The sequence below is a fragment of the Streptomyces sp. NPDC059957 genome (assembly GCF_042730015.1).
GTDB lineage: Bacteria > Actinomycetota > Actinomycetes > Streptomycetales > Streptomycetaceae > Streptomyces.
On record NZ_JBHWMB010000004.1, the window covers coordinates 24,036 to 138,282 of the forward strand.

The following is a 114,247-nucleotide window of genomic DNA, read 5'->3' on the forward strand; positions in this document are numbered from 1 at the left end:
CGCCCCGGGACGGGCGTGTACCCGTGGCGTCAGGAGCGGCGACGGCTGCAGCTCCGGCGACGGCTGCAGCTCAGGCGACGGCTGCAGCTCGGGCGACCGCTACGGCTACGGCCGAAACCCGGACTCCGGTTTCGGCCGCGACCCCTGCCTCAGATGGAGACTCCGTGCGCCCGCAGGTACCTCAGCGGGTCGATGTCGGTGCCGTAGCCGGGCCCCGTGCGCATCTCGAAGTGCAGGTGCGGCCCGGTCGTGTTGCCGGTCGAGCCCGAGCGGCCGATCCGCTGTCCGCCCGAGACCGCCGAGCCGGCTTTGACCGAGAGCGCCGAGAGGTGCGCGTACTGGGAGTACCGGCCGTCGGTGTGCCGGATGACGACCTGGTACCCGTACGCACCGGCCCAGCCCGCTGAGACGACCTGCCCGTTGCTGACGGCCTTGACCGTGGTGCCGGTGGCCACCGGGAAGTCGATGCCGGTGTGGTAGCCGCTGGACCAGGCCGAGCCCGAGGCCCGGTAGGAGGTCCCGAGGCCCGCGTCGACCGGGGCGCTGAAGGCCCCGGAAGGGGTCTGCGGCTTTTCCGCGGGCTTTTCGGCCGGTTTCCTACCGGCCTGCTCGGCGGGCTTCGCCGGTGCCACGGGCTTCACCGGCTCGGCCGTGCGCGGCGGCTTCTCCGGATTCGGCGCGGGCTGCGCGGGCGGCGCCGCCGTGACGCGCAGGGTGAGCTTCTGCCCCGGGAAGATCAGGTTCGGATCGCCGCCCACGACGGCCCGGTTGGTCGCGTAGAGGGACTGCCAGCCGCCCTCGACGTGCTGCTCGGTGGCGATCTGCGACAGCGAGTCGCCGGAAGCGACGACGTACGGGTCGGGCAGGACGGACGTCCCGGTCGGGCGGGGCGTCGTGCTCTGGGGAGCGGCCTTCGGGGCCGTCTTCGGGGTGGCCTTCGGTGCGGTCTGGGCCGCGACCTTCGGGGCCGTCGCCTTCCCCGGGCCGGTCGTCGCCTTGCCCTGCGCGCCGAGCGCCGGCGCCGGGCCGCTGCGGCTGAGTCCTGCCTTCTTCCCGCAGACCGGCCAGGCCTGCGGCCCCTGACCCTTCAGCACCTTCTCCGCCACGGCGATCTGCTGTTCCCTGGTGGCCAGATCGGCGCGGGCCGCGTACGCGGTTCCGCCGAAGGCACGCCAGGTGCTCTGGCTGAACTGGAGTCCGCCGTAGTAGCCGTTGCCGGTGTTGATGTGCCAGTTGCTCGTGGATTCGCAGGCGGCGACCTTGCTCCACGTGTCCAGCGAGGCGGCGTGCCCCGTGCCCGCTCCGATCAGGGGCAGTGCTATTCCGGCTCCGCCGGCGGTGACGACGAGCGAAGCACGGTTGATGCTGCTCGGCTGATACCGGCGGTGCCGGCCCCGTACACCCATGGGAGCCCCCATCGAAGACATCAGGAATCTCGCAACCTAACGCCACGACCGGGGCATGACAAGGCGAACAACACAACGCGTTCGGGCGGAAGTTGGTTTTGCGCCGAATGCAGGACAGCGGTAAGGATCTCCGTGGGGGTAGCGTCGGTGTTCCTGCATTCCTCCGCACATCGAATGCATTGTCGACGCACTCAGGAGCGCACGCACATGACCAGCAGCACGGCCCAGATCGGCGTCACCGGACTCGCGGTGATGGGCAGTAACCTCGCCCGCAACTTCGCCCGCAACGGTTTCACCGTCGCCGTCCACAACCGCACCACCGCCAAGACCACGGCGCTCGTGGAGGAGTTCGGACACGAGGGCTCCTTCGTGGCCGCCGGGTCCGCGAAGGAGTTCGTGGACGCGCTGGAGCGCCCGAGGCGTCTGATCATCATGGTGAAGGCCGGGGAGCCGACCGACGCGGTGATCCGCGAGTTCGCCCCGCTGCTGGAGCCGGGCGACGTGATCATCGACGGCGGGAACGCCCACTTCGAGGACACCCGCCGCCGCGAGAAGGAGCTGCGCGAACAGGGCCTGCACTTCGTGGGCGTCGGCATCTCGGGCGGCGAGGAGGGCGCGCTGCTCGGCCCGAGCATCATGCCCGGCGGATCCGAGGAGTCCTACGCCTCGCTCGGGCCGCTGCTGGAGAAGATCTCCGCCAAGGCCGCCGACGGCACGCCCTGCACCTCGCACGTGGGCCCCGACGGCGCCGGGCACTTCGTGAAGATGGTGCACAACGGCATCGAGTACGCCGACATGCAGCTGATCGCCGAGGCCTACCACCTGCTGCGCGAGGTGGCCGGCTACTCCCCCGCGAAGATCGCCGAGACCTTCCGCTCCTGGAACAGGGGCCGGCTGGACTCGTACCTGATCGAGATCACCGCCGAGGTGCTCGCGCACACGGACGCCGCGACGGGACGGCCGTTCGTGGACGTGGTCGCCGACGCCGCCGAGCAGAAGGGCACCGGCCGCTGGACCGTACAGATCGCCCTCGACCTGGGCGTGCCGGTGTCCGGGATCGCCGAAGCGGTCTTCGCCCGCGCGGTATCGGGCCACGGCGAGCTGCGCACGGCCGCCCGGGGGCTCGCGGGGCCGACGGCCGAGCCGCTCTCCGCCGGGGCGGCGGACGCCTTCGCCGCCCAGGTGGAGCAGGCCCTGTACGCCTCGAAGATCGTCTCGTACACGCAGGGCTTCCACCAGATCCAGGCCGGCAGCGAGGAGTACGGCTGGGGCGTGGACCCGGGCGCGGTGGCCTCGCTGTGGCGCGGGGGCTGCATCATCCGGGCCGCGTTCCTGGACCGGATCCGCGCCGCGTACGACGCCCGGCCGGAGCTGCCGAGCCTGCTGGCGGACGCCGGCTTCGCCGATGAGATCGGCGCCGCGCAGGACGACTGGCGCGAGGTGCTGGTGGCGGCGGTCCGCCAGGGCATTCCGGTACCGGCCTTCGCGGCCTCGCTGGCGTACTACGACGCCCTGCGCTCGGAGCGGCTCCCGGCGGCCCTGACCCAGGGCCAGCGCGACTTCTTCGGGGCGCACACCTACCGGCGCACCGACCGCGAGGGCTCGTACCACACGCTGTGGAGCGGCGACCGCTCCGAAGTCCGTACGGACTGACGCGCGAGGCCTGGTCGGCTCCGCGTCAGCTCCACGGCTCCGGCGCGGGCTGCGGCGCGGGGCCGGGCGGCGGCGGAACCGGGTCCGGCTCGGGCACCGGACCCGGTGTCGGCGGCTCGGGCCGGGGCAGCGGTGCCGGATCCGGGAACGGATTCGGCACCGGGACCGGGTCGGGGACGGGAGGCTGTGTCATACCTCCAGCCTCCCCCGGTCCCGGGTCGCGCGCACGCCCTACGGCCCCGGGGCGGCCGCGGGGCAGTAGGGCGGGCCGGACGGCGTCACCAGAGGTCGGAGTCCGAGTCCAGCTGCGCCTTGGCTGCGGCCACCACCCCGGCCGGCGCCTCGGGCGCCTGCTCGGGGTGTTTGGCGGCCCAGCTCGCGGCGTACGGGCAGAGCGGGACGACGGGCACGCCTTCGTCGGCCGCGATCCCGTAGAAGGTCTTCACCAGGTTCCCGGCGATACCGCGACCCTCGTGGCCCGGCTCGACGATCGTGTGCACCGCCACGAGGGCGTGGGGCACCTCGGCGAGCACGAAGTAGGCGATGTGACCGACCACCGCCCCGTCCTCGACGGCCAGCAGCCGGCCGGCGGCGCGGTCGTCCACGATCTTGATCGATTCACTCGACCCGGTCTGCGACATCGTCCCGACTCCCCTCAGACAGCCACCGCGTGGGGGCTGCGCTCCTGGTCCGTTCCCGGAACCGGGGCGGACGGATCCACACCCAGCTCGATGATGCGATTGTCGCCGTCGACGTGGACGACGCGCGGCTCGAACACGCGCGCCTCGGCGTCTTCCATCTGCCCGTAGCTGATGAGGATGACCAGGTCACCGGGGTGCACGAGGTGCGCGGCGGCTCCGTTGATCCCGATGACCCCGGATCCGCGCTCGCCCCGGATGACGTAGGTCTCCAGCCGTGCCCCGTTGGTGATGTCCACGATGTGCACGAGCTCGCCGGGCAGCAGGTCCGCCGCGTCGAGGAGGTCGGCGTCGATGGTCACGGACCCGACGTAGTGCAGGTCGGCCTGGGTGACGGTGGCCCGGTGGATCTTGGACTTGAACATGGTTCGAAACACGGAGAAACTCCTGATTTGTCTGCTCCCTGCCTGCTTTTTGCAGGTCAAGGGCGGTCTCCGCAGATTACAACCATTCGCATGTTCGGTCAGCTTTCCCCAGGTCTCTCAGGACTCACGCTGACCAATTGCCGACTTTTCTGACGCATTGTCAGGCCGCTGCGAAACCCCTCCACGCCCCCGACGGAAGCCCACAGTGGAGCCACAGCGCCCTTCTCGTCCCGCGGCTTGAACGCATGGATCAGGCTCTGCGTCTTCAACAGATCGCCGGAGGGAGCGGGTGGCCGATCTCATACGGTCGGCGGGTGGCCCTCCCCCATGCTGGAAGGGCCAGGCTGTCCGAGTTTCCTTGAGCAGGGAGTCCCGTGTCCGCTCACGTCTTCGAGTACGTTCCCGCCGGCGATCCGCTGTTTGGGAGAGTCGACGTCCGGCTGGACGGCAAGGCCGGGGAACTGGTCATCGAGGGGGAGGGAATCCCCAAAGCCGTGGTGCGAAGGGCGGAGGGGACGCCACTGGAGTCCCATGTACCCATCGGAACACGGGACATGACTGCGGTCACGATGACCGTGGACGGGGTGGTGGTACGGCTGGTTCCGGCGAAGGGATTCCTCACCCGGCGTTCATACCGCGTCGATGCCGACCGGTACCGGATGGTGCCATGCTCCCTCGGCGAGAGCAGGCTGCTGCTGGGCGGGGAGCGGATCGGTGTCTTCACATCGGTCGGCGACGGCCGCGTGGGGGCCGAGTGGCAGCACGAGAGCCGACGTACGCCCGATGACGCCGCGGTGGGGTACGCGCTCGCCGCCGCCTTCGGGACCGGGGCCGAACCTATGTGGAAACTGACCCTCGACGCGGCCCTCTCCCTGTTGGGGTGAGATCACTCCAGGGGGCGGGAGCAGGTCGACTTCGCCACGAACGCGAGCCCGTCGTACTCCTCGGCGGCTACGAGCGGTGCGAGGTGGAATCGGTAGGTGAACCGGGGCACGTTGGCGCCGAAGCTGCGCTGGAGGCCGGGGCCGCGCAGCCATTCCCGCACCGCGGGTGCTGCCTTCGCCGCCCCGCCCCGCAGGTCGACCAGGTAGTCGCCCGGTACCGCGGCCGCGAGCCGGGACTCGACCGACCGGCCCGCGCCGCCGATCCGGTGCCGGACCGCCGGGCCGGTGGTGGCCTTGCCCCGGCGGGCCCGGAACTGCCCCTTTCCGAAGAACAGGCCCAGGGCGTAGTAGGCCTCGCCGTGGTGGCGGCGCAGCAGGCTGCCGAGTGCGGGCACCCCGGCCGCGTAAGTGCCCTTCGCGATGTGCCCGTTGTGCGCCCATACGGCGACACGGCCGGCCGCGCCGTCCAGCAGCGCGGTGACGGCCTCGGCCATGTAGCGGTCCCGGACGGCGAAGAGGCTCTCCTCTCCGGGATTCGGCCGCAGTGGCCGGGTGATCAGGTCGGCGCAGCGGACCAGGATGCGGGCGTGCCGGATCGCGTCCGCGGCCGCCTCGGGACTCGTACGGGCGGCGAGGCGCTCACGCTGTTCCTCGAGGAGTCCGGCCAGCTCGACGGCCTCCTCGTACAGGCCGCGTCCGGAGTCCGGCCGTGAGCCGGGCCGGGAGGTGGCGAGGAGGGCGAGGCTCTCCCGTACGGACTCGGCGGTGCCCGGTGCGGCCTGCTCCAGGAACGCGCCGACCGCGGCGGCCGAGTCCGCACAGCGCTGCGGGTCGATACCGATGAAGCGCACCCGCTGGGCCGCCGGGACGGTGCGGTTGTACTTCCGCATCCACTCGACCATGGCGAGGATCTCCTGGGTCCGCCAGGTCCAGAAGTCCAGCCGTGACACCAGTCGCACGGCATCGCCCGGGGCGCCGCCCACGTAGGCGTCCACGGCCAGCGCCGCCGATTCGCTGGCCTCCATCGCCAGCGCCCCGCATCCCATCTCACGGACGAGGAACTCCAGCAGCCGGTGCTTGAGCAGGAAGAACTCCCGCGTACCGTGCGTGGATTCCCCCAAGCCCACGATCCGCACGTCCCGCAGCGTCTCGCGCAACGGCTCCAGGTCGCCGTACGGTTCACCCGCGGAAAGGGTGCTGAGGGCCAGCGCGTTCGCGGATAACCAGCGCGTGATGTCATCGGGCACGGCAGTCTCCTCGGCCAATATGTCTGCCCTGTCGTCGCGTGATCGTAGTCGAGCGCCGTCAGCCCGCGTGAAATGCCGTGAGGATCTCCCGGAGGTCCTCCACGGCCGCGGCGTAACCGTGTTCGGCTCCCACTCCCGCGAGGTTGAGGACGAGTTCGTCCACTCCCGCCCGGTCGTACTCGGCCATTCCCACCGCGACTTCCGCGGGGGTGCCGTAGAGGAACGTTCCCGAGTCGACCAGCGTACGAGCCCCCAGATTCGGCTGGGCGGGGTGAACGCGCAGGCCGGCCCGGCGCAGCATGTCGGTGTAGTGCGTAGTGCCGAGGTGGGCGCGCGCCGCCGTGTAGGCGATGCGGTACGGGTTTCGGCCGGGGCGGGCTAGTGCCGCGTGGGCGACGGTGACCAGGCGGGGGCCGCCGCGCGGGCCGTCGTGGCGGCCTGCTTCGGCGGCGCCCTTGGCGAGGGCCGGCACGAGGACGTCCCGTAGGTATCCGGGAGGAGTCATCCAGCTGATCGCCACATCGGCGACCATACCCGCGGCGCGCGCCAGGACGGGGCGCAGCACACCCAGTCCCAGTTCCACCCCTGGGTGGTCCATGCCGGGCAGGGCGAGAGTGCCTGCCCCACCGTGTTCGGCGGAGTGCAGCAGCCCCCGCACTTCCTCCAGGTATCCCACGCACGCGTCGCGCGGGCTCTTGTACGGCTCCCCGTGCAGCGCGGTGACGAAGTCGGGGGTGGCGGGGCCCAGCCCGAGAACCGCGCTGTGGCCCGTGAGCCGTGCCAGGGAGCGGGCCTGCACCGCCGCGTCCAGGGGGTGGCGCAGGGGCATGAGGACGACGCTCGTGCCCACCGGGATCCTGTAGCCCATGCCGGTCAGGTGGGCGAAGAGCTGGTGGGTCTCCAGAGTCAGGGACTGCCCCTGCCACAACCGCTCGGCCGGCCCGTCCCGCACCAGTTCCGCGAAGGGCGCCACCTCGAGCGGGTCGGTCGCCATTTCGGGAAAGATGATCGATGTGCGCATGTCCCGCCTTCAGCGAGGTCCGGCCTCGGTCAGATAGCCCGAAGCCTGCAGATGGAAGAGGTGGGCGTAGACGCCGCCGGCCTTCACCAGGTCGTCGTGCACGCCTTGTTCGATCAGCTTGCCGCGCTCGATCACGATGATCCTGTCGGCGATGCGCACGGTCGAGAAGCGATGCGCGATGACCAGCGAGGTCGCCTCGTGGGCGATGGCCCGCAGCCGTCCGAAGATCTCCGCCTCCGCTTCCGCGTCGATCGCGGCGGTCGGTTCGTCGAGCACGACGATGGGCGCCTTGCGCATGAAGGCCCGGCTCAGCGCGATCTTCTGCCACTGCCCGCCCGAGAGCTGGTGCCCTTCCTCGAAGTGCCGGCCGAGCATGGTGTCGTAGCGCTGCGGCAGCGATCCGATCACCGGCCCGGCGCCGCCGGCGGCCGCGGCCTCGGCGATCCGGCTGTCATCGTCCCGGGCCTCGACCCGGCCGAAGCCGATGTTGTCCCGTACCGACATCTCGTAGCGGATGAAATCCTGGAAGATGACGCCCATGTTCCGCTGGAGCTCGTCGATGTCGTACTCCTCCACGGGTACGCCGTCGATCAGGATCTGCCCGCCGGTCGGCTCGTAGAGGCGGGTCAGTAGTTTGACGATGGTCGTCTTGCCCGCACCGTTCTGGCCGACGAGCGCCACGCACTCACCCGCCGGAATACGGAAGCTGACGTCGTCGAGCACTGGGGCCGAGGTCCCGGGGTAGATGAAGCTGACGTTGCGGAACTCGATGCCCTGGCGCAACTTCTGCGGGAAGGGACGGGCGCCGCCCTTGATACGGCGCTCCGGCAGGGCGAAGAAGTCGAAGAGGTTGCCCAGGAACAGCGTGTCCTTGTAGAGCGCGGCCAGGCCCAGGAGCATGCCGTGCGCCGAGACCTGGATGGTCCCGATCGCCTGGAGGTACCCGGCCAGCTGCCCGATCTGCCCCGTGGTGGCGGACGTATGGATGGCCCACAGCATCGCGCCGGATGAGACGAGCACGCTGACCATGCCGAGCAGACCGCCCATCAACGACTGACGGCGGGCCAGGCTGCGGTCGGTCAGGAAGAAGGCGCGGACGAGCCTCGTGTAGAGGTCCACGAAGTACGGGCCGAGCTGGAAGAGCCGGATCTCCTTGAAGGAGTGGTCGGTGGTGGTCAGGTACTGGTAGTAGTACAGCCGCCGGCGATCCGCGGCGCGGTGGTACTCGATCTCGAACGCCTTGTGGCTGTAGATCACGTACGCGATCACGGAGGGGACCGGGGACACGAGGATGACCAGGGCGATCCACGGGCTCCAGGAGAACAGCACGACGCTCACGGAGATCAGCGTGAGCAGCTCGCGGCCGACCTCCAGGAGCTGGGTGAACACCTGGTAGACCCGGCCTCCGTTGCTCTCCTGGAAGGCGCGCTGGAGGTTGTCGTAGGCCTCCGCGTCCTCGTACTGCTCGAGGTCCAGCAGCGTGCCCTTGCGCATCACCCGCTCACCGATCTTGGTGGTGAGCTCCAGCCGCAGGAGCGAGTCGAGGTACTGGACGCAGGTCCCCAGAACATGGCCTACGAGGGCCACGCCCAGCAGGGCCAGCCCGTACCGGATGGCGGACTCGCGGGCGCCGGGTACCGCCGTGATCGCGTCCGCCACGTCCTGGACCGCGGCCGCGGTCAGTGCGATCTGCGTGGCGGGCACCACTGCCGACAGCGTGGAGACCAGCGCGAAGGCCGTCACCCTGGCCGGGCTGAGCTGCCAGAACAGCCGGACCACTCGCCACCAGATCACTGGCCCTCCCGGGCGGCGAGCCGGCCGCGGACCGCGTGGAGCGCCTGCCGCCACAGGCTGTGGCAACGGGCCTCGCGCTGCAGGTCGATCGGCAGCAGCCGGTTGACTTGCATATGTGCGAGGCTGCCGAGGATCTGTTCCTCGGACCCCGTCAGGTCGTCGTGCGCGGCTGCCTGCCGTACGGTTTCGGCCGCATGGCGGACGGCCTCCGCCTGGGCGGCGAACACGCTCTCCAGGAGGAGCCGGTCCCGGCTGCCTTCCGGGTGGGTGTACCGGTCCCAGGGGCTGAGCAGTTCACAGAGGTAGTCGCGATGGGCCTGGAACTCTTTGCGGGTCTGCGCCTCGTACGCGTCGCCCGTGAGCGGTGCCGCCCGGTCCGCGAGCGGCACGCCCCATTGTGCGGACAGGGTGTCCAGTGCGGCGACGGCCAGAAACTCGGGTTTGATGCCGGGATGTTCGGCCAGGAGGGCGGCGGTGGCCTCGCTGTTGGCTTCGAACACCGCCTCGACCGGGTCGAAGACGGCGGGCCCGCCGTACCGGGCCGTCTCCGGCACATAGCTCGCCACCGCGATGTCCTGGGCCGGCCCACGACCGACCAGGCCGTGGCCCCAGGCGGCAATCCGCGCCAGGACCGCCGGCCCGTCCGCGGTACGCACGCGCACCCGCAGGTGCGGGAACGGGTCGGCGTAGCGCATGTAGAACCAGCGCTCCAGGAGCTCCGCTTCACGCAGCTCCGCGATGATCTCGCGCAACGGGCCCGCGATGATCTCGTCGTGCCTCTCGGGGGCGGAGTAGATCTTGAGGTACGACCATGCACCGCCGGGGACATGGCGTTCCACCGGTACGTACGGCTGACGTTCGACGGGCGGTCGGGTGACGCGCCGCGCCTGCTTGAGGACGACGGGCACGATCACCTCGCTCGCGAACTTCTCGCCCGTGTCGTCGGCGAGCCAGAGGCCGTCGAACGCCGGGAGCATCTCGTGCAGCACGACGGACGGGTGGCGCTTGAGTTCCTCGTGCAACTCTGCTTGGAACTGGGGGTGTTCGAGGTCGCACAGGAGCCGGTGGTCCGACTCGGCCATGTAGACGTAGCGGGGTACCCGCCACTGGTGGCGCCAGGCGGTCAGGTGCTCGGCGTCCCGGGCGTCCTGCGCGGTCGGCCTCCACTGGGCCGGCCGCAGTACCACCTTGCCGCGCGTCACGCGCGGCAGGAAGGGGGCCGATTCCAGTGGGCCCCAGTAGAACCCGGCAGGCATGAGGTACCCGTCCTGTGACACTTCGAGCAGAAAGCGGGCCACGTTCGGGGCAAGGGTGGGGCTCAGCATGTGGTGCTGGGCCACGACGACCTCACGGTCAAGGCGCTGGGACCACAGGTAGAACCGGTGGTCGGTGGCTCCGACCAGGATGTCGTCGAGCGCGATCACCCGGTCCGGCCTCACCGACGCGGCGGTGTTGACCGGGATCTCGTACGGCCGGATGGAAGGGCGGACGGCGACGTTGGCTGCCCGGCCGTAGGGCGGCAGATAGGCCAGCTCCGCGTACACGACATCGGGGAAGAGACCCTCTTCCCGCTCCGCGTAGCGGCGCAGCTGCTCGACCGATCCCTCGCCGAGCAGGTCGCAGAAGCGTCCGAACGTACGGCCGCCGTGGGCCAGTCCGTCGGCGCGCATGACCGCACGCCATTCACCGCGGTCGATCGCATCCCGGTCCTGCGCCTCGATCTGCAGGTAGGCGTCCATGGCCGGCGGCCAGTCAGCGGCACGGGAGCCGCCCGCGCCGCTGTCCGGGGCGAGCCGCTCCAGCCAGGAGTCGGTCAGCTCGGCCTCGAGCTCGCCGTTCCACCAAGCCTGTTGGGCGAACGCGACGAGCACCTCGTCCATCCGGCGGGTGTCCGGGAGCGGGGAGGCGGGCAGCTCGACCCCTCGTGCGGGATTGGTGTAGGTGGGAGGCGCGTCAAGACCCGTGTCCGGGCTGAGCAGCGCCTGGACCGGCACCCGGGCGCCCGCGCCGTAGCGCTCGGTGAACTCCTCCCGGTACCTGGTCAGATGGCTGTCGGTGCCGAGAGTGGCGCTGAGCCGCATGAGGACGCCCACCGCGTCGGCGGACGCCTCCCCGACGGCCGCGTTGATGTGCGGCGCGCGCAGGTCGAGGGAAGCGTCGGCCTGGTACGTCTGGCCGGTGTAGCCGGGCAACAGGGTGCGTTGCGCGGCGCTGAGTTGTTTGAAGGAGGCCTCGTCCACGGCTCGCTCTGCGAGGGCGGCCACCGTGCGCAGCCGGTCCGCCGCGTCGGCGGCCGCGGGAAGGCCGGCGAGCCGCTTCAGCAGGTGCGTCTCGGGGCGGGCAGCCGTCTGGGGCGGCCGTAAGTCGCTGGTGAGGAAGCCGAGTTCCCACATCTGGCGGACCAGGCCGTCGATCGCGCTCTCGTCCGCCCCGGGGAAGACGGCGGCGAGCTCGGCGGTCAGCTGCTGGTAGGCAACGGGTGTGCCGGTCGTGCGCATCACCGCGTCGACGGCGGGCGTGGCCCGGATCCGTACCGACCTGTTGTCATCCTGACCGTACTTGTCCGCCTGCGCAAGGACCACGCGATCGCCGGCGAGGTGCGCCATCGGGTTCAGCACAAGATGGAGCTCGCGCAGCAGTACGGGGTCCTCCTCCAGCTGTTTGATCCACGACAGCAGCCAGCCCATGTCCGCCCGGGCCCGCACCGCCTTGACCGGCGGACTGCCCAGCAGCGCCGAGGTGTGCGGCCCGAAAGTCCCCATGGCCACGGCGGCGAACGTGCCGAACGGGGTGGGCCGGGTGGACATTCTGGTGAGGTAGCGCAGCAGCCGGGACTGGACGCGCCCGGCCTTCTTCGCACCGGTCTGGTCGAGCCGGGCCAGCGTGGCGGTGAGGTCTTCGCTCGCCACGAGCAGGGCGCGCCGTACGTCGGGGCGCCGGGCTAGGTCCAGCAGCCGCTCGCGGGTGCCGGCGGGGTCGGCGGTGACGTCGAGGAAGGTGCGGGCGGGCAGGGTGGGCGACCGCAGGAGGAAGAAGCCGGCGGGTTCGTAGGAGGACATCGCGATCACCTGGCGAGGAAGGTACGGAGCCACAGCGGCCGCTCGATGCCGGTGGCTGAAAGGAGCGTGAGCGCGACGCCGGTGGCTCCGGTGAGGAGTGTGGGGTCGTCCACGTGGTTGCCGGGGACCTCCTGGTCGGCGAAGCACACGGGGAGCGAGGCGTCGCCGTAAGCGAGGAGGTCTTCGAGCAGCCGCGGCAGCCCGTCGCGGGCGCGGGGGCTCAACGGGGCGAACTCCTGGCAGAGCATCACCAGCCCGGCGTGACCGTGGCACAGGGTGGGGGACGGCAGCCTCACGCCCTCGGCCCGGGCGAGTACGCCGTCGAAGGCCTCGACGGCGGCGCCGCGCAGCACGGTGTCGCCGGTGGCGTCCGCGACGGCCAGGAGGGCGGCGGACACACCTGCGGTTCCGTAGCACCAGGCCAGCTGGTCGTGCCCGCGTTCGACCGTGGACTCCCGGCCGTCCGCGTCGACGGGCGTGCCGTCCGTCCAGAACGGGCCGTACTGGTCGGCGCGCCGCTGGGCCAGGATCCAGAAGGTGAGTGATGCGATGGCCGCCGCCTGGCCGGGGCGTCGGTGCCCGGCCTGCCAGGCGACCGCGAGGGCGGCCGCCACGCCCGGCACGCCGTGGGAGAAGCCGAGGTTCAGGTACCCGTGGGGGTACCTCTCCAGGTGGTTGCCGCCCGGCGGGTACAGCCCGGAGGTGATCAGCCAGCGGTGCGGGGTGCCGGGTGTGGTGGCCGGACCTGCCAGCCACACCAGGTAGTCGACGAGGTGGGCTGCCGCCTCGCGCAGCCGGTCGGTGGGGTCCGTGACCGAGGCGAGGTAGGCCAGTGTGCCGGCGGCCCCGGTGACGAGGTCGTAGTCCAGGTCGCTGACCTCGCGCTCGACCGTGGAGAACGCGGTTTCCAGGACTTGGTCGGCGAGTTGGGTGTGGAGCCTGTCCAGGCTGCCTTGGAAGCGGGGCTCGTCGCGGGTGCAGTCGGCCAGTGCCAGGGCGAGTCCGCTCGTTCCGGCGAAGAGCCCCGGGCCCTGCAGCGGTTCCATCTGCGTCGCCAGCACCGCCTCGCGTATGTGGCCGAAGGCGTCGTCGTACCGGCCGAGCCCGGTGCGGGCGGCGTACAGGTGGAGGAGGGCCGAGCCGGCCTGCCCGTGGGTGAGGCTGGGCGGGTACCAGCCTGCGGGGTGGTCGGCCTGTTCGGCGGCGCGGAGCGCGAGTTCGGACAACTGCGCGGTGGTGGCGGTGCGTTCCGCTACGAGGCGGATCCATGTGTGCGCTCGGTCGACGAGGGAATCTTCTTCCACACGGACCCGGAGGTCCGTAGCGTGATGGATGTTGTGCATGGATGGGTTCCTTGTCTCGTCGACGAGGCTGTTTGCGCGACAATGGCGACGGGCGCTGCCGTGTCAGCCTCACGGCAGCACCCGTCATTCATCTACTGGACCTCTGCCGTCACTTGCGGCACATGATCGTGCACATCGAGGTGCAGGCACAGGTCTTGGTGACCTGGCAGCCGACCCGGGTGCAGATCGTGCGCGTGGCGATCGTGGAGACGGACATCGGGGACTGCTCGCCATTGGGGGTGGCAGGTGCGGTAACCCGGGCGTCCAGGTCGAAGATGTCAGACATTTTCTGTTCCTTCCCGTTCGGTGTCCCAACCGGTATTCCGACTGGTCCGTGCGGGCTGTTGCCCGGCACACGAAGAATGCTGCCGCAGTGATGAACCGGTTCCTATTGTCGTCGGCGACAATATTGTTCACGAATGGTCGGGTGACTCCGCACCGAACGCGTAGGCGGCCAGGCACGCGGAATAGCGGGACTGCAGCTCCAGCTTTTCCATAACGGCCGAGACGTGGGCGCGTACGGTGCGCTCGGTCACGTGCATCCGCTGCGCCATCCAGTCGTTCGAGAGCCCTTCGGCCAGGAGGAGGAAGGTCTCCTTCTCCCGTGGGGTGAGCCGGTGGACGCGGCCCAGCGCCGGCTTCCACCGCGGGCCGTTCCTCATCTCTTTCAATGGACTCGGGCTTCCTTGTCGCCAGTGGCCTGAATGAGGTGGCTGGTCACCAGCCGCCGGTAGAAGGCGTCTCCACCGAGCAGGGACTCGTGGGTCCCCATCGAACTCACCTGGCCTCCGTCGAGGACCACGATCCGGTCCGCGGCCCGCACGGTCGACATCCGGTGCGCGACGACGAGCAACGCACACTCCCGGGACACCCGGCGCATGACCTGGGTGAGCTCGAGCTCATTGATGGGATCGAGCTGGGAGGTGGGTTCGTCGAGCAGCAGCAGGCGCGGCCGGGCCAGCAGGGCGCGGGCTATGGCGACGCGCTGCCGCTCACCTCCGGAGAGATTGAAACCTCTTTCCCCGACTTCCGTTTCAAGGCCGTCGGGAAGGCGGTCCACCAGTTCGGTGAGATTCACCAGGCCAAGCACCTCCCGGATTCTCTCCTCGTCCACTTCGGGCGCCGCGTAGACGAGATTTCCCCGCAAAGATCCGTACAGCAGGGGTGCGTGCTGTTCCACCAGTGCGACGCGGGCGCGGTAATCGCCGTGGGCCATGGGGTGGATGTCCGCCCCTTCGAAGAGAATTTCTCCCTCGTCGGGTTCGTAGAATTTTTCGATGAGGGAGAGGATCGTGGATTTCCCGGCGCCCGAGCGTCCCACCATGGCGATCTGACCCGTGCGGGGAAGCATGAAGGAGACCCGGTCCAGTACAAGCCGTTCGCCGTACGAGAAGGAGACGTCCCGCAGCTCCAGCAGGGGGGCTGCGGCATCGACGGACTGCGGTGGACCTGTCCCGTCCGCGGTCTCCACGGGCAGCTGGAGAACCTCCTCGATGCGGCGCAGCGAGCCGAGCCCCCGCTGGATCAGGCTGAGGGCGTTGAACAGCCCGGCCAGCGGCATCACCAGGTACGTCGCGAAGAGCAGGAACGCGACGAGTTCACTGACCGGCATCGTTCCCCGGGAGACCCGGACCGCGCCGATCAGCAGCACCAGCAGGAAGGAGCCGTTGACCGCGATCTCCATGGCCGGCCCGACGACGGATCCCAGCCGCGCCGAGCGCACACCGCTGTCGTACGCCACTTCGGCGTCCGCCCCGATGCGGTCGCACTCGCGGCGCTCGGCCCGACTGGCGCGCACGGTGCGGATGCTGCCGAGCGCCCGCTCCAGGTTGGCGGTCATCGTGCCTACGCTGGTGAGAGCCTGCTCGGTGGCACTGCGGATCCCCACCATGACCCCGGTGACGAGGACGGCCGCCACCAGGATGGCCCCGATGACCACGAGGAACATCATCGGATCGATCCACAGCATGAGCGCGGTGGCGCCCAGCCCGGTCAGTGTCACCGTGACCAGTTGGACGAGGCTGCTCGCCACCATGTCACGCAGCACTGTGGTGTCGGTGCCCACGCGCGAGAGCAGGTCCCCTACGCGCTGCCCGTCGAACTCCCGGACGCGTACGAACAGCAGTCGGCTGATCAGCCTGCGCCGCAGCCCCAGCACCACGCCTTCGCCCGTGACGTCGAGCAGGTACTGGCCGACGGCCTCGATGGCCGCCTGGGCGAGGAAGAGGACGGCGAGAACCGCCACCAGGGCGGCGATCGGATCGCCGGCTCCGACCCGGTCGATGAGCCGCATGGTCAGGAGCGGCTGGAGCAGGCCGAGGCCGGTTCCGGTGACGGTGAAGGCGAGCGCCCAGGTCACCGTGCGCCGGCTGTCCCGGACCAGGAGGAGGAGATCACGGACGCGGAGGGAGTCCGTGGCGGGGCTGGTCATCGAGAGCCTTTCTCCCCGGGATACGGGGGCACACGCAGCAGGACGCGGAAGTAGTCGTCGGGGAGGTCCTCGCCGACGAGCCGGTCTTCCGCCGCCACCCAGGCGTGCGCGCCGAAGGGCGGGGCGGAGCGCACCCCGACGCACCAGGTGGGCCAGACCCCGCGGGCCCGGCACAGCAGCGCGGTGGCGACGGACCTCGGAAGGCAGCCCTCGCGTCCCGCGCACATCGCACTGACGGTGGTCACGGCCGTACGGGCCCGGTGGGCCTGGTCGTAACCGGCCGGGCGGGCGCCACGGGCCACCCGGCCGAGCAGCCCGGCGAGGCGGTGCGGGGGCAGCCGCACGAGGGGATGAGCCACGGCCACCGCCAAGCGGCCGGCGAGGCGGTGGGTCAGCGGCATGGCGACCCGGGACTCCGGGACGGCGTGGAAACTCACCGGCCCACCAGCCGGGCGTCGCGCAGCGCACGCACGAGGTCGGACACATCCGACTTCGCCTGCTCCTCGTCCACCTCGAACTCCGCGCTCAGGCCGGCGGCGATCCCCTCTGGGTCGTCTCCCCCGAGCAGTCCGGACAGGACGAAGCTGCCCGTCGGGTTGAGTTCCCAGTACGCCCCCGTGCGCCCGTCCAGCAGGATCTTTCCGTAATCGGTATCCACGAGGGACACCTCGTCACGCAGTCGCATGTGCAGCCTTCTTCAGATAGTGCGGAGCCAGATCTCGCAGGCGAGCGTCGAGTCCAGCCCGCCGTACCGGAGTTCCGGTGAGGACGGGCGGAGCGTGGTCGCCACGATCCGCTCCTTGTCGATCAGGCCGAGCCGGGCCAGGTGGGAGTCCTCCCACAGCTCGACGAGGCGGCTGCGGTTCTCCCGCAGTCCGTTGGCGTCGTCGGCGGACGCCTCTCCCTTGGTCGTCCGCCGCAGGAGGGCGTCGGGCAGGTGTCCGCGCATGGCCGCTTTCAGAAGCGGCTTGAACTCCCACGGGGTCGTGCGCTCCTCGGACCGCACCGACCAGCAGGCCCGCACCACGTGGTCGTCGAGGAACGGGCTGGCCAGCGGCAGTCCGCTGTGCTCGGCGACCTGGTGGAGGATGCGGGTGGCGCGGGTGCCGTGGTGGAGCGTGTGCAGTTCGTTGTGCAGGGCGTGGGTCGCTCCGCGGGGCTGGGCCGTCCGCGCGGCGTCCCGCAGGGCGTCGCGTACGGTCACGGCCGCGTCCGGGGTCACCCAGCTCGGCAGCCGCGGGGGGATGTCCCAGGCGAAGACGTCCGCGCTGTGCGGTGCAGCCCGCGGGGCGGCGACCCCGCCGGCTACGTCCGCGAGCCACCGGCCGTACGGCCTGCGGTCCGCCAGGACGGACAGCGTCTCGCGGATCGACCACCGGTTCTGGGCCCGGTAGCCGCGGATGCTGCGCAGCGCGGCGAGCGGGCGGGTGAGCAGCAGGTCCCGGTGGTGTGCGGGGTGCCCCCACAGGACGTGGTCGCCGCCCATCCCGGTGAGATGCAGCTCGCTGCCGCGGGCGAGCAGCGCGGCGTGCCCCGCGAGCTGCCGCGGCTGGTCGAGGATGGTGGGCAGCGGTTCGTCCACCGGGCCGGTGACATCGAGCAATCCGCTGTAGAAAAGCGGTAGTTCGTCGATGTCGAGCTCAATGTGCTCCGAGCAGGCCATCCCCGCTCCGGCCAGCCGGGCCCAGTAGACGTCGTCGTCCCCCGGATCCCTGCTGGGCAGGGTGAGTGCGATGGGAGCCGCTCCGGCCCGGGCGGCGATGCCGCACACGGTGGTCGAGTCGAGGCCGCCCGACAGGTCGGCGCTGATCTTTCCGGCCACGCCCGTACGGGCGTGTACCGCCTCTTCGAGTGCCCTCCGTAACGCGTCCGCTCCCTCGGCGATCGAGACATGGGTGCGCGGCGGTTCCCACCAGCGGACGTCCGTGGCGCCGTGCCGGGTGATCCGGAGGTAGTCCCCGGGTCGCACCGCGTGCACACCGCGCCACAGCGGCACGTCCCCGAGGGGGTGCGGAACCGAGTCGAGCAGCCGCAGGGCGAGGATCTCCTCGTTCAGCGGCGCGTTCAGCAGCCGGGCCAGGACGTCGGCACGGTTGGCGGCGACCGGCACACCCTCCACGGTGGCGTGGAAGAGCCGGCGCAGCCCTGCCGCCGTCCCCTGGGCCCGGACGACGCCGTCGGCGTGGGCGATGAGGTGGAAGTCTCCCGGCAGCCGTGCGAGAACGCGGTCCAGCGCCGCGAGATCACGCAGACCGGCGAGCCGGGCGCGGAGTTTGTCTTCGTCGACCGGGCAGATGCCGATCAGGGTGACGGACATTCCGTGACCGCTTACCGCGGTGACGGAGCCGCCCCACTCGCCGAGGAGGAAAGCGTTCCCCGACGGATATCTGAGTACGTTTGCGGCTCGCGGCCCGATCCGGGAGGCCACGGCGAGAGCGGCCTCACAGTCCGGTAGCGCTACGAACCAGCCCTCGCCGTGACCTGACATCGGAGTTACCAGCCGAGCGGCAGACGGACCTTCGGCTCATGCGGGCCGCGCTTCAGGAATCCGGTGTCCTTGCGGAAGTCTCCGGCCTTGCACAGGGCCGGAACCTCGTAGATCTTCTTGGCCATGATCTTTCTCCTTATTCCTTCGGAAACGATGCCGCGGACTTGAGGAGCGGCCCGCGGTCTGAGGAAATCGTCGTCCACGGGCGTTCGCCAGATCAAGGAATCAGGGGGCCGACCACGGCCTGTGACATCACAACGGCTCCGGCTCGGCAGGCACTACCCCTACGCCGCTCACCTGCGGGAATGAGGACCAGGCGGCGGCTGTGACCGCCGCCTGCGAGGGGCTGACCCCCGAAAACCGGGCTAGTTCCCTTGGTGGCTTCTTCACTCTCCGCATGAGCTCTCTTAGCACCACTCCCGACGCCCGCCCGACCCGCCACGCGCACCGGCCGGCACACGCGGCATCCGTTGAATGGCGGAGATGATGGCCCCGCGCGGTATCCCCGACTCGTCGGCGAGCCGGACGAACTGCCTTAGCTGTACGGAGAGATCGGCGAGTTCGACCCGCTGGGCGGAATGGAGTACGACCGCGCCGCGCCCCCGCCCGAAGTCGACCACTCCTTCACTCCGCAGCAGACGAAGAGCCCGCAGAATGGTGTTCTTGTTCGCCCCGTATTTTCTGGCCAATTCGTCAGCCGGGGGCAGGTGCTCACCCTGCGCGTACTCCCCGGATGCGATCTCAAGCTTCAGCCGCGCCCTGATCCGGGCATACAGCGGTGTCCCGGCGGCTCCCTGAATGCCGCTCGGATCAGTGATGGTCGGGTCCGGTGCAGATGCCATCCGTACGTGCCCTCTCCCCCAGGCCGTACGTCCTGGCCTTGTCACGGCGGGAAGCACGGCTCCAGTGACGCCCCGTTTCTCCATCGACTCCCGTGGAAGGCGGTGGAGGCAACGCATTTACGTCAGTCGACAGCGTTGCGCCCCGACACCGTAGCCGAGGGGTTGACCCACTTCAACTGGTGTGGCAACACTGTGGTTTGCCTGGTCTCACCACAGTGGAAGCGGTAACTCGCGGCGAAGTAGGTGCCATGTCTGAAGAGTCGGGTCTCAGCCTCGCCGACAAGCTCAACCAGCTGTTCGCCACCGTGCGCCCGGACCCCGGCCACGAGTACAGCAACGAGCAGGTCGCCGCTGCGGTCCGGGAGGCCGGCACGCCCATCTCGCAGAGCTACATCTGGCAGCTGCGCAAGAGCAAGAAGACCAACCCGACCCTCAAGCACCTCCAGGCCCTGGCCCGGTTCTTCGGCGTACCCACGGCCTACTTCGTCGAGGACGAGACCACGGCCCGCGTCACGGAGCAGCTTGCCCGCCTGGCCGCCGAGCAGGCCCGGCTGCACGAGGCCTCCCAGGGCAGTGACGTGAAACTGATGGCCATGCGCGCCGGACAGCTGACGCAACAGCACCGCAAGCAGGTGATGGACCTGCTCGACGTCGTGTACCGGCTGGAGCAGGCAGAGCGGGAGAGACCGCAGGACGATTGACTTGATTCCCTCTGTTTTGCCACCCCTGAGGCCTTGTTGGATGGCAAAGCTATACAGAACCGGCAATCTGCACGCGGAGAAACTCCTTTGGACGAGCGAGCGTTACGGAAGCACTGCAAGCGCACCCTTCAGTCCCTGGGAATCGAACCTCCCCTACGGGTCGAGGTCCTCTGTGAGCTCCTGGGAGCATTCCGCGGCCGGCCCATCCGGCTCGTCCCCCACCCGCTGCCCGTGCCGGGCCCGTTTGGTGTGTGGATCGCCAGCGGGTCGACCGACTACATCTTTTACCAGCGGGAAACCAGCAAGGCGCATCAGGACCACATCATCCTGCACGAGGTGGGCCACATCCTGGCCGATCACGAAAGCGACGCGTCGGACGCCGCCTCCCTGCCGGAGTTGATGCCCGGCATCTCACCCGACGTCATCAGGAAGGCGTTGCGGCGCACTTCGTACGACGACGAGCGTGAACGCGAGGCCGAACTCGTCGCGACGATCATCCTGGAATGGGCATCCGTGCTCGATCGCGTCACCCCGCCGGCACCGGCGGACCGCTCCGCCCAGCGCGTCCACACGGCGCTCAGCGACCGGCAGGGGTGGCTCTGACCGTGCTGTCCGCACTCCTGGGGGTCGTCCTTCTCCTGGCACTCGTCTGGAACATCGCCCGGCTCGTCACCTCGCCCACCGACAAGCTAATCCAGGCGGTCTCCTTCTGCCTCCTGTGCGCGACGCTGTCCTTTCCCGTGGGCACGCGGGGCGGGGCCGGATTCGTCGACGCGCTCATCGGCGAGGGGACCGCCAAACTGCTCCAGAACGCCTTCCTGCTCGGCGCCGTCTTCTTCCTCAAGTGCTTCTTCATCCACTCGGTTTCGGACCGCGAGACGGGACGCGCCCGCGTCCGCGCGGAGCTGGTCCCCCTGGGGATCACGATCCTCGTCATCACCGCGGCAATGGCGGCCACACCCCAGGCCGAACGCTCGCACACGTACGCGGCGGCGAGCATGCGGGCCGATGGAGTCGCCGTCTTCTACCTCACCGCGGGCCTCTACCTGATGTACGCGCTCGCCGTCGCGCTGCGCTGGACCGTGCGCTACGCGCGCATGTCGGGCCGGCCGCTCGTGACCGGCCTTTGGCTGATCGCGGGGGCACTGACCGCGATGGTGTCGGCCGCGGCCGTACGCGAAGTACTCACCCTGGTGCGCTGGCTCGGCGGCGAAGTGCCCCGACCGGCGATCCTCGGCGCCAAGCTCCTCCTCGACCTCGCCATCCCGCTCTTCGTCATCGGAGTCCTCTATCCCGCGTCGGCGACGAGGTGGGCGAGCCTGCGCCTGTGGTGGCACCATCGCCGCGTGTACCGGCGGCTGGCACCGCTGTGGACAGCACTGAACCAGGTGTTCCCCGAGGACGCCCTGCACCGCGGGCACCCCTCCTGGCGAGACTCCTTGAGCCTCCGGGGCGTCCACCGACGCTACTATCGGCGCGCCATCGAGTGCCGCGACGGCCTGGTACGGATCAGCCCCCATCTCGCGCTGCTCGAAGCGGAAGAGCACCCTTCGACGGGCGAGCTCGCCATCGAATCCACCGCGCGGCATCTACGGGCGGCCCTCGCGGCGTACGCGGCCGGGGAACCCGCACCTTCGCAGGCCGTGCCGATCGCCCTGCCGCACGGCGACAGCCTGGAGGACGACGTACGCCAGCTGGCTCTGCTCGCCGACGCCCTGTAGCCGGAGCCATTGGTCTCAGCCAGGCGCCGCCACTCTTACATGTCACCCACCCAAGAGGAAGATCTCCATGGATTGCCTGATCTCGGCGGCACGCATCGTGACGGGCCCTCGCGGCCGGCATCTGACCGACGGGGCCGTGCTCGTCCAAGGCGGGGTCATCACCGCCGTCGGCCCACAGCCGGCCGTCAAAGCCCGTGCCCCACGCGACCTGCCCACCTTCGCGTTCCCGGGTGCCACTGTGCTGCCCGGTCTCATCGACTCCCATGTCCATCTTGCGTTCGATGCCGGGCCGGATCCTGTGGGCACCCTGCGCGAAGCGGACGATGCGGCACTGATCCTGGGCATGGCCGACAGAGCACTGCAGCTCGTGGGCGCGGGCGTCACCACCGTTCGCGATCTCGGCGACAGAGGCGGGCTGGCCATAGGGCTGCGCGCCGAGATCTCCGATGGACGGCGGCCCGGTCCCCGCATCCTGGCCGCCGGCACGCCCTTGACCGGACGCGGAGGACACTGCTGGTTCCTCGGCGGCGAAGTCGACGGGGCCGACGGCATCCGGGCGGCCGTCCGGCGCAACGCGGAGCTCGGCGCCGACGTCATCAAGGTGATGGCCACCGGCGGCGGCATCACCAAGGACGGACCCCCCAGCTGGCAGGCGCAGTTCACCCCCGAGGAGCTGCGCCTCGTGGTGGCGGAGGCGAGTGGGGCCGGGCTGCCGGTCGCGGCCCACGCGCACGGCACCGAGGGGATCGCCGCGGCCGTCGCCGCGGGCGTGGCCACGATCGAGCACTGCACGTGGATGGGGCGGGACGGATTCGACGTACGGGAGGAACTCGTCGCTGCCATTGTGGCCAAGGGCATCCGGGTCTGCCCGGCGGCCAGCCCCGACTGGCGAGGCTTCGCCCGGCGCTTCGGACCGGAGCGCGCCGAGGAGATGTTCGACCGGTTGCGCTGGATGCGCGAACAGGGCGTACGGTTCATCGCCGGTACCGACGCGGGTGTGTCCCGGGCCGTCTTCGACGACTTCGTCTCCAGCCTGGAGTTCTTCGAGTACATCGGCTTCACCCCGGCAGAGGTCGTCGACCTCGCCACGACGGAGACTGCGCAGGCTCTGGGCATCGCGGACGACACCGGCCTGCTCGCCCCCGGCTACCGCGCCGACCTCCTCATCGTCGACGGCAACCCCCTGGAGGACCTCCAGGCCCTGCGCGCCGTCCGCCTTGTGTTGGCTGCCGGCCGTCACTACCTCCCGGAGACCGAAGCCTTGCTCCGACCCATGACCGCATGTGCGGGACGTAACCGGGACTAATGCTGACCACTTGCTGACCACTTGCTGACCTGTGCCCCACGGGTGTGGCTCTGACCTGCAGATCAGGAACATCGACCCCCTCTGGCGAGAGGGCTCCCTGCCTGCACTTCCACGCGAACCAGGCTGTCGTGACGCCGCCGACCAGGCGTCCAATCGGTCAGCCACTCTGGAGCGCTTGAGGGCTGATGCCGTGCTGCCGGCGCTCACCTCCGCTTGGCCGAATTGCCCAGGCTCGTAGACCACCTCGTTCACCCCTTCCCTCCGGTGACTCTTTCACCCATACCTGAGAAACCGCCGGCCAAAGCCTTTTGCGGCAGGCTGTCGGGCGGGCCCCACAACAGCGGAGACCAAACGCCGTCCGGCCACCATGCGGCCGAGCGGGGCATCCGGGGCCAGGAGATGGTTCTGGCCGACCACGTCGGCGAGGGTACGCGGGCGCGGCCGATCGGCCGGCGGGCGCGGCCGCTCGTCGCCGAACAAGGGCAGCGCGGGTTCGGTGTGGGTCATCGGATGCCCTGGCTCAGCGAGGCATCCTTGGGCGGTGGGCCGTGGACGAGGTCGTAGGAGTGGCTGACCAGGTACTCGATCAGGTCGGCGGTGATGTCGGGGCCCGCGCCGACCGAGATCCAGTGCGCCTTGCTGAGATAGCGGCCCGGCACGATGCTCTCGTAGCGCATGCGTAGCGAACTACCCTGCTCCGGCTCGCACTTGACGGTGATGATCTGGTCGGCAGGCTCGTCGGGGGCATCGGTGACGATCAGGAACACTTTGCCCGCCGTCTTGTAGACGTCGAGCTTCGGGGTGAAGGGGCGGTCGTGGCTGACGTCCGGGAGGCCGGTGGCCGTGCGGCGCGCGGTCCGCTGGATCCGGGCACCGGTGAGGGTCACCGCGCCCCCGCGCGGATGCCCAAGGTCTTCGGGTTCACGGGCTGCTTGGCCTTGGGGAGTCGGGCGACGACCAGCCGGTAGGAGTCGGTGACCAGGTCCTCGACCAGGTGCGGGTCGATCGGAGCACCGGGGGCGAGGGTGATCCCGTGCTTCTTGTTCATGTGGTAGCCGGTAGTGATGTCCGCGTGCGTCGCCCGCAGCGCTTCGGCCTCCCCCGGGCTGGACTTGAGGATGACGACCGGTCGGCCGGGCACCTCCGTCATGAGCATGAACACCTTGCCGTGGACCGTGAAGACCTCCCGTTCAGGCCTGAACCGGTACTCCAGTGTGGCCATCGGCAGGCTCTCACCTCGCTCCTGGGCCGTCTCCTGCAGGGTCTGTCCATCCATCAGGGCAACCTCCCTTTCGTGTCCGGTGGTTGAGCATCGTTTCAGTCGAGTACGACGACGTGCTTGCCCGGGAACGCGCCGGACTCCAAGTCGGCCTGCGCCTCGCGGACGGATTCCAGGCCGTGATACACCGGCATCGGCGATCTCACCGTCGTCGAAGACGGGGTGATCGACGCCGAGGTCGCGCAGCATGTCCGCGCGGTCGGGGCGGCGGATGGTGGCCGGACAGGCCCCGGCGGGTGGTCACCTCGGACTCGTTGACCCCGAACGCCTTGACCTTGATGCGGACCCATCCGGGGCGTACCGGGGGCACGGGCAGGTCCGTGGCGACGAGTTTGTCAATGCCACCCGGTTCAAAGACGACGATGGCGCGCATCGTGCGGGGCCCGGCCTCCGCGTCACGGTCGGCCGGTTCGTTCATGGTGATTCCTCGGTTCGGCCGCGCCGCCCCCTGCGGCAATTCGCGCTGATCGCGGTCCCCGCACAAGCCCTTGAGGACGTAGGCACCGTGACCGGCGCGCCACCGCCCCCGTGACGTCGCCGGCGCTGGATCTCGACGGGCTCAAGACCCCGGTCGAGGACGTCCGGCGGGGAACTGGGCGGGTGCGGTTATGCGCCTGGGTGCATGGCGTCGCGGACCAGGGCGGTGTCGACGAACTGCTCGAAGCGGACGATCTTTCCGCCGCGTACGACGAAGTGGTGGGCGACGCGCACGTTGAGCGGTTTGTTGGTGGCCTTGTTGGTGGCGGTGTAGCGGGCGAGGACGACGACGTTCTGGCCGTCGACGACGTAGGTGTCGTCGTGGGCGGCCCAGTCGTCCCAGGACTCGCCGAGCTGTTCCATGACGGCGGAGGTGACGCCGGTGGGGGTGCGGTAGGTGCCGGCCAGGGGGAAGCCGGCCATCTCGGTCCACTCCACGTCGTCGGCCAGGGTGGCCCGCAGGGCTTCGAGGTCGCCGTTGGCGGAGGCGACGTACTGGCGGCGCACCACGTCGGCGGGGGCGGACGAGGCGTGGAAGTCGGTCGTCTCCATGGGTTACGGCCCTTCTCAGATGGGGTCGGGGGTGCTGGTGGGGCACAGGCGGTAGGTGGGTACGCGCCTGGCTCCTGCGTAGCGTTGGAGCAACTGGTGGATGCCCGCGCCGACGGCCGGCGCGATCAGGTACGCGGCGAGGTAGCCGTAGGTCCACAGGAGCGCGGGGCCGGCGGCCTGGGTGTCGCGGGCGGTGGTGCTCACGGGTTCTCGCTGGGCTCGGCGGGCACGGTCCGGCCTGCGTCCCGGCCGGACCGTGGTCGGGGTGGGTCAGCCCCAGGTCATTTCGCCCTTGGCGACCTTGGCGCCGAGCTGGGCCGCGATGAGCATCCCCGCGTCCGGGTAGCGGGCGACCAGCGCGCCGGTCAGGGCCTCGCCGTTATCGGCCTTGTCCAGTTCGGCCTCGAAGGCGGTGAGGTAGTCCCGGGTGTAGGCGATCGGGCTGGCATCCAGGGTGGTGGTGGGCAGGCGGTGGCCGGGGACGGCGAAGGCCGGGTTCAGGGCAGTCATCTCGTCCAGCAGCTCGATCCACACGGCGCGGTCCTGGGGCTTGCCGGTGTCGGCGACCCAGACGTGCTCGTTCTGGAAGAGCAGGACGCCGGCGACGATCGCCCGGTGTTCGGCCTGCCACAGGTAGTGGCGGTCGGGCAGCCCCGGGTGGCCGCCCTTGAGCTGGAAGACGTGCCCTTCGAAGGTGAGGTCACCGGTCAGTTCGGCCATCTCGACCAGGCGGGTGGGGCGGTTGGCGCCTACCGGCTCCCAGGCCTTGAGCTTGCCCTCGTACGCGGCCTTGATGTGCTCGATCACCAGCGGTGTCGCAAGGATCTCGGCGTCGGGGAAGGCGTCCGCGATGACCTCGGCGCCCCAGTAGTAGTCGGGGTCAGCGTGGCTGATGAAGACCTTGGTGAGGTTCTTGCCGGAGTCGAGGACCTCGGCGGCCAGCCGGTGTCCGTCGGCGCGGGTGAACCCGGTGTCGATGAGGAACGCGCCCTGCTCACCGGTGATGAGGGTGGCGGTCTTGTTCTTCGAGCCGACGGGGAAGTCCAGGTCGATGACCTTGAAGTCGAGAGTGCTCATCATCATGTCCTTTGCCGGAAGCAGAGTGAGGGGTGCTGAGGTGTGAGGCTGGGTTGCCCGCCGTGTGGGTTCAGGTTCGCGCCGACGGGTGCGGGCGGCACCGACCGTGCCGGTGTGTCGGCCGGGATTCAGCGGCCGGATGCGGCCGACCGGGTGCGAGCGGCACCGAACCGGACGTAGCCGAACTCGCGGATCGGCACGGCCCGCCGCCCGGTGAACAAGCCGCCCGACACGACCTCGACGGGCAGTTCGGGGTGGCGGAGGGTGACCTCGGCCAGGGTGGGGGCAAAACCGCAGGATCAGCCGCAGTGGGCGTCGAAGACGTAGACGAGTTTCATGGGGAGGCCTTTGCAGAGGGAGTCGCTCCGTACCGAAGCGATGTATCTGCCTGAACAGTATCTGCCATGTCAGGTATTCCCGCAGGGTGAAAGGCCCCCATCGTCGGGGCTTCCGCCCCCCTACCGCAGGCGGGGCAGGGCGTCCCGCGCCGAGTGGGACAGGATCCGCAAGCACTCCATGAACTGCTCCCTCGCCTCCTCGGGCAGCGGCGCCAGGAAATGGCGGCGGATGTTCTCCACGTGCACCCGGCTGGCCCGCACGACGATGTCCTCACCCCGCCCGGTGAGCCGTACCAGCTTGCCCCTGCGGTCCGCTGGGTCGTCGGCGCGCACCACCAGGCCGGCCGCCTCCATCCGGTCCACCAGGCGGGTCATTCCGCCCGTGGTCAGGACCCGCTCCTGCGCGACGGCCCGCATCGACATGCCCGCGCCGCCCGCCCGGCCCACGATCAGCAGCACCTCGTACATCAGGTGACTGATCCCGAACTCCTCCTCGATCGCACCACCGAGCAGGTACTCCAGCCGCCCCGCGGCCCCCTGCAGCCGCCCGAACGCGAGCACCAGCTCGTCGTTCGCCGCCTCCTGCGCCGAACCGATCCCCGCACCTTCGCCCACCCGCCACACCCTTCGCTCGCCGGCTCCGCTCTCGGTACGATCATCGCCCCTCCCTGCCGCCCGGCACGCGGCAACGCCCTCCCAGGTGGGCGCCGGGGAGGGCTACTGCCGGGCGGGTCCGGCGGGTGATACGGACGGTAGCCAGGACCCACGCGCGACATCCATGTCATGAACGGCCCAGGAGCGGTCCCTCACCGAAACCCGGCACTACGCAGAACTCCGCCAGAGCATCCGGCCGGAACTCGGATGACTGCTCGGGCGAGCAGGGGTAACGATGCCCCCCGGGGGGCATCCATGAGCCTGGCCAGAGGGTGACCGCCACCTCCAGCGGGTCCAACTGTTCGGCGATCGCGGAGGCCGCGACCGCGCTGATGCGCCTGCCACGCAGGCCAGGACGACCGCGCCGGTCAGTGCGGCGGCGAAGCTGCCCTGGGTCATGAGGCCGAACATGGCCGGCGGCAGGATCACCGGCGGCAGCGCGGACCTGGACGGTTGCGCGGAGGAGGAGGCGACTGTCTGCCTCACGGCGCCGGTACGGCGCCGATCTGCTGCATCACCCCGAGGAGATCGGGCTGGCCCCGTTCGCCGACGATCCGGCCGTCGGCCAGGTAGTAGAAGTTCATGGCCTGCACCGAGATCTTATTGCCGGTCGCCGGGATCCCGAAGAATTCACCGTCGTGGGTTCCCCGCATGGTGAACCGCGCGGCAACCGTGTCGCCTTCGGTGACCGTCTCCTCCAGCGTCCACTGGACGTCGGGGAAGGCGCTGCGCATCATCCCGAGGACTTCCATGTACCCATCGGGCCCCCGCAGCGGTTCCGGGTGGCTTGGCGCGTGGAACACCGCGTCCGGAGAAATGACCTTGCGGGCGAGACCCTCGTCGCCCGTGTTGATGAACTCGACGAAACGGTTCATCACTGACTCGCTGGACTGCGCCGGCATCTTGCTGTGCCTCTCCAAAGACGATGGGTGGATGCCTGGGAGCCTAACATCGAATCGATGTCTACATCGATTCGATGTGGACGTGCGAAGATGGAGGCATGCTGGAACTCGCGATACTCGGTTTCCTGGCCGAGGGACCCCTGCCCGGACACGAGCTGCGCCGCCGCGTCTCACAGCTGACCGGCTATACGCGGCCGGTCAGTGACGGCAGCCTGTATCCGGCGATCAATCGCCTGACCAAGGCGGGCTTGATCGAGCGGCGCGCCGACCCGGCTGCGGGGGCGGCCCGGTACGTGCTCAGCCTGACCGCGGCCGGCCGGGCCGACATGCTTCAGCGCCTGCGCCGGCCCGCCGATCACGAGATCACCGACTTCACACGGTTCTACATCGTCCTCGCATTCCTCTCCCACCTGCCCGACGTAGCCGAACAGCACGCAGTGCTGCGCAGACGGCTGGAGTTCCTGGAAGAACCGGCGAGCTTCTTCTACGACAACGAGCGGCCCCTGCGCGCCGAGGAGATCACCGACCCCTACCGGCACGGCATGCTGCTCACCGCCCGCGCCACCAGTCGCGCGGAGCGGACCTGGCTGCGCGAAGCCCTCGGGGACGAAGCCCCCGTATTCGACACCGGACGCGCCGACAGCGATCCGCACACACCCGCCGCTCCCGCGAGCTGACTGTCCACGGAGGTACCCCCCATGCTTGCTTCCTGGTACGAGGACCAGGGCCCCGCCGCCGATGTCCTGCACGTCGGTGAACTCCCTGATCCCTCCCCCGGCCCCGGCGAGGTCCGCGTCCGCGTCACCGTCTCGGGCGTCAACCCCGGCGACACCAAGAAGCGGCGCGGCTGGCTCGGCTCGTCCATGCCCCACCCGCGAGTGATCCCGCACAGCGACGCCGCCGGAGCCATCGACGCCGTGGGCGCCGGAGTCGGCGCCCGCCGCGTCGGGCAACGAGTCTGGGTGCACGGGGCCCAGTCCTACCGCCCCTTCGGCACGGCCGCCCAGTACACCGTCGTACCGGATCACCAGGCCGTACCCCTGCCCGACCACCTCAGCGACGAGTTGGGCGCGAGCCTCGGCATCCCCGGCATCACCGCGCACCGCACCGTCTTCGCCGACGGCCCGGTCGACGGCCAGCTGGTCCTGGTCCACGGAGTCCTCGGCGGCGTCGGCTCCCTGGCCGCCCAGCTCGCCCACTGGGCCGGCGCGACTGTGATCGCCACCGTCCGCCGCACCGCGGACCTCGACCACATCGACCCGGCCGTCGTCTCCCACGCCGTCGCCCTGGATACCGGCGACCCCGCCGTGGCCATCCGCTCGTACGCGCCGCGGGGCGTCGACCGGATCATCGAGGTCGCCCTGTCCGACAACGCCGACCTCGACAACGCCGTCGCCGCCAACAACGCCGTCATTGCCGCCTACGCCACCCGCACGGACCGCACCGAGATCCCCTTCTGGCCTCTGCTGTTCAACAACGTCACCCTGCGCCTGCTCGGCAGCGACGACTTCCCCGCCGAGGCCAAGCGCCAGGCCGCCCGCGACCTCACCTCCGCAGCCGCCGTCGGCGCCCTCACCATCACCGTCGGCGACCGCTACCCGCTGGACGACATCGCCAAGGCCCACGACCACGTCGACGCCGGCGGTGGCCACGGCCGCATCCTGCTCACCATCCCCCAATAGCGCAGACGGAGTGCCGGCCGGCCACCGAGGGAGGGGCGTCGCGCTGGCGATGAAGCTTCTGGCGATCAGCTTCGCGCGTTCGCACGGCGTGCACTGGATGCGGGCCTTCCACCGCCCGGGCAACGCTGCGGCCATCGGCATGAACCGGCGGCTGGGCTTCGTCGAGGCCGACACGCCCGTCCGGGACGACGGATCGGGTCGGGCCGCGCCGTACCAGCCGGGCCTGCTCACCCTGCAGCGCTGAAACGCCTGAACCGTGGTGATCGCGATGGGGTGCGGTCCGTCGACGCGTAGACGAGCGGTTTACGGCGTGGGCAACTCCATCTGCTGACCGATACCCACCGCACCGAGGAACCCCAGCCGCGCATCGGCTGGGGTTCCTCATCCTGTGCGCAGGCGGTTTCAGGGCCCCCGGTTGGGGAGCCTGGACTGCCTGTCGTGACGGACATCTCAGCAGGGAGCGGCGGAACGGCGGCCCCTACGTCCTGGCGCCTGGGACCGCCACGCCGGCTCCGGTCCGGAGCCGGACCCGTGTCACGTCGTCAGCGCTGCTGTGTCAGCAGACCCGGCCGGTAGGGCCATTGGCCGTATTCGCCGCCGGAGTTGGGGTCGCGTCCCTGGTAGAGGAACTGCAGGTTGCAGGGATCGACGGTGAAGGTCTGATCGGCGCTGGTGCGGATCAGTTCGCCATGGCTGATGTCGTTGGTCCAGGTGGCGCCGCTGTTGGCCTTACCGGCGAAGGAGTTGCTCTCGGTCGCGGCCTGGGGTGTCCATGAGCCGTTCAGGCTGGTGGCAGTGAACGAGCGGAAGTAGCGGCCCTGTGAGCCCCTCGCCTCGACGAGCATGAGGTAGCGGTCCTGGCCCTGGAGCTTGTAGACCTGCGGGGCTTCGAACAGGTTGTCCGCCGTATCGCTCATGATCGTCGTGTAGTTCGAGCCGAAACTGCTCGGGAAGTTCCCGATCGGCATGCCGGCCCGGTAGATCTTGCCGTTGTCACCGGCGAAGAACAGGTACATGTTCGTGCCGTCAGCGATGAGCGTCTGGTCGATGGGGCCTGTGGTGGAGCCGGTGATGCTTCCGGTGAAGAGCACCTGCTGTGAGGACCAGCCATTGGGGTTGGACGGGTCGCTCGACGTCCGGTAGGAGAAGGCGCTCCCGCCTCCCCACTGGTAGGCGAGCACCCAGATGTTCTTCGGCGCGAAGTAGAAGAGCGTGGGCGCGACGACGGAGTTCGACATCGTGTTCTGGCTGGCCGAGGCCATCTCCGGCCAGTTGCCGAACAGGCCGAAGTTCATCGAACCCCAGCCCGCTCCCGTTCCCGCGGCGCCGTGCGTCGTCGCATAGACGAGATGCTTGCCGTTGTAGGGAGCGACGGTGAAGTCCTTGAGCGACGCCCACCCGGCCTTGGGCTGCACGAGTGCGCCCGTCGAGGTCCAGCGGTATGTGGACGGAAGAGCGCACGCACCGGGGTTGCCGGCACCGACCTTGACGAGCTGCCACTGCTGGTTGGTGCCGCCCCAGTCGTCGTACTGGACGACGTTCGCGTTGTCGGCGGTGGACCCGCCTTGTACCTCGAGAGCCTTGTTGCTGTGGCGCGCGATGAGCCTCACGTAGCCGTCCGAGCTGTCGGCCAGCCGCCACTGCTGGTTGGTCCCGTTCGCGTCGGCCCACTGGACGATCGAGGCGCCGTTCGCGGTGGAACCGTTCTGGACATCCAGCACCTTGCCGGAGTGGCGGGACTTGATGCGGTAGTTGCCGCCACCGGAGTCGACGAACTGCCACTGCTGCTGGTTCTGGTCGTTCCGGGTCCACTGGGTGATGCGGGCGCCGTCGCCGGTCGCCAGGTTGTAGACGTCCAGGGCCTTGCCGCTGTTGCGGTTGACCAGCACGTAGGAGGCGTTGGGGTCGACGGTCGCCGCCCTGGCGGGCTGGACACTGAGGAAGGTGGCCAGGAGCAGCAAGGGCGCGAGCACGGCGAGCAGACGTCGTCTCAGGTGGACCGGGGAGGGATGGCGAAACCACATCAGAAAGACTCCTTCGGGAGGTGGGGGTGAGGTGACCCCGACGGGCCGCGGAACGGCCGTATTGGGGGGTCGGGGACGGGATAGGTGTGAAGGCGGCCGCACATGCCGAAGCGTTGGTGCTCCGGACGCTCCAGTCGCGGCACTTCGCCGTGGTCGTGGTGGGAGAGGTTTCCGGCCTTCAGCCGTTCCAGCTGACGGCCGGTCGTGAAGACGGCGTCGCCCGCCTCGGGGAGTCCGCTGTTCTGCATGAGCACCACGATGCGCAGGCCACCGTCGTTGACCAGGCGGTGGATCGTGCCGGGGGTGAACCGGACGACGTCGCCGGGGTGCAGCGGGGTGTCGGCGAAGCCGGGGGTGGTGAGGGTCTGGACGCTGCCCGCGCCGCCGGTGACTACGTAGGCTTCGGAGCAGACGAGGTGCATGTGGGGTGTGCCGCCGCGCAGCCCGTCGGCGGCCTCCCAGTCGTACACGGTCAGCCCGGAGATCCCCACGCCGCCGGGGAACGGGGTCACCACGAGTGTTCCGCGATGTGGCGGGACAGGCGCCCGGGGGTCCACGCGCCGTTGGCCACGGCGATCCGGTAGCGGCGCGACATGGTCTCGCCCGGGGCCAGCGGCAGTTCCTCGTCGAATGCCAGGGAGGTTGGTCTTCATGAAGGCCGGGGCGCTCCAGGCGTCGGCGAAGAACCGGGTGACGCCGTAGTCCTTGGCTTCCTTGGCGAGCCAGACCTGACCGCCGTCCCAGCCGTCCCAGCCGTACTTCGGCGTGGCCTGCGGCCCGCCGGGATCGGCCGACAGGATCGTGGGCATGTGGTCGTAGACCCTGTCGGTCGACGACCCGATGCCCAGGCGCAGGATCGAAAGGCCCGCGCCCTTGCCCGTACTGAGCAGCAGGTCGAGCACCTCGCGCTGCTTGGCCGGGCTGAGGCCGCGTGCGCCGTGCAGCAGGTCGGCCCGCTGGAAGGCCATCGAGAACCCGAATCCGTCTATGGGCTGGAGCTCGGCGCGGAAGTCGATGACGGGGTGCGCGGGGGCGGGGTGCGCGGGGGTGGCCACAGCCTGTGTTGTTAGCGCTAACAAAACTGCGGTCGATGCGACCGGGCGTTTCACGGCGTCTCCTCGGGGGGGGGAGGTCACACGGGACGGGTCAGCCCTTGGTGGCGCCCGCGGTCAGTCCGCCGATCAGCTGCCGCTCGGCGACGGCGTAGAAGGCGAGGGCGGGGACCATGGCGAGCACGATGTAGGCGAGGACGAGTGCGTAGTCGGTCGAGTACTGGCCCTGGAACTGCTGGACGCCGACCGGGATCGTCTGCCATTGGGGGTCGTTGAACACCAGCAGCGGCAGGAAGAAGTTGTTCCAGCTCGCGACGATCGCGAGCACCGAGACCGTGCCGAGCGCCGGACGAGCCATCGGCAGCAGGATCTTCCAGAAGAAGCGGAACTTGCCGCAGCCGTCCATGACGGCCGCCTCCTCTACCTCTGCCGGGATGGTCCGGAAGAACCCGCGCAGAATGATGATCGTCATCGGGAGCCCGAAGGCCGCCTGCGGGAGGATCACTCCGAGCGGGTTGTCGAGCAGGTCGAAGTTGCGCAGCAGCAGGAACAGCGGCAGGACGGCCACCGCGAACGGGAACATGAGCCCGATCGTGAACAGCGTGTAGAACAGCTCCCTGCCCCGGAAGGCGTAGCGGGCCAGTACGAACGCCGCCATCGCGGAGACCGCCACCGTGCAGCATGCCGTGCCGATCGCGATGCCCGCACTGTTGGCGATCTGCCGCCAGAACATTCCGTCGCCGAGGATGCCGGTGTAATTGCCGGTCTTCCAGTGCTCGGGCAGCCCGAACGGGTTGGTCGTCAGCTCGCCGGTGCTCTTGAACCCGGAGATCACCGCGTAGACCAGCGGCACGACGACGAACGCGCCGATCAGCCAGACCACGGCGTGCAGCGACAGACCGCGGGCCGTTCTGCGGGCGTTCACAGGCCACCTCCCGTGGTGACGGCCCCGCTCAGGTCACGGCGCAGAACGTACCGCTGGTAGAAGAGGGAGAACATCAGACTGATCATGAACAGCACCACGCTGATCGCACTGGCATAGCCGACCTGGTAGCGCTTGAATCCGAACTGGAACATCGAGATCGCCATCGTCTCGGAGGAGTGGTTGGGCCCGCCGGCGGTCATGACCCAGACGAGGTCGAAGAGCTGGATGGCGCCGATGACCGAAAGGAAGACGCTGATCCGGATCGTCGGGCCGAGCAACGGCAGCGTCACGTGCCGGAAGCGCTGCCAGGCGCCGGCGCCGTCGATGGAGGCGGCCTCGAGGATCTCGCCCGGGATGCTTTGCAGCCCGGCGAGGAAGAGCATCATGTGGAACCCGAAGTACTTCCAGGTCATGACCACGAACAAAGTCGGCATGACCGTCGAGGGGTCGGCGAGCCACTTGCCCTGCAACCCCTCCAGGCCGAGGGCGCCCGCGAGATGGTCGGCCATGCCGCCACCGGGAAGGAAGATCATCGTGAAGAGGACCGCCGTGACCACTTCGGACAGGACGTACGGCGCGAAGAACAGCATCCGGTAGACGGCCCGGCCGCGCAGCCTCTGGTTGAGCAGGACAGCGGTGAACAGCGCGAACGGCAACTGCACCGTGATCGACAGCGTGATCAGGTACAGCCCGCGCTCCAGATCACCGAGGAAGACCTGATCCCGGAAGAGGGTGGCGTAGTTCCCGAAGCCGACGAACTCCTCCAGGGGGCCGACCCCGCCCCACTTGAAGAAGCCGGTGTAGACGGCGACCGCGATCGGGGCGAGGACGAAGACGAGGAAGAGGACCAGAGCCGGGACGAGGAACCAGGCGACGGACGCCCAGCTTCCCAGCCGACGCGGGAGCGAGCGTGCCGGGGCGGGCGGGCGCAACGGCCCGGCGTCCTGCGTCCGCTCCTTGGTCAGGGTGGACACGGAGCTAGGCACCCTTCGCAACCTCGGTGATCGACCTGGTGACCTGCTCGGGCGTCTTCTTGCCCGCGATGAGGTCGGCGACGCTGTCGTTGACCTCCTGGCCGACCGCCGGCGGGTAGGCCTGGTCGAGGTAGAGCTGGAATCCCGTCGCCTTGACCAGGCTGTCGGCCACCGCCTTCCTGTTGGGGTCGGTGAGCTGGCTCTCCGCGCCCTTGACCACCGGCAGATAGCCGTTGGAGGCCAGCAGCTTGGACTCGTTCTCCAGAACGAGGAACTTCAGGAAGTCCAGGGCCTCCTTCGGCGCGCCCTTGCGCAGCGCGAAGCCGCCGCCGCCCCCCAACACCTCGGTGGCCCGGCCGACTCCGCCATCGACCGTCGGGAAGGGGAAGAAGCCCAGGTCCGCGCCGAGGTCGGCGCCCGCGTCCTTCTGCACCGACGGTCCCCACTGGCCCATCAGCTCCATGGCGGCCTTGCCGTTGCCCATGGTCGCGGCCTGGCCGCCGGGGGTCGAGTAGCCGGCGCCGAGGAAGCCTGTCTGGAACGGCTGGAGGTCGACCAGTTCCTTGAGGTGGGTGCCTGCCTGGACGAAGCCGGCGCCGGTGAAGTCCTTGGTGGTCGCCGCCTGCTGCAGCGCGGGGAGGCCTGCGACGCGCATTGCGAGGTAGGCCCAGTAGTAGTGGCCGGGCCATTTCTCCTTGCCCGCGAGGGCGATCGGAGTGACACCCGCTGCCTTGAGCTTCTTGACGTCTTCGAGGAGCTCGGCCCAGGTGGCCGGCGGAGCGGTGATCCCGGCCTTGGCGAAGAGCTTCTTGTTGTACCAGAAGCCGACCATGCCGACGTCGTAGGGCACCCCGTAGGTCCGGTCCTCGAACTGATAGGCCTGCAGCGAGACCGGGGTGATCTCGGACGACCAGCCGAACACGTCGGTGAGGTCCTCGACCAGCCCCGCGTCGACCTGCTGCTGCAGCACGCCACCGCCCCAGGTCTGGAAGACGTCGGGGAGCTTGCCCGAAGAGGTGGTGGCGGTCAGCTTGGACTTGAACGCCTCGTTCTCCAACGAGGTCGTCTTGATCGTGATGTTCGGGTGGGCGGCCGTGAACGCCGAGGAGATCTGCGGGAAGAGGGACTTTCCCGGTTCCGTCGTGGCGATGTTCCACCACGCGAAGGTCACCTTGCCGTCGGCCGTCGGCCTGGAGCCGGAGTCCCCGCCGCCGCAGGCCGCGGTCAACGAGACGGACAGTGCGCTCAGGCCCGAGAGCGCCAGGAAGCTTCGTCGGCTCGGGGGTGTGCTGGCCATGGGACCTCCGGGGTGGGGAATGCCGGTGCAATGTCGAAAATGTTTCGTAACATCCTCGATTCGGTGCTGCCACAAACTAGGAACATGCGGCCACCTGGTCAAGCCTTCTCACTGAATTTCCGTCGGCAGCAGCGGACTTGGAGCTTGACAACCTGGTCACGCCGGCCGGAAACTCTTCGAAAGTTTGCGATACCTGTCGCCAGCCCGGAACGTCAGCGCAGAGGAGAGAAGTTGAGCGAGCAGCGTCCGACCCTGGCCCTCATCGCCGCGGAGGCAGGGGTCTCCCAGGCCACCGTGTCGAAAGTGGTCAACGGCCGCTCCGATGTCGCACCCTCGACACGCGAACGGATCGAGGGCCTGCTGCGCTCCCACAACTACCTCCACCCCGGCGGGCAGGCCAGGGCCCGCAGGTCCGGCCTGGTCGACCTGATCATCGGCGGTCTGGACAGCGCGTGGGCGGTGGAGATCCTGCGCGGCGTCGAGGCCGAGTGCGCCCGGCGGAGCGTCGGCACCGTCGTGTCGCTCGTCCCGCCGGGCGAGGCCACGCCGTCGAGCTGGGCCGCACTGCCGGTCCTGCACCACAGCGACGGCGTCATCCTCGTCACCGCCTCGGTCACCCAAGCCCAGCGTGCCCAGGTCGAACAGGCCGGGGTGGCGCTGGTGGTCATCGACCCGATCGACCTGCCGGGCAACGGTGTGCCGAGCATCGGGGCGACCAACTGGGCGGGCGGCCTCGCCGCCACGGAGCACCTGCTGGAGCTGGGGCACCGCCGGATCGCCGCGATCGGCGGGCGCAAGGAGATGCTCTGCAGCCAGGCCCGCATCGACGGGTACCGCGCCGCGCTGGAGCGGGCCGCGATCGAGGTCGACCGCGACCTGATCCGGTTCGGCGACTTCCAGCACGAGGGCGGGTTCCAGCGCGCCCAGGAACTGCTCGCCCTTCCCGAGCCCCCGACCGCCATCTTCGCCGGCAGCGACCAGCAGGCGATGGGCGTCTACGAAGCCGCCCGGCAGGGCGGGCTGAGCATCCCCCAGGATCTCAGCGTGGTCGGTTTCGACGACCTGCCGATGTGCGAATGGCTGTCACCGCCGCTGACGACGGTGCGCCAGCCGCTGGAGGAGATGGGCCGGCTCGCCGCCCGCACACTCTTCCAGCTCCTGGACGGCCAGCCCCTGGTCAGCCCCCGGATGGAACTCTCGACCGAGCTCAAGGTCAGGCTCTCCACCGCCCCGCCCCGTCTCTAGTGCTGTGACCGGGAAGGTTCACCGGGTCGCGACGCCCGGCACGGCACCTCGCCGCGTTGTCGGACCGCGCAAGTACGTCCAGTACGAGCCGCGATCCTCCGCCTTGCGATGCACCGCACCGAACGCCGCAACCCGGCAAACCTTCCCGGCCACAGCACTAGGTCGTATCGTCAAAGTCCCTAGGAGAACTCCTTGACCGAGCCCTGGCGTGACCCCCTCATACCCGTGTCCGTGCGAGTCACCGATCTGCTGAAACGAATGACGCTGGAAGAGAAGGCGGGTCAGCTCACCGGCTTCTGGGCGCTGCCCTCGGATCCGGGGACACCGGTCGCGCCGATGGAGGACGATTCCGGCGAGTCCGCGCCCGGCCTCGACGACATCGTCGCCCACGGGCTCGGCCAGCTCACCCGGGTGTACGGCACCGCGCCGATCACCGCGGAGGCCGGGATGGAGCGGCTCGCCTCGCTCCAGCGGCAGGTGACCGGATCCGGCCGGTTCGGGATACCGGCGGTCGCTCACGAGGAGTGCCTGACCGGGTTCATGACGTTCGGGGCGACGGTCTTCCCCGGGCCACTGGCCTGGGGAGCCTCCTTCGATCCCGGGCTCGTGCGCCGGATGGCCGCCGCCATCGGCGCGGGGATGCGGCGGGTCGGCGTCCACCAAGGGCTGGCCCCGGTGCTCGACGTGGTCCGCGACTACCGGTGGGGCAGGACCGAGGAGTGCATAGGCGAGGACCCCTATCTCGTCGGAGCGATCGGCACCGCCTACGTGCAGGGCTTGGAGAGCGCCGGGATCGTGGCGACGCTCAAGCACTTCGCCGGGTACTCGGCCTCGCGCGGCGGCCGGAACATGGCCCCCGTCTCCTCGGGGCCGCGCGAGTTCGCCGACGTACTGGTCGAGCCCTTCGTACGGGCGCTGCGCGAGGGGGGCGCCCGGTCGGTGATGAACAGTTACACCGACGTGGACGGCGTTCCGGTGGCCGCCGACGCACGGCTGCTGACCGAGCTGCTGAGAGGCGAGCTCGGTTTCAGCGGTGTGGTCGTCGCCGACTACTACGCCGTCTCCTTCCTGGAGACCCGGCACGGCGTCACCGGATCGCGGGGCGCGGCCGGCGCGCTGGCGCTGACCGCCGGAATCGACGTCGAGCTGCCCACGGCCCGCTGCTACGGCGAGCCGCTGACCGAACTCGTCCGGTCGGGAGTCGTGTCCGAGGAGCTCATCGACCGGGCCGCGGAACGGGTCCTGCTGCAGAAGGCCGAGCTCGGCCTGCTCGACCCCGGCTGGGAACCCGTCAAGCCCGAGCCGGTCGACCTCGACCCGCCGGAGAACCGGGCATTGGCCAGGCTCCTGGCCGAACGGTCCACCGTGCTGCTCGCCAACGACGGCATCCTGCCGCTGCGGCCGTGCCGGGTCGCGATCAGCGGGCCGTACGCGGACGACCCCCAGTCCTTCCTCGGCTGCTACTCCTTCCCCAACCACGTCGCGCTGCCCGGCGACCTCGGGCTGCACATCCCGACGCTCGGTGAGGCGCTCACCGCCGGCGGGTTCGCAGTCACCGACGACGATCCGGACGTGAACGTGCTGGTACTCGGGGACCGGGCCGGCATGTTCGGCCGGGGCACCTCCGGCGAGGGCTGCGACGCCGAGACCCTCGACCTGCCCGGCGACCAGGCCGCGCTCGCCGACGCCGTTCTGGACTCCGGGGTGCCGACCGTTCTGGTCCTCGTCTCCGGACGGCCCTACGCGCTCGGCACGCTGGCCGAGCGCGCATCGGCCGTGGTGCAGGCCTTCTTCCCCGGCGAGGAGGGCGGGACGGCGCTGGCCCGGATCATCAGCGGGGCTGCCGAACCGTCCGGGCGGCTGCCCGTCTCCATCCCCCGCCAGGTCGGCGGTCAGCCCGGCACCTACCTGCACGCGAGGCTCGGCGGGCACACCGACTGGAGCTCGGTGGACCCGACCCCGCTGTTCCCCTTCGGACACGGGCTGAGCTGGACCGGCTTCACCTGCTCGGAACTGTCGGTGGATCCCATCGCCGCGACGGACGGGGCCGTCTCCGTTTCGGTCACGGTACGCAACGTCGGCGAGGTGGCCGGGACCGAGGTGGTCCAGCTGTACCTCTCCGATCCCGTGGCGTCCGTCGTCCGGCCGCAGCGGTGGCTCGCCGGGTTCGCCAGGGTCGAGCTGCAGCCGGGCGCGGCCGCCCGGATCACCTTCTCCGTCCATGCCGACCGGACCTCCTTCACCGGGCTCGACCTGCGCAGGAGAGTGGAGCCCGGGGAGATCGGCGTGGCCGTCGGACGGTCCAGCGGCGATCTGCCGCTCCAGGGCTCCTTCACTCTGGAGGGCCCCGTACGTCACCCGGCGGCCGACCGGGTGCTGTCCGTGCCGGTCGAGATCGTCCCGGTTCCATGACCACGCCGTGCGATGATCCCGTCTTCGGTGATCCCGTGCTGCCCGGGTTCCGGCCCGACCCGTCCGTCTGCCGGGTGGGAGCGGACTACTACCTGGTGACGTCCAGCTTCGAATGGTTCCCGGGCCTTCCCGTGTTCCACAGCCGCGATCTCGTGAACTGGCGGCGCATCGGCTCCGCGCTCGACCGGGCGTCCCAGCTCGACCTCGACGGGTGCGAGCCCTCACGGGGTCTGTTCGCACCGACGATCCGGCACCATGACGGGGTCTTCCACCTCGTCTGCACGCTGATGGACGGCCCCGGCCATTTCGTCGTCACGGCGACCGACCCGGCGGGGCCGTGGTCGGAGCCCCACTGGTTGGACGGCGATGGCTTCGACCCCTCGCTGTTCTTCGACGACGGTCCGGACGACGGCGACGGCGACGGCGACGGCGACGGCCGGGCCTGGTTCACCGCCGCCCGCGTACTGGACGAGGCCGCCGGCCGCACCGAGATCTGGATGCGCGAATACCTTCCCCACGAACGACTGCTCACGGGACCGGAGCACGTCCTGTGGTCGGGAAGCCACCCGGGCGCCCGATGGTCGGAAGCCCCGCACCTCTACAAGATCGACGGCAGCTATCTTCTGCTCACCGCCGAGGGCGGCACCGATGTGGACCACAGCGTGGTGGCCGCCCGCGCCGACCGCGTGACCGGCCCCTACGAGGGCGCCCCCGGCAACCCGGTGCTACCGCCGGCCAAGGGCCCGGTCACCTGCACCGGGCACGCCGACCTCGTCCAAACCCCGTACGGCGACTGGCGGGCCGTCCTTCTGGGCGTCCGCCCGGGCTCCGCCCTCGGCCGCGAGACCTTCCTCAGCCGGATCACCTGGGAAGAGGGCCGGCCGGTCTTCTCCCCCGTCGTCCACACCGGCCTTCGCCGCCCCCTCCACGACGACTTCGCCACCCTCTCCGCCGACTGGAGCACCCTGCGCACCCCACCCGCGCGGTTCTGGACCACCGGCGACGGGCTCCGACTCCGGCTCCGCCCCGAACGCCTCGGCGAACGCACCACCCCGTCCCTCCTCGCCCGCCCCCAGGAACAGCCCGACTGCGACGTCTCCACCGAACTGCACTTCGCCCCCGCCACACCGGACGAACACGCGGGCCTCGCCGTAGTCCTCGACGACGACACCCACCTCCTCCTCCTTCGCACCACGGAAGGACTCGTCCTCCGCCACGGGTCCGAGGTCCTGGCCGACGTTCCCTTCGCCCCGGGGCCCGTTCGTCTGGGGGTCCGCATCCGCGGGTTCAGCCACACCTTCGCCCACGCGGCTCCGAACGGCCTCTGGGAGAACCTGGCCACCATCGAAGCCGCCTTCCTCAGACCGCTGTTCACCAGTATCCAGCTCGGCCTCTACGCCACCTCCAACGGCCGCCCCTCCACCAGCCAAGCCCACTTCACGTGGTTCGACATCACGTACCCGAGCCGGCAGGAACAGCCAGGCCGGCCCTGACGTCACTGACGTCACTGACGCCGCGACCAGGTGGCGGCCCGCGTCCGCCACCCGCCGCCTCGCACCTCACCTCCCGCCCAGTCGCCCCCCGTTGACCTCGGTGTACCTGGCCGCGATGCACACCGCCGGAGCGGATCGATCGCCTGGAACAGCTGAGCGCGGCACGTGGGACGGCCTTGCCGGCACCCCCGTCGAAAGTATTGACACGCCAATTGTGAGCGTTAACACTCTTGCGCAGCAGCCGGCCGCAGCACCGACCTCGCAACCGCCGGGCGAAGCCCAACAGCCCTTGTGCGCGGCGCCCTCATCTCTCACGGACCACGGAGTTCGCCATGCCGGTTCCCCCCTTAAGCCGCCGCGCCGTGATCAAGGCGACCGGCGTCGCGGCCGTGGCCGCGGCTGTCGGCCCCGTACTGAACAGCACCTCCGCCACGGCGCAGACGCCCCGGGTCAGGTCCGACGTCGGAGTGTCGACGTTCCCGTTCGACCTGGGTCAGGTCCAGCTCACCAGCAGCCGCTGGCTCGACAATCAGAACCGCACCCTGGCCTATCTCCGCTTCATCGACGTCGACCGCCTGCTGTACAACTTCCGCGCCAACCACCGGCTCTCCACCAACGCCGCGGCCCCGACCGGAGGATGGGACGACCCGGCGTTCCCCTTCCGCACCCACGTGCAGGGCCACTTCCTCACGGCATGGGCCCAGGCCTACGCCGCGGTCGGGGACACCACCTGCCGCGACAAGGCCGACCGCATGGTGGCCGAACTCGCCATGTGCCAAGCCAACAACTCCACCGCGGGCTTCTCCGCCGGCTACCTGTCGGGCTTTCCCGAGGCCGACTTCACCAGCCTCGAAGCAGGCACACTGAACAACGGCAACGTCCCGTACTACTGCGTCCACAAGACCATGGCCGGTCTGCTCGACGTGTGGCGACTCATCGGCAACACGCAGGCCCGCGACGTGCTCCTCGCGCTCGCCGGCTGGGTCGACCGGCGCACCGCAGCGCTCAGCCAGAGCAAGATGCAGTCGTTGATGGGCGTCGAGTTCGGCGGCATGAACGAGGTGCTGGCCGACCTCCACCTACAGACCGGCGACGCACGCTGGCTGACCACCGCCCAGCGGTTCGACCACGCGGCGGTCTTCGACCCCCTCGCCGCGAACCTGGACCAGCTGAACGGTCTGCACGCCAACACGCAGGTACCCAAGTGGATCGGAGCCGTCCGCGAGTACAAGGCCACCGGGACGACCCGCTACCGCGACATCGCCGCCAACGCGTGGACGATCTGCACCACCTCGCACACGTACGCCATCGGCGGCAACAGCCAGGCGGAACACTTCCGAACCCCGAACGCCATCTCCGGCTTCCTCGTCCCCGACACCTGCGAGCTCTGCAACTCCTACAACATGCTCAAGCTGACCCGAGAACTGTGGCAGCTGGACCCCGGCCGGGCGTCGTACTTCGACTTCTACGAGAAGACGCTGCTCAACCACGTCATCGGCGCCCAGAACCCGGCCGACCCCCACGGGCACGTCACCTACTTCACCCCCCTCAACCCGGGCGGCCGCCGTGGCAAGGGCCCGGCCTGGGGCGGCGGCACCTGGAGCACCGACTACGGCACGTTCTGGTGCTGCCAGGGAACGGGCATCGAGTCCAACACGAAGCTGATGGACTCCGTCTACTTCCACGACGGCAGCACCACCCTCACCGTGAACCTGTTCCTCCCCTCCGTCCTGAACTGGACCCAGCGAGGCATCACCGTCACCCAGACCACCTCCTACCCGGCCGACGACACCACGACGCTCAAGGTCACCGGCGGCGCCGGCGGGACCTGGTCGATGCGCGTTCGCATCCCCGGATGGACTTCGGGCGCCACCGTCAGTGTCAACGGCGTCGCCCAGACCGTCACGGCCAGTCCGGGCTCCTACGCCACCCTCACCCGGTCCTGGGCCTCCGGCGACACCGTCACCCTGAAGCTCCCCATGCGCGTGGCCCTCCAGGCCGCCAACGACAACCCCGGTGTCGCGGCTGTCACCTACGGCCCCGCCGTCCTCGCCGGCAACTACGGCAGCACCACGCTGTCCTCCCTCCCGGCCCTGGATCCCTCCTCGATCACCCGGACCGGCAGCACCGCCCTGGCCTTCACGGCCACCGCCAACGGAGCGAAGGTCGACCTCGCCCCGTTCCACGACGCCCAGGGCTTCAACTACACCGTCTACTGGCGGACCGACACCGCCGGCTTCCGTCTCGTCAACGCGGCCAGCGGACTCGTCCTCGGCATCCGGGACATGTCCACCGCCGACGGCGGCCTCGCTCTGCAGTGGACCGACTCCGGCACCGCCGACCACAACTGGGTCCTCATCGTCGACAGCACCGCACTGCGGCTGCGCAACCTCAACAGCGGGAAGATCCTCGGTGTGAAGGACATGTCCAGCGCCGACAACGCCCCGATCCTCCAGTGGGCCGACACCGGAACCGCCGACCACCGGTGGACCGTCGTCGATGCCGGCAACGGGTACCACAAGCTTCGGAACGTCCACACCGGCAAGCTGCTCGGCATCGAAGGCGGCTCCACCGCCAACGGCGCCGCAGCCGTACAGGTGCCCGACACCGGCGCCCCGGCCGGCCAGTGGCAGTTCGTCCCCGACGGCGTCAGGCGCATCCAGAACGTCGCCAGCGGGCGGGTCCTGGGTGTGCGGGACATGTCCACCGCCGACGGCGGCCTCGCCATCCAGTGGGACGACAACGGCACCGCCGACCATCTCTGGACGGCCGTAGTCGACACCGGCGGCCACCTGCGCCTGCGCAACTCCCACAGCGGCAAGGTCCTCGCCGTGGAGAACGGCGACACCGCCAACGGCGCCCGGATCGTCCAGTGGGCGGACAACGGCACCGCCGACCACCGGTGGCGCCTGCGCCACGGCGGCGGCGACACCTTCAGGATCCAGTGCGCCAACAGCGGCCGCGTCCTCGGCGTCTCCGGCGCCTCCACCGCCCAGGGAGCACAGACCGTCCTCTGGGACGACAACGGCACCAGCGACCACCTGTGGCGATTCATCTGACCCGGCGCCGAGTCTCCCGATCGCCGCAGGCCGATCGCGGCGACTTGAAATCGAGTGGGAGGCGCTCCCGTCAGATCGGGCCGGCCCTGCCGGAAGCGCCCGCCGATCAGGCCGACGGGGTCACATCGGGGGCGGACTCGCGCACGGTCAGGCGGGTCGGGAGGATCAGCGGGGTGGGGCGGTGTCCTTCGATGGCACCGACCAGCATCCTGGCCATCTCCTGGCCCAGCGCCCGCACCGGCTGATGGACCGTGGTCAGCGGCGGGCTGGTGTGCCGGGCGCTCGCCAGGTCGTTGAAGCCGATCACCGCGACGTCCTCGGGCACCCGCAGCCCCCGTGCCCGCAAGGTGCGCAGAGCGCCGATGGCCATCGCGTCGGAGGCCGCGAACACCGCGTCGGGATCGGGGTGCGCCCGGAGCAGTCGCTCCATCGCCTCGGCGCCGCCGTCCTCGGTGAACTGCCCGGGCTCGACACCGAGCAGCGGCAGGCCGGACAGCGTCAGACCGTCGGTGAACCCCTCCTCCCGCGCGACGGAGGCCCTGGTGTCCACTTGTCCAGTGATCATGACGGGGCGTCGGCGGCCGGTGCGCGCGAAGTGCTCGGCGGCCAGGCGGGCGCCGCCCCGGTTGTCGGCCTCCACGTACCAGGTGGGCTCCCCGATGAGCGGGAGTCCACCGAAGACGACGGGGAGATCGACCTCCTCGCCCAGGCGTCCCAGCGGATCGTCGCCGCGCAGCGCCATCAGCATGACGCCGTCGGCCCGGCGGGAGCGCAGCAACCGCTCGAACCTCTCCCGGCCGCGGGGAGTGTTGGCCAGGAGCAGGATCAGTTCCAGATCGGTCTGCTCCAGCGCCGCGCTGACGCCGACGATGACCTCCGCGAAGAACGGATCCGCGAACAGCCCCGGCTCGTCGCTGGAGACCGCCAGCACCACCGCTCCGACCCTGCGGCTCGCGAGGGCCTGCGCGGAGGGGTTGGGCACGAAGTCCAGTTCGCGCACCGCCCGTTGGACGGCCTCCCGCTTGGCGCGGCTGACGTGCGGGGCGTTGTTGATCACCCGGGAGGCCGCGGTGCGCGACACACCGGCACGTGCGGCCACCTCGTCGAGAGTCGGCATGCGCTTGGGTGACGGCTCCATGGAAGAACTGCTCCTCGGCTCACGCGGACGGCGAACAGCGGCCATGATTCCATGCGCCGCCCCGACTTCGGACCTGCGCGCGGATGATGCCGTTGGTCTCGATTTGGTAGCGCTTCCAACTTGTCGCGCCTCACCGGCCCCCAGTGGCGCTTCCGTGTTCAACCTCTTGACACACCCTGACGACCCGCCCAATCATCCCATCAGCGCTGTCCCGCCCCTCATCAAAACTGGAAGCGCTTCCACTTCCCCACCCCACCGGAGGAAGAACCATGCGCAAGCCCGTCCGAGCCGCATCCGCCCTGCTGGCCGGTGTCCTCGCCGCCGGCCTCGCCGTGATCAACGCGGGCCCGGCGTACGCCGCCGACCCGACCACCATGACCAGCGGCTTCTACGCCGACCCCGACAACTCCGCCCTGCGGTGGACCAACGCGAACCCCGGCGACGGGCGGGCGGCGGCGATCCGGACGTCCATCGCCAACACCCCGGCAGCCCGCTGGTTCGGGAACTGGAGCGGCGACATCGGCACGGCAACCGGCGCCTTCGTCGGCCGCGCGGACTCCTACGACAAGCTGCCGATCCTGGTCGCGTACAACATCCCCCACCGGGACATCTGCGCCGGTCACTCCGGTGGCGGCGCGGGGAGCCGCGCCGCGTACGACGCCTGGATCGCCGCCTTCGCCAGTGGCATCGGCAGCCGCCCGGCCGTCGTCGTCCTCGAACCCGACGCGCTCGGCCACGAGAGCTGCATGACGGCCGCCCAGATCGCCGAGCGCAACGCCATGCTGAAGAACGCGATCGACCAGTTCAAGGCCAAGGCACCCAACACCTGGGTCTACCTCGACGCCGGGAACCCCGGCTGGGTCGACGCCCCGACCATGGCGCGCCAGCTCGCCGCCGCCGGTGTCGGCGGGGCACGCGGCTTCGTGCTGAACGTCTCCAACTACTTCACCACCGGCCAGAACACCTCCTACGGCAATGCGGTCAACTCCGCCCTGGGCTCATACGGCTACACCAAGCCGTTCGTCGTCGACACCAGCCGCAACGGCAACGGTTCCAACGGCCAGTGGTGCAACCCCGCAGGCCGCCGGATCGGCACTCCCAGCCAGCGCGGCGGCGGTGCCGAGATGCTGCTGTGGATCAAGGTCCCCGGCGAGTCCGACGGCAACTGCGGCGTCGGGGCCGGCTCCTCGGCCGGACAGTTCCTGCCGGAGGTCGCCTACAAGATGATCTACGGCTACTGACCCCCTTCCCTCGCCGAAGGGCGAACCCCTACCGAAGGAACCCCGTGCGCCTCCCCCTGCACCGATTAGCCCTGGCAGCGAGCGCGCTCGCGCTGCTCCTCGGCGCCGCCGCCCCGGCCTCTGCCGAGGCGAGCTCCGCGCCGGCCTCCCACACGCTTCCCACGCACACCCGTTTCTACGTCGATCCCGACAGCGACGCAGCCCACCAGGCCGTCACCGACTTCCTTCACCGGGACTTCGAGGGCGCCAAGTCCATGGCGAAGCTGGCTGGTTGGCCAGAGGCTGCCTGGTTCACCGACGGCACCCCGAAGCAGGTCGAATCCCGCGTACGCGACCTGGTGCACCGCGCCGAGCGAACCCGGACGGTTCCCCTCCTGGTGGCCTACAACATCCCGCTGCGCGACTGCTCCCAGTACTCCTCCGGCGGTGCGCAGTCGGACGCCGAGTACCAGGCCTGGATCAGCGCCTTCGCCCGGGGGCTCGGCCGCAGCAAGGCCGTCGTCATCCTCGAACCGGACGGGCTGGCCAACCTCCCCTCCGACTGCGGTCCCGGCAGCGACCCCACCGGCGCAATCACCACAGGACGCTTCGCCGCCTGGGTCTCCCAGTGCCTGTGGTTCGCCACCAAGGGCCCGGACTGGGCCAGGGGGCACGCCGACTGGTGCGCGAGCCAGTACTACTCACCCGCAGCACCGAACGACGGGCAGCCGGGAAACTCCGTGAACGTGGACGATCCGTCCACGTGGCACTGGACCGACCGCTGGTTCCAGCGGAACGTCGGTACCCCGCCCACGCAGGAGCTCACCCACCTGGTCGTCGACACGAGCCGCAACGGCCAGGGCGCCTGGACCCCGCCCGCGGGCAAGTACAGCGGCGACCCGCAAACCTGGTGCAACGCCCCGGGTCGCGGCGTCGGCGGCCGGCCGACCTCGAACACCGGCGTCCCGCTCGTCGACGCCTACCTGTGGATCAAGACCGTCGGCCAGTCCGACGCCCAGTGCAACCGCGGCATCCCGGGCGGCACCATCGACCCGGAGTACGGCATCGTCGATCCCGCGGCCGGCGTGTGGTGGCCGGAGCAGGCCAAGTCCCTCGTCCGGAACGCCAACCCCGCACTGGGGTTCAACACGAGCGTGCGCTGACCCAGGCCGCCGTGACCAGGCCGCCATTACCGGGGATGCCGACTGAAGGAAATGCTCGTTTACAGCTTTCCGTCAGACCCGATTGAATGGTCCTCATCGAAATATTTTCGATGAGGACCATTCAATGAAAAGGGACCACTAAGCGCCCCCGAGAGACAGATTCTCGAAATGCTTTCGAAACTCTTGACTTGTTTCGGCTGGGTTTCCAGACTGATGGGCGAGGCGGTGTGGCCCGTCCGTGTCCGGTTCCGGGCGCCGTCCTCGGATCTCTGCGCGCTCATGAGCGTCCCTTTCCCATGGACGCGGGCGTCGTTCACGCGGATTCACCATGCCGCGATCCAACCCTTCCGCGATTTCTTTCTGGAGGCTCATTCATGGGCTCACAAGCCATTCCCCCACCCACCGTCCGCCGGAAGACCAGCGTCCTGTGTGCGGCCCTGGTCGTCGGCGTCCTCGGTGCGGCCGCCGCGCTGGTGGCGCCGACGTCACACGCCGCCGAGAGCACGCTCGGCAGCGCGGCGGCGCAGAGCGGCCGGTACTTCGGTACCGCCATCGCCTCGGGCAGGCTGGGCGACTCGGCGTACACGACGATCGCCGGCCGCGAGTTCAACTCGGTGACGCCCGAGAACGAGATGAAGATCGACGCCACCGAACCCCAGCGTGGCCAGTTCAACTTCGCCGCGGGTGACCGCGTCTACAACTGGGCGGTGCAGAACGGCAAGCAGGTGCGCGGCCACACCCTGGCCTGGCACTCCCAGCAGCCCGGCTGGATGCAGAGCCTCAGCGGCAGCACACTGCGCCAGGCGATGACCAACCACATCAACGGCGTGATGGCCCACTACAAGGGCAAGATCGGCCAGTGGGACGTCGTGAACGAGGCCTTCGAGGACGGCACTTCAGGAGCCCGGCGCAACTCCAACCTGCAGCGCACCGGCAACGACTGGATCGAAGTCGCCTTCCGCACCGCGCGCGCCGCCGACCCGGCCGCCAAGCTCTGCTACAACGACTACAACGTCGAGAACTGGACCTGGGCCAAAACCCAGGCCATGTACGCCATGGTCCGGGACTTCAAGCAGCGCGGCGTGCCGATCGACTGCGTCGGCTTCCAGTCGCACTTCAACAGCGACAGCCCCTACAACAGCAACTTCCGTACCACCCTGCAGACTTTCGCCGCCCTCGGCGTCGATGTGGCCGTCACGGAGCTCGACATCCAGGGCGCCTCGGGCACGACCTACGCCAACGTGACCAACGACTGCCTGGCCGTCCCGCGCTGCCTCGGCATCACCGTCTGGGGGGTGCGCGACACCGACTCCTGGCGACCGGAGCACTCGCCGCTGCTGTTCAACGGTGACGGCAGCAAGAAGGCCGCCTACTCCTCCGTCCTCAACGCACTCAACGCCGGATCCTCCACTCCCACTCCGACCCCTTCGCCCGGTTCTGGACAGGTCAAGGGCGTCGCGTCGGGCCGCTGCCTGGACGTGCCCGGTGCCGGCACCACGGACGGCACCCAGGTCAACCTGTGGGACTGCAACAACCGCACCAACCAGCAGTGGTCGTACACCGCCGCAGGCGAGCTCAGGGTCTACGGCGACAAGTGCCTGGACGCCGCCGGCACCGGCAACGGCACCAAGGTCCAGATCTACAGCTGCTGGGGTGGCGACAACCAGAAGTGGCGCCTCAACTCCGACGGATCCATCGTCGGAGTCCAGTCCGGCCTCTGCCTCGACGCCGCCGGCAACAACACCGCCAACGGCACCCTGATCCAGCTCTACTCCTGCTCGGGCGGCAGCAACCAGCACTGGACCCGTACCTGACGACCTGCCATGGAGTGGAGCCAGGACGATCCTGGCTCCACTCCGTCGTCCATCACCGGGTGGGCCGGACGTGACGGTCATTCAGGAGCAGAGTGCTCCGTTGAGTGTGTAGCCCGCCGGGATCGCGTTGGTACCCGAGTACGTCGCCTGGAAGCCGAAGCTCACGCTGCCACCGGGTACCAGTGTTCCGTTCCATCCGGCGTCCCGGGCGGTGACCGTGCTGCCCGCCTGGCTCACCGTGGCGTTCCAGGCGTTGCTGATCCGCTGATCACCCGCGAAGCTCCAGCCGAGGGTCCACCCGGAGATCGCCGAGGTTCCGGTGTTCTTCACGGTCACCGTCGCCGTGAAGCCGTTGCCCCAGGCGTTGTCGATCCGGTACGCCACCGTGCAGGAGGCCGCCGACGCGTCGTCGTCCGCCTCCGTCGCCGTGAACGTCGCCGGCTGCACGCCTGGACCACCGACCGTGAAAGTCGCGCTGCCCGAGGACCCGTCGGCGTCTTGCGCCGCGAAGACCGAAACCTGCTGCGCCGTCGCCCAGTCGGCCGGGGTGAACACCAGGCTCGCGGCTGCCGAAAGGTCCTGGTCGCCGGAGTTCCGGGCCACCGTCACCGTGACGTTCTGCGCGGGCGCGGCCGAGAGCCGCACGCCCACCGGCGCCGAACCGCCCTCCGGGACCGTCACGGCCGCCGGTGTCTGGACCACGGGCGCCGCCGGAACGCTGCGCCGCTCAGCCGCGAAGGCCGCCAGCCAGGCCAGTGAGGCGTTCCAGTTGATGGCCACCTCGTTGGTGGAGTACGAGCCGATGTCGTCCACGTAGCACGCCGCCGGTGCGCAGCCCGCGAGCTTCTCCTTGGCCACCGGGTCCTCCAGCCCGGCGTTCGGTCCGCCCGCGAAGGATCCCGCCGGCGGGTGCGGCAGCGAGGCGTCGTTCTGGTGTGCCCAGAACCGGTGGTGCTGGTTCGCGGAGTAACGATCGCCGTAGCCGGTGACGTAGGAGAGGTCGAGTGCGTTCCGGCCGAGCAGATAGTCCAGGGATTCCAACGCTCCTGCCCGATAGCGTTGTTGCCCGGTGAGCTCGTATGCGACGGCCAGCACCATCGCGTTGTTGGTGACGGAGCTGTTGGATCCCCACACGTACCCGGTGGCGGCGAGGGGCACGGCGTAGCCCTGTCCGGCCATGGTGGACAGGTGGCCATCGGCGGCCGTGGTCAGCAGGCCGCGCAGCCGGGCCGCGTCGTCGGCGGGCAGGGCCACGCCGGGGACGGTGGCGAGGGTGATCCGGCCGAGCGTCGCGGTGCCGCCCCACCAGAACCCGTCGACGGGCTTGGTGTGGTGCGCAGAGGAGGTGACAGCGTCCCGGAACTGCGACTCGCCAGTGGTGGCCAGGAGTTCCGCCGCCGCCCAGTAGAACTCGTCGGAGACGTCTGCGTCCTCGTACGCACCGCCGCCGGTGTTGTCGGTCGCTGGAGCCAGCACGTTCGGGTTGGCCTTGGCAGCCGTCCAGGCGCGGCGGGCCGCGTCCAGGCAGCGCGCGGCGAACGCGGAGTCGTACGGCGCGTACACCCGGGCGCACTGCGCGGCAGAGGCCGCCAGGTTCAGCGTCGCGGCGGTCGACGGCTTGTGCAACTCACGCTGTTCGGCATCGAGTTCGGGCCGGGTCGGCAGGGCAGTCCACTTGGCGTCGTGCATCTTGTGGAAGGCCATCCCGGCCAACGGCTTCCCGGCGGGGACCTGCATCCGCAGCAGGAACTCCAGCTCCCAGCGGGCCTCGTCCAGCACGTCCGGCGTCCCGTTGCCACGCTCGGGCACTCTCAGCGTCCCGTCGCCGAGCGCCGCGTCGCCGCCCGAACGGCCGGCCCGCTCGAAGGAGTTGACCATCTCCCAGACGGAGATGCCGCCGTTGACCACATACTTGCCCTGGTCGCCGGCGTCGTACCAGCCACCGCGCACGTCCAGTTGGTAGTCGCACACCGCGGCCTGGCAGGGGACACTGGTGTCGCCCTTGTTCGGGGCGACGCCCAAGTGCCCGGCGGGTCGGGCGTAGGCACTGCCGCCCGCCAGAGTCGCGTCGATCGCGATACCGCTGCGCTGCTGGTAGAAGAACGACACGCTGTCGGCGCGCAGTCCGTCGTACAGCGATGCGGAGATGTCGAAGGGGTGGCTGCTCTGGCCGTCGACGACCAGGGTGAAGCCGGAGCCGGTGCCGGTGTGCGCGCCGAAGTCCACCAGGTGCGTGGACTGGCCGGACGCCCGGTCGGACCCGCGCACCGTGGTGGCACCCGAGGCGGCCACCGTGCCGGAGGCGTCGCGCAGTTGCCAGGCGAGTGGGGCGGTCGCGGAGCTGACCACCGTGGCCCGCTTGGGGCCGTCGGGCAGGTAGCCGAGCTGGTTGACCCGTACAGGTGTGCCGGCAGCGGCTGCCACGGTGGCGGCAGCCGCGCCCGGAACGGTCAGGGCGGTCGTGGACAGGACGCCGACGGCCATCGCGAGGCCGGCGAGCACGGCGGCCGCGCGACGTGGCACGCCGCGGGCGGAGGTGACAGGAGGCACGGTGAAGCCTTCCTCGGGGGGCGGGGGCTCAGAGTGGGAGCGCTCCCAATCAAGTCAGGCGCCTGCCGGGCACGTCAAGTCACGTACCTGGAACGGTAGTCGACTGCCCCTTGGTCCGAGAACAGTTCGCCACCTCGCGAGCCGGTGCGCGGCTTCAGACGCCCGGGGCGTGAGGAGCGTTGCCGTAATAGGCATCCGGTCCGTGCTTACGGGTGAAGTGCCGCTCCAGCAGATGCTTCGGCGGTTCGGAGGCTTCCCCGAGGCGGGACCCCAGCGCCAGCGTGTGCAGTGCCATCTCCGCCACGGCCTCGCAGACGATGGCGTTCTCCAGCGCCGCCTTCGCGGTGGCACCCCAGGTGAAGGGTCCGTGTCGTGAAACGAGCGCTCCGGGGACCTCGTCGGCCAGCCGGGGATCCCCGTAGAGCCGGGCGACGATCACCTGTCCGGTGTTGTACTCGTAGTCCCGCGCGCACTGTTCGGCGGTGAGGTCCTCCGTCACGGGGACGGGCCCGTTGAAGGTGTCGGCGTGCGTCGTGCCGAGTACGGGGATCGGGCGGCGCGCCTGGGCGAAGGCGACGGCGTGCGTCGAGTGCGTGTGGGTGACGCCGCCGATGGAGGGGAAGGCCCGGTAGAGGCACCGATGGGTTTCGGTGTCGGTGGACGGCCTGAGGTGCCCCTCGACGACCCGCCCGTCCTCCAGTGCCACCACCACCAGGTCCTCCTCGGTGAGGTCGGCGTAGGAGACCCCGGACGGCTTGATGACGAAGACGCCGGCGTCTCGGTCCACTCCGCTGACGTTTCCCCAGGTGAGGGTGGCCAGACCGGCCTCCGGGATGCGCAGGTTCGCCGCGAGGACCTCGCGACGGAGGTCCTTGAGGAAGGTCTCGCTCACTGCACTCTCACCGTCTCTCCGGCATGCGCGGCAGGCTCCTCCGGGACCGGCGTCCGGCAGGCCCCGCGGCCGCGCATGAGTGGGCTGGACTGATCGGGGGCGGCTCCAGGCATCGCAGCTGACCTGCCTCAGCTGCCCCGATCAGATTGTGAGCGCTAACAAGCAGCAATCTCAAGAGGTACGAGAAGATTCCTGACCACAACATGCGATCAGCGCTGCATAATGTGAACGCCAACATCTATACCTGGTCGACAATCTTCCGGTCGGTTCGAGATGTGTGCGGACCGAAGCCGGTTCGGTACCGTGAGGGAAGGCCGCTCGATGAGGAAAGGAAGAGAGTTGACCCAGCTCCCAGACGTCTCGCGAGCGCCCACGATGACGGACGTCGCGCGCGTCGCCGGCGTGTCCCATCAGACCGTTTCACGGGTGCTCAGCGACCACCCGAACGTCAGCGCCAAGACCCGGGCCGCGGTGACTCAGGTCATCGAGCAGCTGGGGTACCGCCGCAACTCGGCGGCCCGGGCTCTGGCCACCCGCCGGACCCACACGCTGGGCGTCATCGCGGTGAACACCACTCTGCACGGGCCCGCCAGCACCGTGGCGGGAGTGCAGGAGGCCGCTCGGGACCGCGGCTACCTGACATCCGCCGTCACGCTTCGGACCGCCACGCAGACAGCCCTCGCGGAAGCCATGCAGCACCTCGCCGGGTGGGGCGTGGAGGGGATCGTCGCCGTCACTCCGCAACGCGCCGCCGTGCGCGCCCTGGCGGCACTGGAAGCACCGTGCCCCGTGGTCACTGTGGAAGGCGGCCACACCCTGGACCTGCCAGGGGTGGCGCTGGACCAGAACCTCGGCGCCCGCATGATCACGGAGCACCTTCTCGCGTCGGGCCACGCCACCGTGTGGCACGTGGCGGGCCCCCCCGACTGGCTCGAGAGCGAGGCCCGCACACAGGGGTGGGAGGACGCGCTGCGCGATGCCGGCGCCGAGGTGCCGCCCGTGCTGCGCGGCGACTGGAGTCCGCTGTCGGGATACCAGGCCGGCCAGCAGCTGGCAGGGCGGGTCCTGGCATCACGAGGGCAGGGAGCCGGCCTCACCGCGGTGTTCGTCGCCAACGACCAGATGGCCCTCGGTGTCCTACGGGCCCTGCGGGAAGCGGGCCTGCGCACGCCGGAGGACGTGGCGGTCGCCGGCTTCGACGACATCCCCGAGGCGGAGTTCTTCCCGCCCCCGCTGACGACGATCCGCCAGGACTTCGCCTCGCTCGGCCGCGACAGCATCGGGCTGCTCCTGGACCACATCGAGGGCAGGACCGACGAGTCGACGCACTTGGTGGTGGCGCCCGAGCTCATCGTGCGCGCCAGCACGGCCCGAAGGATCGCTCCCCCCGGCGAATGACCCCCACCTGCCCGGCGGTTGCCTCCTCTCACAGGGAGCCGGGACCCGGGGGCACCTCGCACGGCGGAAGCCGGCACCAAGCGAAAGCCGCTGTCCGGTGCCCCCCTGCGGCACCGGACAGCGGCTACGGCCGCCACCGCCCCTCTCAGGCGGTGACCGTGGTAAAGCTGTGGATCGTGGTCGACCGGTACAGCTCGCCCGGGCGCAGGACGACCGTCGGGTAGTCGGGGCGGTTCGGGGAGTCCGGGAAGTGCTGGGTCTCCAGCGCGACCCCCGCATAGGCGTGGTACGGCCTGCCTGCCTTGCCCGTGATGTCACCGGTCAGGCCTTGCGCGGTGTAGACCTGGATGCCCGGTTCCGTGGTGCGCACCTCCATGCGGCGGCCGGATGCGGGGGCGTACAGCACAGCGGCCTTACGAAGACTGGCTCGCCGGGCGCCGTCGAGGACCCAGTTGTGGTCGAATCCTCCTCCGGCCAGGGCCAGTTGCGCATCCGCATGGGTCAGGGCGTCGGAGAGACGCCGGTGCCGGCGGAGGTCGAACGGGGTTTCACTGACCGGGCGGTGAGGGCCGTCGGGAATCAACTCGGCGTCGACCGGGGTGTAGAGGGGGGCCTCGACCTGAAGGTGGTGGGCCAGGACGTTGCCGCGCCCCTCCCCTTCGAGGTTCCAGTAGGCGTGGTTGGTGAGGTTGACGATCGTCGGCGCGTCGGCGACAGCTTGGTACGACATGGTCAGGTTGTCGTCGCGGTCCAGTGTGTAGGTGAGGCGGACGTTCAGGGCACCGGGGAATCCCTGGTCCCCGTCGGGGCTGTGCAGGAACAGACGGACACCGGTGCGGTGCGCCGAGTGGAAGGGTTCGCACCGCCACAGGCGCTGGTCGAACCCGTCGGGACCGCCGTGCAGTGTGTGCCCGGTCTCCTGGGTGGCGAGCCGGTGGGTGACTCCGTCGACTACGAGCCGGCCGCGCGCGATGCGGTTGGCGTAGCGGCCCACCGTCGCACCGAAATAGCGTGCGGAGCCCTCGCAGGCGGCGGGATCGCGGGGCGCGAGCACCACGTCGGCGGTGTGGCCCCAGCGGTCCGGCAGGATCAGGGAACGGAGCCGGGCGCCGCGCGTGTGGACCTCGGCGCCGGCCCTGCCGGGGAAGCCGAACCGCCACCTCTCCCCCGTTCCGCCATCGTCCAGGCACAGGGGGCGGGCCGTCCGCGGACAGGCGGCCGTCTGCCTGGGCTCGGCGGCCTGGTCGACAGATTCATATGCGTGTTCCATGGCGGTGTTCCCTGGAAGTCGGTCCACCGGATGCGCGCCGGGACCAAGCTGTGATCGCGGCACGCGAACGCGGTGGCACGGGCTGGTGGGCTGCGGAGCCGGAGTCAGTCGGCGGCGGGGCGGCGACCGCTCATCAGGCGCTGCAGCACGATGAACACGAGCAGCAGGGCGCCGATGACGATCCGGGTCCACCAGGAGCTGAGCGTGCCCTGAAAGTTGATCACCGTCTGGATCGTGCCGAGGACGAGCACGCCGAGGGCGGTGCCCAGGACGAAGCCGGAGCCTCCGGTCAGCAGCGTGCCGCCGATCACGGTGGCGGCGATCGCGTCGAGTTCCATGCCCATGGCGTGGAGGGCGTAGCCGGAGAGCATGTAGAAGGTCAGCAACAGGCCGCCGAGCGCGGAGCACAGGCCGCTGACGGCGTACACGGCGATCTTGGTGGAGCCCGCCGGAAGGCCCATCAGGCGTGCGGAGGACTCGTTGCCGCCCAGCGCGTACACGTTGCGGCCGAAGCGCGTGTGGTGCAGTACGACGAAGGCGATCACCAGCACGGCCAGGGCGATGACCACCGGGATCGAGACGAACAGACCCGCCGGCCCGTACAGCCGGGTCTGTGCGATTCCCGCCGTGGTGGGGTCGCTGATCGTGATGGATTCGGTGCTGATCGTGTAGCAGAGCCCGCGGGCAAGGAACATGCCGGCCAGGGTGACGATGAACGGCTGGATCTCGAAGGTGTGGATGATCCAGCCCATGAGCGTTCCGCTCGCGGCGCCGACGAGCAGGACCAGGGGGATGACGGTGGCCAGGGGCCAGCCGTGCGACTCGACCAGCCAGGCCGTGAGCATGGTCGAGAGGGCCACCATGGAGCCGACGGACAGGTCGATGCCGCCGGTGAGGATGACGAAGGTCGCCCCGACCGCGACGACCAGGAGGAATCCGTTGTCGATCAACAGGTTCAGTACGACTTGCGCGGAGAGGAAGCCCTCGTAGCGCACCGATCCGACGCCGAACAGGACGGCCAGCAGGACGGCCGTGACGATCAGTGGGATACGGGTGCGGGTGCGCGGGGACACGGCCGCGAAGGGGCGGGTGAGGTGCGCGGCGGCGCTCGCGATGCCGGTACTCATGCGCGTACCTCCTGCTGCTGCGGGGCGGCGCCCGCCGTGGTGTGGGATCGGGGAGTGGTCGTCCGGCGGCGACGCAGGATCTTGGCCCGGAAGACCGGGGACTGCACGAGGCAGACGACGATGACGACGAAGGCCTTGAAGACGAGGGTCGTCTCGGGTGGGACGCCGAGGGTGTAGACGGTGGTGGACAGGGTCTGGATGATCAGGGCGCCGAGGACGGTGCCGCCGAGGGAGAAGCGTCCCCCGGTCAGTGCGGTGCCGCCGACGACGACGGCGAGGATCGCGTCGAGCTCGATCCACAGTCCGGCGTTGTTGCCGTCGGCGCTGGAGACGTTGGAGCTGATCATCAGCCCGGCGACGGCGGCGCACAGCGCGCTGAAGACGTAGACCAGGGCGAGCAGGCCGCCGGCCCGGATGCCGACCAGGCGGCTGGCCGCGGGGTTGCCGCCCACGGACTCGATCAGCATGCCGAGTGCGCTGCGACGGGTGACGAGGGCGGTGAGCGCGACGAGGGCTGCTGCCAGGAGGACGGCGAACGGGAAGGTCATCCAGTAGCCGCCCCCGATCATCTTGTAGGGGGCGGTGGTCACCGTGACGATCTGGCCGTCCGCGATCAGCTGGGCAACGCCTCGGCCCGCGACCATGAGGATCAGGGTGGCCACGATGGGCTGCACCCCCAGCCCGGACACCAGGAAGCCGTTGGCCAGGCCCAGCACGAGTGCGACGCCGAGTGCGAGGGCTACGGCCGTGAGCATGGTGGCGACACTGCCGGGACGCGCGGCGGTGGAGATGTGCCCGCAGGCGAGGGCGCCGGCGATGGCGACGGTGGAACCCACCGAGAGGTCGATCCCGCGGGTGGCGATGACCAGGGTCATGCCGAGCGCCACCAGGACGAGGGGCGCGCCGAACTGCAGGATGTCGATGAGGCTGCCGTAGAGGTGGCCGTCGCGTACGCGGACGGAGAAGAAGTCGTGGTGGAACGCGAGGTTGCCGAGGAGCAGAGCGAGCAGGATGAGCGCGGGCCACAGCAGGCGGTGGCCGGCCAGCCGTCTCCCGATCGCGGCGGCCGCCTCGGACTTGGCGGGCTGGGTGGTCATGAGTCCGTTCCGGTGGCGATGGTCGTGAGGAGGCGTTCGGGCGTGACGGTGGCGTCGTTCGCGAGGGTGGCCACCATGCGGTGGTCCCGGAGCACGGCGATGCGGTGGCTCAGGCGCAGGACCTCTTCGAGTTCCGCCGAGATGAACAGCACGGCGGTGCCTTCGCCCGCCAGGCGGGCCACGAGTTTCTGGATCTCCGCCTTGGCTCCGATGTCGATGCCCCGGGTGGGTTCGTCGAGGATCAGGAGCCGGGGTGCGGTCAGCAGCCAGCGGGCGAGGAGGACCTTCTGCTGGTTGCCTCCGCTGAGGTGGCGCACCTGCGCTTCGGGGTCGGCGGGGCGGATGTCCAGGGCTTCGATCCAGTGCCGTGCCAGTTCGTCCTGTTTCGCACGGGCCAGCGGCCTGGTCCAGCCGCGGGCGGCCTGCAACGCGAGGACGATGTTCTCGCGGACCGTGAGCTCGCCCACCAGTCCCTCGGACTTCCGGTTCTCGGAACAGAACGCGATGCCCCGGGCGATGGCGTGGCGGGGGGTGCGCAGGAGTACCTTCTTGCCCTCGATGCTCACTTCTCCGGCGTCCGCGCTGTCCGCGCCGAACAGGAGGCGCGCCACCTCGGTGCGGCCCGAGCCCAGGAGGCCGGCCAGTCCGATGACCTCGCCGGCATGGATGTCGAGGTCGTACGGTTCGATCGAGCCCGTACGGGTCAGCTGTCGTGCCTGGAGGAACGGCTCGCCGGCCGCCCGTTGGGCCGCCTCCTCATGGGCACGGCCGGACAGCTGGTCGAGGGTGGCCAGTTCTCCGCCGATCATGCGCTGCACCAGCGTCACCGGGGTGAGTTCACCGATGGGGTACTCGCCTTCCAGGCGCCCGTTGCGCAGGATGGTGACGCGGTCGCAGAGATCGAATACCTGGTCGAGGAAATGCGTGACGAACAGGACGGCCACACCTCGGTCCCGCAGGCGCCGGACCAGGGTGAAGAGTTGGGCGACCTCCTCCCGATCCAGGCTGGAGGTGGGTTCGTCCAGCACGAGCACCTTCGCCGAAACGTCCACCGCCCGGACGATGGCGACCAGTTGCTGCACCGCCAGGGAGTGCGAGTCGAGCAGACTGGTGACGTCCAGGTCGAGGTCCAGTTCCGTCAGCAGCTCAGCCGCCCGCTGCCGCATGGCGGACCAGTGGATGAGGCCGAACCGGCGCGGTTCGCGCCCGATGAGGATGTTCTCGGCGACCGCGATGTTCGGGCAGAGGTTGACCTCCTGGTAGACGGTGCTGATTCCGGCCTGCTGCGCCTGGAGGGGGTCCGTGAACGCGTGGGGCCGGCCGTCCACGAGGATGGTGCCGCCGTCGGCGGGGTGGACGCCGGTGAGCACCTTGATCAAGGTGGACTTCCCGGCGCCGTTCTCGCCCATCAGGGCGTGCACCTCACCGGGGAAGAGGCGCAGGGCGACTCCGTCGAGGGCGAGCACGCCCGGGAACCGCTTGCGGATGTCGTGGGCTTCCAGGACCGGGCGCGGGCCGCCGGCGCCCGTGGGCGGCGGGGTGGACGGAGATGCCATCCGCCCTCCTCTCATGTGTGGGGTGGTGGAGCGGGCTCCGGATGGTGAAGGAGGCACCGGAGCCGGGCCTCCTCCGGCACCCGGACCTGTCGCGTCAGTAGTTCCGGGACGGCAGGGCGGCCGCGGCCTGGTCCTGCGTGAAGACGCCCTCCTGGGTCTCGACCCGGGTCGGCACGCTTTCCCCCGCCACGACCTTCTTGGCCAGTTCCATCAGCTGGTCGCCGAGCATCGGGTTGCACTCCACCACGACGTTGATCTTGCCCTCGGTCATGGCGACGAAGGCGTCCTTGATTCCGTCCACCGAGATCACCTTGATGTCCGTACCGGGCTTCTTGCCGGACTCCTCGATGGCCTGGATGGCGCCGAGGGCCATGTCGTCGTTGTGGGCGTAGAGGACGTCGATGTCCTTCTGGGACTTGAGGAACGCTTGCATGACCTCCTTGCCCTTGGCGCGGGTGAAGTCGCCCGACTGCGAGGCGACGATCTTGAACTTGCCGTCGGTGCGGATGGCGTCGGCGAAGCCGGCCTTGCGGTCGTTGGCGGGGGCGGAGCCCGTGGTGCCCTGGAGCTCGACGATGTTGACCGGGCCCTGCTCGTTCGCATACGCGCCGGTCAGCCACTCGCCCGCGGACTTGCCCTCCTTGACGAAGTCCGAGCCCAGGAAGGTCTTGTAGAGGGAGGTGTCCTTCGTGTCCACGGCCCGGTCGGTGAGGATGACCGGGATGCCCGCGTCCTTGGCCTCCTTGAGCACCGTGTCCCAGCCGGACTCCACGACCGGCGAGAAGGCGATCACATCGACCTTCTGCTGGATGAAGGTGCGGATCGCCTTGATCTGGTTCTCCTGCTTCTGCTGCGCGTCGGAGAACTTGAGTTCGATCCCGGCCTTCTTCGCCGCCTCCTGGACGGACTTGGTGTTGGCGGTACGCCAACCGCTCTCGGCGCCGACCTGGGCGAAGCCCATGGTGATCGTGCCTCCGGAGCCCGTCTTGGACCCGGAGACCGGGGCGGAGGCGGGGCCCTCGGTCGAGCAGGCGGTCAACGCCGAGGAGGCGAGAAGGGCGGCGGTGAGGACGAGGGCTGCTCTGCGAGCCATGACGGGTGTCCTTTCGGGGGTTACGGATGAGGCTCCGCACGGCCGGTGCCGGGCTGTGCCCGCGGTCAGGGGCGTGGCGGGGCCGGGGGGCGAGGTGGCAGGAGCGGGATGCCCTTGAGGGGGCGCCGTCGCATTGTGAGCGCTAACAAGCTGGGTTCTCAACCCCTTTGCACGCGTTACCTGTCCGTTACCGCGTCACGTGCGGCAACAAGGCGGACTCCGTCCGTTCGCGCGACCATCGACCCCGCTACTCGAACCGGAGAACTCAACCCGCCCCGAATCAACCAAACATCGAGGCGAGGCCCCGTATACGAAGGCCGCCGAGCCAAGGGGGCCTCCCACATGATCCACGCAGACCTCTTGCCTATCGACATTGTTAGCGCTCACACTGCAAGCTCATCGGGTCCACCGCCGACCGCCAGGATGGTCGGGACGGCATCTCCGGCTGCCGGGCCGCGCCGCGTGCCGCCCACGGCTCCTTCCCTTCGAAAGGCACTCTGTTGACGTCACCCCATCCCCTCGCGCCCACCCCGCCTTCCGAGGAATCGGAGCAGTACACGGTCGGCGTCGACTTCGGCACGCTGTCGGGCCGCGCCGTGGTGGTGCGGGTTCGCGACGGTCAGGAACTGGCCGCGGCGGTCCACGCCTACCGGCACGGCGTCATCGACCGGTACCTGCCGCACGGCGGTGCGCCGCTGCCTCCGGACTGGGCCCTGCAACACCCCCAGGACTGGCGGGACGTACTGCGTCACGCCGTCCCGCAGGCCCTGGCGGCGGCGGGGATCGATCCCGCCGCGGTGATCGGCATCGCCACCGACTTCACCGCCTGCACCGTCCTGCCCACGCTGGCCGACGGGACTCCCCTCGCCGAGACCGAGCTCGCCGGACGGCCGCACGCGTGGCCCAAGCTGTGGAAGCACCACTCCGCCCAGTCCCATGCCGACCGCATCAACGAACTCGCCCACGCCCGTGAGGAGAAGTGGATAGCCCGCTACGGCGGCCGGATCTCCGCCGAGTGGCAGTTCGCGAAGGCGCTCCAGGTCCTGGAGGAGGATCCGCTCGTCTACGAAAGCTGCGCGCGGTGGATCGAAGCCGCCGACTGGATCGTGTGGCAGCTCACCGGAACCGAGTCCCGCAACGCCTGCACCGCCGGATACAAGGGCATCCACCAGGACGGCGCCTACCCGAGCGAGGAGTACCTGGCCGCGCTGAACCCCCGGTTCGCCGACTTCGCACGCACCCGCCTCGAGTTCCCCCTCTCCGCTCTGGGCTCACGAGTGGGCTCGCTCAGTACGGTGGCGGCAGCGTGGACAGGGCTGCGCCCCGGCATCGCCGTGGCCGCGGGCAACGTCGACGCCCATGTCACCGCGGCGGCGGCCCAGGCCGTAGAGGACGGACAACTGCTCGCCATCATGGGGACCTCCACCTGCCACGTCGTGAACGCCCCCGTCCTCGCCGACGTCCCCGGCATCTGCGGTGTCGTGGGCGGCGGGATCGTCGAGGGAACCTACGGCTACGAGGCCGGCCAGAGCGCGGTCGGCGACATCTTCGCCTGGGTACTGGACCAGGGCGTCCCGTCGGACTACCTCGCCGAGGCCGCCGACCGCGGCGAGGACCTGCACACCCTGCTGACCCGGAAGGCCGCCGGCCAACCGGTCGGCGGACACGGACTGGTCGCCCTCGACTGGCTGAACGGCAACCGTTCGGTCCTCGTCGACCACCACCTCTCCGGCGTCATCGTGGGTCTCACCCTCGCGACCCGCCCCGAGGACGTCTACCGCGCACTGCTCGAAGCCACCGCGTTCGGCACCCGCGTCATCGTGGAGACCCTGGAAGCAGGCGGCGTACCGGTCCACGAGTTCATCGTCGCCGGCGGACTGGCCAAGAACGAACTGCTGATGCAGATCTACTCCGACGTGCTGCGCCGCCCCGTCTCCCTCGCGGCGTCCGACCAGGGCCCCGCCCTCGGGTCGGCCATCCACGCCGCCGTAGCCGCCGGCGCGCACGCCGACGTACGGACGGCCACCGCCGCCATGGGTCGCCGGCTGTCGGCCGTCTACATGCCCGACGCCCCGCGGGCCGACGCTTACGACGCCCTCTTCGCCGAATACCGGCTCCTGCACGACCACTTCGCCACTGGTGGCCTGCTGCACCGCCTGAGGCATATCCGCGACACGGCCCACGCCGCGGGCTGACCCCCGCCCCCGTTTTCGTTCCCGAATCCCCACCCGCGCGCCGCCCTCACCAGCGCTGCGGGACGTCACCTTCAGGAGTCCATGTGCCCAGCCGAACATTCCCCGCCCAGGAGATCTGGTTCCTCACCGGCAGCCAAGGCCTGTACGGGGAGGAGACGCTGAAGCAGGTCGCCGAACAGTCGCGGCAGATAGCCACCGCGCTGGCCGACGCCTCCGGCATTCCCGCGCGTGTGGTGTGGAAGCCGGTACTGACCGACGCCGACGCCATCCGCCGGGTGTGCCTCGACGCGAACGCCGACGACCGGTGCATCGGGCTCATCGCCTGGATGCACACCTTCTCTCCGGCCAAGATGTGGATCGCCGGACTGGACGCGCTGCGCAAGCCGTTGCTGCACCTCCACACCCAGTCGAACGTGGCCCTGCCCTGGGACACCATCGACATGGACTTCATGAACCTCAACCAAGCCGCCCACGGAGACCGCGAGTTCGGGCACATCCAGACCCGTCTCGGCGTACCCCGCAAGACCGTGGCCGGCCACGTCACCGATCCGGTGACGAGCGCACGCGTCGCGGTCTGGGCGCGGGCGGCCGCCGCACGATCCGAACTGGCCACCCTCAAGGTCGCCCGCTTCGGCGACAACATGCGCGACGTGGCCGTCACCGAGGGCGACAAGGTCGAGGCCCAGCTGCGCTTCGGCGTCTCCGTCAACACCTACGGCGTCAACGACCTGGTGGAGGTCGTCGACAGCGCGGACGAGACCGAGGTGGCTTCCCTCGTCGAGGAGTACGCCGACCTGTACGACCTGGCGCCGGAACTGCGACCGGGCGGCGAACGGCACGACGCGCTGCGTTACGCGGCCCGCATCGAAGCCGGCCTGCGCACCTTCCTCGAAACGGGCGGCTTCGGAGCCTTCACCACCAACTTCGAGGACCTGGGCGGACTGCGCCAGCTGCCCGGCCTCGCCGTGCAGCGGCTCATGGCCCAGGGATACGGATTCGGAGGAGAGGGTGACTGGAAGACCGCCGTCCTGCTGCGCGCCCTCAAAGTGGCTGCCACCGGCCTCCCGGGCGGCACCTCTTTCATGGAGGACTACACCTACGACCTGACACCCGGCAACGAGCTCATCCTCGGTGCGCACATGCTGGAAGTCTGCCCCACCATCGCCGCCGCCAGGCCCGGCTGCGAGATCCACCCCCTCGGCATCGGCGGGAGGGAGGACCCGGTGCGCCTGGTGTTCGACGCGGCCCCCGGCCCGGCCGTGGTGGTCGGGCTCGCCGACCTCGGCGACCGGTTCCGCCTGATCGCCAACGACATCGACGTGGTGGCGCCCCCTCACCCGCTGCCCGCCCTGCCCGTTGCCCGCGCGGTCTGGCGGCCCCGCCCCGACCTGCGGACCTCCACCGAATCCTGGCTGATGGCCGGAGGACCGCACCACACCGTCCTCAGCACCGCCCTCACCTCCGACCACCTCGACGACCTGGCGGAGATGCTCCGCCTCGAACTCGCCCTCATCGACGAGACCACCACCCCGAGGCAGTTCCGGCGCGATCTCCGCTGGAACCAGGCGTACTACCGGTTGGCGCAGGGACTGTGAAGCAGTCGGAGCCCGGGGCCTCCCGCCGTCACCCGTAACGACGCCGCCCGGAGCTGGGGTTGGCGGGGATGTTCGATCTGGGGCAGCTGTACGTGTTCGATCACGCCCGGCGCCGGGCCGGCCGGGCGTCCCGGCACAGTGAGCCTTTCCGGTCACAGCACCAGTCAGCGGATGGGCAGGCGAGCGGGATCGGCGATGATCTGCCGGACCGTCGACCATGCCGCACCCAGGACCGGTCCGCGGCGCCCCAGGGCGGAGGGGCGTACCGCCTCCGGGTTCCAGGGCCGGACGGTGACCCTCGCCGCCAGTTCGGCGCGTACCGACGGGAGGAGCCAGTCGGCGAGTTCGGTGTAGGCGCCGCCCAGCACGAGGCCGTCCGGGTCGATCAGGTTCACCGCCGAGGTCAGGGCGAGGCCCAGGGCCCGCCCTGCGCGGTCCAGGGCGCGCAGGGTCGCGGCGTCCCCGGCGGCTGCCCGCTCGGCGAGCAGGGCCACCGGGTCGCCGACGTGTCCCAGCCCGGCCTCGCGCAGTACGGCCGCTTCGCCCGCGTACTGCTCCAGGCAGCCGCGTGCCCCGCAGGCGCAAGGGGCGCCCTCCGGGTGGACGGGCAGGTGGCCGAGTTCGCCCGCGAAGCCGCGGGCGCCCCGGAACAGCTGCCCGCCGATGACCAGTGCGGCGCCGATTCCGGCCTCGGCGGAGACGTGCACGAAGGTCTCGGCGGGGTTGCCCCGGTGCCACTGCTCGGCCAGCGCCCCGAGGTTGGCTTCGTTCTCCGGCACGGGCGCGGTATCGGGGTCCGGCCAGTGGTCGGCGGGGCGCACTGCCTGCCAGCCGAGGTTCGGCGCGTTCGCGACCAGCCCGCTCGGCGTGTTCGGCACCACCCCCGGCACGGCCAGGACGCGTCCCTCGACGCGCAGGCCGAGGGCCGCGGCCTCGGACTCCGCTTCGGCGCCCAGCGCGGCGGCCTCCGCCAGCACCTCTCCGGCCGGCCGGCCGGCGTTTGCCCGCTCCACGCGACGCCAGACCCGGGGTTCACCGCGCAGGTCCACGACGCACGCGGCGAGATGGGTGACGCCGATCTCCAGGCCGAGGCCGGCGGGACCCCGGTCGTTCAGGGCCAGCGCCCGTCCGGGGCGGCCGACCCGTCCGCTGGGCGCGGTCTCCGTCTCGGTCAGCGCGCCTCGGCCGATGAGCTCGTCGACCATGGAGGAGACGGCCGGCCTGGTCAGGCCCGTGTGCCCGGCCACGTCCGCCCGGGAGAGCGGTCCGTGCGCGGCGACCACGCCGATCACCACCGCGAGGTTCCGCCGGCGCATCCCCTGCTGCGAGGCGGGCGCGACTTCCATGCCGCCGCTCGCCCTGCCGGTCCCCGTCATCGACCCGACCCTCCTATCGTTCTCCCGGCGGGACCTCCTGCAGGGCCCGCGCCCGCCGCAGCGTACTGGTGATCCGTTCGAGCGTGTCGTCGTCACGGGGTACGGGCTCCAGTACCCGGCCCTCGGCGGTCCGCCAGCGCCGGGCGACGGCGTCGGCAGGCTCACCGGTGAGCAGTGCGGCGGCCTGGGCGGCGGCCCCGAGCGCGACCGGTTCCCGGGCCTCGGGCACCTGGACCGCTCGTCCGGACAGCCGCAGCACGGTCCGCTGCCAGGCCCTGCCGCGGGCTCCGCCGCCGATCAGCAGCAGTGGTTCACCGGGGGTGAGGCTCTCGCCTCCGGCGCGCAGCACGTCGTCCAGGGCCGCGAGCAGGGCGTGGGCGGCGCCGTCGTAGGCAGCCTGGAGCAGCTGGCCCGGCGTCGTGTCGTGGCGCAGGCCGTGGACCAGGCCGGAAGCACCCGGGAGGTCGGGGGTGCGCTCGCCGTCCAGGTAGGGAAGCACCACCACCGTGCCGCCTCCCTCGACGTCCTCGCGGTCGCGGCCGACGAGGGTGGCGAAGCGGTCGACGGCGAGGGTGCAGTTGAGCGTGCAGGCGAGCGGCAGCCAGCCGCCGAGGGCATCGGCGAATCCGGCGACGGTTCCGCTCGGGTCGGCGGGCCGGGTCCGGCCGACGGCGTAGACGGTGCCGGAGGTACCGAGGCTCAGCACCGGACGTCCGGGGGTCAAGCCCAGGCCGAGGGCGGCGGCCATGTTGTCACCGGTCCCGGTCGCCATCAGTGCGCCCTCGCACAGCGGCATCCCGGGCCGGACGACGCCTGCCCGGGCTCCCGGCGGGAGGACCTGCGGCAGCAGCCCGGGGTCGAGGCCGATCCGGCCGAGGACCTCCTGGTCGTAGCCGTCCGGGCCCCACCAGCCGGTTCCCGACGCGTCTCCGCGGTCCGTCACCGCCTCACCGGTCAGCCGCTCCGTCAGAAAGTCGTGGGGAAGCCGGACGGCCGCGACGCGGTCGGCGGCGGCACGCTCGTTCGCGTGCAACCAGGCCCACTTGGCAGCCGTGAAGGCGGCCGTGGGGACGCTTCCGGTGCGGCGGGCGAGCTCTGCCGTGCCGAACGCGGCCGCGAGTTCGACGGCCTGCGGGGCGGAGCGGACGTCGTTCCAGAGCAGTGCCGGGCGCACCGGCCGTCCGGCCGCGTCGAGGGTGACCAGGCCGTGCTGCTGGCCGGCGATCGAGCAGGCGGCGGCGCGGTCCGCCCAGCCGGTGCCCGCCATGGCCTCGCCGAGCGCCCGCCACCACTGCTCGGGGTCGCTCTCGCGTCCGGCGCCCGCGCTGACGGCGTGCGCGGCGCGGCCCTCGCCCACGACGGCGCCTGTGTCGATGTCGACGGCGAGGGCTTTCGTTGACTGGGTCGAGCTGTCGACACCGATCACGACACGCTGAGCAGACATGCGTTCCTCCGGCGGGGTTCCGTCTGGCGTCTCGGCATACTAATTTGTTTTTCGCCATTACAAATAGCCCTCGGCCCAGATCCGGAGCGCCTCATGACCAGCGACCCGCTCGTCCCCACTCCCGCGCACAGGTTCACCTTCGGCCTGTGGACCGTCGGCTGGCAGGGCCGGGACCCCTTCGGCGACGCCACCCGACCCGCCCTCGACCCGGTCGAGACCGTGGAGCGGCTGGCCGAGCTCGGCGCCTACGGCGTCACCTTCCACGACGACGACCTGATCCCCTTCGGCGCCGGCGCCGCCGCCCGCGAGCAGGCGGTCAAGCGTTTTCGCACCGCACTCGACACGGCCGGGTTGAAGGTGCCGATGGCCACCACCAACCTCTTCACCCACCCGGTGTTCAAGGACGGCGCCTTCACCGCGAACGACCGGGATGTGCGCCGGTACGCGCTCCGCAAGACGATCCGCAACATCGACCTGGCCGTGGAACTCGGCGCCTCGGTCTACGTCGCCTGGGGCGGCCGCGAAGGCGCGGAGTCGGGCGCGGCCAAGGACGTGCGCTCCGCCCTCGACCGGCTGAAGGAGGCCTTCGACCTGCTGGGCGAGTACGTCGAGAGCCAGGGATACGACCTGCGCTTCGCGATCGAACCCAAGCCCAACGAGCCGCGCGGCGACATCCTGCTGCCCACCATCGGACACGCCCTGGCGTTCATCAACGAGCTGGAGCGGCCCGAGCGGGTCGGCCTCAACCCGGAGGTCGGCCACGAGCAGATGGCCGGGCTGAACTTCCCGCACGGCATCGCCCAGGCCCTGTGGCACGACAAGCTGTTCCACATCGACCTCAACGGCCAGACGGGCATCAAGTACGACCAGGACCTGCGCTTCGGCGCGGGCGACCTGCGCCAGGCCTTCTGGCTGGTAGACCTGCTGGAGTCGGCCGGCTACGACGGCCCCCGTCACTTCGACTTCAAGCCGCCGCGCACCGAGGACTCCGCCGGCGTCTGGGCTTCGGCGGCCGGCTGCATGCGCAACTACCTGCTCCTGGCGGAGCGCGCCCGCGCCTTCCGGTCCGATCCGGAGGTCCAGGCCGCGCTCGCCGCCTCCCGGCTGCCCGAACTGGCCCTCCCCACCGCCGAGGACGGCCTGGCCGGGCTACTGGCCGACCCGACCGCCTTCGACGCATTCGACGTCGACGCCGCCGCCCGCCGCGGCATGGCCTTCGAGCGGCTGGACCAGCTCGCCCTCGAACACCTCCTCGGCGCCCGCTGAGCCGGTGCACCCAAGAGCCGGGCCGTGGCGTTCCACGGCCCGGCTCCGCCACGCCTTGGCCGCCGGTACAGGATGAGGAACCCCAGCCGATGCGCGGCTGGGGTTCCTCGGTGCGGTGAGTATCGGTCAGCAGATGGAGTTGCCCACGCCGTAAACCGCTCGTCTACGCGTCGACGGACCGCACCCCATCGCGATCACCACGGTTCAGGCGTTTCAGCGCTGCAGGGTGAGCAGACCCGGCCGGTACGGCAGCTTCAGGTAATCGGTGCCCTCCGGTGTGTTGGTGGGGAGGCCCTGGTAGAGGAACTGCAGGTTGCAGGGATCGATGGTCATGGTCTGGTCGGGGTTGTTGCGGACCAGGTCACCGTGGCTGACGCCCTTGGCCCAGGTGGAACCGCTGTTGGCCTGACCCGCGAAGGGGCTGCTCTCGCTGCCGGCCTGGACGGTCCACGGACCGTTCAGGCCGGCGGCGGTGAACGAGCGGAAGTAGCGGTTCGAACCCTGCGCCTCAACGATCATGAGGTACTGGTTCCGGCCCTGGACCTTGTAGACCTCCGGCGCCTCGAACAGAAGGTCCGTCGTGTCGCTCATGACCGTCGTGTACGAGGAGCCGAAGTTGCCCGGGAAGTTCCCGATCGGCATGCTCGCCCGGTAGATCTTGCCGTTGTCGGCGGCGAAGAACAGGTACATGTTCTGGTCATCGGCGATCATGGTCGGGTCGATCGGGGCGTCCCTCCGGTCCCCGGGTCCCACGGGCAGGCTGCCGGTGAACAGCGGCTGCGCGGCGGACCAGCCGTTGGGGTTGGTGGGGTCGCTGGACGTGCGGTAGTAGAGCGGCCACTGACTCCACTGGGACACCATCACCCAGACGTTCTTGGGCGCGAAGTAGAACACTTCGGGCGCCACCGCGGGCTCGTTCATCCCGGTCTGGGTGGCCGCCCCCATGTCCGACCAGTTCGTGAAGGGACTGAACACCGTCGAGCCCCACGCCGTTCCGCTGGAGGTGGTCCCGTAGACCAGGTGCTTGCCGTTGTACGTGGTGGTGCTGAAGTCCTTCAGCGCGAGCTGCCCGTTCGCCGGCTGCGCCAGCGGAGCCGTCGAGGTCCACCGGTAGGTCGACGGAAGAGCACACGCGTTGCTCGCCCCGGACAGGCCGGTCCACTTCTGGTTGGTGCCACCGTGGCACGACCAGATCTGCACCCCCGTGCCGTTGGCCGTACCCCAGCCCGAGACCTCCAGGCACAGCCCGGACCGCACGCCGACGATCGTGCCGTCGGGGTTCACCCGCCACTGCTGGTTCTCACTGCCGTTGCACGTCCAGATCTGCACCGGGGTCCCGGACGTGGTGGCGCCGCCCCGGACATCCAGGCACTTGTTGCCGTACACGGTCAGCCGGCTGCTGTCCGTCAACGTCCACTGCTGGTTGATTCCACCGTGGCAGTCCCAGATGTGCACGTTTGCGCCGTCGGACTGGCTGAAGCCCGCCACATCGAGACAGCGGCCGGAAGCAACACCGCGCAAGTCGCTGGTGGTGGCCGCCTGAGCCGGGACGGCGACGAGCAGCGCCGCCAACGCCGCCAGGGCGGCAACCGCGGCGGCGAACACCGCGGACAGGTGTCTGCGGCTGGAACTCTGTCTGCGCATTGAGATCTCCTTTGTGACCGGATGAGCCGTCACGCGGTTCAGGCAGGGGCGACCTGTCCTCGGCACCTGCGGATCCGGCTGGATCGGGCACGGCGCATCGGAGCGGCGGCAAGGTGTGGCCCCTATGTGGTGGGGGACGCCGGAGCATTGTTAGCGCTAACAATTCGCAGTTCGCACATCGGCGTTGGAGGCAGGAGACCAGGGGGCTGAGCGACTGTCAAGATCTTCTGCAAGAATCCGTCGGATCGCTGAAGCAGAATCGGGACGGTCAACCGTACGGGGATTTGCTGGAGTTGAGGCCCAGAAAGTCGGCCTCAACCCGTAGCGGCACGGCACTGCCCACCTGAAGTCAAGCGACTCCGCCCGCGCACGATCCCCTCCGCCGGCTCGTCGTCACACTGTTCCCGCAGACGACCTCGCCGAGGCTGCCTTACAAGGCGATCAGTCGCGAATCCCCATGGGCGGTCGAGTCGTCGCGGGGTGCCGGGCGGCCAAGTTGCCCAAGCCCTACCAACTGCAACAGGCGACGAGCCATACCCAGAGCCCCTGGGCTCCGGCGGTCCTACGAATGAGCGGTCCGAACCCGCGGTAAAGACGTAAGACCAGGCAACCAACCCCGGGCGCCCAGGTCGCGTACGCCGCGGTGGCCGAGACCGAGCAGCAAGTACCGCGCCTGGTAGCCGCCTCAGGCCCCGGATCCGTTCTCCACCGCAGCCAGGGACCCTCAGCCGGCTGCTGGATCCGACCGCGACGTGCGGCACGGAACCGACACGCCGGGCGGGGCGGGCCCCGCGAAACCCCGTCACACTCCCGTCCTCGAGCAGACGAACGGCCGACGGCAGGCCGGCGGGTGCCCAGAACCAAGATCCGGTCCACTCGTGGATACGCCTCACCCCAGCCGCAGAAGCCGCCGCTTGCGGTCAGCCCGCCCCGGACGTGCTCGATGGGCGGGCGCATCGCGGAGAACGGCAATCCCCCGCAACTTCGTTGCCCCAACTGCGATCCGAACAGACCCTTGACGGCACACTTGTGAGCGTTAACACTCAGGTATCGCCAGGCCGGAGCCGCCGCGAACCCGGACTTCACACAGTGCGAGGAGACGACTCCCGGCCGGCCCCGCTCGACCGCTTCCGGCTTCTCCCAACCGGGTCGCACCGTGCCGGTCGCGGAACATCACTGGAGGAACTGTGCGGAAGCTTTCAGCGGGCCTTGTCACCCTGGGTCTGACGCTGTCGCTGGCAGCCTGCGGCCAGAGCGCCAACGGAGCAGGCGAGGGTGGGGGCGGCGGGGAGGCCAAAGGCGGCCTCGTCGGCATCGCGATGCCGACCAAGTCGTCGGAGCGCTGGATCAACGACGGCAACAACATGGTCAAGGAGTTCCAGGCCAAGGGTTACAAGACCGATCTCCAGTACGGCGACAACGTCGTGGAGAACCAGGTCTCCCAGGTGGAGAACATGATCACCAAGGGCGCCAGGCTGCTGGTGATCGCCGCCATCGACGGTTCCTCGCTCACCAACGTGCTGCAGAAGGCCGCCGACGCCCACATCCCCGTCATCTCCTACGACCGGCTGATCCGCGGCACGGGGAACGTCGACTACTACGCGACCTTCGACAACCACAAGGTCGGTGTCCTCCAGGGCAGTTACATCGTCGACAAGCTCGGCCTCAAGGACGGCAAGGGCCCGTTCAACATCGAGCTGTTCGCCGGCTCGCCGGACGACAACAACGCCACGTTCTTCTTCAACGGTGCGATGAGCGTCCTCAAGCCGTACATCGACGACAAGAAGCTGGTCGTGCAGAGCGGCCAGACCTCCTTCAACCAGATCGCCACGCTGCGCTGGGACGGCGGCCTCGCCCAGTCCCGGATGGACAACCTGCTGAGCAAGTCGTACACCGCCGCCCGCGTCGACGCCGTGCTCTCGCCGTACGACGGCATCTCGATCGGCATCATCTCCTCGCTCAAGGGCGTCGGCTACGGTGCCGGCCAGCCCATTCCCGTCGTCACGGGCCAGGACGGCGAGCTGGCCTCGGTGAAGTCGATCATCGCGGGCGAGCAGACCCAGACCGTCTACAAGGACACCCGCCAACTGGCCAAGTCCGCAGTCCAGATGGGCGACGCGCTGCTGACGGGCGGCAAGCCCGAGGTCAACGACACCGGCCAGTACAACAATGGCGTCAAGACCGTACCGGCGCAGCTGCTCCAGCCGGTCAGCGTCGACAAGGAGAACTACCAGAAGGTCCTGGTGGACAGCGGCCAGTACACCGCGGACCAGCTCAAGTAGCCCACGGAGCCCGACCGACGGGTCCGGCGACCACGAAACGGCGGTGCGACGCCCGCGGGACCGCCCGGCGCCGCACCGCCCCGACGATACGGATGCACAACCATGGCCCGACCCGTTCTCGAGATGCGGTCGATCAGCAAGACGTTTCCCGGTGTGAAGGCCCTCTCCGAGGTCAACCTCACCGTCACCGCGGGTGAGGTGCACGCCGTCTGCGGTGAGAACGGCGCCGGCAAGTCCACGCTGATGAAGGTACTCAGCGGGGTCCACCCCCACGGCGGCTACCAGGGCGAGATCCACTTCGAGGGTGAGCCCTGCCGGTTCCGGGACATCCGGGCCAGCGAGCAGCGCGGCATCGTGATCATCCACCAGGAACTCGCGCTGGTGCCCTACCTGTCCATCGCCGAGAACATCTTCCTCGGCAACGAGCACGCCACCCGGGGCGTCATCAGCTGGCACAAGACGCTGACCCACGCCGCCGCACTGATCCGGCAGGTCGGACTCGACGAGAGCCCGCACACCAGGATCGCCGATCTCGGCGTGGGCAAACAGCAGTTGGTCGAGATCGCCAAGGCGCTCGCCAAGAAGGTCAAGCTGCTCATCCTGGACGAGCCGACGGCCGCTCTGAACGACGAGGACAGCCGCAAGCTGCTCGACCTGATCCTCGGACTCAAGGCACAGGGCATCTCCTGCATCCTCATCTCGCACAAGCTGAACGAGATCGCCCGGGTCGCCGATGCCGTCACCATCCTGCGCGACGGGCGGACCATCGAGACCATCGCGATCGGTCCCGAGGGCATCTCCGAGGAGCGGATCATCCGCGGCATGGTCGGCCGCGACCTGGAACACCGCTACCCCGAGCGCTCCTCCGAGATCGGCGAGGTCGCCTTCGAGATCGAGGACTGGAGCGTCCAACACCCGATCGACCACCGGCGCAAGGTGGTCGACGGCGTCTCCCTCAACGTCCGTCGAGGCGAGATCGTCGGCATCGCCGGCCTCATGGGCGCAGGCCGCACCGAACTGGCCATGAGCGTCTTCGGCCGCTCGTACGGGCGGTGGACCGGCGGCCGGGTGCGGCTGGACGGCCGGGAGATCCGTACCCGGACGGTGCCGGAGGCAATCGGGCACGGCATCGCGTACGTGACCGAGGACCGCAAGCAGCTCGGCCTCAACCTGGGCGACGACATCAGCCGGAACATCTCTCTGAGCGCCCTCGGCAAGGTCGCCCGGCGGGGCTGGGTCGACCGGCACGAGGAGGCCCGGAGCGCCGAATCGTTCCGCCGGAGCATGAACATCAAGGCCCCCTCGGTGTTCGCGGAGACCGGCAAACTCAGCGGCGGCAACCAGCAGAAGGTCGTCCTCAGCAAGTGGATCTTCGCCGAGCCGGAGGTGCTGATCCTCGACGAGCCCACCCGGGGCATCGACATCGGCGCCAAGGCGGAGATCTACACGGTCATCGCCGAGCTCGCCGCCCAGGGCAAGGCGGTGCTCGTCATCTCCTCCGAACTCCCCGAACTCCTGGGCCTGTGCGACCGGATCTACACCATGGCCGAAGGCCGGATCACCGGTGAGGCCAACCGCGCGGAAGCCACCCAGGAATCCCTCATGCGGCTCATGACCATGAGCGCGGCATACCCCGACAAGCAGGTGTGAGGCATGGCCCAGACCCAGACCACCCCAGACACCACGCCCCGCACACCGGAGACCGGACGACGACCGTCGGCCGGTGCCGTACTGGCCCGAGCGCTGCGCGGCAACCTGCGCCAGTACGGGATGCTGCTCGCGCTGGCGCTGATCGTGCTGTTGTTCCAGTTCTGGACGGGCGGCATCCTGCTCCAGCCGCTCAACATCACCAATCTGATCCAGCAGAACGGCTACATCCTCATCCTGGCCATCGGCATGATGATCGTGATCATCGCCGGGCACATCGACCTGTCGGTCGGGTCGCTCGCCGCCTTCGTCGGGGCGGCCGCGGCGGTGATGATGGTCAAACACCACGCGCCGTGGCCCGTGGCGCTGGTGGCCGCGCTGCTGATCGGGGCTCTCGCCGGAGCCTGGCAAGGGTTCTGGATCGCCTATCTCGGGATCCCCTCATTCATCGTCACGCTGGCCGGCATGCTGCTGTTCCGCGGGGGGACCCAAATCCTCCTGCAGGGCCAGTCGGTGGCGCCGTTCCCCAACGGCTTCCAGAACATCAGCAGCGGCTTCCTCCCCGCGGTCGGCCCCCACACCAACTACCACAACCTCACCCTGCTGCTGGGCCTCGTGGTGCTGGCCGTCGCGATCCTGCAGGAGGTGCGCGGACGGCGGCGGGCCGCCTCGTACGGGCTGGAACCGCTCCCGACCGGTCTGTTCCTGGTGAAGCTCGGCGCGATCACCGCGGCCGTGGTGGCCTTCACACTGCTGCTGGCCAGCTACCACGGGGTGCCGATCGTCCTGCTGATCCTCGGCGTCCTGCTGGTCGGCTTCGGATACGTGATGCGCAACTCGATCCTCGGCCGGCACACCTACGCCATCGGCGGAAACGAGGCGGCGGCGAGGCTGTCCGGGGTGAAGAGCAAGCGGGTCGTCTTCCTCGCCTTCGTGAACATGGGCGTCCTCGCGGCCCTGGCCGGGATGGTGTTCGCCGCGCGGCTCAATGCCGGTACCCCACAAGCCGGCATCAACTTCGAGCTGGAGGCGATCGCCGCCGCCTTCATCGGCGGCGCCTCCGCGAGCGGCGGTGTGGGCACCGTCCTCGGTGCGATCATCGGCGGTCTGGTGCTGGGCGTGCTGAACAACGGCATGTCGCTGGTCGGCGTGGGCACGGACTACCAGCAGGTGATCAAGGGCCTGGTACTGCTGGCGGCCGTCGGCTTCGACGTCTACAACAAGCGCAAGGCCGGAGGCTGATCCCACCCCGCCCCCACCCCTCCTCGGCTCGGCGCCACCGCCCGCAGGAGGAGGGGTGCCCCGTCTACCGGGAGCCCGCCTCCCACGGCTCCGCCCGCGCGTCGAGGATCCGCTCGAAGAAGAACTCGTGCTTGAGGAAGGAGACGTCGTACTCGTGACCCGGGTACGGCGGGATCAGCTGGGCGGCCTGGATCAGCCGCCAGCCCGCCCGGAGCGCCGCCACCCCCGACTCGTACGGCGGCTCGTCGCTGTCGCCCGTGGTGGGCGAGGTCCGGCCAGTGCCGTCGTACAGCGACCAGCCCACGACGTGGGAGTCCAGCGCCGAGGAGGCCGCGTACAGCACCAGCACCTGCTGCCGGAGCACCGGCGCGTCACCTTCCGCCCGCTCGTGCAGGACCGCTTCGGCTCTCATGTACGTGCCTCCTTGGGGCGGTTGGACACCCTGGTCACCCAGTGGTCGAGGTCAAAGTCGTCGTCACCTGTCAGCATCCGCCACAGCAGGATGCGGTTGTACCGCTCCAGCCGACCGGTCGCCATCTCGTACCACGGGAACATCGCGTCCAGCTCCGCGGCCACCCGCGGGTCGTCGAGGTCCGAGGTGTTCCACAGGCGTTGTTGACGCACCCTGGGATTGAAGCGGATCTTGAACATGTAGCGCGTCGCGTCGCTGTCGTTACGTCGGCCCGCGTGCCAGAGCCCGTGGTGCAGAAACACCACCGTGCCGGCCGTGCAGACCAGCCGGTCCTGGCCGCGCAGGTTCTGGTAGCGGCCGGTGTCGGACTCGTTGATCCGGCGGAGGTGGCTGCCCGGCACGGTGAGTGTTCCGCCCATCTCCAGCGTCACCGCCGCCGGAAAGTACATCAGCTGCACGTCGAAGGCGTCCGGCCGGACGTCGATGACGGCATCCCCGTGCAGCGGCTGCGCGTCGCCGCCGTGGGGCTCGCGGGTGTGCACGAAGTGGTGGTCCACCCACGGCTCCGGGCCCACGAGGCTGTGCAGGGCCCCTGCCACCTGCGGAAGCTCCAGCAGCCTACGGGCGAAGGATCCCTTCGCATAAGCCTCGGACAGCGGCGTCCCGTACCGCACCGACGGCACCCCGTCGACCAGTACCGCCAAGCCCTCGGCGTTCATCTCCGCCGGGACCACCCCGTCCAGCCGCAGCGACCCGCGCGCCACGAACCGCGCCATCTGCACGGAATCGAGCAGTTCTTGCCTGTTCTCCATGGCGGCCACGCTAGGTCCGGGGGCCACGCGCCGCGTGGGCCACGCTCACCCTTCACTGGTTGATTCTCACCATGCTGCCGGCACGCGGGTCGACGGCTGAGGGGCGAGAGTGGCGATCCTGGAGCCGGCTCGCGGACCCCGTGGTAGAACACGTGACCATGCACACGGTCCTCGCCCACCTCGACGAGCCGCCCGCTCTCGCCGCCGTCGGCATCGGCGTGCACGGGCCTGCCGGCCACGTGGACGTGTTCTCACTGCCGCACCTGTGGCAGCTCCATCTGTACGACTACGAAGCCGACTTGACGATCAACGGCACGGAACACGCGATCCGCCCCGGCTGGGTCAGCCTCGTACCGCCCGGGTCCGAGGTCCGGTACCGCTACCGGGGCCGCTCCCCCCACCTCTACGTCCACCTTCGCCTGGGCTCAGAGGGAACCCCCCGCAGCATTCAGATGGTCCAGCACGCAGGTCCCGATCTCGCCCTGCTCACCGTCCAGTTGCAGCAGGCGCTGACCGCGTGGCCGAACACCCCGGCTCGGGCCGCGGCCGAAGTGTGGGCCGCCCTGTGGCGGGTCTCCCAGCTCGCCCCTCCGAGGGAGCGGAACACACAGGCCGTTCATCCGGCGGTCGCGGCCGCCGTGGCCCTCGTCGAGGCGCGGCTGGGGCAACCTCTGACGGTGCCGGAGATCGCGGCGGCAGCCGGCGTCTCCCACAACCACCTGACGCGCCTCTTCCGCGCCGCGACGGGGGAAACGGTCGTCGGCTACATCCGGGCCCGGCGTATGGAGCGGGCGCGTCACTTCCTGCAGGCCACCACGCTCTCCGTCCCCGCCATCGCCGCATCGGTCGGCATTCCCGACCTACAGGCGTTCAACAAGGCCTGTCACCGTGTACTCGGAGCGTCTCCGCGCGGCATCCGTGCCGCCCAGGTGGGAACCGGCGGCAACCTTTTCGCATCCTGCGGCGACCAGGCAGTGCACCTCGACTCGGATCTTCGAACGGACGGACATGCAGACTGCACGGCAGGCCGCGCGGCAGCGCAGGCGTAGGCACAGACTGATGCTGGGAACGGTGGTGATGCTGACCGCCGCGGGCGTGCTCGTCTTCCTGGTGACGGCCATGCTCCCCAGCTCCAAGGCCGAGGTCGGAGCCGACGTGGCGGCCCCCGCCGCCACTCACGGCGGAACCACGTCCTCGGCCGCGACGAGCCCCGCGCCCCCGGCGGAGAGCCCGCGTGCCGTGGAAACCCCGACCGCGACCGCCAGTACGACCACAGCGGCGACGCCACAGCCCTCGGCGAAGGCAACCCCGCACCCGGCATCCACCCCCAGCACCACCACGGCACCGTCGGCAGGACGCATCCGGCCGGGTACCACCTACAAGGGCGTCGCCACCGCCTACGCCGCCGCCGACGGCAACGGCGCCTGCCTGTTCGGCCCGAGCGACGACCTCATGATCGCGGCGATGAACACCACCGACTACGAGTCGTCCAGGGCCTGTGGCGCGTACGTGCGCGTCCGCGCCGCGAACGGCGCCTCGATCACGGTCCGGATCACCAACGAATGCCCGCTCCCCTGCGCGCCCGGACAACTGGACCTCAGCGAACAGGCCTTCGCGAAACTGGCCGAGCTCAAGGTCGGCCGCATCCCGATCACCTGGAGCCTGGTGAGCCCCCGCACGTCCGACACCCTCTCCCTCCGGTACAAGACCGGGTCCAGCGCCCACTGGTGCGGCATCCAGGTGATCGACCACCGGAATCCGGTCGCACGGCTGGAGGTACGCACCAGCAAGGGCTGGCGGAAGCTACCCCGTACCGACTACAACTACTTCCTCTCCGCCGACGGCGGTGGGTGCGGCGGCGCGATAAGGATCACCGACATCTACGGAGAGCAGTTGACGGTCGGCGGGACCTCGCTGCTGCCGAACGTCGCACAACCGACCAGGGTCCAGTTCGCCGCGCACTGATATTCACCGCGGCGGGGGGGCGGAGCCGGGGCACGCCGCATCGGCGCGCCCCGGCCAACCGGGCACTGGTACGCTGCCGCCCGGATGTTTGCGCACACATTTTGCGGAGGGGACGACCAACGGACATGGTCCTCGATGACGCGTCCGCGGAGTTCCACGACTTCTTCGAACGCCACTACGCCGAACTCGCCCGGTTCGCCCGTCTCCTGACGGGCGAGGCGGACGGCGCCGACGATCTGGCCGCGGACGCCCTGCTCGCGCTGTGGCAGCGCTGGGACCGGTTGCGCCAGGCCGAGTACCCGCTCGCCTACGCCCGTGGCGTGGTCGCCAACCTGGCACGGTCGCGGATCCGCAGCACGGTGCGCGAGCGCCGCCGGATCGCCCTGTTCTGGTCCCGCGGTGCGGAGCCGTTGCACGGTCCGGACGTGGCCGGCGTGGTGGACGTGCGGACCGCTCTCGCCCGGTTGCCGTTCCGGAAGCGGTCGTGCGTGGTCCTGCGGCATGCCTTCGACCTGTCCGAGAAGGACACCGCTCTGGCGCTCGGAATATCGGTCGGTACGGTGAAGAGCCAGACCTCGAAGGGAATGGCCGAGCTGGAACGGATGCTGGGCAGCACAGGAGCAGCCGGGGAACTGTTGGCGGGGAGGAGGAGCCGTTGAACGAGGAACTCACCAGGCGGCTGCGCGCGGCCGCCGAGGCCCACCAGCCCGACCGTGCCCGGATCCTGGCACGCGTGGAACGCGGCATGTCCGGTGCCCCCGTCCGCCACCGCGAGTCTTCGGGCGCGAGGCCCTGGCCCAGGATCGCACTCGCTTCCCTGGCCGCGGCCGGCACTCTGGCGGTCGGCGGCTTCGCCGTCGCCGCCATCGTCCAGTCGCCGCCGGCCCGGCCGGATGTCTCGGCCACCCCCGTCGCGCCCGCCGCGCCGTCCGTTCCGTCCGCGCCCTCCGTGCCGTCCGGGACTCCCCGGCCGACACCATCGACACCATCGGCGCCCGCCACCGGCCGCCCGACCACGCCGGACCGTTCGTCCCCGACGGGCCCCAGCCCTTCGGCATCAGGCGCCGCGGGCTCGGCCCGGCCGGGCAACGCGCACGTCCAGGACGGGCCTCTGTCGTCGGCCGGCTCCTTGGGCACGAACAGCAACAGCTTCTGGGCGCAGAGCAACATCACCCTGAAGTCCACCCAACCGCTTACCGCACTCACCGTGGAACTGCGCATCACGCAGACCGGCGGGGTGCAGAACACCGGCAACTGGCGGACGCTGCCCGCCGAGGATTTCACCGTCACCGTGCAGAACGAGGGCGGAGCAGTGGTCTACCGCTGGATCCTCAAGCCGGGCCGCACGGTACCGGCCGGACAGCATGTCTTCGCCGGCCAGTACAACCACGCCGCCGGCACACGCGAGGTCGAGCACGACGGCTACCGCGTCGACGCCGGCGGTCCCCGCGGCGCCCTCTCGGTCTGGGGCGGCTTCACCCCGGCACGATGAGGCCGTGCCGCTTCGCCGGCCCGTGGGTGGACGGCGCGGACCGCCGCCCGCCCACGGGCCCGGAGCATCAGGACAGGTCGCCGTACACCACGCCACGGCCGTAGGCGCCCAGGTAGACCCGCCCGTACACGTCGGGGTCGCCGCTGATGACGTTGACGGCGATCCCGCCGAACTGGTGCTGGTCGTCGTTGATCCGGACCCAGACCGAGCCTCCGTCGGTTGAACGGAACAGCCCGGTGACGCCCTTCACCTTCCCGCTGAGGTACAGCGCCTGGTACCGGGCGCCCGGGGCCGGCTTGCCGAAGCCGACGGCGCTCGCCTGCTCCACGCCGCCGAGCTTGCCGAAGCTCTTCCCCCCGTTGGTGGAGTGCAGGAGTCCGTTGCCCCCGCCGGCGATCCACAGGTCACCTGCGATGCCCGGAACCGTCTTGAGCTGCCCGCCGACCAGACCGGTGGCCCGGGCGGTGAAGTGCTTCCCGCCGTCGGTGCTGGCGTACAAGGTTCCGCCGCTGAGGGCGTAGAAGGTGTTCGCCGCCGACCGGTCGGCCACGACGGCCGTGTCCTTGGGCAGACCGGAGACCGCTGTCCAGGCCGAGCCACGGCTGCCCGAACGGAACGGAGCCTGGCCCGCGGGGGTCCACACCACGGCGGCGCCGTCAGCCGAGACGGCCACGGAACCACCGCCCGCATCGCGCACCGGCGGTGCGGCGAACGGTACCCAACCGACTCCGCCATCGGCCGAGTAGGCGCCGTGCTGCTCGCCACCGAGACCGACCCGCACCATGAACCGCGGCTTCGACTGGGCGAAGTCGATACCCGTGGTGTTGGTGAACAGCGGCCCGGACAACGCCTTGGCGGGCACCTTGGTGAGGTCCTCGTGCCGGAAGCCGCTGACATCGCCGAGCGCACTGATCAGGGGAAGACCAGGGGGCTTGATCAGCCCGAGCGTCGCGGTCTCCTCCAACCCCTTCGCCGGGATGGTCCAGTGCGTCGCCCGCCCGCTGTCCGCCGCGGTCACGTCGTGGCTGCCCCACATCCCCGATCCCGTGCCGTACAGCACGTGCCCGGAATCGAAGGGGTCGATGGCCAGGGCGCCCATCCAGTGACCGATACCGGTGCCCACGTACGGCGCTGCGGAGCTGTCCCGGACCGAGGTCGCGCCGAGCGCCTTCCAGGAGGCGCCGCCGTCGGCCGACCGGTAGATCTCGTCCGAGGGCCACCAGCGGTCCAGCGTGGTCACCATCACCGTGGACGGACGCTGCGGATCGACCGCCAGGCCGGCGAACCCGTAACCGCCACTGGACGGCGAGATGTTCTTCCAACCCCCGGTGGACGGCGTGTGCTTCCACACCGAACCGGCCGTCACGCCGTTCGGGCCCGGCGCGTTGGTGTACGTCAGGTACAGCGAGCCGTCGCCGGACAGCACACCGTGCTGCGGCAACTGCCCCTTCGGCCGGCCGGGCACGGCCTGCCAGGTACTGCCGCCATCGGTGGAGCGGTACAGCGAGGTGGTCTTGTCGGCCACCCCGACGTAGATCGTCCGGCTGCCGGACGGGCCGAAGGTCACGAAGGAGAGGCCGACGCCGCTGCTCGCACCGTCCTTCACGGGGAAGCTGCCGACCTGGCTCCACGTCACGCCGTAGTCGGTGCTGCGCCAGAGCCCGTTCTTGCGGGTACCCAGGTAGAGCGTGCCGTGGTCGGACGGGTCCACCACCAGCCGCTCGCCCATGGACCGGCCGTCCTCGTTGCCGCCCAGTTTGAACGGCAGGTCAGTGCGCTGGAACGTCCTGCCCTGGTCCCTGGAGCGCAGGATCGCGCCGTTGCCCGCCCAGTCGTTGGTGTAGGTGCCGCTCGCGAGGTACAGGCGGTTCGGGTCGACCGGGTCGGTCGCCAGACTCTCCATCCCCAGCAGGTTCCAGTCGGCTCCGCCGATCCAGTCGGTCAAGGAGATCCAGCGGGCGGCGGTCGCGTCCCAGCGGTAGGCGCCGCCGATGTCGGTCCGTGCGTACAGCAGGTCCTTGCGGGCGGGGTTGAAGACCAGCCCGGTGACGAACCCGCCACCGACGATCTGCGCGTTGTGCCAGGTGTACCTGCCCGAGCCGCCCGCCTTCACCAGCTTCCACCGCTGGTTGGTGCCGCCATGGTCCGCGTACTGGACGAGCGGCACGCCGTCGCCGCTGGCGCCGCCCCACACGTCCAGCACCATGCCGCTGCTCCGCGAGACGATCTTCACCGCCGCACCGCCGGCCTTCTCGATCTTCCACTGCTGCGCGGCCTCGCCGTGGCCGGACTGCTGCTCGATGGCGGCCGCCGACTGTATGGAGGCACCCCGCACACCGAGGACCTTCTTGCTGCTGCGGTTCTCCAGCTCGTAGTAGCCGCCCCCCGTCGGCCTCAGCCGCCAGTGCTGACTCGCGGCACCGGCCACGCGGCTCTGCTGCCGTGTCCGGGCGCCGTCCGACGTGTCCGCGCCGGGCACGTCCAGCACCTTGTCGCTGCGCACGGACACCACCTCGTAATAGGCGTCGGAATCCAACGTCGCGGCCTCCGAGTCGGCCTGCACGAACAGCAGGTAGGGGCCGAGCACACCGGGCACGCCCAGCGCCAGACCCATCGTCGTCCAGCGCCGGCGGTGGCGTCCACGCGTACGTCGCGCGCCACCGGCCGCGCGCGTGCGCCGACCGCGACCGTGCGCGGTGGGATCCGTCTCGTTCATGGGGGGCTCCTCGCTCCGAGCCTGCCTCGCACACCGGTTCTGGTCAGCGGTGTGCAGCAGCGTGCGGCGGTGTGATCGGACGATCCGTGGGTGTGATCGTCTTCGGGTCGCCCGTCAGTCGCCACAGCTCCGCAAAAGGTTGCCGCCCGCCGAACCGACAGCAAGCCAGGGCGATCTTCCGCAGGGCCGGAAGCAGTGGCGTCGGCCTTCACCACGCATCTCAAAGCGGCCGCGGGGTCAGTCGACGCCCAGTAGGCGGCGCAGGTCTTCGGGGCGGGAGGCGAGTTCCGTGGTGGGTGCCTGGTGGACGATGACTCCCTTCTGCATGACTGCCACGTTCCGGGCGACGGAGAGGGCGAGTGTCAGGTTCTGTTCGACGAGGACGACCGACATGCCCTGCGCGGCCACCTCGCGGATCACCTCGCCCACTTGGGCGACGATCGACGGGGCGAGGCCGTCGGACGGCTCGTCGAGGAGCAGCAGGCGCGGATTGCCCAGCAGGGCCCGGGCGATCGCGAGCATCTGCTGTTCTCCGCCGGAGAGCTCGTCACCGCGGTGTCCGAGGCGCTCCCCCAGCCGCGGCAGCAGGTCCAGGACGCGGGTCCTCGTCCAGGGGCCGCGCGCCGGCCGCCGCGAGGCGATCGTCAGGTGTTCGTCCACGGTCAGCGGGGCGAAGACCCTGCGCCCCTGGGGAACGACGCCGACGCCCGCGCGGGCGATCACGTCGACCCGGGCTCCGGCGAGCTCCCGGCCGTCGAGGCGGACGCTGCCTTCGTAGGGGCGGACGAGGCCCATGACGGTCGATATGAAGGTGGTCTTCCCGACTCCGTTCCGTCCGAGCAGGGCGACCGTTCCGCCCGTGTCGAGGTCCAGGTCCACACCATTGAGGACGACGCCCCCGGCGTAGCCGGAGCGCAGCGCGCGGATGCGCAGGAGCGGGTTCACGAGGTGACCTCCATGGTGCCCAGGTAAGCGGTCTGGACTTCGGTGGAGGCACGCACCTCGTCCGGGGATCCGGTCATCAGGTGCCTGCCGAGGTGCATGACCGTCACCGTGTCGGCGAGTTCGAAGACCATGTCGAGGTCGTGCTCGATGAGGAGTACGGTCACCTCCCCCGGCAGGGCCGCGATCAGCTCGGTGAGCCGCGCCGTCTCCGCCGGCGACATGCCGGCGGCCGGCTCGTCCAGGAGCAGCAGCCGGGGTTCGGTCCCCAGCGCCACCGCGACCTCCAACTGGCGCCGCTCGCCGTGCGAGAGCTCGGCGGCCGGGAGGTCGTGCCGGGAGGGCAGGCCCACCCGGTCGAGCAGTTCGTGCGCCTGCGCGACCGCCGCGACCCGGGCAGCACGCCGGGAGACGCTCCGGGAAGCGCCCCGGGAAGCGGCTCGGCGTACCACCGCGAGCAGTACGTTCTCCAGCACGGTCTCGCGCATGAAGAGACTGGAGTGCTGGAAGGTCGCCGCTACGCCGAGCCCGACCCGGCGGTGTACGGGCAGCCGGGTCACGTCCTGCCCGTCGACGAGGATGCTTCCGGCGGTGGCCGGCAGGGTGCCCGAGATCAGGCCGAACAGGGTGGATTTTCCTGCACCGTTCGGGCCGATCACCGCGTGCCGGGCGCCCCGCCGCACTGTCAGGTCGACCTCGTCCAGGGCGCGGAAGGAGCCGAAGTGCCGGGATGCCCGGCGTAGTTCCAGTAGACCGTGGTCGTGGTCCGTCACGCCGTCCTCTTTCGGGTGAGCCTGTGCGGGATGCGTACGCCGGCCAGTCCTCGGGGCAGCGTGTAGACGGCGACGACGAAGAGCAGTCCGAGCAGCAGGGGACCGCGTCCGGCGACGGCTTCGAGGTTTCCGAGGTAGTCGCGGGTGAGCCAGACGAGCGCCGCGCCCGCGCAGGCCCCCCGCATCGAGCCGGAGCCTCCGATGACGACGGCCAGCAGGGCCAGTGCGGCGATCTCGAAGCCGGCGTCGCCGGGCGAGACGAACCGCTGCACCGAGACCCACAGGGCTCCGGCGGCTCCGGCCAGCGCCCCGGCGCCGCAGTAGACGGTCAGGGCGTAGCGCTGGGTGGGGTAGCCGATCGCCCGCATGCGGGGCTCGTTGTCGCGGATGCCGCGCAGGGCGAGGGCGAACGAGGTCGAGCCCAGACGGGAGACCGCCGCGAAGAGCAGCAGGAACACGGCCAGGACGTAGAAGTAGACCAGCCCGTCCAGCTCCAGGGCGGGCATGCCGGGCAGGGGTACGACGGGCGGGATGCCGGACATCCCGTCGGTACCGTTCGTCAGCGACTTCCAGTTGACGGCGGCGCTGTAGACGATCTCGCCGATGGCCAGCGTGAGCATCAGGAACACCACGCCGCGGGCTCTCACGGCAAGCCATCCGGTCGGCACGGCGACGAGCGCGGAGACGCCTGCGGCGATGAGGAGTTGGAGCAGCCCGATGTCGGTGACGCGTGTCGCCACGATCGCCGCCGTGTAGGCGCCGACGCCGAAGTAGGCGGACTGGCCGAGGGTCGGCAGCCCGGTCAGGCCGGTGAGAAGGTTCACGCTCAGTACGAGGAGGGCGAACACCAGGATCCGCGAGAGGGTGCCGATCGCGTACGAGCCGAGTACGAAGGGGGCCAGGGCGAGGGCGCCGGCCACGGCGGTGGCCGACAGCCGCCGCCGTGTCGCGGTGCCGGCGGTCGCGGTACCGGCCTCTGCGGTACCGGCCTTGTCGGACGGGCTCATGCGCGCACCGCCGATGCGACGAGGCCGTGCGGGCGGACCACGAGGACGAGCAGCATGGTCCCGAAGAGGAGGAAGGGGGCGTACTCCGGGAGCAGCGCCACCCCGAGGGTCTGCACCTGGCCGATCAGGAGTGCTCCGGCGAGTGCGCCGCGCACCGATCCGAGTCCCCCCACGACCACGACGACGAGTGAGAGGACGAGCACGGTCTCGTCGACGCCCGGCCCGGGGCCGAGGATCGGCGCCCCGAGGACTCCGCCGATGGCTGCCAGGGCGGCGCCTGACGCGAAGACTCCGTAGAGCACCTTGCGGATGTCGACACCGAGTGCGCGGACCATGTCCCGGTCGGCGACCGTGGCCCGTACGAGGGCTCCGAGCGAGCTGCGCTCGAAGACGAGGTACACGAGGAGCGCGAGGCCGGCGGCGACGGCGATGAACACCAACCGGTAGACGGGATAGGCGTGGCCGAGGAGGCCGACGGTCCCGCGCAGGGCCGTGGGCGGGTCCGTGGGCAGTACGTCCGCGCCGAAGGCCGCGGAGAGGAGGTCGGCCACGATGAAGGTGATGCCGAGCGTCAGCACGGCTTGGTCGAGGTGCCCGCGGCGGGCCAGGGGCTGGGTGAGGAAGGTCAGCGCGGCCCCGCCCGCGGTGCCCACCAGGGCGCCCGCCAGCAGGGCGAGGAGGAGACCCGTCAGGGTTCCGTCGGACAGGGCGTAGGCGACGTAGGCCCCGGCCAGGTAGAGCGTGCCGTGCGCGAGGTTGAGCACGTCCATCATGCCGAACACCAGGGAGAGTCCGACCGCGATCGTGAACAGCAGCAGACCGAAGGCGACCCCGTCGATGACGCTGACGAAGTTGCCGTCCAACCATCCGGACATGTCAGCCGCCCAGTCTGCCGAGCTCGGAACTGACGGTGTTGACGCCCTGCTTGACCTCGCGCAGGTACCAGGGCTGGACGGGCGTCCCGCCGCTGTTGAACCGCCAGGTGCCGCGCGGGCTGTCGATGTCCCCCACCTGGGCGATGGCGGCGTTGACCGATTCGGAGGTCACCGCGGATCCGCTGGAACCGGCTGCCTCGATCGCCTTGTCGAGGACCTGCGCCGCGTCCCAGGACGCCATCGCGTACGTGGTCGGGGCCGCCCCGTGGGCGGCCGTGTACGCCGGTGCGAACCGCTTGTTGGCGGCGTTGTCGAGGTCCGCGCCGTAGTTGAGCGCCGTGAGGATGCCGTTGGCCGCGTCTCCCTGCCCCTTGAGCACGCCTCCTTCGGTGAGGAAGCCGGGGGCGTAGAGCGGGATCTTGCCGGCCAGCCCGAAGTCCCGGTACTGCTTGACGAAGTCGACGGCCGCACCGCCGGCGTAGAAGCAGAAGACGGCCTTCGCACCGGACTTCTCGATCTGCGCGAGGTACGGCTGGAAGTTCTTGGTCCCCGGGAAGGGCGTGTAGACCTCCTCCCCCGCCGGCTTGCCGCCCGCCGGGAGGAAGGTGGACTTGAAGCCCTCCACCTCGTCCTTGCCGGCCTGGTATCCCGCGGCGATCAGGAAGACCGGTCCGCCGGCCCGTTCGGCCACGTGCTTGCCGAGTGCCTTGCCCGGTTCGTCGTTGACGTACGAGGTGCGCCAGATGTACTTGGTCCCCGTCAGTGTCGTGGGTGAGGCGTTCGAGCCGACGAGCGGGACCTTGCCGGTTTCGAACAGGTCCTTGACCCCGTTGATGGTGGCCGAGCTCACCACCCCGCTCACGGCGAGCACCCGGTCCTGCTTGACCAGCTTCTCGGCCGCCGCCTTGCCCGAGTCGGCCGTCTCCCCCTCGTCCGCGACGACGATCTCCACTTCACGGCCGCCGAGTTTGCCTCCGTGCTGCGCGACGTAGAGCTCGAAGCCCTGCTTCATGTCGTCGCCCAGCGCCTTGTAGGTCCCCGACCGCGGGACGAGGAGGCCGATCTTCACGGGCCCGCTCTGCTTGTCCTCGCCGGTCCCGAGGCTCGCACCACCACATGCCGTGGTCAGCAAGAGCGCCGTCGATGCGGCGACCAGACCAAGGGGACGAAACCGACCTGCCATGGGAACTCCGTACGTAGTCAACCGGCCCTGGCGGGCGCGATGTTGCTGATGGGGGCGCCTTGGGGGAGCCCCAGGCGCGAAGGGTCCGGCTCTCAGGGGTGACCTGACCGCCGACCGAAGTGACACGTGTCTATCGCGCTTTTGCGACGGCCGTCAATACTTCGCAAGATATGCGCTCGCACCTACCCCGGACCTCTTGACCCACACCCCGGGCATGGAGCAATACTGACCCCCGTCAAATTCTCGCTATACATCTTTCCGGCGACGGGCCAACGATCAGCCAGGGAGTGAAGCACCATGACCGACGATCCATCGCGGCGCAAAGTCCTCAAGAACACCGGGGTGTTGGCAGGCGGCGCACTGCTCTCCGGGGTGGCGGGCGGGCACACGGCGCAGGCCGCCCCGCGCACGGCCGAGCCCTCCCCCGTCGTGGATCTGCCCTCGGGCCGACTGCGCGGAAGCAGCGAAGGGGGCCTGTCCGTGTTCAAGGGCGTGCCCTACGCGGCACCGCCGGTCGGCGCCCTGCGGTGGCGGCCGGCCCGGCCCCACCCCGGCTGGCAGGGCACGCGCGACGCGACCGCCTTCGGCCCGAGCGCCCCGCAGCCCTACCGGGAGGGAGGCGACCAGGTGCTCGGCACCCACGGCTCGCCGCCCTTCGACGAGGACTGCCTCACGCTCAACGTCTGGACACCCGCAGCCGACGACGCCAAGCGGCCGGTCATGGTGTGGATCCACGGTGGCGGCTTCATCTCCGGATCCGGCTCGATGCCGGCCTACTCCGGCGAGACCTTCTCGCGCGACGGCGACCTCGTCGTCGTGACCATCAACTACCGGCTGGGGCCACTGGGTTACCTCTACTTCGGCGAGGACGGCGCCGGGGGGAACTTCTGGCTCACCGACCAACTCGCCGCACTGCGCTGGGTACGGGACAACATCGCCGCGTTCGGCGGCGACCCCGACGACATCACCCTCGCCGGCCAGTCCGGCGGCGCGCTGTCGGTCGCGGCGCTGGCCGGTGTCCGCCCCAAGGGGCGCCCGCTGTTCCGGCGCGCCATCCTGCAGAGCCCGCCGCTCGGACTGAAGATCCCCACGCGCGCCGAATCCCTCGAACGCACCGCCGCCTTCCTGGACATCCTCGGGGCCCGGAACGTGACGGAGCTGCGGGCCGTGCCCTGGCCGCGCCTGATCGCCGCCACCTTCGAGATGTTCGGGCGCACCGGACGGTGGGGTTACTGGTCGACCCCGTTCCTGCCGGTGCTCGACGGGGTCACGCTCGACCGCGACCCCGCGGACCTGCTGCTCGGCGGAGGCGGGGCGGACATCGACGTCCTGATCGGCTGGACCAGGGAGGAGGCCAACTTCGCCTTCGCGCTGAGCGCGCCGTACGCCGCCGCGACCAGGGAGCAGGTGGTCGCCAGGGCTCGGGACACCTTCGGAGGTCGCGCGGAGCAGGCGTACACCGCGTACGAGGAGGCCCGGCCGGGCGCCCGCCCCGTGGACGTGCTGATGGACCTGATCACCGACGACCTGTTCCGCATGCCCGCCGTGGCGCTGGCCGAACGGCGAGCGGCCCGCGGGCGTCCGGTCTGGGCGTACCAGTTCAACCTTCCGACGCCCGCGCACGGCGGTCAACTCGCCGCGGCGCACTGCCTGGAGCTGCCGTTCGTGTTCGACAACTTCGACAAGTGGGCGCAGGCGCCCTTCCTCGCGGGACTGAACCCCAGGGTCCGTGACGGTCTCGCCTCGACGATGCACACGGCCTGGATCTCCTTCATCCGCACCGGCGACCCCAACCACCACCCCATGCCGCAATGGGGCCGCTACGACCAGGACACCCGCACGACGATGGCCCTCGACTCGGTCACCACCGCCGTCGGTGACCTCGCGGGTTACTGGCGGCGCCTGCACCATCCGGCAGGGCGCTGACCACCCGTCAGAGGGGGTCGCCGACGCGGTGCCGGTGACCCCCTGAACGTGCCCCGGGCCAGGGCCTGCGGGCACCTCGTCGGGCTGCCGGAGGGGGCCCACGCTCGTCGCCTCGGGCAACGGTGGTGTCCACCAGGTGAGTTACCGGCTGGAAGCCATAGGTCCGCACGTGAGGATCCGGTAGCTTTCCGTCACGTCGCCGCCACACCCGGGGCACAGGGCCCCATGGGACTTGCGGCGCGAAGGACCCGACACCTGTTGACGACAGCGACCGAAGTCTTCACAGTCCGGCCGTTCACCCCGCACTGCCAGGTGATCCACACCGAAGGCGATCACGCCGTGATCGGCATCTCGCCCGGGAACAGCTACTTCTCCGCCCAGCGTGTCATCGACCTCGCCCAGTGGGGCCTGCGCAACTTCGCGCAGGTGGACATCATCTACACCGACCTGCACGTGGCCGAGATGTACGAGGCCCTCGGCTACGACGCCGACGAAGCCCGCCGCAAGGCGGTCAAGAACCTGCGCGGCGTCCGCGCCAAGGTCAACAACGCGGCGGCCGAGGCCGACCCCAGCGGCGAGCGCTTGCGCGCCCGCCCCATGTCGGCCCTCACCGACATTCCCGCTTACCGCAGGCTCCACAGCCACCTGTACAACCTGCTCGACACCGACCCGGAATTCCGCAGCACCTGCAATGCCCTGGTCGACGCGTTCCTCTCCTCCAAGGTGCTGGGCGGGAAGACCGCCACCACCCGGCAGCGCGAGGTCTGCCTGGAGTACGTCTGCGCCGAAGCTCCGCTCTTCCTCGACACCCCGGCCATTCTCGGGGTGCCGTCCTCCCTGAACTGCTACCACCAGCTCCTGCCGATGGCGGAACTGCTCTACTCGCGCGGCTCCGGTCTGCGCGCCTCCCGCAACCAGGGCCACGCCGTCATCACCCCCGCCGAAGGATCAACCGATGTCCACTGAGACCCTCCTCGACTTCCCGTTCTCCGCGCGCGGCGACCAGCTCCCCCACCAGGTGGAGGAGCTGCGCGACGAGCCGGTCAAGCGGGTCCGCACGATCGCCGGCGACGAGGCCTGGCTCGTCTCCTCGTACGAGCTGTGCAAGCAGGTCCTCGAAGATCCCCGGTTCAGCCTGAAGGACACCTCCGCGCCCGGCGTGCCCCGTCAGTACGCGCTGACGATCCCGCCCGAGGTCGTCAACAACATGGGCAACATCACCGGCGCCGGCCTGCGCAAGGCCGTCCTCAAGGCGATCAACCCCAAGACCGACGGCCTCACCGACTGGATGCGCGACCACGCCTCCACCCTCGTCGACGGCCTCCTCACCCACGGGGCGCCCGTCGACCTGCGCGCCCAGTTCACCAACCCGTACGCCGAGAACCTGCACTGCCGCATCCTCGGCATCCCGCAGGCCGACGCCCCGCGCCTGGCGTCCAGCCTCGACATCGCGTTCATGAACTCGGCCTGCCCCGTCACCGGTGCCAAGCTCAACTGGGACCGCGACATCGCCTATATGGTCGAGCGCCTCGACGACCCCGCCACCACCGGGCTCGTCGCCGAGCTGGCGGCCCTGCGCCCGGACCCCCAGTACGCCCACCTCACCGACGAGATGCTCGCCACGGTCGGGGTCACCCTGTTCGGCGCCGGGGTCATCTCCACCATGGGCTTCCTCACGATGGCGGTCTTCTCCCTCCTCCAGAACCCGGACGTGTGGGAGCAGTTGCAGAAGTCGCCGGAGAAGATCCCCGGCGCCGTGGACGAACTCCTGCGGGTCAACCTCTCGATCGCCGACGGCCTGCCCCGTCTCGCCCTCGAAGACCTCACCCTCGGGGACGTCGAGGTGAAGAAGGGGGAGCTCCTCCTCGTCCTGGTCGAGGCCGCCAACACCGACCCGACCGTGTTCAGCGACCCCCACGTCGTCGACATCGACCGGGAGAACGCGGCCACGCACCTCTCCTTCGGCGGCGGACAGCACTACTGCCCCGCCACCGCGCTCGGCAAGCGGCACACCGAGATCGCCATCGAGGTGCTCCTGGAGAAGATGCCCCGCCTCCAGCTCGCCGTGCCGGTCGACCAGCTCGTCTGGCGCACCCGGTTCATGAAGCGGCTCCCGGAGCGGCTCCCCGTCCTCTGGTAGCAGCGCCGTGACGGACGAGCGGCCCCGCCCGGATCTTCCGGGCGGGGCCGTTCGCCATGGGCGGACCGTGCCGCGTCACGCGGTGAAGGGGGCGCCGTCCAGGGTCCAGTGGGCGTCCAGGCCGATGCCCAGCGCGGCGTACACGTGGGCGGCGACATCGGTGTGCCTCACCACCGGCGGGGTCACGCCCGCGATCAGGCCGGGGCCGCTCGCCGCCACCCAGGCGGTGCGCTCCAGCTCGCTGCGCCCTCCGTGGCCCCCTTCGTCGCGGTGGCCGTGGTCGGTCACCACGATGACCGTCCACTCCTCCCCGGGGTGACCCGGGCGGTCGCGGACCGCCTTGAGCAACCGGCCCAGGCGCTGGTCCGCCGTCTCGATCGCCGTGCGGTACTCCGGGCCGCAGCCGAGGAAGTGGGCGGTCTCGTCCACGGCCCCGAGGTAGACGAAGGAGGCGTCGAGGTCTTCTCCGGAGCCCAGGACGCGCGCCGCTTCGGCCGTCACCGCCTCGTCGACCTCCTCCCAGCCCTCCGGCGTGTCCGCGCGCGGGGCGATGAAGCCGAGCCTGCTGGGAGCGGTGAAGAGCGGGCCGCCCTGCTGGGCGAGGAAGAGGGGGGCCCAGCCGCCCGCGGCGAAGGTCCGCCGGCCGAATTCGAGTGCCAGCCGGGTGGTGAAGTCCGGGAAGACATCGAGCCGGTTGCCGTCGAGGCGGTTGCCCCAGACCCCGTGTTTGGCCACGGTGACCCCGGTGGCGATGGTGGCCCAGCAGGGCCCGGACATCGTCGGCGTGGCCTCGTCGATCTCGACGGGGGCCAGGAAGCCCGCGTCGGCCAGATCGTCGAGGTGGGGGGTGTCCAGCTCGGCCAGCAGGTCGAGCCGTACGCCGTCGATGCCGACGACCAGAACGTGTTGCGTGGGCATGGAGGGGTCCAGGGTGTCCGTGGGTGGATGGGTGGGTGGGCTCGAAAGTGGATGCGCGGGTGGGTGGGGGTGCGGGGCTGCCGGGGCTCCTGGGGCTACTGGGGCTACCGGGGCTCCACCGGCAGGCGGTGCGCGCCCTCCGCCGGGGTGACGGTGAGGAGCCGCGGGAGCCGGTGGCCGGCCGCACCGAACGCGGCCGTGACGCGGTCGCCCACCGCGTCCTCGCGTCCCGCCTCCACCAGGGCGATGACGGACCCGCCGAAGCCGCCTCCCGTCATCCGGGCGCCGAGGGCCCCGGCGCCCAGCGCGGCCGTCACGGCGAGGTCGGTCTCCGGGCAGGAGACCCGGTAGTCGTCGCGGAGCGACGCGTGACCGGCGGTGAGGATCGGGCCGAGGGCGGCCGCGTCGTCCGCCCGGAGCCGGGCGACGGCCTCGGTGACCCGGCCGTTCTCGGTCACCACGTGGCGCACCAGCGGTACGAGTTCCACCGGGAGGTCGCCCAGCGCCCCCGCGAGGTCTGCGGCGGGCAGGTCCCGCAGGGCGCGCAGGCCCAGCAGCCCGGCCGCCCGTTCACAGCCCGCGCGCAGGGCCGCGTACGCCCCGTCGCCCAGGTCGTGCGAGACCCGGGTGTCGATCACGAGCAGCCCGAGTCCCTGCCCCGGGAGGTCGAGGGGCACCTGGCGGTGGAGTTCCGGGGTGCGGGCGTCGAGGTGGAGGGCGGCCCCGGTGGTGCAGCACACGGAGGCCATCTGGTCCATGATCCCGCAGGGGACGCCGGCGAAGGCGTTCTCCGCGCGCTGGGCGATCCGGGCCAGTTGCGGCCCGGGCAGCCGCAGTCCGTACAGCTCGTCGTAGGCGACGGCGACGGCGCATTCCAGCGCGGCGGAGGAGGAGAGGCCCGCGCCGGTGGGCACCGTGCTGTCGAAGTGGAGGTCGGCGCCGCCGACCGCGTGTCCCGCCTCGGCGAGGGCCCAGACCACTCCGGCCGGGTACGCGGCCCAGCCCGGCACGGCCCCGGGGGCCAGGGCGGCCACGTCCACTTCGGTGATCCGGCCGTCTCCGTGCGCGCTGTGCAGGAGCAGCCGGCCGTCGGTACGGGCGCGGGCGGCGAGCATCGTGGTCTGCGGGAGGGCGATGGGGAGGGCGAACCCGTCGTTGTAGTCGGTGTGTTCACCGATCAGGTTGACCCTGCCGGGCGCCGCCCAGATCCCGTCGGGGGATCCGCCGAAGAGCTTCGCGAAGGTGCCCTCGGCCTGCTCGGTCCGGTTCACGCGAGGGCCTCCCGCAGGCGTCGCGCGGCCGTCTCGGGGGCCACGTCGTTGATGAAGGCTTCCGTCCCGGACTCCGTCCCGGCAAGGAACTTGAGCTTGTCGGGGGTCCTGCGGATGGTGAACAGCTCCAGGTGCAGGGCCAGTTCCTCCCCGTGGGTGCGGGGCGCCTGGTGCCATGCGGAGATGTACGGGGTGGGGGCAGGTCGCTGCGGCCGCTGTGCCTCCGGTACGGGGAACAGCCGGTCGAAGCGGCGCAGCAGGTCGAGGTAGATCTCGGGGAACTCGGCCCGCTCGGCTTGGGTGAGGCAGGTCAGGTCGGGGACCCGGCGGTGCGGGTAGAGGTGGACCTCGTACGGCCAGCGGGCGGCGTAGGGCACGAAGGCGGTCCAGTGCTCCCCGGCCGTCACCACCCGCTCGGTGGCGGCGCGGGCCCCGGCCACGAGGTCCTCGAAGAGGTTGCGGCCGGTGGCGGCGCGGTGCGCCCGCGCTGCGCCGGTCATCTTGGCGGTGCGCGGCGTGACGAAGGGGAAGGCGTAGATCTGGCCGTGCGGGTGGGCGAGGGTCACCCCGATCTCGGCACCCCGGTTCTCGAAGCAGTACACCTGCTCGACGCCGGGGAGGGCGGAGAGTTCCGCGGTGCGGTCGGTCCACGCGTCCAGCACCAGCCGGGCGGCGGCCGGGGTGAGGTCGGCGAAGCCGGCTTCGTGGTCGGGGGTGAAGCAGACGACTTCGCAGCGTCCGGCCTCGCCCGCGAGGGAGGGGAAGCGGTTCTCGAAGACGGCCACCTCGTAGTCGGCCGCGGGGATCTCGCTGAGCCGGCCGTCCCGGGAGGGGCACAGCGGGCATTCGCCGGCGGGCGGGCGGTAGGTCCGGTTCTGGCGGTGGGAGGCGATGGTGATCCAGTCACCGGTGGCCTCGTCCCGCCGCAGTTCCGGGCGGCTGTCCACCGGATCGAGCGGGCGCAGGTCGGGAGCGTCGCGGACGACACCTTCGTCGGTGTCGAAGTAGATCAGTTCGCGGCCGTCCGCGAGTTTCGCCAGGGTCTTCTTCACCCGCCGAGAATAAACACTCTCGAACATTTTCCACCACCCCTCGCCGGACTTTCCCCCAGACTCCAACAACATGGTCGTGTTATCTTGCTGCCTTCTGACCGGTTTCGCCGATTCCCGGGAGCGACCCGTGGCCGAGCAGGCTGCCCAACTGGCCCACCAGCGACGTGCTCTCATCCTGGACGCGGTCCGGCGCGAGGGCGCGGTGCGGGTGGCGGACCTGGTCGGGCAGTTCGGCGTCTCGGACATGACCGTCCGCCGGGATCTGGACGCCCTCGCCCGGCGCGGGGTCGTGGAGAAGGTTCACGGCGGAGCCGTCGCCCCGGCCGGGACCAGCGGGCACGAGCCCGGGTTCGAGGCCAAGGCTGATCTGGAGGGCGAGGCCAAGGCGGCCATCGCGGACACGGCCGCGACCCTGGTGGAACCGGGCAGTGTGGTCGCGGTCTCGGGCGGCACCACCGCCCACGCCGTCGCCGCCCGGCTCCTCGGGGTCCCGGGGCTGACCATCGTCACCAACTCCCTCCCGGTGGCGGAACTGGTGTGGTCCGACGGCCGCAGCCGCGGGGCCGACGCCCCCTCCCTCCTCCTCACCGGCGGCTCCCCCACCCCCTCGGCCGCCCTGGTCGGACCGCTCGCCGACCTGGCGATCGGCTCCCTCCACGTGGACCTGCTCTTCCTCGGCGCGCACGGAGTGGCGCAGGGCGCCGGGCTGACCACCCCGAACCTCATGGAGGCCCAGACCAACCGGGCCCTGGTCGCCTCGGCACGCCGGGTCGCCGTCGTGGCGGACCACAGCAAGTGGGGCGTGGTCGGCCTCAGCGGCTTCGCCGCGCTCCACCAGGCCGACTGGTTCATCACCGACGCCGGCCTGCCGGGTCCCGCCCGCACCGCCCTCGCGGAAGAGGTGGGCGAACTCCTCGTCGCGGGCGAGGAGCAGCACTGAGTCCGGGCGCCCGGATCAGGCCCCGGGGGTAGAGGTCCGGCCCGGGGTACGGCTCCGGCCCGCGGTCCGGCTCCGGGCCAGGCCCCGGGTCAGGTCCCGGGCTCCGTCCAGGCGGGCTGACACCGGGTCAGACTGCCTGCCCCGGGCCCCAGGCGCGCCGCGGACCGGCCACAGTGCGCCCGGGGACAACGCGCCGCCGTCGGTCAGCTCTGACGCAGCGGCGGCATCGGCAGCGGGACGGAGTGGGCGACAAGGGTGCGCACGCGGACCAGGCCTGCCGCCGCCCGCAGCCGGGCCCTCACCCGCGGCGGTCCGGTCGTGGCCTGCGGCGCGGAGGGGTGGTGGCGGGATCCGGCCGAGGGCCGGTCGAGCCGGCCGCCCGTTTGCTCCGCAGGGTCGGGCGGGCGGAGCGCAGTGGGGTCAGGAGGCCCGCGGTGGCTATCAGGAGGCAGAAGGCGCCCGCGGCCAGGCTGGTGGGTGGGACCCCGTGCCGGGCCGCCAGGGCGGTGAGGGCCGCGGCTCCCAGCGGGCCCGAGGCGTTGTGGACCGTCCAGAAGGCGGAGGTGACCCGCCCGAGCAGGTGGTCCGGGGTGACTTCCTGGCGCAGGGTCATGGAGCAGACGCCGCCCACCGTCAGCCCGAACATGAGGAGGGCGGCCATCGCCGCGATCACGGGCACGCTGCGGCTGACTCCGATGGCCGCCACCGCCACGCCGATCAGTGCGGTCGCGCCGAGCCAGCACGGGCCGAAGCCGAGGGTCCGGCGCAGCGGCCCGGCGGCGAAGGAGGCGCACACGACGCCGACTCCGCTCACGGCGACCACGTAGCCGACGGTCGCGGGGTCGCGGCCGAGGTCGTTCTGGAGGCGGAAGATGAGCAGGTCCATGGCGCCGACCGTGACGAAGGTCAGCAGGGTGAGCAGGACGGTCAGGGGGCGCAGCAGGGCGTGTGCCCACAGGAAGCGGAAGCCGACGACGAACACCTCGCGCAGGGAGGTGCCCGCCTCCGGCCTGGGCCCCGGAGGGTTTCCCCGCATGCCGAAGCGGACCCAGCGCAGGCTGATCGCCGAGACGAAGAAGCTCGCCCCGTCCAGGGCCAGCGCCCAGGGCCCGCCGACCCCGGCGACGAGGAGGCCGGCCACGACCGGGCCGAGGAGGGTGCCGAGGGCGAAGGTGCCCATCAGGCGTCCGTTGGCGGCGGCCAGGTCGGCCGGTTCGACCAGGGAGGGCACGGCGCTCACGTAGGCGACGTCGAAGAGCGTCTTCAGTACGGTGACCAGCGCGGTCAGCACGTACAGCAGCCAGATCCGCGGGCCGCCGAGGGACCACGTCAGCGGTACGGAGAGCAGGAGCAGCGCCCGCGCGAGGTCGCAGCCGATCATCAGGCGGCGGCGGTCCACCCGGTCCACCACGTGGCCCGCGAAGGTTCCCGTGGCGAGGGCGAAGACCCCGGACATGGCGGTGATCAGGCCCAGTTCGACGAGGGATCCGGTGACTTCGAGAACGAGGAGCGGCAGCGCGAGCAGCGATACCGAGCCGCCGAGCACCGAAAGGGCCTGGCCGAGCCAGAAGACGGTGAAGGAGCGGTTGTGGATGAGTCCGGTGCGTTTGCCCGTCATCCCAGCAGGGCGTAGATGGTGGAGGCCTTCGCGGCCGGTTCCTCGGCGCCCTCGGGCGTCATGGTGATGTCGGCGAAGGCCATCCGCTTGCCCAGTTTGGTGATCCGTACGTCGATCAGCACGTCGGCGCCGACCACAGGCCGCTGGAAGCTGGTGGACTGCTGGACGGTGGTCATCGGACCGTAGGTCCCGCGCGCGGCGGAGATCGCGATCACGGTGGCGGTGTCCGCGGCGGCCATCAGGGCCTGGCCGCTGAGGCCCCCGCCGTCGCGGGCGAGGGCATCGGACCAGGGCAGCCGCAGTACGGCGTGCCGGTCGCCGGTCTCCTGGACGGTGAGTCCGAGGGCGAGCACCCAGGGGGCGAAGTTGTCGTGGAGGATCTTGTCCGCGTCTGCCGGTGTCAGCGTCGTCACCGGGTGATTGTGGCGGCCCGGCCGCTGCCGCCACAACTCCCTTTGCGTATGCCGGTCCTCAGAGGGCCGCGCCCCGTCCCCAGAGGGCCGCGCCCCGTCCTCAGAGGGTGGCGGCCAGCTCCGTGCCCTGGCGGATGGCCCGCTTGGCGTCCAGTTCGGCGGCCACGTCGGCGCCGCCGATCAGGTGCGCCTCGATCCCGGCCGCGCGCAGGGCCTCGTACAGGTCGCGGCGCGGTTCCTGGCCCGTGCACAGGACCACGGTGTCGGCGGGTACGAGGCGCTGCTCGCCGTCCACCGTGATGTGCAGGCCCTCGCCGTCGATCCGGTCGTACGCGGCCCCCGCGACGGAGACGACCCCGCGGTGCTTGAGCTCCGCCCGGTGGATCCAGCCGGTGGTGGTGCCGAGCCCGGCGCCGACCTTGGTGGCCTTGCGCTGGAGCAGGTGGACCTGGCGCGGCGGGGCGGGCCGCTCGGGGGCGGTGAGGCCGCCGGGGCCGGTGTAGGCGGTGTCCACGCCCCAGTGGCGGAAGTAGACCTCGGGGTCCTGGGAGGCGCCTTCGCCGCTGTCGGTGAGGAACTCGGCGACGTCGAAGCCGATTCCGCCGGCGCCGAGGACGGCGACGCGCTGCCCGACGGGGGCGCCGTCGCGCAGGACGTCGAGATAGCTGACGACGTTGGGGCCGTCGACGCCCTCGATGTCGGGGGTGCGGGGGGTGACGCCGGTGGCGACGACGACCTCGTCGTAGCCGGTCAGGGTCTCGACGTCGGCGCGGGTGTTCAGCTTGACCTCGACCGCGTGCTCGGCGAGTTGGGTGCCGTAGTAGCGGATGGTCTCCTCGAACTCCTCCTTGCCGGGGATGCGCCGGGCGATGTCGAGCTGGCCGCCGATGTGGCCGGAGGCTTCGTAGAGGGTGACGGCGTGGCCGCGTCCGGCGGCGGAGACGGCGCAGGCCAGGCCGGCCGGTCCGGCTCCGACGACGGCGACGCGCTTCTTCAACTGCGTCGGAGACAGGACGAGTTCGGTCTCGTTGCAGGCGCGCGGGTTGACCAGGCAGGTGGTGAGCTTGCCGCTGAAGGTGTGGTCCAGGCAGGCCTGGTTGCAGCCGATGCAGGTGTTGATGGTCTCGGAGCGGCCGGCGGCGGCCTTGGCGACGAAGTCGGCGTCGGCGAGGAAGGGGCGGGCGAGCGAGACCAGGTCGGCGCGGCCGTCGGCGAGCAACTCTTCGGCGATCTCGGGGGTGTTGATGCGGTTGCTGGTGACGAGGGGGACGGAGACCGCGCCCATCAGCCGCTTGGTGACCCAGGTGTAGGCGCCGCGCGGGACGGAGGTGGCGATGGTGGGGATGCGGGCCTCGTGCCAGCCGATGCCGGTGTTGATGATGGTGGCGCCGGCCGCCTCGATCTCCTTGGCGAGGTGGACGACCTCGTCGAGGGTGGAGCCGCCGGGGATCAGGTCGAGCATCGAGAGGCGGTAGACGAGGATGAACTCCTCACCGACGGCCGCGCGGGTGCGGCGGACGATCTCCAGCGGGAAGCGCACGCGGTTCTCGTAGGCGCCGCCCCAGCGGTCGGTGCGCTTGTTGGTGGCGGCGGCGATGAACTCGTTGACCAGGTAGCCCTCGGAGCCCATGATCTCGACGCCGTCGTAGCCGGCCAGCTTGGCGAGGCGGGCGGCGCGGACGAAGTCCTCGACGGTGCGCTCGACTTCGGCGTCGGTGAGGGCATTCGGGACGAAGGGGCTGATGGGGGCCTGGAGGGCGCTGGGAGCGACCAGGTCCTTGTGGTAGGCGTAGCGGCCGAAGTGGAGGATCTGCATCGCGATCTTCCCGCCCTCGGCGTGCACCGCGTCGGTGATCACCCGGTGCTCGGCGGCCTCCTCCTCGGTGGTGAGGCGGGCGCCTCCCTCGAAGGGGCGGCCGGCGTCGTTCGGGGCTATGCCGCCGGTGACGATCAGGCCGGCGCCGCCGCGGGCGCGCTCGGCGTAGAAGGCGGCGAGGCGCTCGAAGCCCCGCTCGTGCTCTTCGAGACCGGTGTGCATGGAGCCCATGATCACGCGGTTCGGCAGGGTGGTGAAGCCGAGGTCCAGGGGGCTCAGCAGGTGCGGGTACCGGCTCTGGGAACTCTGCGGACTCATCGGGGTGTGCCTCCTCGCGCGGGGGTGATGAATCTGTTCTAGCTGAGCAAGCGCTTATTGTGCAACTAGGTGCATAAGCGAGTGCCTGGCCCGGCACCCCGGAAATCCGGGGATCCCGGTGGCCACGGGCCCCCTCCGCCGGCGTCCGCCGACGCCTGTGGCGCAGTTCACGGCCCGGGTGATCGCCAAGGGCGGGGCACCCGGCCTCCCCGGGTACCCTCTGGCGGATGACGCGGAAGCCCAGCACCACCCGGCCGACCGAGCGCCACGCCGTGACGGTGAACGGCGGAGTGCGCCTCGCCTACGAGGTCGCCGGGCCCCCGGCCGGACCGCCGGTGCTCCTGCTCCCCGCGCTGGGCGAGACCGCCGCCGACTGGGCGCCCGTACGGGACGAACTCGCGCGGGAGCGGCGGGTGTTCGCGCTGGACCTGCGCGGCCACGGAGCCAGCGCTCGGCCGTCCGCGTACTCGCTCCCGCTCATGCGGGACGACGTACTGGGCTTCCTGGACGCCCTCGGGCTCGACCGGGTGGACCTCGTGGGTCACTCGATGGGCGGTGTCGTCGCGTACCTGGTCGCCGCCGCCCAGCCGCACCGCGTCGGCCGCCTCGTCCTGGAGGACGCCCCCGCGCCGCTCCCCCGTGAGGCCGTGGCCCCCGTGCGCCCCGAGGGGGAGCTCGCCTTCGACTGGGCGATGGTCCTCGCGGTCCGGCCCCAGCTCGACCGCCCGGACCCGGCCTGGCCGGCGGGCCTGGCCCGCATCACGGCCCCGACGCTGGTCGTGTACGGCGGCCCCGCCAGCCACCTGGCGCCCGCCTCCTTCGACGAGCTGGTCCGCCGCATCCCGGACGCCCGCCTCATCACCCTCCCGTACGGCCACTTGATCCACGCGGCGGCACCCGGGGAGTTCACCGCGGCGGTCTCGGCCTTCCTCGCGGAATGATCCCGGCCGGCATCACCGGCCGGGGCGTGGCTCAGGCTGCCGACTGCAGGGCCGACAGGCGGCGCACGAAGAGGATGGCGGCCACCGCCGCCACGGCGTAGATCAGGTCCGAGGCCGCGCCGAACAGGACGGCGTCGCGCACGGCGTCGTCACTCAGGGCTGTGGCTGCGGACCGGTTGGCGGCGACGGACGCCACCATCGCCGCTCCGAACGTTCCGGCCCAGACGAAGACGGGGGCGGGTGAGGTCAGCGCGGCCTTGCCGGGCAGCCTCGACGCACTGGCCGCCCACACCTTCATCGCGATCAGGCAGGGCAGGACGGTCCAGCCCACGACCGGGATGAACCAGACGCCGATCGCCCAGCCCGCACCGCCCCGGATGGCACCCCGCGCGTACACCCCGGCGTTCACCCGGACCCGGTGGAACCAGACGATGAAGACCACCGCTGTGGGGATCATGGCCATCATGAACAGGCTCACCGAGATCGTGAGCAGCGTCCCCGAGTGCCCCAGCCCCACGGGCTCGGTGTACTCGTCCAGCCAGAAGTACCGGTTGACCCCGGCGGCCGCGGCGAGCAGCCGGGTCAGGGCGCACAGACCGAGCAGCACGGTCAGGGCCGTGGCCAGTCCCTTCGGGGAGCGGAGCAGCGAGCGCGCCGGAGGCGCGCCGAGCGGAGACAGTCGTGCGGAACCGGGACCGGCGGACATGACGAGGGACCCCCCACGGGTGCGTTGACATGCGGAAACCCGCCTGCTGGGCGGGAAGGCAGAACATACGGCACCGGCGGGCCCATGCCGCAGGGAGCCCCGGCGTGGGGCCCCCTGCGGCAGCGGTGTCAGGTCCGGTGGAGGCGGACCGTGACGATCTGGAACGGGCGCAGGGTGAGGGGGATCGTGCCGTCCGGAGCGGGGGTGGAGACGGCCGTGCCCTCCAGGGGGCGTTCCAGGAGGTCGCTCTCGATCGCCGCCGACGTCGGGAAGCCCGCCGCCAGGGTGGCGTGCGCGCGACCGCCCCGGGATTCGTAGAGGCGCACGATCACGTCGCCGCTGCGGTCCTCGGCGAGTTTCACCGACTCGACCACCACCGCGTCCGTGTCGACCGCGACGAGCGGGGCGACCGGGCCCGCGCCGCGGAGCACGCGCTCGGGCAGGTTCAGCGCGTGGCCCTCGCGGACCGCGTCGCCGACGGCCGCGCCCGGGGCGAGCGAGAAGCGCAGGGTGTGCGCGCCCTGGTCGGTCTCCGGGTCGGGGTAGCGCGGGGCCCGCAGGAGGGAGAGGCGGACGGTGGTGGTCTGGCCGCCGTCGGGGCGCATGTCGCGGGTCACGTCGTGCCCGTACGTGGAGTCGTTGAGGACCGCGACGCCCCAGCCCGGCTCCTCCGCGTGGATCCAGCGGTGCGCGCAGATCTCGAACTTGGCCGCCTCCCAGGAGGTGTTGGTGTGGGTGGCCCGGTAGACGTGACCGAACTGCGTTTCCGAGGCGGAGCGTTCGGCCTTGACGTCCAGGGGGAAGGACGCCTTGAGGAACTTCTCCGTCTCGTGCCAGTCCACGTCCGTGACGATGTCCACCGTCTTGGCCCCGGCCCGGAGCGTGACCGTCTGGACCACGCTGGACGAGCCGAACGAGCGGCTCACCCGTACGGTGCCCGCTGCCGGACCGGCCTCGGCGACCTTCAGCCCGTCCACGTCCACCAGGTCGGTGACCTTGTTGCGGTAGAACGCGTCGATGTCCCACGCGTCCCACATGTTCGGGAAGTCGGGGTGGATCTGGAGCAGGTTCGCGGCGGCACCCGGCGCGACCGATTCCCGCCCGGCCTCCAGGTCGTAGGCGGACACGATCAGCCCGCGGCCGTCGATCTCCACGAGGAGCCGCCCGTTGGCGAGGACGTGGCCACCGCCGTGCCGCTCCTCCACCGTGACGGCCTGCCCGGCCGCCGTCGGCAGACCCGCCCCGCCGGCCGGGACCCCGCGCCGTGCGTGCGGGGCGCAGTTGAAGACGAGCTCCTCCTCGCCTTCCCCCGCGAGGGCGGTCTGCGCGGCCACGGTGATCGCCGTCAGCTCCTCCCGCACCCCGGCGTACGTCTCGCGCGCCTCGCGGTGCACCCAGGCGATGGAGGAGCCGGGGAGGATGTCGTGGAACTGGTGGAGCAGCACGGTCTTCCAGATCCGCTCCAGGTCCTCGTACGGGTACGCGTACCCGGGGACCTTCACCGCGGCCGTGGACGCCCACAACTCGGCCTCGCGCAGCAGCGATTCACTGTGCCGGTTGCCCTGCTTGGTCTTGGCCTGGGAGGTGTAGGTGCCGCGGTGCAGCTCCAGGTAGAGCTCGCCGGCCCAGACGGGTGCGTCCTCGTACTCGGCGTGCGCCTTCTCGAAGAACGCGTCGGGGCGTTCGATCTCCACCCGCGGGGAACCTTCCAGGTCCCGCTGCCGCTTGGCGCGGCCGAGCTGCTCGCGGGTCGGGCCGCCGCCGCCGTCCCCCCAGCCGAAGGGGGCGAGGGAACGCGAACCCCTCCCCTTCTCCTGGTAGTTGCGGGCGGCGTGCGCCAGCTGGGCGCCACCGAGGTCGGAGTTGTACGTGTCGACGGGCGGGAAGTGGGTGAAGACGCGGGTGCCGTCGATGCCCTCCCACCAGAAGGTGTGGTGGGGGAACTTGTTGACCTGGGACCAGGAGATCTTCTGTGTGAGGAACCACTTGGAGCCGGAGAGCTTGACGATCTGCGGCATGGCGGCGGTGTAGCCGAAGGAGTCGGGCAGCCAGACGTTGTTCGTCTCGATGCCGAACTCGTCCATGAAGAACTTCTTGCCGTACAGGAACTGTCGGGCCATGGCCTCGCCGCCGACCATGTTGGTGTCGGACTCGACCCACATGCCGCCGACCGGCACGAACTGCCCGTCGGCGATCTTCTTCTTGACCCGCTCGAAGAGCTCTGGCCGGTAGGTCTTGATCCAGTCGAGCTGCTGCGCCTGGGACATGGCGAAGACGAACTCGGGGTGGTCCTCCATCAGACCCAGCATGTTGGACGTGGTCCGCGAGACCTTGCGCACGGTCTCGCGCAGCGGCCACAGCCACGCGGAGTCGATGTGGGCGTGGCCGATCGCACTGATCCGGTGCGCGGAGGCGTTGGCGGGGGCGGCCAGGACCGCGGCGAGCCGCGCGCGGGCGTCGGCCGCGGTGCCGGGGACGTCGCAGAGGTCCACCGCGTCGAGTGCGCGGTCGATGGCGCGCAGGATCTCGTAGCGCCGGGCATCGCGCTCGTCGAGCTGAGTCATGAGGTCGTAGAGGACTTCGAGGTCCTGTACGAGTTCCCAGACCTCGGTCTCGAAGACGGCGAGGTCCATCCGGGCTAGCCGGTAGAGGGGCTGGTCGCCGCTGGTCTGCTTGTCGCCCTCGTAGGTGACCGAGTGGTCGACGAGGATCGGGTTCGAGGCGCCTTCGACGTACCACTCGACGCGCTCGCCGCCGGCCGCGCGGTCGGTGACGCGCACCCAGTCGTTGTACGGGTTGAGCGCCTTGACCTCCCCGCCGTCGGCGCGGTGGACCAGGCCCTCGCACTGGAAGCCGGGCATCATCCGGTCGAAGCCGAGGTCGAGCACGGCTTCGACCGTACGGCCTGCCCAGTCGGCGGGGACGGTGCCGGTGACCTTGAACCAGGTGGTGCCCCAGGCCGGGCCCCACATGTCGCCGATGGCGCAGGGTTCGTAGGAGGCCGCCAGGCCCTCGGCGACAGGGACGGGCTCGCCGGGGGCCTCCCAGCGCTCGACGGTCAGCGGGACCGCACGGGAGTGGACGGCGGGCTTGATGCGCTCCTTGAGGACACGGCGGAGGCGGTGTTCGGTGATGCTGCGGTCGTCGTGCATGACGGCTGCTCCAGGGTGGGGTGGACTGCGATCCTGCGGTAGGTCCGGGCGGTGGGTCGGGGCCCGGTCAGGTCTTGACGGCTCCCTCGCCGACGCCCTTGAAGAAGAAGCGCTGGAGGGCGAAGAAGAGGAGCATCATCGGGATCAGCGCGGCCATCGCACCGGCGGCGATGATCCGCTGGTCGCTGACGGTGGTGGCGCCGGCCAGGGTCTTCAGGCCGAGCTGGAGGGTGTAGTTGTCGCTGTTGGTCAGCACCAGCAGGGGCCAGAGGAAGTCGTCCCAGGCGCCCATGAAGCTGGTGATGCAGACGACGGCCAGGGCTCCCTTGGCGGCGGGGAGGAAGACCCGGGTGAAGCGGGTCCACTCGTTCGCGCCGTCCAGGACCGCGGCCTCCTCGACCTCCTTGGGGACGGAGAGGAAGGCCGATCGCATGATCATGATGTTGAGGACGGAGACCGCGCCGGGCAGCCAGACACCGATGAGGGTGTCGACCAGGCCCATCTCGCGGACCGTGAGGAACATCGAGATCATCACGGACTCGAAGGGGAACATCAGCGTCGCCACCAGCACGGTGAAGACGATCTTGCGGCCCTTCCAGGCGGCCCGGGAGAGGGCGTAGCCGCCCATGGCCGCGAAGAGCATGTTCGAGGTGATGGCGAGGACCGCCACCGTCAGGGTGTTGCCGACGTACTGGAACAGCGGGAACGACTCGGCGACCCGGAAGTAGTTGTCGAGGGTGGGCTGCGAGGGCAGCACCCCGTCGTACACGTTCTCGGTGCGGCCGCGGATCGAGGTCAGGAACTGCCAGACGATCGGTCCGAGCATGATCACGAGCATCAGGAGGAGCGTGGCGTACCGGCCGGCGAGGCCGATCCAGTAGCGCCGCGCGTCGGCTCCGACGCGCTTGCCCGCCTTGTTGCCGAGGGAAGCGAGGGTGCTCAACTTTCGTCTCCCTTCGAGAGACGGCGGCCCAGCAGGCTGAAGACCAGCGTCAGGAGGAACAACAGGATGGAGATGGCGGCCGCGTAGCCGGTCTCGCCGGAGAAACCGAGGCCGACCTGCCGGATGAGGAAGGGCAGGGTACGGGCGCCGCCACCGGGACCGCCGCTCTCGCCGCCCAGGATGTAGATCTCGGTGAAGACGCGGAGCGCGGAGATCGCGGAGAGGGTGCCGACCAGCAGCATCATCGGCTTCACCTGCGGGACGGTGATGCTGAAGAAGCGGCGGACCGGGCCGGCGCCGTCGAGCGCGGCTGCCTCGTAGAGCGAGGCGGAGACGTTTCCGAGGGCCGCGAGGTAGAAGACCATGTAGTAACCGAGGCCCTTCCACACGGTCACGATCATCGCGGAGACCAGCAGCATGGTGCTGTCGGTCAGGAACGGGATCGGCTCGGAGATGATGCTGAGCTTCTGGAACAGCCTGTTGACCAGGCCGTCGCTGCGCAGCACCCACTGCCAGATGAGGCCGACGACCACGGCCGAGGCGATCACCGGGGTGTAGAACGCGGAGCGGAAGAAGCCGATGCCGGGGACCTTCGTCTGTACGAGGACGGCGAGGGCCAGCGGCAGGAAGACCAGACACGGGACGACGACCACGAGGTACAGCACGCTGTTGCCGGTGGCGACCCAGAAGTCGGAGTCGGCGAAGGCGCGCGTGTAGTTGTCGAAGCCGACGAACCCGCCGCCGCGCAGGATCTGCGCGTCGGTGAAGGAGAGGATCACGGTGTTGACGAACGGCCAGAGGCTGAACATCGTCACCATGATCAGGCCCGGGGCGAGGAAGAGGTACGGGGTCCACCACTTGCGGTGGCGCAGCCCGGTCTCGGCTTCCATGGCCTTCTTGGCCTGCTTAGCCTTCTTGGCCTGCTTCGCCTGCTGCCTGGCCTGCTTCACCTGCCTGGCCTTGGCCCTGTTCCGTGGGGCCTCGCCTCCGGGGTCCGCTGCCGCCGGCCCTCCGGTCTGCGACCAGGCCTGCACCTTGTCGAGGGTGGGGGCGGGGTCGGGTGCGTCCCGCGACGGGCCGGACTTCGCCCGCAGTTCCGGGCCCGGGGATGGACTCATGGCGTCTGCCTCTCCTTCGTCCGCCGCCGCCGTCACTGCTGGGCCGTCTTGGCGAGCAGCTTGTTCGCCTCCTCCTGGGCCTTCTTCACCGCCGTCCTGGCGTCCTGGTCGCCCTTGATGGCCTTCTGCATCTCGCGCACGACCACGTCGCCGACCTGGTTGGTCCACTGGACGGGGGTGTTGGCGTCGAGTCCGGCGGTCTTGAGCTGTTCGGCGCCCACGGCGCGGGCCAGCGTCTCCGCGTCCTTGCCGTCGCCCTCGTCGGAGAAGAAGGGGTCGGCGAGGCCGGTGGCGTTGGACGGGTAGATGGTGGCGTGCTTGGAGAACTCCAGCTGGTTGGGGCCGTTGGTCAGCCACTTGGCGAACTCGGTCGCCGCGTCCATGTGCTTGGTGTCCTTCTTGATGCCGAGCGACTGGGCGTAGATGCCGATGTGGCCGAGCTGCCCGGTGACGGCGTTCGCGACCTGCGTGTTCGCGTAGATCTGCGGGGCGTTCTGCTTGATGTCCTTGACGAAGCCCGGGGAGCCGGGGCCGAAGACGATCTTGCCGCCGCCGTAGAGCTGGTTGATGTCGTCCTGCTTGAGCAGGGACTCCTTGGGCATCGCGCCCTTGGCGTACAGGTCCTTCATCCGCTCGACCCACTCGACGGCCTTGTCGGTGTCGAAGGTGAACTCGTCCTGCTTCTCGTTCAGGATCGGGATGCCCATCTTCTGCCAGTCCCCGGGCAGCCGGCCCTTGGGGTCGGCCATGAAGGCGGAGTACTTGCCGCCGGATGTGGCGGCGATCTGCTCGGCGTAGTCGAAGAACTGCTCGACGCTGGTAGGCGGCTTGGCCGGGTCGAGCCCGGCCTTCTCGAAGAGGTCCTTGTTGTACGTGAGGATCTCCGGGGTCACGTACCAGGGGTACGCGAACACGCTGTCGCCCTTCCCGGGCAGCTTGAACTGCTCCCAGGCGCCGGGGACGTAGTCCTTGGCCACCTCGGGGTCGAGCTTCGCCACGTCCGCGAGCATGCCGCGGTCACCGAGGAGCTGGAAGGAGTCGGTGGAGAGGTTGACCACGTCGGGGAGGGCGCCTGCCTGGGCGTCGGCGACGATCTTCTCGTTGTAGCCGTCGCCCGGCACGTCCTCCCATGTGACCTTCGCGTCCGGGTACTGCTTCTCGAACGCGTCGATGACCCCCTGGACGTACGACGTGAACATGGGCTTCAACTGGAGCGTGCGGAACGTGATCCGACCGGCCACCTTCCCGGTCTTCTCCCCCTCCTTCACGTCTCCGGCGCCACCGCTCATGCCGCACGCGGAGGTCGCGAAGAAAGCGCCGGCCACGAGGGTGGTGATGGCCATACGGGTCACGTTCTTACGGGTCATCGTCGCCGCCTTCAGGGGGAGTTCCGGCCTCGTCGCCGGATCACTGGGCCCAAACTCACCCGAAATCAAGATTCCGTCAATATGACCAAAGTCCCTACAGACAGGTACCCGTACGTCCCGAATTGCGACAGCGAGGGTCCGAACAGTCCGAAAGTCACTCCCCAACCACCACCTTTACCTGCACTGATGCGCTTTAGTCCTGACACTCATTGGCGCGATATCGATTCGATAGCGAAGGCGATGACCCCAGGAAGGTTGACTTCTTATCACCCGCTAACCAAAACTGGCACTAATGCGGTTTATCTCGCGTATCGCAACCCCGTATCGCAACCGCGTACCTCAATACAGCTCCGCCACTCCTGCCGACCCCACCCACACGGATCGTCCGGCACGTACCGCCGGTGAAAGAGGAGCACCTGCCGCCCAAGGACCGGGACATCGAACCTCCAGCGCTGCCTGGGCACCACCACCGTCTACGTCACCCACGACCAGGTCGAGGCCATGACGATGGGCGACCGCGTCGCGGTCCTCGCGGACGGCCTCCTCCAGCAGTGCGACTCCCCGCGCACCATGTACGACCGGCCGGCGAACAAGTTCGTGGCCGGGTTCATCGGCTCCCCCGCCATGAATCTGCTGGACCTGCCGCTCGACGGGGACGGCATCCGCTTCGGCGGCTCCACGGTCAAGATCAGCCCCGCGGCGCGAGACGGCCGCCGGCAGCACCGTGACCCTGGGCATCCGCCCGGAGCACCTGGACTTCCACGCCGCCCGACAGGGCCCGGACGCCCCCGCAGCCCCGGACCGGCGATGAACGGTCCGGGGCTGCCCTCGTGCGGAAGCGGGGTGCTCCGGACGCTCCGGCAATCTCGTGGCACCCCCTCCCTCCGCCGGTGTAGGTTCCCTGCCACGGCGTGTAGCTCAGCAGCCAGAGCACCGGCCTGCACAGCCGGAGGGCGCAGGGGCAGGACCTGCCACGCCGACGATGACCGAGAAGCCGACGATGACCGAGAACACGATCCCGTACGCAACCCAGGTCCGAACGGCCGGTGAGGTGGCACGGCTGCTCGCCCGGCGACGGCCGAAGCCCGCCCTCGCCGCGGAGCGCGAGGCCCTGGCCGTGTGGCGCCCCTTCGAGGACGAGCTCCTCGCCTACTGGCTGCTCGGCGCGGACGCCACCCTCGCGGAGGGCGCCGCCCTGCTCGACCGGTACGAGACCCTTGCCGCGGCCCACCCCCTGACCAGCCGGCACCGCGACCCGCGGTCCCACGCGGCCATCCTGCGCCGAGCCCTGGTGGAACGGATCTCGGGTCGCGAACTCCCTCCCCGGCTGGAGGGGTTGGTCCGCCGCACCACGGCGTCGATGGTGGCCGAGCACGGTGCTCCCGGTTCCCCCGCGCACACCCGGCTGCGCCAGGACCAGGCCCGCCGTACGGCCCGGCCCGCGCACCACGAACTGGCCGCGCTGGTGAGCCGCCGTCTGGCCCGGCACGACCCGGATTCCGGACTCTCCGACGTGGACGCTCCCGTCGCCCCGGTCACCGCCGAGGAAGCCCGGGAGACCGGTCTGGCCGTCGGGACCGAGGTGCCCCCGTCCGTGCGCGCCTTGGTCGCCACCGCCCCGCGCGCCCCCGCGGCCGTGCTCGTCCAACGGGGTGTCGCCACCTCGGCGGAGCACCTGGCCGGCCTGGCGGGACCGCTCTTCGGCGCGGAATTCGCCCGGGGGCTCCGTCCGCACGCCGCCGGCGAACCGCCGGACACACCCGAGGTACGGGAATCCGCGCGCGCCGCGCTGCGCCGGCTCGCCGCGTTCGGCCTGGAGTCCTTCCCTGCCGCCGACCCGACTCCCCCGACTCCTCACCGAGCTGGCCGCGCTCGCCGGCCGGGCCGGGCTGTGCGCCCCCTTCGCCCTGCAGCCCTACGCCGACAACTACACCGGGACCACGACCGCGAGCGTCCTCCCCGCCGCACGCGTGAGCGCGGAGCTGCTGCACGGGACTCCGTACGCGCGCTACTACGGCATCGACTTCACGGCCGTGTGGGGGCTGGCCCGGGCGGACGACCGAGAGGGCTTCGAGCGGCTGTGCGCCGAGCGCGCGGGCCTCCCGCGGCCCGGCCGCCGGCCCGAACAGCCGCCGCCCTCCCCCGCCTTGACCAAGGATCCCGCGATGGTCGAGCAGGTCCGGATCCTCACCGCAGGCAATCTCGCGCCGCTGGTGCGGGAGTTCGGAGTCGTCCCGCACGCCGGCTGGGACTCCCTCGCCCGTGCGTCGTTCACCGAGGCGCGCCGACGGGGAGCCACCGCGAAGCGGACGGCCCGCGCCTGGCGGCACCTGCTGTTCCACCTCTCGCAGTGCGACACCGACCGGCGCGCGGCCGTCCTCGACTGGATCGACTCCGAGACCGCCCGTCTGCCGGTCGCCACCGCCGCCCGGCTCGCGCCCCTGATCGCAGACACCCGCAGGGCGACCGCCTAGCCCCGTACGGGAACCACCGCCACCGGGCACAACGCGTGCAGCAGTACCGCGTTGGACACCGAGCCCATCAGCAGGGAGTCGGCCCGCAGGCGGCGGCGGTGGCGGCCCACCACGATGAGGTCGGCCCGCTGGGAGGCCGTGACCAGGCGGCCGGCCGGGTCGCCGGGGGCGACCACCGCTTCGACGGTGACGTCGGGGTAGTGCCTGGTCAGGTACGGCTGGAGGCGCGTGCGCTGGTTCTCGGCGAGTTCCCGGGCCGTTTCGGTGGCCTCGCCGCCGGCCGTGCCCGGCGGGTAGCCGCCGCCGCGCTCCGCGACGAGGGAGCCGACCAGGGTGAGCGAGGACAGCGGGACCAGGTGCGTGGAGACGACCTGGAGCACCGCGCCCCGGCGGCGGGCCTCCGCGAAGGCGAAGTCGACGACGTCCTCGGAGGTCTCGTCGGGTGCCAGGCCCAGGACCACCCTGCCCTGGCCCCCCGGGACTTCCGCTCCGGCACCCTCCGTGACCAGCCGTGCGGTGTGCGGGACGACCACGACCGGGCAGGGCGACCGGGCCGCGCACACCCGGCTGTTGGAGCCGAGCAGCAGGCTGGCGAAGCCGCCGAGTCCGCGCGATCCCATGACCAGGAGCTGCGCCTGGGCCGCCAGTTCGGTCAGGGTCGCGGAGGGGTTTCCGTCGCGGGAGACGTAGGTGACGGGCGGCAGGTCTTCCCGCCCGGACAGCCGCGCCCGTACCGCTTCCAGCACCGGATCGGTGTCCCGGTCGAGCGACGGTACGAGGGCCTCCCCGGGGGCGTGGACGCGCAGGGCCTCCGGCCGTACGTGTGCCACGTGGAGGGCGGCCCCGCGCGTGCGGGCGGTGTCGAGGGCCCAGTCCAGGGTCCTCAGGCTGTGTTCCGAGCCGTCCGCGGCGGCCAGGACGGGGCGGGCGGGGACGGGACCGGCCGAGTTGGTCTGCATGCCTCCACCCTCCGGCCGGGCGGATCCGGCGGGCAGGGGCCGAAGGCCCTACTTCATGCGGTAGTCGACCTTCTCGGCGAGCTTGCCGTCCTTGTAGCAGAAGCGCAGCACCGTGTCGCCGTTCCCGGAGTCGGACAGGTACCAGGAGCACTGGCTGCCGGCGGGCACGGTGGGACCGCCGTCCTTGAGGGCCGAGGTGACGAAGCTTTCGCCGGTCGGCAGCTTCGCCCGTACGTCGGCCTCGGGTTCGCCGACCTTCACGGCCTCGTACACCTTCTGGTCGACGAGGGTCTTGTCGGCCACGTCGATGACTTTGCCGACCCCGAACAGCAGCGCCACCAGCAGTCCGATCCCCAGCACCCCGGCCACCGCACAGCCGATCAGACATCCATTGCGTCGCGCCACGTCGAAACTCCTCGTTCTCCTGCAGTGGGCCGTGATCCACGGCCCTCCGTCGGACGGCTCCCGCCCGTCCTTCGACTCTCGCAAGCGGGGGCGGCCCCCTGCTGTTCTCCAAAGTCTTCGGTCCGCGCAACGATCGTCGTTCGAGGTCGGACCGGGTGCGGCGTGTATACAGGGATGAGAACGATCATTCGGACGAAGCGTGAGGAACCATCGTGAGCCAGAACACCGAGCCTCTGATCGTCGTCGGCGTGGACGGTTCGAACCACTCGAAGCAGGCCCTGCGCTGGGCCGTGGCCCAGGCGAAGGCCATCGGCGGCCGCGTGCACGCCGTGATGAGTTGGGACTGGAACACCAATCCCTTCGGCGTCAGCCCGGCCGCGCAGACCGAGCTGGTGCACGCGGAGGAAGCGGCCCGGCAGAAGCTCGCGGACACCGTGGCGGAGGCGGTCGGTACCTCGCCGGGCGTTCCGGTCTTCCGCCGGGTGGAGCAGGGCGCGCCCGCGCAGGTGCTGGTGGAGGCCTCGAAGGAGGCCGCGATGACGGTCGTCGGCACTCGCGGCTACGGCGGCATCAAGGGCGCGCTGCTGGGCTCGGTGAGCCAGCAGGTGGTGCAGTACGCGGCCAGTACGGTCGTCGTGGTCCGCGAGGACGGCTCCGCCTGAGTCGCGGGGCCCGGGGCCCCGGCCGGCTCAGGACGGTGCGGAGCCCAGGTCCGCCGGGTCGGTGTTGGCCCCGCAGAGCACCACGGCGACCCGCTCACCGAGCGGCCCGGGAGCGGTGCGTACGGCCGCCAGGGCGGTGGCCGCGCCCGCTTCGACCACGATGCGGTGCTCGTCCCAGAGCGCGCGCCGGGCGGCGGTGATCGCCGCGTCCGGGACCAGGACCGATGCGGCGTTCGGTTCCCGCACGGCGGCCAGCGCGTCCGCGGAGACCCGGGTGGCTCCGAGCGAGTCGGAGGCCACCGAGTCCACCGGGACGTCCACCAGCCGGCCGGCTTCCAGGGCCGCGTTCAGGGCCCGGCAGTTCTCCGGTTCGGCCGCGACGACCCGTACGCCGTGTTCCCGTGCGGCGGTCGCGATGCCGGCGAACAGCCCGCCCCCACCGACCGCGACGACGACCGTGTCCAGGCCGGGCAGGGCGGTGCGGATCTCGTCGAGCAGGGTCCCGGCGCCCGCGGCGATGAGCGGGTGGTCGTACGCGTGGCTGCTCAGCGCCCCACTCTCGGCGGCGAACTCCCGGCAGGCGGCGAGCGCTTCGGCGTAGCGGTCGCCGATGAGCCGTACGTCGGCCCCGTACCCGCGCAGCCGCTCCACCTTCACGCGCGGGGCCGTGGCCGGCAGGAACACGGTGGCGGGTACGCCCTCGGCGAGGGCCGCCCAGGCGCAGGCGAGTCCGGCGTTGCCGCCGGAGGCGATGGTGACCCCGGCGTCGGGGAGGGTGCCGGAGGCGCGGTGGGCGGCGAGGAAGTTGCGGGCGCCGCGCGCCTTGAAGGAGCCGGTGTGCTGGAGGTACTCCAGGGCGTACGAGATCCCTCCGCCCGCCGGTATCACCGTGACGGGCCGCACGGCCCCGGCGATCCGGCCTGCGGCGGCGCGCACGGCGGCGTAGTCGAGTGTCGCCGCGTCGAGTGTCGCCGTGTCGAGTGGCATCACGTCGAGTGCCGCCGCGTCGAGCTGCTGTTCCATGGACCCGTACTCCTGTCGTTCGGACATGCGGACATGCGGACATGCGGACATGCGGACATCTCGTCAGGCTCCGGCGGGCCGGTTCGCCTCGATCAGCTGGCGCAGGGCGCCGTAGTACACCTCGTGGTCGGTCAGGGCGGGCAGTACGTCGGCCAGCCCGGCGGAGAGCACGGGGAAGTCGGCGGGGTCCAGGGCTGCCAGCGCCGCGCGCGAGGCGGCGGTGGCGGCGGCCGGGTCCCGGTGGTCGACGAAGGCCGCGCTGCCCAGGGTCAGCAGGTACATCCGCCGGTACGCGGTCATCGCCTCGGCGGGGGTCATCCCGGCGGCCACGCTGTCGGCGAGCGCCGGCTCGACGAGCCGGGCGAGCAGCTGCCGGCCGAGCCAGGGGCGGCCGCCGCGCAGGATCATCAGCCCGGGGTGGTCCGCGAGCAGCCGGTAGAGGGCGGTGAACCGCTGCTCGGTGGCTTCGGCCCAGCCCGCGGCGGCCGGGATCCCGGG

General features: G+C 70.5%; 97 protein-coding genes, 1 tRNA gene and 3 pseudogenes (1 of these 101 running past the window's edge). 36 read left to right on the forward strand and 65 right to left on the reverse strand.

The window, feature by feature from the left end; genetic code table 11:
* Positions 1-149: 149 nt before the first annotated feature.
* A complete protein-coding gene (locus ACFWBW_RS04020; protein WP_385368130.1) occupies positions 150-1,406 on the reverse strand; it encodes a transglycosylase family protein in 1,257 nt (418 codons plus the stop codon).
* A gap of 207 nt (positions 1,407-1,613) precedes the next feature.
* Between ACFWBW_RS04020 and gndA the strand changes: the two genes are divergently transcribed.
* Positions 1,614-3,059, forward strand: a complete 1,446-nt coding sequence (gene gndA / locus ACFWBW_RS04025; protein ID WP_385368132.1) for an NADP-dependent phosphogluconate dehydrogenase — start codon at positions 1,614-1,616, stop codon at positions 3,057-3,059.
* A gap of 278 nt (positions 3,060-3,337) precedes the next feature.
* Here gndA and ACFWBW_RS04030 read toward each other — a convergent pair whose 3' ends face one another.
* Positions 3,338-3,700 (reverse strand): GNAT family N-acetyltransferase, encoded by a 363-nt coding sequence (locus tag ACFWBW_RS04030; RefSeq protein WP_385368134.1) that lies wholly within the window; start codon positions 3,698-3,700, stop codon positions 3,338-3,340.
* A 14-nt stretch (positions 3,701-3,714) separates the two neighbouring features.
* Positions 3,715-4,134: an aspartate 1-decarboxylase gene (panD, locus tag ACFWBW_RS04035; RefSeq protein WP_385368136.1), complete on the reverse strand. Its 420-nt coding sequence runs from the start codon at positions 4,132-4,134 to the stop codon at positions 3,715-3,717.
* Positions 4,135-4,676: 542 nt separating this feature from the next.
* Between panD and ACFWBW_RS04040 the strand changes: the two genes are divergently transcribed.
* Positions 4,677-5,006: a hypothetical protein gene (locus ACFWBW_RS04040; RefSeq protein WP_385368138.1), complete on the forward strand. Its 330-nt coding sequence runs from the start codon at positions 4,677-4,679 to the stop codon at positions 5,004-5,006.
* Positions 5,007-5,008: 2 nt separating this feature from the next.
* On the opposite strand, the gene ACFWBW_RS04045 is transcribed toward ACFWBW_RS04040, so the two are convergent.
* The 13 genes from ACFWBW_RS04045 to ACFWBW_RS04105 form a co-directional block, all read right to left on the reverse strand.
* Positions 5,009-6,253: an erythromycin esterase family protein gene (locus ACFWBW_RS04045; protein WP_385368140.1), complete on the reverse strand. Its 1,245-nt coding sequence runs from the start codon at positions 6,251-6,253 to the stop codon at positions 5,009-5,011.
* A gap of 58 nt (positions 6,254-6,311) precedes the next feature.
* Positions 6,312-7,247: an LLM class flavin-dependent oxidoreductase gene (locus tag ACFWBW_RS04050; RefSeq protein WP_385368142.1), complete on the reverse strand. Its 936-nt coding sequence runs from the start codon at positions 7,245-7,247 to the stop codon at positions 6,312-6,314.
* 36 nt (positions 7,248-7,283) lie between these two features.
* Positions 7,284-9,068, reverse strand: a complete 1,785-nt coding sequence (locus ACFWBW_RS04055; RefSeq protein ID WP_385368144.1) for an ABC transporter ATP-binding protein — start codon at positions 9,066-9,068, stop codon at positions 7,284-7,286.
* Entirely contained in the window at positions 9,065-12,127 is a 3,063-nt protein-coding gene (locus tag ACFWBW_RS04060) for a lantibiotic dehydratase (RefSeq protein ID WP_385368146.1), read from the reverse strand. Before ACFWBW_RS04060 ends, ACFWBW_RS04055 begins: the two co-directional genes overlap by 4 nt.
* A gap of 5 nt (positions 12,128-12,132) precedes the next feature.
* Complete coding sequence (locus tag ACFWBW_RS04065) at positions 12,133-13,470, reverse strand: lanthionine synthetase C family protein (RefSeq protein WP_385368148.1); 1,338 nt, start codon at positions 13,468-13,470, stop codon at positions 12,133-12,135.
* Positions 13,471-13,579: 109 nt separating this feature from the next.
* Positions 13,580-13,756 (reverse strand): FDLD family class I lanthipeptide, encoded by a 177-nt coding sequence (locus ACFWBW_RS04070; RefSeq protein ID WP_319720746.1) that lies wholly within the window; start codon positions 13,754-13,756, stop codon positions 13,580-13,582.
* A 127-nt stretch (positions 13,757-13,883) separates the two neighbouring features.
* A complete protein-coding gene (locus ACFWBW_RS04075; RefSeq protein WP_385368419.1) occupies positions 13,884-14,132 on the reverse strand; it encodes a response regulator transcription factor in 249 nt (82 codons plus the stop codon).
* A gap of 5 nt (positions 14,133-14,137) precedes the next feature.
* Positions 14,138-15,901 carry an ABC transporter ATP-binding protein gene (locus ACFWBW_RS04080; RefSeq protein ID WP_385368150.1) on the reverse strand — a complete coding sequence of 588 codons (1,764 nt, stop codon included), beginning with the start codon at positions 15,899-15,901 and terminating at the stop codon, positions 14,138-14,140.
* Positions 15,898-16,338 carry a lasso peptide biosynthesis B2 protein gene (locus ACFWBW_RS04085; protein ID WP_385368152.1) on the reverse strand — a complete coding sequence of 147 codons (441 nt, stop codon included), beginning with the start codon at positions 16,336-16,338 and terminating at the stop codon, positions 15,898-15,900. Before ACFWBW_RS04085 ends, ACFWBW_RS04080 begins: the two co-directional genes overlap by 4 nt.
* Entirely contained in the window at positions 16,335-16,586 is a 252-nt protein-coding gene (locus tag ACFWBW_RS04090; protein WP_385368154.1) for a lasso peptide biosynthesis PqqD family chaperone, read from the reverse strand. Before ACFWBW_RS04090 ends, ACFWBW_RS04085 begins: the two co-directional genes overlap by 4 nt.
* A 12-nt stretch (positions 16,587-16,598) precedes the next feature.
* Positions 16,599-18,218 carry an asparagine synthase-related protein gene (locus ACFWBW_RS04095; RefSeq protein ID WP_385368156.1) on the reverse strand — a complete coding sequence of 540 codons (1,620 nt, stop codon included), beginning with the start codon at positions 18,216-18,218 and terminating at the stop codon, positions 16,599-16,601.
* A gap of 176 nt (positions 18,219-18,394) precedes the next feature.
* Complete coding sequence (locus ACFWBW_RS04100; protein WP_385368158.1) at positions 18,395-18,514, reverse strand: keywimysin-related RiPP; 120 nt, start codon at positions 18,512-18,514, stop codon at positions 18,395-18,397.
* 282 nt (positions 18,515-18,796) lie between these two features.
* Complete coding sequence (locus tag ACFWBW_RS04105) at positions 18,797-19,231, reverse strand: GntR family transcriptional regulator (RefSeq protein WP_385368160.1); 435 nt, start codon at positions 19,229-19,231, stop codon at positions 18,797-18,799.
* Positions 19,232-19,479: 248 nt separating this feature from the next.
* Here ACFWBW_RS04105 and ACFWBW_RS04110 point away from each other — a divergent pair, with 248 nt between their 5' ends.
* From ACFWBW_RS04110 to ACFWBW_RS04125, 4 genes are all read left to right on the forward strand, one after another.
* Positions 19,480-19,932, forward strand: coding sequence for a helix-turn-helix domain-containing protein (locus ACFWBW_RS04110; protein WP_385368162.1), 453 nt, complete (start codon positions 19,480-19,482; stop codon positions 19,930-19,932).
* 249 nt (positions 19,933-20,181) lie between these two features.
* On the forward strand, positions 20,182-20,535 hold the full coding sequence (locus ACFWBW_RS04115) for a hypothetical protein (RefSeq protein WP_385368164.1): 354 nt from the start codon (positions 20,182-20,184) through the stop codon (positions 20,533-20,535).
* Between the two features lie 2 nt (positions 20,536-20,537).
* Positions 20,538-21,653, forward strand: coding sequence for an MAB_1171c family putative transporter (locus tag ACFWBW_RS04120; protein WP_385368166.1), 1,116 nt, complete (start codon positions 20,538-20,540; stop codon positions 21,651-21,653).
* A gap of 67 nt (positions 21,654-21,720) precedes the next feature.
* Positions 21,721-22,959, forward strand: a complete 1,239-nt coding sequence (locus ACFWBW_RS04125) for an amidohydrolase family protein (protein WP_385368168.1) — start codon at positions 21,721-21,723, stop codon at positions 22,957-22,959.
* 503 nt (positions 22,960-23,462) lie between these two features.
* Here the strand turns inward: ACFWBW_RS04125 and ACFWBW_RS04130 are convergent.
* From ACFWBW_RS04130 to ACFWBW_RS04170, 9 genes and pseudogenes are all read right to left on the reverse strand, one after another.
* On the reverse strand, positions 23,463-23,846 hold the full coding sequence (locus tag ACFWBW_RS04130; protein ID WP_327256346.1) for an MmcQ/YjbR family DNA-binding protein: 384 nt from the start codon (positions 23,844-23,846) through the stop codon (positions 23,463-23,465).
* Entirely contained in the window at positions 23,843-24,235 is a 393-nt protein-coding gene (locus tag ACFWBW_RS04135) for an MmcQ/YjbR family DNA-binding protein (protein WP_385368170.1), read from the reverse strand. Before ACFWBW_RS04135 ends, ACFWBW_RS04130 begins: the two co-directional genes overlap by 4 nt.
* Positions 24,236-24,380: 145 nt before the next feature.
* Positions 24,381-24,656, reverse strand: a complete 276-nt coding sequence (locus ACFWBW_RS04140; RefSeq protein WP_385368172.1) for a hypothetical protein — start codon at positions 24,654-24,656, stop codon at positions 24,381-24,383.
* 188 nt (positions 24,657-24,844) lie between these two features.
* Positions 24,845-25,267 carry a nuclear transport factor 2 family protein gene (locus tag ACFWBW_RS04145; RefSeq protein ID WP_385368174.1) on the reverse strand — a complete coding sequence of 141 codons (423 nt, stop codon included), beginning with the start codon at positions 25,265-25,267 and terminating at the stop codon, positions 24,845-24,847.
* Between the two features lie 15 nt (positions 25,268-25,282).
* Positions 25,283-25,471, reverse strand: coding sequence for a hypothetical protein (locus tag ACFWBW_RS04150; protein WP_385368176.1), 189 nt, complete (start codon positions 25,469-25,471; stop codon positions 25,283-25,285).
* Between the two features lie 66 nt (positions 25,472-25,537).
* On the reverse strand, positions 25,538-26,344 hold the full coding sequence (locus ACFWBW_RS04155) for an MBL fold metallo-hydrolase (RefSeq protein ID WP_385368177.1): 807 nt from the start codon (positions 26,342-26,344) through the stop codon (positions 25,538-25,540).
* Between the two features lie 170 nt (positions 26,345-26,514).
* Positions 26,515-26,622: pseudogene (locus ACFWBW_RS04160) on the reverse strand (DsbA family protein); the annotation flags it as partial.
* Positions 26,623-26,802: 180 nt separating this feature from the next.
* Positions 26,803-27,297 carry a MarR family winged helix-turn-helix transcriptional regulator gene (locus ACFWBW_RS04165; RefSeq protein ID WP_385368179.1) on the reverse strand — a complete coding sequence of 165 codons (495 nt, stop codon included), beginning with the start codon at positions 27,295-27,297 and terminating at the stop codon, positions 26,803-26,805.
* 521 nt (positions 27,298-27,818) lie between these two features.
* Positions 27,819-28,211, reverse strand: a complete 393-nt coding sequence (locus tag ACFWBW_RS04170) for an ester cyclase (RefSeq protein WP_385368181.1) — start codon at positions 28,209-28,211, stop codon at positions 27,819-27,821.
* Between the two features lie 125 nt (positions 28,212-28,336).
* Here ACFWBW_RS04170 and ACFWBW_RS04175 point away from each other — a divergent pair, with 125 nt between their 5' ends.
* From ACFWBW_RS04175 to ACFWBW_RS04185, 3 genes are read left to right on the forward strand one after another with little or no spacing between them, the layout of a single operon-like run.
* Complete coding sequence (locus ACFWBW_RS04175; protein ID WP_385368182.1) at positions 28,337-28,915, forward strand: PadR family transcriptional regulator; 579 nt, start codon at positions 28,337-28,339, stop codon at positions 28,913-28,915.
* Between the two features lie 21 nt (positions 28,916-28,936).
* Entirely contained in the window at positions 28,937-29,920 is a 984-nt protein-coding gene (locus tag ACFWBW_RS04180; RefSeq protein WP_385368183.1) for an NADPH:quinone reductase, read from the forward strand.
* Positions 29,921-29,969: 49 nt separating this feature from the next.
* Complete coding sequence (locus tag ACFWBW_RS04185; protein ID WP_385368185.1) at positions 29,970-30,164, forward strand: hypothetical protein; 195 nt, start codon at positions 29,970-29,972, stop codon at positions 30,162-30,164.
* A gap of 298 nt (positions 30,165-30,462) precedes the next feature.
* Here ACFWBW_RS04185 and ACFWBW_RS04190 read toward each other — a convergent pair whose 3' ends face one another.
* The 6 genes and pseudogenes from ACFWBW_RS04190 to ACFWBW_RS04215 all read right to left on the reverse strand — a co-directional run bounded on the left by ACFWBW_RS04190 (position 30,463) and on the right by ACFWBW_RS04215 (position 36,192).
* Complete coding sequence (locus ACFWBW_RS04190; RefSeq protein WP_385368187.1) at positions 30,463-31,944, reverse strand: non-reducing end alpha-L-arabinofuranosidase family hydrolase; 1,482 nt, start codon at positions 31,942-31,944, stop codon at positions 30,463-30,465.
* Positions 31,945-32,147: 203 nt separating this feature from the next.
* A pseudogene (locus ACFWBW_RS04195) lies at positions 32,148-32,459 on the reverse strand (cupin domain-containing protein); the annotation flags it as partial.
* The gene (locus ACFWBW_RS04200; RefSeq protein ID WP_385368421.1) at positions 32,453-32,539 is read right to left on the reverse strand and encodes a hypothetical protein; all 87 of its coding nucleotides are present in this window, start codon (positions 32,537-32,539) and stop codon (positions 32,453-32,455) included. The gene ACFWBW_RS04200 and the pseudogene ACFWBW_RS04195, both read right to left, overlap by 7 nt.
* Before the next feature lie 551 nt (positions 32,540-33,090).
* Entirely contained in the window at positions 33,091-33,921 is an 831-nt protein-coding gene (locus tag ACFWBW_RS04205) for a carbohydrate ABC transporter permease (protein WP_112447232.1), read from the reverse strand.
* Positions 33,918-34,907, reverse strand: coding sequence for a carbohydrate ABC transporter permease (locus ACFWBW_RS04210; protein WP_385368189.1), 990 nt, complete (start codon positions 34,905-34,907; stop codon positions 33,918-33,920). The genes ACFWBW_RS04205 and ACFWBW_RS04210 overlap by 4 nt, the downstream gene beginning before the upstream one ends.
* Positions 34,900-36,192, reverse strand: coding sequence for an extracellular solute-binding protein (locus ACFWBW_RS04215; protein ID WP_385368191.1), 1,293 nt, complete (start codon positions 36,190-36,192; stop codon positions 34,900-34,902). Before ACFWBW_RS04215 ends, ACFWBW_RS04210 begins: the two co-directional genes overlap by 8 nt.
* A gap of 231 nt (positions 36,193-36,423) precedes the next feature.
* On the opposite strand from ACFWBW_RS04215, the gene ACFWBW_RS04220 reads away from it, so the two are divergent.
* The 4 genes from ACFWBW_RS04220 (at position 36,424) to ACFWBW_RS04235 (ending at position 44,401) form a co-directional block, all read left to right on the forward strand.
* A complete protein-coding gene (locus ACFWBW_RS04220; RefSeq protein ID WP_385368193.1) occupies positions 36,424-37,437 on the forward strand; it encodes a LacI family DNA-binding transcriptional regulator in 1,014 nt (337 codons plus the stop codon).
* 192 nt (positions 37,438-37,629) lie between these two features.
* Positions 37,630-39,849 (forward strand): glycoside hydrolase family 3 N-terminal domain-containing protein, encoded by a 2,220-nt coding sequence (locus ACFWBW_RS04225; RefSeq protein WP_385368195.1) that lies wholly within the window; start codon positions 37,630-37,632, stop codon positions 39,847-39,849.
* The gene (locus ACFWBW_RS04230) at positions 39,846-41,342 is read left to right on the forward strand and encodes a family 43 glycosylhydrolase (protein WP_385368197.1); all 1,497 of its coding nucleotides are present in this window, start codon (positions 39,846-39,848) and stop codon (positions 41,340-41,342) included. The genes ACFWBW_RS04225 and ACFWBW_RS04230 overlap by 4 nt, the downstream gene beginning before the upstream one ends.
* Positions 41,343-41,674: 332 nt before the next feature.
* A complete protein-coding gene (locus tag ACFWBW_RS04235) occupies positions 41,675-44,401 on the forward strand; it encodes a beta-L-arabinofuranosidase domain-containing protein (RefSeq protein ID WP_385368199.1) in 2,727 nt (908 codons plus the stop codon).
* A 106-nt stretch (positions 44,402-44,507) separates the two neighbouring features.
* Here the strand turns inward: ACFWBW_RS04235 and ACFWBW_RS04240 are convergent, their stop codons facing one another.
* Positions 44,508-45,539, reverse strand: coding sequence for a LacI family DNA-binding transcriptional regulator (locus ACFWBW_RS04240; RefSeq protein ID WP_385368201.1), 1,032 nt, complete (start codon positions 45,537-45,539; stop codon positions 44,508-44,510).
* Positions 45,540-45,808: 269 nt separating this feature from the next.
* On the opposite strand from ACFWBW_RS04240, the gene ACFWBW_RS04245 reads away from it, so the two are divergent.
* The 3 genes from ACFWBW_RS04245 to ACFWBW_RS04255 all read left to right on the forward strand — a co-directional run bounded on the left by ACFWBW_RS04245 (position 45,809) and on the right by ACFWBW_RS04255 (position 49,736).
* On the forward strand, positions 45,809-46,780 hold the full coding sequence (locus ACFWBW_RS04245; protein WP_385368203.1) for a glycoside hydrolase family 6 protein: 972 nt from the start codon (positions 45,809-45,811) through the stop codon (positions 46,778-46,780).
* 44 nt (positions 46,781-46,824) lie between these two features.
* Complete coding sequence (locus ACFWBW_RS04250) at positions 46,825-47,922, forward strand: glycoside hydrolase family 6 protein (RefSeq protein ID WP_385368205.1); 1,098 nt, start codon at positions 46,825-46,827, stop codon at positions 47,920-47,922.
* A 374-nt stretch (positions 47,923-48,296) separates the two neighbouring features.
* Complete coding sequence (locus ACFWBW_RS04255; RefSeq protein ID WP_385368207.1) at positions 48,297-49,736, forward strand: endo-1,4-beta-xylanase; 1,440 nt, start codon at positions 48,297-48,299, stop codon at positions 49,734-49,736.
* Positions 49,737-49,817: 81 nt separating this feature from the next.
* On the opposite strand, the gene ACFWBW_RS04260 is transcribed toward ACFWBW_RS04255, so the two are convergent.
* Together ACFWBW_RS04260 and araD are read right to left on the reverse strand one after the other, a co-directional pair.
* Positions 49,818-52,286, reverse strand: a complete 2,469-nt coding sequence (locus ACFWBW_RS04260; protein ID WP_385368209.1) for a glycoside hydrolase family 9 protein — start codon at positions 52,284-52,286, stop codon at positions 49,818-49,820.
* A gap of 154 nt (positions 52,287-52,440) precedes the next feature.
* The gene (gene araD, locus ACFWBW_RS04265; protein WP_385368211.1) at positions 52,441-53,178 is read right to left on the reverse strand and encodes an L-ribulose-5-phosphate 4-epimerase AraD; all 738 of its coding nucleotides are present in this window, start codon (positions 53,176-53,178) and stop codon (positions 52,441-52,443) included.
* Between the two features lie 321 nt (positions 53,179-53,499).
* On the opposite strand from araD, the gene ACFWBW_RS04270 reads away from it, so the two are divergent.
* Positions 53,500-54,576, forward strand: coding sequence for a LacI family DNA-binding transcriptional regulator (locus ACFWBW_RS04270; protein WP_385368213.1), 1,077 nt, complete (start codon positions 53,500-53,502; stop codon positions 54,574-54,576).
* Positions 54,577-54,721: 145 nt separating this feature from the next.
* Here the strand turns inward: ACFWBW_RS04270 and ACFWBW_RS04275 are convergent, their stop codons facing one another.
* The 5 genes from ACFWBW_RS04275 to ACFWBW_RS04295 all read right to left on the reverse strand — a co-directional run bounded on the left by ACFWBW_RS04275 (position 54,722) and on the right by ACFWBW_RS04295 (position 60,719).
* Entirely contained in the window at positions 54,722-55,846 is a 1,125-nt protein-coding gene (locus ACFWBW_RS04275; RefSeq protein WP_385368215.1) for an aldose epimerase family protein, read from the reverse strand.
* 104 nt (positions 55,847-55,950) lie between these two features.
* Positions 55,951-56,973: a galactofuranose ABC transporter, permease protein YjfF gene (gene yjfF, locus ACFWBW_RS04280; protein ID WP_385368217.1), complete on the reverse strand. Its 1,023-nt coding sequence runs from the start codon at positions 56,971-56,973 to the stop codon at positions 55,951-55,953.
* The gene (locus ACFWBW_RS04285; protein ID WP_385368219.1) at positions 56,970-58,070 is read right to left on the reverse strand and encodes an ABC transporter permease; all 1,101 of its coding nucleotides are present in this window, start codon (positions 58,068-58,070) and stop codon (positions 56,970-56,972) included. The genes yjfF and ACFWBW_RS04285 overlap by 4 nt, the downstream gene beginning before the upstream one ends.
* The gene (locus ACFWBW_RS04290; protein WP_385368221.1) at positions 58,067-59,626 is read right to left on the reverse strand and encodes a sugar ABC transporter ATP-binding protein; all 1,560 of its coding nucleotides are present in this window, start codon (positions 59,624-59,626) and stop codon (positions 58,067-58,069) included. The genes ACFWBW_RS04285 and ACFWBW_RS04290 overlap by 4 nt, the downstream gene beginning before the upstream one ends.
* A gap of 94 nt (positions 59,627-59,720) precedes the next feature.
* Positions 59,721-60,719 (reverse strand): ABC transporter substrate-binding protein, encoded by a 999-nt coding sequence (locus ACFWBW_RS04295; protein ID WP_385368223.1) that lies wholly within the window; start codon positions 60,717-60,719, stop codon positions 59,721-59,723.
* 500 nt (positions 60,720-61,219) lie between these two features.
* Between ACFWBW_RS04295 and ACFWBW_RS04300 the strand changes: the two genes are divergently transcribed.
* Both ACFWBW_RS04300 and araA read left to right on the forward strand, forming a co-directional pair.
* Positions 61,220-62,914 carry a ribulokinase gene (locus ACFWBW_RS04300; protein ID WP_385368225.1) on the forward strand — a complete coding sequence of 565 codons (1,695 nt, stop codon included), beginning with the start codon at positions 61,220-61,222 and terminating at the stop codon, positions 62,912-62,914.
* A gap of 83 nt (positions 62,915-62,997) precedes the next feature.
* Positions 62,998-64,509, forward strand: a complete 1,512-nt coding sequence (gene araA / locus ACFWBW_RS04305) for an L-arabinose isomerase (RefSeq protein WP_385368227.1) — start codon at positions 62,998-63,000, stop codon at positions 64,507-64,509.
* A gap of 164 nt (positions 64,510-64,673) precedes the next feature.
* Here the strand turns inward: araA and ACFWBW_RS04310 are convergent, their stop codons facing one another.
* Both ACFWBW_RS04310 and xylB read right to left on the reverse strand, forming a co-directional pair.
* Positions 64,674-65,885, reverse strand: a complete 1,212-nt coding sequence (locus ACFWBW_RS04310; RefSeq protein ID WP_385368229.1) for an ROK family protein — start codon at positions 65,883-65,885, stop codon at positions 64,674-64,676.
* Positions 65,886-65,898: 13 nt separating this feature from the next.
* Complete coding sequence (xylB, locus tag ACFWBW_RS04315; protein ID WP_385368231.1) at positions 65,899-67,329, reverse strand: xylulokinase; 1,431 nt, start codon at positions 67,327-67,329, stop codon at positions 65,899-65,901.
* Positions 67,330-67,422: 93 nt separating this feature from the next.
* Between xylB and xylA the strand changes: the two genes are divergently transcribed.
* Positions 67,423-68,595, forward strand: a complete 1,173-nt coding sequence (gene xylA / locus ACFWBW_RS04320; protein ID WP_385368233.1) for a xylose isomerase — start codon at positions 67,423-67,425, stop codon at positions 68,593-68,595.
* A 213-nt stretch (positions 68,596-68,808) separates the two neighbouring features.
* Here the strand turns inward: xylA and ACFWBW_RS04325 are convergent, their stop codons facing one another.
* Positions 68,809-70,239, reverse strand: coding sequence for a non-reducing end alpha-L-arabinofuranosidase family hydrolase (locus ACFWBW_RS04325; protein WP_385368235.1), 1,431 nt, complete (start codon positions 70,237-70,239; stop codon positions 68,809-68,811).
* 1,187 nt (positions 70,240-71,426) lie between these two features.
* Between ACFWBW_RS04325 and chvE the strand changes: the two genes are divergently transcribed.
* The 3 genes from chvE to mmsB all read left to right on the forward strand — a co-directional run bounded on the left by chvE (position 71,427) and on the right by mmsB (position 75,410).
* Positions 71,427-72,521, forward strand: a complete 1,095-nt coding sequence (chvE, locus tag ACFWBW_RS04330) for a multiple monosaccharide ABC transporter substrate-binding protein (protein WP_385368237.1) — start codon at positions 71,427-71,429, stop codon at positions 72,519-72,521.
* Between the two features lie 102 nt (positions 72,522-72,623).
* Complete coding sequence (mmsA, locus tag ACFWBW_RS04335; RefSeq protein WP_385368239.1) at positions 72,624-74,171, forward strand: multiple monosaccharide ABC transporter ATP-binding protein; 1,548 nt, start codon at positions 72,624-72,626, stop codon at positions 74,169-74,171.
* A gap of 3 nt (positions 74,172-74,174) precedes the next feature.
* Positions 74,175-75,410, forward strand: coding sequence for a multiple monosaccharide ABC transporter permease (gene mmsB, locus ACFWBW_RS04340; RefSeq protein WP_385368241.1), 1,236 nt, complete (start codon positions 74,175-74,177; stop codon positions 75,408-75,410).
* 64 nt (positions 75,411-75,474) lie between these two features.
* Here the strand turns inward: mmsB and ACFWBW_RS04345 are convergent, their stop codons facing one another.
* Complete coding sequence (locus tag ACFWBW_RS04345; protein WP_385368243.1) at positions 75,475-75,822, reverse strand: hypothetical protein; 348 nt, start codon at positions 75,820-75,822, stop codon at positions 75,475-75,477.
* The gene (locus tag ACFWBW_RS04350; protein ID WP_385368245.1) at positions 75,819-76,634 is read right to left on the reverse strand and encodes a phytanoyl-CoA dioxygenase family protein; all 816 of its coding nucleotides are present in this window, start codon (positions 76,632-76,634) and stop codon (positions 75,819-75,821) included. The genes ACFWBW_RS04345 and ACFWBW_RS04350 overlap by 4 nt, the downstream gene beginning before the upstream one ends.
* A gap of 158 nt (positions 76,635-76,792) precedes the next feature.
* Between ACFWBW_RS04350 and ACFWBW_RS04355 the strand changes: the two genes are divergently transcribed.
* The 4 genes from ACFWBW_RS04355 (at position 76,793) to ACFWBW_RS04370 (ending at position 80,091) form a co-directional block, all read left to right on the forward strand.
* A complete protein-coding gene (locus ACFWBW_RS04355) occupies positions 76,793-77,683 on the forward strand; it encodes a helix-turn-helix transcriptional regulator (RefSeq protein ID WP_385368423.1) in 891 nt (296 codons plus the stop codon).
* 10 nt (positions 77,684-77,693) lie between these two features.
* Positions 77,694-78,599 carry an expansin EXLX1 family cellulose-binding protein gene (locus ACFWBW_RS04360; protein ID WP_385368247.1) on the forward strand — a complete coding sequence of 302 codons (906 nt, stop codon included), beginning with the start codon at positions 77,694-77,696 and terminating at the stop codon, positions 78,597-78,599.
* Positions 78,600-78,724: 125 nt separating this feature from the next.
* Positions 78,725-79,258 (forward strand): SigE family RNA polymerase sigma factor, encoded by a 534-nt coding sequence (locus ACFWBW_RS04365; RefSeq protein ID WP_112447285.1) that lies wholly within the window; start codon positions 78,725-78,727, stop codon positions 79,256-79,258.
* Positions 79,255-80,091 (forward strand): hypothetical protein, encoded by an 837-nt coding sequence (locus ACFWBW_RS04370; RefSeq protein ID WP_385368250.1) that lies wholly within the window; start codon positions 79,255-79,257, stop codon positions 80,089-80,091. The genes ACFWBW_RS04365 and ACFWBW_RS04370 overlap by 4 nt, the downstream gene beginning before the upstream one ends.
* Positions 80,092-80,158: 67 nt before the next feature.
* Here ACFWBW_RS04370 and ACFWBW_RS04375 read toward each other — a convergent pair whose 3' ends face one another.
* The 6 genes from ACFWBW_RS04375 to ACFWBW_RS04400 form a co-directional block, all read right to left on the reverse strand.
* On the reverse strand, positions 80,159-82,705 hold the full coding sequence (locus tag ACFWBW_RS04375) for an RICIN domain-containing protein (RefSeq protein WP_385368425.1): 2,547 nt from the start codon (positions 82,703-82,705) through the stop codon (positions 80,159-80,161).
* Positions 82,706-83,044: 339 nt separating this feature from the next.
* Positions 83,045-83,752: an ABC transporter ATP-binding protein gene (locus ACFWBW_RS04380; protein ID WP_385368252.1), complete on the reverse strand. Its 708-nt coding sequence runs from the start codon at positions 83,750-83,752 to the stop codon at positions 83,045-83,047.
* On the reverse strand, positions 83,749-84,522 hold the full coding sequence (locus ACFWBW_RS04385) for an ABC transporter ATP-binding protein (protein ID WP_385368254.1): 774 nt from the start codon (positions 84,520-84,522) through the stop codon (positions 83,749-83,751). The genes ACFWBW_RS04380 and ACFWBW_RS04385 overlap by 4 nt, the downstream gene beginning before the upstream one ends.
* Positions 84,519-85,529, reverse strand: coding sequence for a branched-chain amino acid ABC transporter permease (locus tag ACFWBW_RS04390; protein ID WP_385368256.1), 1,011 nt, complete (start codon positions 85,527-85,529; stop codon positions 84,519-84,521). The genes ACFWBW_RS04385 and ACFWBW_RS04390 overlap by 4 nt, the downstream gene beginning before the upstream one ends.
* Positions 85,526-86,404, reverse strand: coding sequence for a branched-chain amino acid ABC transporter permease (locus ACFWBW_RS04395; protein ID WP_385368258.1), 879 nt, complete (start codon positions 86,402-86,404; stop codon positions 85,526-85,528). Before ACFWBW_RS04395 ends, ACFWBW_RS04390 begins: the two co-directional genes overlap by 4 nt.
* Position 86,405: 1 nt before the next feature.
* Positions 86,406-87,587 (reverse strand): ABC transporter substrate-binding protein, encoded by a 1,182-nt coding sequence (locus ACFWBW_RS04400; RefSeq protein ID WP_385368260.1) that lies wholly within the window; start codon positions 87,585-87,587, stop codon positions 86,406-86,408.
* A 297-nt stretch (positions 87,588-87,884) separates the two neighbouring features.
* On the opposite strand from ACFWBW_RS04400, the gene ACFWBW_RS04405 reads away from it, so the two are divergent.
* From ACFWBW_RS04405 to ACFWBW_RS04415, 3 genes are all read left to right on the forward strand, one after another.
* Complete coding sequence (locus ACFWBW_RS04405) at positions 87,885-89,513, forward strand: carboxylesterase/lipase family protein (protein WP_385368262.1); 1,629 nt, start codon at positions 87,885-87,887, stop codon at positions 89,511-89,513.
* A gap of 258 nt (positions 89,514-89,771) precedes the next feature.
* Entirely contained in the window at positions 89,772-90,479 is a 708-nt protein-coding gene (locus tag ACFWBW_RS04410; protein WP_385368264.1) for a tRNA-dependent cyclodipeptide synthase, read from the forward strand.
* A complete protein-coding gene (locus ACFWBW_RS04415) occupies positions 90,469-91,653 on the forward strand; it encodes a cytochrome P450 (RefSeq protein WP_385368266.1) in 1,185 nt (394 codons plus the stop codon). Before ACFWBW_RS04410 ends, ACFWBW_RS04415 begins: the two co-directional genes overlap by 11 nt.
* Before the next feature lie 75 nt (positions 91,654-91,728).
* Here ACFWBW_RS04415 and ACFWBW_RS04420 read toward each other — a convergent pair whose 3' ends face one another.
* The 3 genes from ACFWBW_RS04420 to galT all read right to left on the reverse strand — a co-directional run bounded on the left by ACFWBW_RS04420 (position 91,729) and on the right by galT (position 94,894).
* A complete protein-coding gene (locus ACFWBW_RS04420) occupies positions 91,729-92,571 on the reverse strand; it encodes an alkaline phosphatase family protein (RefSeq protein WP_385368268.1) in 843 nt (280 codons plus the stop codon).
* A gap of 104 nt (positions 92,572-92,675) precedes the next feature.
* On the reverse strand, positions 92,676-93,842 hold the full coding sequence (galK, locus tag ACFWBW_RS04425; protein ID WP_385368270.1) for a galactokinase: 1,167 nt from the start codon (positions 93,840-93,842) through the stop codon (positions 92,676-92,678).
* Complete coding sequence (galT, locus tag ACFWBW_RS04430) at positions 93,839-94,894, reverse strand: galactose-1-phosphate uridylyltransferase (RefSeq protein WP_385368272.1); 1,056 nt, start codon at positions 94,892-94,894, stop codon at positions 93,839-93,841. The genes galK and galT overlap by 4 nt, the downstream gene beginning before the upstream one ends.
* A gap of 127 nt (positions 94,895-95,021) precedes the next feature.
* Here galT and ACFWBW_RS04435 point away from each other — a divergent pair, with 127 nt between their 5' ends.
* Positions 95,022-95,834 carry a DeoR/GlpR family DNA-binding transcription regulator gene (locus ACFWBW_RS04435; RefSeq protein WP_385368274.1) on the forward strand — a complete coding sequence of 271 codons (813 nt, stop codon included), beginning with the start codon at positions 95,022-95,024 and terminating at the stop codon, positions 95,832-95,834.
* Between the two features lie 298 nt (positions 95,835-96,132).
* Here ACFWBW_RS04435 and ACFWBW_RS04440 read toward each other — a convergent pair whose 3' ends face one another.
* From ACFWBW_RS04440 to ACFWBW_RS04450, 3 genes are all read right to left on the reverse strand, one after another.
* Complete coding sequence (locus tag ACFWBW_RS04440) at positions 96,133-97,452, reverse strand: MFS transporter (RefSeq protein WP_385368276.1); 1,320 nt, start codon at positions 97,450-97,452, stop codon at positions 96,133-96,135.
* The gene (locus ACFWBW_RS04445; protein ID WP_385368278.1) at positions 97,449-97,865 is read right to left on the reverse strand and encodes a PaaI family thioesterase; all 417 of its coding nucleotides are present in this window, start codon (positions 97,863-97,865) and stop codon (positions 97,449-97,451) included. Before ACFWBW_RS04445 ends, ACFWBW_RS04440 begins: the two co-directional genes overlap by 4 nt.
* A gap of 100 nt (positions 97,866-97,965) precedes the next feature.
* The gene (locus tag ACFWBW_RS04450; protein ID WP_385368280.1) at positions 97,966-99,999 is read right to left on the reverse strand and encodes an FAD-dependent oxidoreductase; all 2,034 of its coding nucleotides are present in this window, start codon (positions 99,997-99,999) and stop codon (positions 97,966-97,968) included.
* A gap of 227 nt (positions 100,000-100,226) precedes the next feature.
* On the opposite strand from ACFWBW_RS04450, the gene ACFWBW_RS04455 reads away from it, so the two are divergent.
* Positions 100,227-100,940, forward strand: coding sequence for an alpha/beta fold hydrolase (locus ACFWBW_RS04455; RefSeq protein WP_385368282.1), 714 nt, complete (start codon positions 100,227-100,229; stop codon positions 100,938-100,940).
* Between the two features lie 31 nt (positions 100,941-100,971).
* On the opposite strand, the gene ACFWBW_RS04460 is transcribed toward ACFWBW_RS04455, so the two are convergent.
* The 5 genes from ACFWBW_RS04460 to ACFWBW_RS04480 all read right to left on the reverse strand — a co-directional run bounded on the left by ACFWBW_RS04460 (position 100,972) and on the right by ACFWBW_RS04480 (position 108,226).
* Positions 100,972-101,646: a DUF4328 domain-containing protein gene (locus ACFWBW_RS04460; RefSeq protein ID WP_385368284.1), complete on the reverse strand. Its 675-nt coding sequence runs from the start codon at positions 101,644-101,646 to the stop codon at positions 100,972-100,974.
* A 128-nt stretch (positions 101,647-101,774) separates the two neighbouring features.
* The gene (locus ACFWBW_RS04465) at positions 101,775-104,798 is read right to left on the reverse strand and encodes an alpha-mannosidase (RefSeq protein WP_385368286.1); all 3,024 of its coding nucleotides are present in this window, start codon (positions 104,796-104,798) and stop codon (positions 101,775-101,777) included.
* A gap of 67 nt (positions 104,799-104,865) precedes the next feature.
* Entirely contained in the window at positions 104,866-105,741 is an 876-nt protein-coding gene (locus ACFWBW_RS04470; RefSeq protein WP_385368288.1) for a carbohydrate ABC transporter permease, read from the reverse strand.
* Positions 105,738-106,631, reverse strand: a complete 894-nt coding sequence (locus tag ACFWBW_RS04475; RefSeq protein ID WP_385368427.1) for a carbohydrate ABC transporter permease — start codon at positions 106,629-106,631, stop codon at positions 105,738-105,740. The genes ACFWBW_RS04470 and ACFWBW_RS04475 overlap by 4 nt, the downstream gene beginning before the upstream one ends.
* A 260-nt stretch (positions 106,632-106,891) precedes the next feature.
* A complete protein-coding gene (locus tag ACFWBW_RS04480; RefSeq protein ID WP_385368290.1) occupies positions 106,892-108,226 on the reverse strand; it encodes an ABC transporter substrate-binding protein in 1,335 nt (444 codons plus the stop codon).
* Between the two features lie 426 nt (positions 108,227-108,652).
* Here ACFWBW_RS04480 and ACFWBW_RS04485 point away from each other — a divergent pair.
* The 3 genes and pseudogenes from ACFWBW_RS04485 to ACFWBW_RS04495 form a co-directional block, all read left to right on the forward strand.
* Positions 108,653-108,983 (forward strand): annotated as a pseudogene (locus tag ACFWBW_RS04485) (sugar ABC transporter ATP-binding protein); the annotation flags it as partial.
* A gap of 150 nt (positions 108,984-109,133) precedes the next feature.
* A tRNA-Cys gene (locus ACFWBW_RS04490) sits at positions 109,134-109,206 on the forward strand.
* 672 nt (positions 109,207-109,878) lie between these two features.
* Positions 109,879-110,700, forward strand: a complete 822-nt coding sequence (locus ACFWBW_RS04495) for a hypothetical protein (RefSeq protein WP_385368292.1) — start codon at positions 109,879-109,881, stop codon at positions 110,698-110,700.
* Here the strand turns inward: ACFWBW_RS04495 and ACFWBW_RS04500 are convergent.
* Both ACFWBW_RS04500 and ACFWBW_RS04505 read right to left on the reverse strand, forming a co-directional pair.
* Positions 110,697-111,659 carry a universal stress protein gene (locus tag ACFWBW_RS04500; RefSeq protein WP_385368294.1) on the reverse strand — a complete coding sequence of 321 codons (963 nt, stop codon included), beginning with the start codon at positions 111,657-111,659 and terminating at the stop codon, positions 110,697-110,699. The genes ACFWBW_RS04495 and ACFWBW_RS04500 overlap by 4 nt on opposite strands.
* A gap of 48 nt (positions 111,660-111,707) precedes the next feature.
* Complete coding sequence (locus tag ACFWBW_RS04505; protein ID WP_385368296.1) at positions 111,708-112,064, reverse strand: hypothetical protein; 357 nt, start codon at positions 112,062-112,064, stop codon at positions 111,708-111,710.
* 212 nt (positions 112,065-112,276) lie between these two features.
* Here ACFWBW_RS04505 and ACFWBW_RS04510 point away from each other — a divergent pair, with 212 nt between their 5' ends.
* A complete protein-coding gene (locus tag ACFWBW_RS04510; protein WP_385368298.1) occupies positions 112,277-112,726 on the forward strand; it encodes a universal stress protein in 450 nt (149 codons plus the stop codon).
* Between the two features lie 27 nt (positions 112,727-112,753).
* On the opposite strand, the gene ACFWBW_RS04515 is transcribed toward ACFWBW_RS04510, so the two are convergent.
* Positions 112,754-113,713: a serine/threonine dehydratase gene (locus ACFWBW_RS04515; RefSeq protein WP_385368429.1), complete on the reverse strand. Its 960-nt coding sequence runs from the start codon at positions 113,711-113,713 to the stop codon at positions 112,754-112,756.
* A gap of 99 nt (positions 113,714-113,812) precedes the next feature.
* A protein-coding gene (locus ACFWBW_RS04520; protein ID WP_385368300.1) for a TetR/AcrR family transcriptional regulator crosses the window boundary here: on the reverse strand, positions 113,813-114,247 show its 3' portion. Its footprint extends 210 nt past the window's final position; 435 of the gene's 645 nt are visible here — the last part of the coding sequence; the start codon falls outside the window, past its right edge; its stop codon occupies positions 113,813-113,815.

Bases quoted from the DNA above. Each gene is read 5' to 3' on its own strand.
- ACFWBW_RS04255 (WP_385368207.1), top strand. From the start codon at position 48,297: ATGGGCTCACAAGCCATTCCCCCACCCACCGTCCGCCGGAAGACCAGC.
- ACFWBW_RS04125 (WP_385368168.1), top strand. From the start codon at position 21,721: ATGGATTGCCTGATCTCGGCGGCACGCATCGTGACGGGCCCTCGCGGC.
- ACFWBW_RS04140 (WP_385368172.1), bottom strand. From the start codon at position 24,656: ATGAACGAACCGGCCGACCGTGACGCGGAGGCCGGGCCCCGCACGATG.
- ACFWBW_RS04465 (WP_385368286.1), bottom strand. From the start codon at position 104,798: ATGCACGACGACCGCAGCATCACCGAACACCGCCTCCGCCGTGTCCTC.
- ACFWBW_RS04065 (WP_385368148.1), bottom strand. From the start codon at position 13,470: ATGCACAACATCCATCACGCTACGGACCTCCGGGTCCGTGTGGAAGAA.
- ACFWBW_RS04360 (WP_385368247.1), top strand. From the start codon at position 77,694: ATGCTGGGAACGGTGGTGATGCTGACCGCCGCGGGCGTGCTCGTCTTC.
- ACFWBW_RS04275 (WP_385368215.1), bottom strand. From the start codon at position 55,846: ATGGAACACGCATATGAATCTGTCGACCAGGCCGCCGAGCCCAGGCAG.
- ACFWBW_RS04200 (WP_385368421.1), bottom strand. From the start codon at position 32,539: ATGTCGCGCCGCTACCGGATCGCCGTGGCCAACGGCGCGTGGACCCCC.
- ACFWBW_RS04190 (WP_385368187.1), bottom strand. From the start codon at position 31,944: ATGTGGTTTCGCCATCCCTCCCCGGTCCACCTGAGACGACGTCTGCTC.
- ACFWBW_RS04455 (WP_385368282.1), top strand. From the start codon at position 100,227: ATGACGCGGAAGCCCAGCACCACCCGGCCGACCGAGCGCCACGCCGTG.
- ACFWBW_RS04185 (WP_385368185.1), top strand. From the start codon at position 29,970: ATGAAGCTTCTGGCGATCAGCTTCGCGCGTTCGCACGGCGTGCACTGG.
- ACFWBW_RS04475 (WP_385368427.1), bottom strand. From the start codon at position 106,631: ATGGAAGCCGAGACCGGGCTGCGCCACCGCAAGTGGTGGACCCCGTAC.
- ACFWBW_RS04420 (WP_385368268.1), bottom strand. From the start codon at position 92,571: ATGCCCACGCAACACGTTCTGGTCGTCGGCATCGACGGCGTACGGCTC.
- ACFWBW_RS04155 (WP_385368177.1), bottom strand. From the start codon at position 26,344: ATGAGCACTCTCGACTTCAAGGTCATCGACCTGGACTTCCCCGTCGGC.
- ACFWBW_RS04070 (WP_319720746.1), bottom strand. From the start codon at position 13,756: ATGTCTGACATCTTCGACCTGGACGCCCGGGTTACCGCACCTGCCACC.
- ACFWBW_RS04460 (WP_385368284.1), bottom strand. From the start codon at position 101,646: ATGTCCGCCGGTCCCGGTTCCGCACGACTGTCTCCGCTCGGCGCGCCT.
- ACFWBW_RS04345 (WP_385368243.1), bottom strand. From the start codon at position 75,822: ATGAGAGCCGAAGCGGTCCTGCACGAGCGGGCGGAAGGTGACGCGCCG.
- ACFWBW_RS04395 (WP_385368258.1), bottom strand. From the start codon at position 86,404: ATGTCCGGATGGTTGGACGGCAACTTCGTCAGCGTCATCGACGGGGTC.
- ACFWBW_RS04180 (WP_385368183.1), top strand. From the start codon at position 28,937: ATGCTTGCTTCCTGGTACGAGGACCAGGGCCCCGCCGCCGATGTCCTG.
- mmsA (WP_385368239.1), top strand. From the start codon at position 72,624: ATGGCCCGACCCGTTCTCGAGATGCGGTCGATCAGCAAGACGTTTCCC.
- mmsB (WP_385368241.1), top strand. From the start codon at position 74,175: ATGGCCCAGACCCAGACCACCCCAGACACCACGCCCCGCACACCGGAG.
- ACFWBW_RS04175 (WP_385368182.1), top strand. From the start codon at position 28,337: ATGCTGGAACTCGCGATACTCGGTTTCCTGGCCGAGGGACCCCTGCCC.
- ACFWBW_RS04290 (WP_385368221.1), bottom strand. From the start codon at position 59,626: ATGGCATCTCCGTCCACCCCGCCGCCCACGGGCGCCGGCGGCCCGCGC.
- ACFWBW_RS04135 (WP_385368170.1), bottom strand. From the start codon at position 24,235: ATGGATGGACAGACCCTGCAGGAGACGGCCCAGGAGCGAGGTGAGAGC.
- ACFWBW_RS04295 (WP_385368223.1), bottom strand. From the start codon at position 60,719: ATGGCTCGCAGAGCAGCCCTCGTCCTCACCGCCGCCCTTCTCGCCTCC.
- ACFWBW_RS04235 (WP_385368199.1), top strand. From the start codon at position 41,675: ATGCCGGTTCCCCCCTTAAGCCGCCGCGCCGTGATCAAGGCGACCGGC.
- ACFWBW_RS04230 (WP_385368197.1), top strand. From the start codon at position 39,846: ATGACCACGCCGTGCGATGATCCCGTCTTCGGTGATCCCGTGCTGCCC.
- ACFWBW_RS04095 (WP_385368156.1), bottom strand. From the start codon at position 18,218: ATGTCCGTCACCCTGATCGGCATCTGCCCGGTCGACGAAGACAAACTC.
- ACFWBW_RS04090 (WP_385368154.1), bottom strand. From the start codon at position 16,586: ATGCGACTGCGTGACGAGGTGTCCCTCGTGGATACCGATTACGGAAAG.
- ACFWBW_RS04325 (WP_385368235.1), bottom strand. From the start codon at position 70,239: ATGCGCAGACAGAGTTCCAGCCGCAGACACCTGTCCGCGGTGTTCGCC.
- ACFWBW_RS04480 (WP_385368290.1), bottom strand. From the start codon at position 108,226: ATGACCCGTAAGAACGTGACCCGTATGGCCATCACCACCCTCGTGGCC.
- yjfF (WP_385368217.1), bottom strand. From the start codon at position 56,973: ATGAGTACCGGCATCGCGAGCGCCGCCGCGCACCTCACCCGCCCCTTC.
- ACFWBW_RS04355 (WP_385368423.1), top strand. From the start codon at position 76,793: ATGCACACGGTCCTCGCCCACCTCGACGAGCCGCCCGCTCTCGCCGCC.
- ACFWBW_RS04215 (WP_385368191.1), bottom strand. From the start codon at position 36,192: ATGGCCAGCACACCCCCGAGCCGACGAAGCTTCCTGGCGCTCTCGGGC.
- gndA (WP_385368132.1), top strand. From the start codon at position 1,614: ATGACCAGCAGCACGGCCCAGATCGGCGTCACCGGACTCGCGGTGATG.
- xylA (WP_385368233.1), top strand. From the start codon at position 67,423: ATGACCAGCGACCCGCTCGTCCCCACTCCCGCGCACAGGTTCACCTTC.
- ACFWBW_RS04440 (WP_385368276.1), bottom strand. From the start codon at position 97,452: ATGACGGGCAAACGCACCGGACTCATCCACAACCGCTCCTTCACCGTC.
- ACFWBW_RS04040 (WP_385368138.1), top strand. From the start codon at position 4,677: ATGACTGCGGTCACGATGACCGTGGACGGGGTGGTGGTACGGCTGGTT.
- ACFWBW_RS04390 (WP_385368256.1), bottom strand. From the start codon at position 85,529: ATGAGCCCGTCCGACAAGGCCGGTACCGCAGAGGCCGGTACCGCGACC.
- ACFWBW_RS04105 (WP_385368160.1), bottom strand. From the start codon at position 19,231: ATGGCATCTGCACCGGACCCGACCATCACTGATCCGAGCGGCATTCAG.
- ACFWBW_RS04415 (WP_385368266.1), top strand. From the start codon at position 90,469: ATGTCCACTGAGACCCTCCTCGACTTCCCGTTCTCCGCGCGCGGCGAC.
- ACFWBW_RS04270 (WP_385368213.1), top strand. From the start codon at position 53,500: ATGAGGAAAGGAAGAGAGTTGACCCAGCTCCCAGACGTCTCGCGAGCG.
- ACFWBW_RS04020 (WP_385368130.1), bottom strand. From the start codon at position 1,406: ATGGGTGTACGGGGCCGGCACCGCCGGTATCAGCCGAGCAGCATCAAC.
- ACFWBW_RS04500 (WP_385368294.1), bottom strand. From the start codon at position 111,659: ATGCAGACCAACTCGGCCGGTCCCGTCCCCGCCCGCCCCGTCCTGGCC.
- ACFWBW_RS04310 (WP_385368229.1), bottom strand. From the start codon at position 65,885: ATGACGGGGACCGGCAGGGCGAGCGGCGGCATGGAAGTCGCGCCCGCC.
- ACFWBW_RS04100 (WP_385368158.1), bottom strand. From the start codon at position 18,514: ATGGCCAAGAAGATCTACGAGGTTCCGGCCCTGTGCAAGGCCGGAGAC.
- ACFWBW_RS04060 (WP_385368146.1), bottom strand. From the start codon at position 12,127: ATGTCCTCCTACGAACCCGCCGGCTTCTTCCTCCTGCGGTCGCCCACC.
- xylB (WP_385368231.1), bottom strand. From the start codon at position 67,329: ATGTCTGCTCAGCGTGTCGTGATCGGTGTCGACAGCTCGACCCAGTCA.
- ACFWBW_RS04515 (WP_385368429.1), bottom strand. From the start codon at position 113,713: ATGCCACTCGACACGGCGACACTCGACGCGGCGACACTCGACTACGCC.
- ACFWBW_RS04170 (WP_385368181.1), bottom strand. From the start codon at position 28,211: ATGAACCGTTTCGTCGAGTTCATCAACACGGGCGACGAGGGTCTCGCC.
- ACFWBW_RS04405 (WP_385368262.1), top strand. From the start codon at position 87,885: ATGACCGACGATCCATCGCGGCGCAAAGTCCTCAAGAACACCGGGGTG.
- ACFWBW_RS04285 (WP_385368219.1), bottom strand. From the start codon at position 58,070: ATGACCACCCAGCCCGCCAAGTCCGAGGCGGCCGCCGCGATCGGGAGA.
- ACFWBW_RS04145 (WP_385368174.1), bottom strand. From the start codon at position 25,267: ATGGAGACGACCGACTTCCACGCCTCGTCCGCCCCCGCCGACGTGGTG.
- ACFWBW_RS04245 (WP_385368203.1), top strand. From the start codon at position 45,809: ATGCGCAAGCCCGTCCGAGCCGCATCCGCCCTGCTGGCCGGTGTCCTC.
- ACFWBW_RS04450 (WP_385368280.1), bottom strand. From the start codon at position 99,999: ATGAGTCCGCAGAGTTCCCAGAGCCGGTACCCGCACCTGCTGAGCCCC.
- ACFWBW_RS04350 (WP_385368245.1), bottom strand. From the start codon at position 76,634: ATGGAGAACAGGCAAGAACTGCTCGATTCCGTGCAGATGGCGCGGTTC.
- ACFWBW_RS04050 (WP_385368142.1), bottom strand. From the start codon at position 7,247: ATGGCGACCGACCCGCTCGAGGTGGCGCCCTTCGCGGAACTGGTGCGG.
- ACFWBW_RS04400 (WP_385368260.1), bottom strand. From the start codon at position 87,587: ATGGCAGGTCGGTTTCGTCCCCTTGGTCTGGTCGCCGCATCGACGGCG.
- ACFWBW_RS04110 (WP_385368162.1), top strand. From the start codon at position 19,480: ATGTCTGAAGAGTCGGGTCTCAGCCTCGCCGACAAGCTCAACCAGCTG.
- ACFWBW_RS04375 (WP_385368425.1), bottom strand. From the start codon at position 82,705: ATGGGTCTGGCGCTGGGCGTGCCCGGTGTGCTCGGCCCCTACCTGCTG.
- ACFWBW_RS04365 (WP_112447285.1), top strand. From the start codon at position 78,725: ATGGTCCTCGATGACGCGTCCGCGGAGTTCCACGACTTCTTCGAACGC.
- ACFWBW_RS04080 (WP_385368150.1), bottom strand. From the start codon at position 15,901: ATGACCAGCCCCGCCACGGACTCCCTCCGCGTCCGTGATCTCCTCCTC.
- ACFWBW_RS04030 (WP_385368134.1), bottom strand. From the start codon at position 3,700: ATGTCGCAGACCGGGTCGAGTGAATCGATCAAGATCGTGGACGACCGC.
- ACFWBW_RS04075 (WP_385368419.1), bottom strand. From the start codon at position 14,132: ATGAGGAACGGCCCGCGGTGGAAGCCGGCGCTGGGCCGCGTCCACCGG.
- ACFWBW_RS04240 (WP_385368201.1), bottom strand. From the start codon at position 45,539: ATGGAGCCGTCACCCAAGCGCATGCCGACTCTCGACGAGGTGGCCGCA.